At 41.9% G+C, this 96,447-nt stretch carries 75 protein-coding genes and 1 pseudogene; 47 read left to right on the forward strand and 29 right to left on the reverse strand.

From position 1 onward, the window contains the following. Positions 1–295 precede the first annotated feature (295 nt). The 3 genes from LPH68_RS03210 (at position 296) to LPH68_RS03220 (ending at position 6,651) form a co-directional block, all read left to right on the forward strand. Entirely contained in the window at positions 296–3,529 is a 3,234-nt protein-coding gene (locus LPH68_RS03210; protein ID WP_151923047.1) for a TonB-dependent receptor, read from the forward strand. 13 nt (positions 3,530–3,542) lie between these two features. Then, positions 3,543–5,555 (forward strand): RagB/SusD family nutrient uptake outer membrane protein, encoded by a 2,013-nt coding sequence (locus LPH68_RS03215; RefSeq protein ID WP_151923029.1) that lies wholly within the window; start codon positions 3,543–3,545, stop codon positions 5,553–5,555. A 346-nt stretch (positions 5,556–5,901) separates the two neighbouring features. After that, positions 5,902–6,651 (forward strand): N-acetyltransferase, encoded by a 750-nt coding sequence (locus tag LPH68_RS03220; protein WP_004316275.1) that lies wholly within the window; start codon positions 5,902–5,904, stop codon positions 6,649–6,651. Between the two features lie 56 nt (positions 6,652–6,707). Here LPH68_RS03220 and LPH68_RS03225 read toward each other — a convergent pair whose 3' ends face one another. Then, on the reverse strand, positions 6,708–7,706 hold the full coding sequence (locus LPH68_RS03225; protein ID WP_151923030.1) for a M28 family metallopeptidase: 999 nt from the start codon (positions 7,704–7,706) through the stop codon (positions 6,708–6,710). A 172-nt stretch (positions 7,707–7,878) separates the two neighbouring features. Here LPH68_RS03225 and LPH68_RS03230 point away from each other — a divergent pair, with 172 nt between their 5' ends. Genes LPH68_RS03230 through LPH68_RS03245 form a run of 4 tightly spaced genes read left to right on the forward strand, consistent with a single transcriptional unit; the run spans position 7,879 to position 9,782 of the window. After that, positions 7,879–8,322 carry a hypothetical protein gene (locus LPH68_RS03230; RefSeq protein WP_032811120.1) on the forward strand — a complete coding sequence of 148 codons (444 nt, stop codon included), beginning with the start codon at positions 7,879–7,881 and terminating at the stop codon, positions 8,320–8,322. Next, positions 8,322–9,131 (forward strand): metal ABC transporter permease, encoded by an 810-nt coding sequence (locus LPH68_RS03235; RefSeq protein ID WP_004307944.1) that lies wholly within the window; start codon positions 8,322–8,324, stop codon positions 9,129–9,131. The genes LPH68_RS03230 and LPH68_RS03235 overlap by 1 nt, the downstream gene beginning before the upstream one ends. Positions 9,132–9,144: 13 nt before the next feature. Continuing rightward, positions 9,145–9,558 carry a tRNA (adenosine(37)-N6)-threonylcarbamoyltransferase complex ATPase subunit type 1 TsaE gene (tsaE, locus tag LPH68_RS03240; RefSeq protein ID WP_004307943.1) on the forward strand — a complete coding sequence of 138 codons (414 nt, stop codon included), beginning with the start codon at positions 9,145–9,147 and terminating at the stop codon, positions 9,556–9,558. Further along, the gene (locus tag LPH68_RS03245; protein WP_004307942.1) at positions 9,555–9,782 is read left to right on the forward strand and encodes an immunity 17 family protein; all 228 of its coding nucleotides are present in this window, start codon (positions 9,555–9,557) and stop codon (positions 9,780–9,782) included. The genes tsaE and LPH68_RS03245 overlap by 4 nt, the downstream gene beginning before the upstream one ends. A gap of 67 nt (positions 9,783–9,849) precedes the next feature. Here the strand turns inward: LPH68_RS03245 and LPH68_RS03250 are convergent, their stop codons facing one another. From LPH68_RS03250 to LPH68_RS03275, 6 genes are all read right to left on the reverse strand, one after another. Continuing rightward, on the reverse strand, positions 9,850–11,160 hold the full coding sequence (locus LPH68_RS03250) for a DUF58 domain-containing protein (RefSeq protein ID WP_151923031.1): 1,311 nt from the start codon (positions 11,158–11,160) through the stop codon (positions 9,850–9,852). Between the two features lie 181 nt (positions 11,161–11,341). Beyond that, a complete protein-coding gene (locus LPH68_RS03255; protein WP_004306583.1) occupies positions 11,342–12,316 on the reverse strand; it encodes a MoxR family ATPase in 975 nt (324 codons plus the stop codon). 11 nt (positions 12,317–12,327) lie between these two features. Continuing rightward, on the reverse strand, positions 12,328–13,599 hold the full coding sequence (locus LPH68_RS03260; protein ID WP_151923032.1) for a DUF4350 domain-containing protein: 1,272 nt from the start codon (positions 13,597–13,599) through the stop codon (positions 12,328–12,330). After that, the gene (locus tag LPH68_RS03265; RefSeq protein WP_151923033.1) at positions 13,596–14,213 is read right to left on the reverse strand and encodes a DUF4129 domain-containing protein; all 618 of its coding nucleotides are present in this window, start codon (positions 14,211–14,213) and stop codon (positions 13,596–13,598) included. The genes LPH68_RS03260 and LPH68_RS03265 overlap by 4 nt, the downstream gene beginning before the upstream one ends. Before the next feature lie 16 nt (positions 14,214–14,229). Further along, positions 14,230–15,168, reverse strand: a complete 939-nt coding sequence (locus tag LPH68_RS03270) for a hypothetical protein (protein WP_004306580.1) — start codon at positions 15,166–15,168, stop codon at positions 14,230–14,232. Further along, positions 15,149–16,111, reverse strand: a complete 963-nt coding sequence (locus LPH68_RS03275) for a stage II sporulation protein M (RefSeq protein WP_055235680.1) — start codon at positions 16,109–16,111, stop codon at positions 15,149–15,151. Before LPH68_RS03275 ends, LPH68_RS03270 begins: the two co-directional genes overlap by 20 nt. Positions 16,112–16,212: 101 nt before the next feature. Here LPH68_RS03275 and LPH68_RS03280 point away from each other — a divergent pair, with 101 nt between their 5' ends. Further along, entirely contained in the window at positions 16,213–16,938 is a 726-nt protein-coding gene (locus LPH68_RS03280; protein ID WP_151923035.1) for an RDD family protein, read from the forward strand. A 212-nt stretch (positions 16,939–17,150) separates the two neighbouring features. Here the strand turns inward: LPH68_RS03280 and LPH68_RS03285 are convergent, their stop codons facing one another. Genes LPH68_RS03285 through dnaE form a run of 3 tightly spaced genes read right to left on the reverse strand, consistent with a single transcriptional unit; the run spans position 17,151 to position 21,706 of the window. Then, positions 17,151–17,486 (reverse strand): hypothetical protein, encoded by a 336-nt coding sequence (locus tag LPH68_RS03285; protein ID WP_004306577.1) that lies wholly within the window; start codon positions 17,484–17,486, stop codon positions 17,151–17,153. Positions 17,487–17,525: 39 nt separating this feature from the next. Continuing rightward, complete coding sequence (gene trxA / locus LPH68_RS03290; protein ID WP_004306576.1) at positions 17,526–17,840, reverse strand: thioredoxin; 315 nt, start codon at positions 17,838–17,840, stop codon at positions 17,526–17,528. A 59-nt stretch (positions 17,841–17,899) separates the two neighbouring features. Next, complete coding sequence (gene dnaE, locus LPH68_RS03295) at positions 17,900–21,706, reverse strand: DNA polymerase III subunit alpha (protein WP_008025066.1); 3,807 nt, start codon at positions 21,704–21,706, stop codon at positions 17,900–17,902. 161 nt (positions 21,707–21,867) lie between these two features. On the opposite strand from dnaE, the gene LPH68_RS03300 reads away from it, so the two are divergent. The 3 genes from LPH68_RS03300 to LPH68_RS03310 all read left to right on the forward strand — a co-directional run bounded on the left by LPH68_RS03300 (position 21,868) and on the right by LPH68_RS03310 (position 23,630). Beyond that, the gene (locus tag LPH68_RS03300) at positions 21,868–22,554 is read left to right on the forward strand and encodes a phosphatidylserine decarboxylase family protein (RefSeq protein ID WP_004316298.1); all 687 of its coding nucleotides are present in this window, start codon (positions 21,868–21,870) and stop codon (positions 22,552–22,554) included. A 10-nt stretch (positions 22,555–22,564) separates the two neighbouring features. Continuing rightward, positions 22,565–23,272 (forward strand): CDP-diacylglycerol--serine O-phosphatidyltransferase, encoded by a 708-nt coding sequence (gene pssA / locus LPH68_RS03305; RefSeq protein WP_008025067.1) that lies wholly within the window; start codon positions 22,565–22,567, stop codon positions 23,270–23,272. A 67-nt stretch (positions 23,273–23,339) separates the two neighbouring features. Next, on the forward strand, positions 23,340–23,630 hold the full coding sequence (locus LPH68_RS03310; RefSeq protein WP_004316302.1) for a DUF4834 family protein: 291 nt from the start codon (positions 23,340–23,342) through the stop codon (positions 23,628–23,630). 14 nt (positions 23,631–23,644) lie between these two features. Here LPH68_RS03310 and LPH68_RS03315 read toward each other — a convergent pair whose 3' ends face one another. Both LPH68_RS03315 and LPH68_RS03320 read right to left on the reverse strand, forming a co-directional pair. Next, entirely contained in the window at positions 23,645–24,082 is a 438-nt protein-coding gene (locus LPH68_RS03315; RefSeq protein WP_008640836.1) for a nucleoside deaminase, read from the reverse strand. A gap of 26 nt (positions 24,083–24,108) precedes the next feature. Continuing rightward, positions 24,109–24,342 (reverse strand): hypothetical protein, encoded by a 234-nt coding sequence (locus tag LPH68_RS03320; RefSeq protein ID WP_004299215.1) that lies wholly within the window; start codon positions 24,340–24,342, stop codon positions 24,109–24,111. Positions 24,343–24,409: 67 nt separating this feature from the next. Here LPH68_RS03320 and LPH68_RS03325 point away from each other — a divergent pair, with 67 nt between their 5' ends. The 4 genes from LPH68_RS03325 (at position 24,410) to LPH68_RS03340 (ending at position 27,362) form a co-directional block, all read left to right on the forward strand. Then, positions 24,410–24,775, forward strand: a complete 366-nt coding sequence (locus LPH68_RS03325) for a YraN family protein (protein WP_008025070.1) — start codon at positions 24,410–24,412, stop codon at positions 24,773–24,775. A 114-nt stretch (positions 24,776–24,889) separates the two neighbouring features. Continuing rightward, complete coding sequence (locus LPH68_RS03330) at positions 24,890–25,246, forward strand: MmcQ/YjbR family DNA-binding protein (protein WP_004316305.1); 357 nt, start codon at positions 24,890–24,892, stop codon at positions 25,244–25,246. Continuing rightward, positions 25,230–25,988, forward strand: a complete 759-nt coding sequence (locus LPH68_RS03335) for a biotin--[acetyl-CoA-carboxylase] ligase (RefSeq protein WP_008640835.1) — start codon at positions 25,230–25,232, stop codon at positions 25,986–25,988. Before LPH68_RS03330 ends, LPH68_RS03335 begins: the two co-directional genes overlap by 17 nt. 66 nt (positions 25,989–26,054) lie before the next feature. Then, entirely contained in the window at positions 26,055–27,362 is a 1,308-nt protein-coding gene (locus tag LPH68_RS03340) for a zinc-dependent metalloproteinase lipoprotein (protein WP_008640834.1), read from the forward strand. Positions 27,363–27,392: 30 nt separating this feature from the next. Here LPH68_RS03340 and LPH68_RS03345 read toward each other — a convergent pair whose 3' ends face one another. Then, positions 27,393–28,076: a lipopolysaccharide assembly protein LapB gene (locus LPH68_RS03345; RefSeq protein ID WP_032811122.1), complete on the reverse strand. Its 684-nt coding sequence runs from the start codon at positions 28,074–28,076 to the stop codon at positions 27,393–27,395. Between the two features lie 112 nt (positions 28,077–28,188). Here LPH68_RS03345 and LPH68_RS03350 point away from each other — a divergent pair, with 112 nt between their 5' ends. Both LPH68_RS03350 and pyrH read left to right on the forward strand, forming a co-directional pair. Then, positions 28,189–29,517 (forward strand): MATE family efflux transporter, encoded by a 1,329-nt coding sequence (locus tag LPH68_RS03350; RefSeq protein WP_141408428.1) that lies wholly within the window; start codon positions 28,189–28,191, stop codon positions 29,515–29,517. A gap of 54 nt (positions 29,518–29,571) precedes the next feature. Then, positions 29,572–30,282 carry a UMP kinase gene (gene pyrH, locus LPH68_RS03355; RefSeq protein ID WP_004299207.1) on the forward strand — a complete coding sequence of 237 codons (711 nt, stop codon included), beginning with the start codon at positions 29,572–29,574 and terminating at the stop codon, positions 30,280–30,282. Positions 30,283–30,454: 172 nt separating this feature from the next. On the opposite strand, the gene LPH68_RS03360 is transcribed toward pyrH, so the two are convergent. From LPH68_RS03360 to LPH68_RS03390, 7 genes are all read right to left on the reverse strand, one after another. Next, entirely contained in the window at positions 30,455–32,008 is a 1,554-nt protein-coding gene (locus LPH68_RS03360; RefSeq protein ID WP_004316311.1) for a hypothetical protein, read from the reverse strand. A gap of 10 nt (positions 32,009–32,018) precedes the next feature. Further along, complete coding sequence (locus LPH68_RS03365) at positions 32,019–33,431, reverse strand: agarase (protein ID WP_074911095.1); 1,413 nt, start codon at positions 33,429–33,431, stop codon at positions 32,019–32,021. A 3-nt stretch (positions 33,432–33,434) separates the two neighbouring features. Then, a complete protein-coding gene (locus LPH68_RS03370; RefSeq protein WP_151923036.1) occupies positions 33,435–36,098 on the reverse strand; it encodes a glycoside hydrolase family 2 TIM barrel-domain containing protein in 2,664 nt (887 codons plus the stop codon). A gap of 11 nt (positions 36,099–36,109) precedes the next feature. Next, the gene (locus LPH68_RS03375) at positions 36,110–38,224 is read right to left on the reverse strand and encodes a BACON domain-containing protein (RefSeq protein ID WP_151923037.1); all 2,115 of its coding nucleotides are present in this window, start codon (positions 38,222–38,224) and stop codon (positions 36,110–36,112) included. 25 nt (positions 38,225–38,249) lie between these two features. Continuing rightward, positions 38,250–39,863: a RagB/SusD family nutrient uptake outer membrane protein gene (locus LPH68_RS03380; RefSeq protein ID WP_087320666.1), complete on the reverse strand. Its 1,614-nt coding sequence runs from the start codon at positions 39,861–39,863 to the stop codon at positions 38,250–38,252. A gap of 14 nt (positions 39,864–39,877) precedes the next feature. Further along, positions 39,878–42,937 (reverse strand): TonB-dependent receptor, encoded by a 3,060-nt coding sequence (locus LPH68_RS03385; protein WP_151923038.1) that lies wholly within the window; start codon positions 42,935–42,937, stop codon positions 39,878–39,880. Between the two features lie 131 nt (positions 42,938–43,068). Continuing rightward, entirely contained in the window at positions 43,069–47,103 is a 4,035-nt protein-coding gene (locus LPH68_RS03390; protein WP_151923039.1) for a response regulator, read from the reverse strand. 401 nt (positions 47,104–47,504) lie between these two features. Between LPH68_RS03390 and LPH68_RS03395 the strand changes: the two genes are divergently transcribed. The 7 genes from LPH68_RS03395 to pelA all read left to right on the forward strand — a co-directional run bounded on the left by LPH68_RS03395 (position 47,505) and on the right by pelA (position 57,043). Next, on the forward strand, positions 47,505–48,416 hold the full coding sequence (locus LPH68_RS03395) for a DMT family transporter (protein ID WP_004299199.1): 912 nt from the start codon (positions 47,505–47,507) through the stop codon (positions 48,414–48,416). A 51-nt stretch (positions 48,417–48,467) separates the two neighbouring features. Continuing rightward, positions 48,468–49,028 (forward strand): ribosome recycling factor, encoded by a 561-nt coding sequence (gene frr / locus LPH68_RS03400; protein WP_008650070.1) that lies wholly within the window; start codon positions 48,468–48,470, stop codon positions 49,026–49,028. Positions 49,029–49,134: 106 nt separating this feature from the next. Continuing rightward, positions 49,135–50,067, forward strand: a complete 933-nt coding sequence (rsgA, locus tag LPH68_RS03405) for a ribosome small subunit-dependent GTPase A (protein WP_008770689.1) — start codon at positions 49,135–49,137, stop codon at positions 50,065–50,067. Positions 50,068–50,166: 99 nt separating this feature from the next. Continuing rightward, positions 50,167–51,255, forward strand: coding sequence for an efflux RND transporter periplasmic adaptor subunit (locus LPH68_RS03410; RefSeq protein ID WP_004316320.1), 1,089 nt, complete (start codon positions 50,167–50,169; stop codon positions 51,253–51,255). 172 nt (positions 51,256–51,427) lie between these two features. After that, positions 51,428–54,460, forward strand: a complete 3,033-nt coding sequence (locus LPH68_RS03415; RefSeq protein ID WP_151923040.1) for an efflux RND transporter permease subunit — start codon at positions 51,428–51,430, stop codon at positions 54,458–54,460. Beyond that, positions 54,457–55,797, forward strand: coding sequence for a TolC family protein (locus LPH68_RS03420; RefSeq protein WP_081352715.1), 1,341 nt, complete (start codon positions 54,457–54,459; stop codon positions 55,795–55,797). Before LPH68_RS03415 ends, LPH68_RS03420 begins: the two co-directional genes overlap by 4 nt. A 151-nt stretch (positions 55,798–55,948) precedes the next feature. Beyond that, positions 55,949–57,043, forward strand: coding sequence for a pectate lyase (gene pelA, locus LPH68_RS03425; RefSeq protein ID WP_149944485.1), 1,095 nt, complete (start codon positions 55,949–55,951; stop codon positions 57,041–57,043). Positions 57,044–57,210: 167 nt separating this feature from the next. Here the strand turns inward: pelA and LPH68_RS03430 are convergent, their stop codons facing one another. Further along, entirely contained in the window at positions 57,211–58,848 is a 1,638-nt protein-coding gene (locus LPH68_RS03430; protein WP_230296857.1) for a fumarate hydratase, read from the reverse strand. A 34-nt stretch (positions 58,849–58,882) separates the two neighbouring features. On the opposite strand from LPH68_RS03430, the gene LPH68_RS03435 reads away from it, so the two are divergent. Continuing rightward, entirely contained in the window at positions 58,883–59,143 is a 261-nt protein-coding gene (locus LPH68_RS03435; RefSeq protein ID WP_224262987.1) for a hypothetical protein, read from the forward strand. Here LPH68_RS03435 and LPH68_RS03440 read toward each other — a convergent pair. The 4 genes from LPH68_RS03440 to LPH68_RS03455 form a co-directional block, all read right to left on the reverse strand. Next, positions 59,115–61,106: a DUF4954 family protein gene (locus LPH68_RS03440; RefSeq protein ID WP_004299189.1), complete on the reverse strand. Its 1,992-nt coding sequence runs from the start codon at positions 61,104–61,106 to the stop codon at positions 59,115–59,117. The two genes, LPH68_RS03435 and LPH68_RS03440, sit on opposite strands and share 29 nt — an antisense overlap. A 92-nt stretch (positions 61,107–61,198) precedes the next feature. Beyond that, positions 61,199–62,458, reverse strand: coding sequence for a GTPase HflX (hflX, locus tag LPH68_RS03445; protein WP_004299188.1), 1,260 nt, complete (start codon positions 62,456–62,458; stop codon positions 61,199–61,201). A 102-nt stretch (positions 62,459–62,560) separates the two neighbouring features. Beyond that, the gene (locus LPH68_RS03450) at positions 62,561–64,021 is read right to left on the reverse strand and encodes a SusD/RagB family nutrient-binding outer membrane lipoprotein (RefSeq protein WP_004299187.1); all 1,461 of its coding nucleotides are present in this window, start codon (positions 64,019–64,021) and stop codon (positions 62,561–62,563) included. 13 nt (positions 64,022–64,034) lie between these two features. Then, positions 64,035–67,151 carry a SusC/RagA family TonB-linked outer membrane protein gene (locus LPH68_RS03455; protein WP_230296858.1) on the reverse strand — a complete coding sequence of 1,039 codons (3,117 nt, stop codon included), beginning with the start codon at positions 67,149–67,151 and terminating at the stop codon, positions 64,035–64,037. A gap of 449 nt (positions 67,152–67,600) precedes the next feature. Here LPH68_RS03455 and LPH68_RS03460 point away from each other — a divergent pair, with 449 nt between their 5' ends. After that, complete coding sequence (locus LPH68_RS03460; RefSeq protein WP_008650053.1) at positions 67,601–68,773, forward strand: site-specific integrase; 1,173 nt, start codon at positions 67,601–67,603, stop codon at positions 68,771–68,773. A gap of 707 nt (positions 68,774–69,480) precedes the next feature. Here LPH68_RS03460 and LPH68_RS03465 read toward each other — a convergent pair. The 3 genes from LPH68_RS03465 to LPH68_RS03475 form a co-directional block, all read right to left on the reverse strand. Further along, positions 69,481–71,046, reverse strand: coding sequence for an IS66 family transposase (locus tag LPH68_RS03465; RefSeq protein WP_151923041.1), 1,566 nt, complete (start codon positions 71,044–71,046; stop codon positions 69,481–69,483). Between the two features lie 86 nt (positions 71,047–71,132). Continuing rightward, a complete protein-coding gene (tnpB, locus tag LPH68_RS03470; protein ID WP_151923042.1) occupies positions 71,133–71,483 on the reverse strand; it encodes an IS66 family insertion sequence element accessory protein TnpB in 351 nt (116 codons plus the stop codon). Further along, positions 71,471–71,875, reverse strand: coding sequence for a hypothetical protein (locus tag LPH68_RS03475; protein WP_004307670.1), 405 nt, complete (start codon positions 71,873–71,875; stop codon positions 71,471–71,473). Before LPH68_RS03475 ends, tnpB begins: the two co-directional genes overlap by 13 nt. 292 nt (positions 71,876–72,167) lie before the next feature. Between LPH68_RS03475 and LPH68_RS03480 the strand changes: the two genes are divergently transcribed. The 14 genes from LPH68_RS03480 (at position 72,168) to LPH68_RS03545 (ending at position 90,752) form a co-directional block, all read left to right on the forward strand. Next, complete coding sequence (locus LPH68_RS03480) at positions 72,168–75,167, forward strand: SusC/RagA family TonB-linked outer membrane protein (protein ID WP_074559355.1); 3,000 nt, start codon at positions 72,168–72,170, stop codon at positions 75,165–75,167. Positions 75,168–75,183: 16 nt separating this feature from the next. Continuing rightward, entirely contained in the window at positions 75,184–76,737 is a 1,554-nt protein-coding gene (locus LPH68_RS03485; RefSeq protein ID WP_151923044.1) for a SusD/RagB family nutrient-binding outer membrane lipoprotein, read from the forward strand. Positions 76,738–77,101: 364 nt separating this feature from the next. After that, a complete protein-coding gene (locus tag LPH68_RS03490) occupies positions 77,102–77,689 on the forward strand; it encodes an RNA polymerase sigma-70 factor (protein WP_004326269.1) in 588 nt (195 codons plus the stop codon). 74 nt (positions 77,690–77,763) lie between these two features. Further along, the gene (locus LPH68_RS03495) at positions 77,764–78,771 is read left to right on the forward strand and encodes a FecR family protein (protein ID WP_149944448.1); all 1,008 of its coding nucleotides are present in this window, start codon (positions 77,764–77,766) and stop codon (positions 78,769–78,771) included. A 238-nt stretch (positions 78,772–79,009) separates the two neighbouring features. Then, the gene (locus LPH68_RS03500; RefSeq protein ID WP_117512071.1) at positions 79,010–82,381 is read left to right on the forward strand and encodes a TonB-dependent receptor; all 3,372 of its coding nucleotides are present in this window, start codon (positions 79,010–79,012) and stop codon (positions 82,379–82,381) included. A 5-nt stretch (positions 82,382–82,386) separates the two neighbouring features. Beyond that, a complete protein-coding gene (locus tag LPH68_RS03505; RefSeq protein WP_230296859.1) occupies positions 82,387–83,559 on the forward strand; it encodes a RagB/SusD family nutrient uptake outer membrane protein in 1,173 nt (390 codons plus the stop codon). Positions 83,560–83,752: 193 nt separating this feature from the next. Continuing rightward, a complete protein-coding gene (locus LPH68_RS03510; RefSeq protein ID WP_005812876.1) occupies positions 83,753–84,319 on the forward strand; it encodes a hypothetical protein in 567 nt (188 codons plus the stop codon). After that, positions 84,316–85,563 carry a site-specific integrase gene (locus LPH68_RS03515; protein ID WP_005812874.1) on the forward strand — a complete coding sequence of 416 codons (1,248 nt, stop codon included), beginning with the start codon at positions 84,316–84,318 and terminating at the stop codon, positions 85,561–85,563. Before LPH68_RS03510 ends, LPH68_RS03515 begins: the two co-directional genes overlap by 4 nt. 323 nt (positions 85,564–85,886) lie before the next feature. Next, positions 85,887–86,528 carry a hypothetical protein gene (locus LPH68_RS03520; RefSeq protein WP_005812872.1) on the forward strand — a complete coding sequence of 214 codons (642 nt, stop codon included), beginning with the start codon at positions 85,887–85,889 and terminating at the stop codon, positions 86,526–86,528. A 133-nt stretch (positions 86,529–86,661) separates the two neighbouring features. Further along, complete coding sequence (locus tag LPH68_RS03525) at positions 86,662–87,030, forward strand: helix-turn-helix domain-containing protein (RefSeq protein WP_004320284.1); 369 nt, start codon at positions 86,662–86,664, stop codon at positions 87,028–87,030. 43 nt (positions 87,031–87,073) lie between these two features. Next, positions 87,074–87,415: an AlpA family transcriptional regulator gene (locus LPH68_RS03530; protein ID WP_005812869.1), complete on the forward strand. Its 342-nt coding sequence runs from the start codon at positions 87,074–87,076 to the stop codon at positions 87,413–87,415. 2 nt (positions 87,416–87,417) lie between these two features. After that, positions 87,418–88,524, forward strand: coding sequence for an AAA family ATPase (locus LPH68_RS03535; protein WP_005812867.1), 1,107 nt, complete (start codon positions 87,418–87,420; stop codon positions 88,522–88,524). Between the two features lie 200 nt (positions 88,525–88,724). Beyond that, positions 88,725–89,624 (forward strand): toprim domain-containing protein, encoded by a 900-nt coding sequence (locus LPH68_RS03540; protein WP_005812865.1) that lies wholly within the window; start codon positions 88,725–88,727, stop codon positions 89,622–89,624. A 156-nt stretch (positions 89,625–89,780) separates the two neighbouring features. Continuing rightward, on the forward strand, positions 89,781–90,752 hold the full coding sequence (locus tag LPH68_RS03545; RefSeq protein WP_005812863.1) for a hypothetical protein: 972 nt from the start codon (positions 89,781–89,783) through the stop codon (positions 90,750–90,752). Between the two features lie 37 nt (positions 90,753–90,789). Here the strand turns inward: LPH68_RS03545 and LPH68_RS26600 are convergent, their stop codons facing one another. Further along, positions 90,790–90,912: a hypothetical protein gene (locus LPH68_RS26600; protein ID WP_255518806.1), complete on the reverse strand. Its 123-nt coding sequence runs from the start codon at positions 90,910–90,912 to the stop codon at positions 90,790–90,792. Between the two features lie 82 nt (positions 90,913–90,994). Here LPH68_RS26600 and LPH68_RS03550 point away from each other — a divergent pair, with 82 nt between their 5' ends. From LPH68_RS03550 to LPH68_RS03580, 7 genes and pseudogenes are all read left to right on the forward strand, one after another. Beyond that, positions 90,995–91,519 (forward strand): hypothetical protein, encoded by a 525-nt coding sequence (locus LPH68_RS03550; protein ID WP_229037530.1) that lies wholly within the window; start codon positions 90,995–90,997, stop codon positions 91,517–91,519. Beyond that, positions 91,516–92,286 carry a metallophosphoesterase gene (locus tag LPH68_RS03555; RefSeq protein WP_007837351.1) on the forward strand — a complete coding sequence of 257 codons (771 nt, stop codon included), beginning with the start codon at positions 91,516–91,518 and terminating at the stop codon, positions 92,284–92,286. The genes LPH68_RS03550 and LPH68_RS03555 overlap by 4 nt, the downstream gene beginning before the upstream one ends. A gap of 221 nt (positions 92,287–92,507) precedes the next feature. Continuing rightward, entirely contained in the window at positions 92,508–92,960 is a 453-nt protein-coding gene (locus LPH68_RS03560; RefSeq protein WP_005812857.1) for a hypothetical protein, read from the forward strand. Further along, positions 92,957–93,289 carry a DUF4134 domain-containing protein gene (locus LPH68_RS03565; protein ID WP_005812854.1) on the forward strand — a complete coding sequence of 111 codons (333 nt, stop codon included), beginning with the start codon at positions 92,957–92,959 and terminating at the stop codon, positions 93,287–93,289. Before LPH68_RS03560 ends, LPH68_RS03565 begins: the two co-directional genes overlap by 4 nt. Positions 93,290–93,347: 58 nt before the next feature. Beyond that, positions 93,348–93,713 carry a DUF4134 domain-containing protein gene (locus LPH68_RS03570; RefSeq protein WP_007837354.1) on the forward strand — a complete coding sequence of 122 codons (366 nt, stop codon included), beginning with the start codon at positions 93,348–93,350 and terminating at the stop codon, positions 93,711–93,713. Positions 93,714–93,761: 48 nt separating this feature from the next. Next, the gene (locus tag LPH68_RS03575; RefSeq protein ID WP_005816074.1) at positions 93,762–94,061 is read left to right on the forward strand and encodes a DUF4133 domain-containing protein; all 300 of its coding nucleotides are present in this window, start codon (positions 93,762–93,764) and stop codon (positions 94,059–94,061) included. 122 nt (positions 94,062–94,183) lie between these two features. Continuing rightward, positions 94,184–96,370 (forward strand): annotated as a pseudogene (locus LPH68_RS03580) (conjugal transfer protein TraG); the annotation flags it as partial. Between the last annotated feature and the right edge of the window lie 77 nt (positions 96,371–96,447).

Here is a 96,447-nt window from a genome sequence, read left to right on the forward strand (position 1 = left end):
TTAGCCATGGTCTCGTGGGCTCGGAGATGTGTATAAGAGACAGAAATGAAACTACTTGTTTATTTCATCATCCTTGTTATTTCATCTAACACAAACAGGTACGAAATAGATATAAAATGGGTATAAAACAAGTAGAAAAGATCGCTTAAAAGAAGACTCTTTTTTTGAATTTAAGGCTTTGAATCCAACGTTTTACGCACGGAATAAGTTCTGAAAGAACTTATTAAAAGTAATTCAGGATTCTAGGAAAAACTTTAAATTCAATGCTATGTTAAAACAACTAAAGTCAGTTAGTATGTTGTTGTTCCTACTGACAATGTCAGTAGAAGCAGCTTATCCGGAAACTGGTGAAAGCACTCTAAAAGTTTCCGTTGTACAACAGGGTACTACTTGTAAGGGTGTAGTAAAAGATGCAGCAGGTGAAACCATCATCGGTGCATCCGTCGTAGCCAAAGGTACGACGAACGGTACAATCACCGGAATCAACGGTGACTTCTCTTTAAACAATGTAAAAACCGGAGATATTATTGTAGTCTCTTTTGTTGGTTATCAGACTCAAGAAATCAAATTCACAGGACAATCATTGAATATCATCCTTAAAGACAATACACAAACATTGGATGAAGTTGTTGTGGTTGCTTTTGGTACACAAAAGAAAGTGAATGTAACAGGATCTGTATCTACGGTAGGAGCAAAAGAAATTTCGGCACGTCCCGTTAACTCTACCATAGAAGCTTTGCAAGGTATGGTTCCGGGTATGAATATCTCTACTGGTGATGGTGGTGGTTCCTTAGGTTCAGACAAAAAATTCAATATTCGTGGTGTTGGAACAATTGGAGCTGGTTCAAAGGTAGAACCATTGGTGCTCATTGACGGTATGGAGGGAGACATGAACGCCATCAATCCACAGGACATTGAGAATATTTCTGTACTGAAAGATGCAGCCGCTTCCTCCATTTATGGCTCGCGGGCACCAGGTGGAGTCATCCTGATTACAACGAAGAAAGGTAAGTCGGGAAAAACGGTAGTTAACTATAATAACAACTTCCGTTTTGTATCTCCCTTGAATATGCCTGAAATGGCAGATTCATACAATTTTGCTCTGGCAGTCAATGACCAGTTAACTAATGGTGGACAGACTCCCATGTATAGCGCCACCAAACTTCAACAAATTCTGGATTTTCAGGCAGGAAAAAGCACACAATATATGTGGTCGACCGATGCGGGAAGATGGAATTCATTCGATGATCCCCAACGGCAAGACGTGATGCCTACCGGCAATACCGACTGGTTAAAAACGTTATTTGGTAATAGCTTTACCCACGAGCATTCATTGAGCGTAAATGGTGGAACGGATAAAATACAATATTATCTTTCTGCGAATTATCTGGACCAAGGAGGTCTCTTGAAGTTTGGAGATGATAACAAACAACGCTACTCCTTTACTGCAAAAATCAATGCGGACTTAACCAAATGGTTGAAAATAAGCTATAGTATGCGTTTTAACCGGACGGATTATGAAGCTCCTTCATTTGCCGGAGGCGATATCAAAAGTAATGTATTCTATTTCGATGTATGCCGCTACTGGCCTGTCATTCCGGTAGTAGACCCAAACGGATTCTATACTGTCGAATCCAAGATTTACCAATTAACAGAAGGAGGCCGATATAAATCACAAAAAGACGTGATGGCACACCAGCTTGCTTTCATCGTGGAACCCATCAAAGACTGGAAAATTAACGTAGAATTGAACTACCGTTCCAACTATAATTTCAACCATACCGATTATCAAACCGTTTATGGTTATGATGTGAGTAAAAATCCCTACATTATTGCCAATCAAACTTCCAGCGTTACAGAATATGCTTATAAGAGTAATTTCTTCAATCCGAACATCTTTACCGAATACGGCAAATCATTAGAAAGCGGGCACAACTTTAAAGTGATGCTAGGTTTTCAGAGCGAACTATTCAAACAACGTGATATTACCGCTTCCCAAGACGGTATCATGTCGGAAGTGGCTACCTTGAACACCACGCAGACAAATGCACAAAACAGAGGAGGGTACTCCGAATGGGCTACAGCCGGCTTCTTCGGACGTGTTAATTACGACTACAAAGGACGTTATCTGGCTGAAGTAAATATGAGATATGACGGCACTTCACGTTTCCTTCGAGATAACCGCTGGAATCTGTTCCCATCATTCTCCTTAGGATGGAACATGGCCCGTGAAGCATTTTTTGAAGACCTGACCGATTTAATCAGCACATTCAAGATACGTGGTTCATGGGGTGAATTGGGCAACCAAAACACAGATAACTGGTATCCATTCTATCGAACTATTGATATTAACAAAGACCAATGGGGCAATTACGCACTAGGCAGTTGGCTGGTAAATGGCGTAAAACCAAATATTTCCAAAGAATCCGCGCTGGTATCTTCCTTACTGACATGGGAAAAGACGCAAACACTGGATTTAGGTTTCGACTTATCTATGCTCAACAATCGTTTGAATGTAACATTCGACTATTTCCAGCGTAAATCTAAAAACATGGTAGGCCCCGCCCCCGAACTACCCAATCTCTTAGGCATTGCCGTTCCCAAAGTAAACAACCTCGATATGACTTCCAAAGGTTGGGAAATACAGGTGAACTGGCGCGACCAGATACGCGACTTTAAGTATGGAGTTACCTTATCTTTGTCAGACAATCAAGTGGTTATTGATAAATACCCCAATCCGTCAAACACAATTTTAGATAAAGACAATAATAATACGTATTATGCAGGTGCTCACGTAGGTGATATATGGGGATTCCAAACAATCGGCATCGCAAAGACCGATCAAGAGATGAAAGATCATTTGGCCGGTATGCCCAATGGCGCACAGGATGTACTCGGTTCCGGCTGGGGAGCAGGTGACATCATGTATGCGGATTTGAACGGTGACGGCCAGATCAGCAGAGGTAACAAAACACTGGCTGATCATGGTGATTTGAAGAAAATAGGCAACAGTACACCACGCTACAACTTTGGTTTGAATCTGGATGCCGCCTGGAAAGGGTTCGACCTTAAATTATTTTTCCAAGGAACGATGAAACGTGATTATATGCCGGGGAGTGGTTCTACAATGTTCTGGGGAGCAGTAGGCTACTGGCAAACCAACTTTTTCAAACCTCATCTGGACTATTTCCGCGGAGAAGATACGACTAATCCGCTAGGAGCTAACCTGGGTGGTTATTATCCGCGTCCTCTCGAGAATGATAGAAACCGTAATCCACAGACCCGATATTTGCAAAATGCGGCTTACTGCCGTCTGAAAAATGTTACTTTAGGTTATACATTACCTAAATCTTTGACAGAAAAATTCTGCGTCAACAATCTGCGATTCTTTGTTTCAGCAGAGAATTTATTTACTATTACCAGTCTGGCCGATACGTTTGACCCCGAAACTGTTGGCATCGGTAACTGGGACGGATGTACCTATCCGCTATCCAAGACTGTATCATTCGGTTTAAGTGCAACATTTTAAATGATAAACGATTATGAAAAAACATATTAAACTTTTGACAATAGGAACATTGCTATTGGGCGGACTGACCGGTTGCAATGATTTTCTCGACAGGGAACCACTGGATAAAGTAATTCCCGAAAAATATTTTGCATCCGAAAGTGACCTGGCTGCATACACAATCAATGCTTACTCATTTGAAACAGTGACTGACGCGTATGGCATTAATTTCTTCGGCAAAGACAATGATACTGATAATCAAGCCAGTGGTGACTCACCGGCCTTCTGGATACCCGGACAAAAGAAGGTGCCGTCTGGTGAAGGCGAATGGGACTGGAGCAAAATACGAACCTGCAACTATTTCTTTGATAATACTTTACCGAAATTCGAAGCAGGCACTATTACCGGCAATCAGGATAATGTGAAGCATTATATCGGAGAAATGTACGTGATCCGGGCATACAATTATTATAAATTATTGGTTTCTTTAGGAGATCTGCCTATTATCACTACCGCATTGCCCGACGTAGAAGAGACTTTGGTGGAATCCAGCAAGCGCCAGCCGCGTAATAAGGTAGCACGCTTCATTCTGGACGATTTGCAAAAAGCAACAGAATTGTTGCTTGATAAAAGTCCCGGTGGCAAGAATCGCATCAGCAAAAACGTAGCTCACTTGCTACGTGCACGCGTTGCCCTCTTCGAAGCGACTTGGGAAAAGTATCACAAAGGAACAGCTTTTGTACCCGGTGGAAAAGGATGGCCTGGTAATCCCGCAGATGTAAGCGGTTTTAACAGTGATACAGAAGTGGCTTATTTTCTTGATGAAGCAATGAAGTCATCAAAAGTAGTGGGCGACTATATCGTCGGAAAACTGGCTGACAATACCGATACCCCCGAAGGTATGAATGCCGGTCTGGTTTCCATCAATCCATACTACACCATGTTCTGCGATGAAAACATGGAAGAATATGATGAAATATTGATGTGGAAACAATTCAAGGAAGGATTGGTAACCAACAACTTGCAAATGGAGTTGGAACGCAATGGCGGTGGTTCCGGATGGACTCGCGGCATGGTCAATTCTTTCCTGATGCGCAATGGGCTTCCCATCTATGCAGCCGGTTCCGATTATAATCCCGATTGGGAGAAAGAAGGAGTAAATTCCACTTTACAGAATCGTGATTCACGCATTGTTATCTTTACCAAAAAGCCGGGTGATGCCAACACCGAAAATAAAGGTGATGTGAATTATTACGGTGATGACGGAACTCCCAGTTATTGCTCAATCCGTTTCATTTATGGCGATAAAGGAAGTTTGGCAACAACCGGATTCATCATCAAAAAAGGCAAACACTACTCCAGTCACATGGCAAATGACCATAGTGCGGGAACATCAGGTGGTATTGTTTTCCGTGCAGCAGAAGCCATGTTGATTTACATGGAAGCTTCGTATGAAAAAAATGGTAGAATCGACGGAACAGCCGACGGATATTGGAAAGCTTTACGCCGACGCGCCAAAGTGGACGAAGACTATAATAAGACAATCGCTGCAACACAGATGAGCGAAGAGGCTAAAGGCGATTTCGGTGCTTATTCTCATGGCCAATTGATAGACGCGACGTTATATAATATCCGCCGTGAACGCCGTAACGAACTTTGTGCAGAAGCTTTGCGCTGGGAAGACTTGAAACGCTGGCGTGCATGCGACCAGTTGATATCCAAACCTTACCGTGTAGAAGGTATGCTATACTGGGGAAGCAACTATGAAACGCAACTGGCAGATTTATGTAAAGTAGATCCGGCAGAAGGTAATATGTCCTCACCTGATTTAAGTAAATATATTCTTCCATACGAAAAAATCACGAAGAATAATCTGATTGCCGGGCAAAAGGGATTCCTCTTTACACCTGCTCATTATCTGAATCCGATAGGTATGGCTGTATTTCGTCAGACAGCCTCGGATAAGAATGATTTTACAAGTTCAGTCGTTTATCAGAACCCGGGATGGAAGATTGAAGGCGACACTGGCGCACAACCTGTAGAATAATAAAAAGATAAAAGAACAACTCTTTGAGTTTACAAATATATCGACCTTAATATTATATATCTGTTATCTTTTTATTTTTATAAACTTCATTGTCTCGCTCCAGATTAGGTAGAACTGCGGTCAATCTAATCCTAAGTTAGGCAATGAAGTTTTACATTCGCATGAGTTCTCGTTCAACATCCTCTGCAGATGTATAAAAAGTCTTTGTGATTTCCATAGTCACCCAACAGAGATTATCCGCAAAATTCACTACATTTGTATTTGCTTATCTGTCAACCGGGCTAATCAAGTATTACAATTACTACACTATCCGATTGATAATATCTAACTTGAAACAAAGGTGTATATGAATACTGACTTTACAAACTTAACAACAGAAAATCTTTCTAATGAGCATTTATGCTGCATCATCCGCAGCAAAAAGTCTCATCCTGGTATTGAAGCAAAACGGCAATGGCTTTCCGACCGGCTGAATGAAGGCCATGTCTTTAGAAAGTTAAACGCCAAAGCTACGGTTTTTATTGAATATGCCCCTCTTGAAACAGCTTGGGTTCCCGTCATCGGCGACAACTATTATTATCTGTATTGTTTATGGGTGCTAGGTAGCCCCCGAGGAAACGGATATGGGAAAGCATTAATAGAGTACTGTATAGCCGATGCCAAAGAAAAAGGTAGATCCGGCATTTGTATGCTTGGGGCAAAAAAACAGAAGAGCTGGCTTTCCGACCAATCATTTGCAAAGAAATTTGGTTTTGAGGTGGTTGACACTACTGATAACGGATATGAATTGCTTGCTCTTTCTTTCGACGGAACAGTACCGAAGTTCGCGCCAAATGCCAAGAATCTGAAAATAGAAAGTGAGGAACTGACGATTTATTATGATATGCAATGCCCCTACATCTATAAATACATTGAAATGATCAAACAATATTGTGAAACAAATGATGTCCCTGTTTCTTTTATTCAAGTAGATACGCTACAGAAAGCAAAAGAGTTACCGTGTGTTTTTAATAATTTTGCTGTATTTTATAAAGGAAGTTTTGAGACTGTGAATTTGCCACCTATCGACTATTTAAAAAGAATACTCAAAAAATAAGAAATACAATCCTGACTTTTCCCGCTAATTATCAGGATTGTATTTTATCTGCTTCATTAAAAAGACTTCTCATTTGCCATCTTCCACATATTGAGAAAAGAGGCTTTGGTGATTTCTACGACCTTATCCCAATTCAATCGGTCGGCATGATCGGAAGGCTGGTGATAATCAGGATGCCCGTCCGTATGATACCAGATGATCGGAATACCTACTTTGGCAAACGAACCGTTATCACTTCCTCCTATCGGATTTTCCCAGGCACGGTAATCCGGTTCCAATTGCAAACCGTATTTTCTGATATCCTCTTTCAACCAATCCCCAAAGACCGGATGGGCGGCTGTGTAGAAATAAACGACTTGTTTGGGTTGTTGAGGTTTGTTGTTACGGCCAATCATGTCAAAGTTCAGATAACCTTTGATTTGAGATAGGAAAGGACAAGTTTGTACAAAATATTTAGAGCCAAGCAGTCCTTTTTCTTCTCCATCCCAAAAAGCAACGATTACATTTCTTTCGGGTTGCTGTCCACTGGCTAAAAAGGCTCTTGCAATTTGCAGCACTGCCGATACACCGGAAGCATTATCGTCAGCACCATTGTATATTTGGTCGCCATCGAGTGCAGGATCAATACCTAAATGGTCGAAATGAGCCCCCACAATCACATATTCTTTGGTGTTTTTACCGGGAATCATTCCCAATACATTCCTCATGGAAAGCTTCTGATGAACTTCCTGTTTCAGTTTTGCTATGGAATCAGGATGTACTTCCAGACGTCCTTTTTTCTGACGTTCTTTACGGTAAGCATCAAAAGGCTGGAAATAGCTGTCAGCCAAAGGCGATACTCCCATCCATTGCAACAAAGAAACAATATATTCTGAAGTCACACGCGAACCATGAAACCCAGCCTCACGCCCTTGCAATTCATCACTAGCCAAAAAGTTGATAGTAGCTTCGGCAGAGGAACGGTTAATTGTATTCAAGGCCCTCTCAATAGGAGATTGGGCAAAAGTAATGTTTCCAACCAACAGTAACGCTAATAGTAAATAATCTCTCTTCATTGTACTTCAAATATCTTAAGTCATTTTCATTGATTGGTGAAATTTAATTCACCCGCCAATGTTTATTTTGTAGGTAACATACAAAAGTACGAAAGAAATAGATAGCATACATGATAGAATGCAAATTTATAAGTAACTTTGCACAAAATTGATTGGTAACTGTTATATTGTCATGTGGATACTTATTATAAGTCTGGTGTTGCTGGGTGTCATTGCGCTGATAGCCGGAATTATCCGCAACAAAAGACTGCAAAAGAAAATAGAAAAGGGCGAACTGGACCGTATGCCGGAAGTGAAGGAAGTAGATGTGGAATGCTGCGGACAACACGAAGTATGCGAACGGGATAGCCTGCTGGCAGCTGTCAGCAAAAAAATAGAATATTACGATGACGAAGAACTGGATCAGTTCATTGGCAGGGCAGGAGATGCGTATACAGAAGAAGAAACAGAAATGTTTCGGGATGTATTGTATACGACACTGGATGTAGAAGTGGCCGGATGGATACGTAGCCTTCAGCTCCGTGGCATTGAATTACCAGATGATCTCAAAGACGAAGTTTTTCTGATTATCGGAGAAAGAAGAAACGTAGAAGTAAAAAAAGCAGATGAGAGGTGATGGATTTACTACAATATACATTCTTTCAACACGCCCTATTGGGAAGTCTGCTGGCAAGCATTGCCTGTGGGATTATCGGTACATATATCGTAACCCGCCGCCTGGTATTTATCAGCGGAGGAATCACTCATGCTTCTTTCGGAGGGATCGGGTTAGGATTGTTTGCCGGAATTTCCCCGATACTATCGGCAGCCGTATTCTCGGTATTATCAGCTTTTGGTGTCGAGTGGCTTAGCAGACGGAAAGATATGCGCGAAGATTCTGCCATTGCAGTATTCTGGACGTTAGGGATGGCACTCGGAATTATGTTCAGCTTCCTGTCGCCGGGATTTGCGCCTGACCTGTCGGCTTACCTCTTTGGCAATATCCTGACCATCAACCAAATCGATTTATGGATGCTCGGCATATTGGCACTAATACTGACCGGATTCTTTTATCTGTTTATCCGCCCTATCGTATATATTGCTTTTGACCGTGAGTTTGCACGTTCGCAAAAGATTCCGGTAGAGATATTTGAATATGTGTTGATGATGTTCATTGCGCTGACAATTGTAGCCTGCCTGCGTATGGTAGGCATCGTACTGGCCATTTCTCTTCTCACCATTCCACAGATGACAGCCAACTTGTTCACTTATAGTTTCAAGAAGATTATCTGGTTATCAATCGGCATCGGTTTCTTGGGCTGCCTGGGTGGATTATTTATTTCTTATCACTGGAAAGTCCCTTCGGGAGCTTCCATCATATTCTTCTCTATCCTGATTTACGCTGTTTGTAAAATCGGAAAGAGTTGTTGCAGGAAAAAGTCATAATAATAGATAGTATATGGAAATCAAAATTCAATCACTGGAAAGTATCCATGAAGCAGCCCGTGAATTTATCGCTGCTATGGGCGACAACACTGTATTTGCTTTATACGGAAAGATGGGTGCCGGCAAAACGACATTTGTCAAAGCGCTCTGCGAAGAATTGGGCGTAACGGATGTTATCACTTCTCCTACTTTTGCCATTGTCAACGAATACCGTTCGGACGAAACCGGAGAATTAATCTATCACTTCGATTTTTACCGCATCAAAAAACTAAGTGAAGTGTACGACATGGGCTACGAAGACTATTTCTACAGTGGCGCTCTCTGCTTTATTGAATGGCCGGAACTGGTAGAAGAATTACTTCCGGGAAATGCCGTAAAAGTAACGATTGAAGAACTGGAAGACGGAAATAGAGTAATCAGACTATGACCGGACAATATATCGTACAAGGAATCTTTGCGCTGGCAGGAATCGTCTCCCTGCTGGCGTCATTGCTGAACTGGGACTGGTTCTTTACAACGCGCAACGCACAAACCATTGTCCGGAATGTAGGACGCAACCGGGCAAGACTCTTCTATGGGATACTGGGAATTATCATCATTGGAATGGCTATATTCTTCTTTGTGGAAACACGGAAAGCCATCACTCTTTGACACATTTTTTCAGACAAAAGAACATAAGTACAAAAAACTACAAAAATATGTTCTTTTGTTCTTATGTCTAAAGCAACTGTCGTGACTTCATCTCCAGATACTTATTAATCACATCAATTGAAAGATTCTCCGGTGTAGTTAATAAAGAATAGATTCCATGTTGTTTCAAAGTAGATACAATCAGCCGCTTCTCGTAAGCGAACTTTTCTGCAATCACGTGCCGATAATACCCTTCCGTATCTTTTGCCGGTTGGGCGATATATTCCTTCAAATCGACATCTTCAAAAAAGACTACGAGCAAACGGTGCTGGCGGTTTAGTTGTTTCAGGTAAGATAATTGACGGTTCATTCCTCCTATACTCGAGAAGTTAGTATATAGTACCAGCAGGCTACGTTTACTGACATGTTTGTTTAAATGAACGCAAAGAGCCGAGAAGTCTGTCTCCCCAAAAGTGGTCTGCTGGCTATAAAGACTTTCCAGCAATGTCTGCATATATCCCGATTGCTTGGAAGCAGGCACGAAAGTATCGAAGTGTTCATCGAAAGTCACTAATCCGGCTTTATCTTCTTTCTGCATAGCAACATACGAAAGCACCAGCGAAGCATTAATTGCATAATCCAGCAAGGTCATTCCACAGAAAGCTTGCTGCATCACTCTACCTTTATCGATCACATTATAAATCTGCTGTGAGCGTTCGTCCTGATACACATTCACCATAAGTTCATGCCGGCGGGCACTTGCTTTCCAGTTAATCGTACGGTAATCATCCCCCTTTACATACTCTTTAATCTGCTCAAACTCCGTATGATGCCCAACCCGGCGAATACGCTTTATTCCCAATTCAGTCAGATTATCACTTATTGCCAACAATTCATATTGATGGAGCATCAGATATGACGGGTACACTTTGATATCCAAAGGTTCTGCACAAGTATAGCGCCGGGATATAAAGCCGATTTTTCCGGTCACAAAAACTCTAATATGACCGAAAGAGTAAACACCACGATGAGTAGGTCGAAGACGATAGGTAACTGTTTTTCCCTCGTTTGCTCCAAGCTTCACCTGAAAGTCGACATCACGTTTCTGAAAGATAAAAGGGATCTCATCTATGATTTCTAGAGATACAGGATGCGGATAACTACTTTCTACCCGAATACTTACTTCATTTTCGTCGCCATTAGAGAAACGGTCGGCACACTGGCGGAAAGCACGGATTCCACGAATACGATAAAGAGAATATACGTCTACCAGTACCACCAAAAGCAAGACAAAAAGTGCCCACTGCCCGATAACAAAGAACGGAGCAAAAACATATCCGCTACCCAACAACAGGATAACCAAGACAAGGGCAATATAGAAACGACGAGTTAGAAACAAATGAATTATGATTTATGAATTATGATTTATAATTTCTTGGGTTTACGATTTCTTCAACTTACAATTTACGTACAGTTTATAATTTACGATTTATGATTTCTTCGATTTATGTTATGAATAGAGTCAGACATCCAACGCGCAGCCCAAATCATAAATCAGAACTCATAAATCATAAATCTTTTCATTTTGGTACTTCCACTTTATCAATTAAGCGTTGCGTCACTTTCACTGGAGAATAGCCTTCCATTTCAGCTTCCGCAGTCAGGATCAGACGGTGCTGAAGTACATAAGGAGCTACAAACTTGATATCTTCCGGTGTCACAAAATCACGTCCCTGCAAAAGAGCATACGCTTTCGACGATTGCAGCATGGCTACAGATGCACGTGGAGAAGCTCCCAAATATACAGCTTTGCTGGTACGGGTCTGCTGTACAATCAATGCGATATATTGGAGCAACGTGCGGTCTACAAATACCTGATTCATAAAAGCACGAAGCGACAGCAGTTCTTCTTTGGTAATAGCGGGAGTGATGTCGTCCAACTTCACCAATGCGGCATTGGTATGATGACGTTCCAGGATATTCACTTCCTCTTCCAATGAAGGATAATCCATCGTTATCTTCATCAGAAAACGGTCGAGCTGTGCTTCGGGAAGTTTGTATGTTCCCTCCTGCTCTACCGGATTCTGGGTAGCCAAAATCGTATAAAGGTCTCCCATCCGGTGAGTCGTTCCATCAATACTGATCTGGCGCTCTTCCATTACCTCAAACAAGGCAGCCTGTGTCTTGGCAGGAGCACGGTTGATTTCATCGACCAATACAATATCCGCAAAAATCGGTCCCTGATGAAAATCAAAACCATTGGTTTTCATATTAAACACAGTCGTACCTAATACGTCACTCGGCATTAAGTCCGGAGTGAACTGGACACGACTGAAGTCTGCATCAATCAGACGAGCTGTCAGACGGGCCAACAGTGTCTTCGCAACTCCCGGAACACCTTCTATCAATACGTGTCCATTCGCCAAAATCGCTGTCAGTACCAAATCGACTGTCTGCTCCTGCCCTACTATGACGGAAGCAATCCGGTCTTTCAACTCTTGTATCTTCTCGGAAAAGAGAGTTAAATCTACTCGCTGTTCTGTATTCTCTTCCATAAATTTCTTCTTTAGATATGATTGATTATTTCATTCATTTTATCGATATATACCTTCATCTGCTCCGCATCAATAACACGTCCTCCGTAAATCACGGGTCTGACTTCGCGGATAAATTTAGCAATCTCTCCGGCATCCATTCCGGTTTTCCGGGCAATCCGGTGGAAAGAGCGTTCATCGTCGGCCACTTCCTCAATATCCACCTGAATCTCTCTCCGCAGTTCTTCGGCCAAATAGGAAAACTTCTTGCGAACTAAATCCGCATGGTCTTTCTTCTGAAAGTAAAGCGTGCCTATCAGTTCGGTAAATTCAAGAGATTTATTCGCCGGCTCGTGAATAACAGGGATCACCCGTTGCCGCCTCTTCGCTGTGAATATCATAAAGAGTATGATGGTAATCATCGTCAGATACAAAGCCCAACGAAGCGGCTGATGTGCCAACAGATAACGGAAAGGTGATTGCTGCACCTGTGCAGTTTCTTTCATGTACCCCTCCGTGCGAACGATGGGAAGCTTCCCCATCTGCGACAACAAACGGAAGATATAGGTTGCATTTTTGCCGTCCAACATTCCGTAATTGGTAAAAATCAAAGGAGTGGAAACTAAAATAACTTCTCCTTTCCCCCACCGACGGGACATCGCTACAGGCATATAAACAAGACTATCCGTTGTCAACGAGTCCACCTCTGTTTCATACCGGAACTCATTCGACTCAAAAACTCTTTGTGCCAACACCCTTTCCGGAAGTGAATCTCCCCAAAAATAAGAGGAACACAACTGGGGATAAAAATAGAAAGTCTGACGGGGATAAACCGTCGAATCTCCTATCCAATGCAAGCTATCTTTTTTCATAAATGAAGTTGCATATTTCTTCAAAGCCATCGGACTAAAGTAAGAATAGTAAGACCTGAACTGCAAGGTATCTTCCAAATATCTGCCGAACAAGGTACTCACCAACATGATCTTATCTCCGCGTTCCGCCATTTTCAACAGAGCGTTTACATCGACGTCCGACAATCGCAAATTATCAGAGATAACCAATATACCTTTGCGTTGCGTCGTATCTTCCTGCTCCAATTGATAGAGACTTTTCCTCGAAAAAGTGTAGCCCTGTGGCAAAGAAGAAGACAATACACTATCGAATACTGCACATCCGAAAGGTTGCTCGTCATGATGTCCGAAAGTGGGCTTCCACACAAAATTCTTCGGCAAATGATATTCTATTGCAAACATGATGAATAGAAAAGCGACAATAAAGACAATGAACCAGCGACTTCCTTTCATGAGACGCCTCCTTTCCCTATTTCTCCCTGTAGGGTCTGCATTACCCGGAAGAGTTCTTCCGTTGCCTCAAAGTTGCCATAACGTACCCGCAGGAAATGATTGGTCAGTTGCCTGAAAGCCGGTAGCCGGACTTCATTAATATACTGGGTAGGCGTTTTATAAAGTTGCCAGTCAATACGTTCAGCGTCACTAAGTTGTTTCAAAGTTTGCAGATAGAGCAAACGTACTGCTTCCCGGTAATTCTGACGGGAAAGCGCTTCCGCAATCCCTCCCGGAAAATCTACTCCGTAAATGGTGTCTTCTTCAACTGTATAAGGCAACACATTTTTATGCGAGACCATAAACAATTCCGGGCGTTTCCGATAGACGAACCAAACAATCAGCAACAAAAGAAGAATGGCAATACATACCAGAATAAGCCCTGAATACTCTTCAGCAAAATGACTGCCGAATATTTTACGCAACAACTCCCCAAACTGCCGACTGATCCACTCAAAGACATTCATCTCCGGAGTAATCAGTTCACGGTTATAGTTGTATGCCGGATCAGACTGCCAGAGGGCAATCTGCGCCGTATCACAAACTAGTGTATCAGCCGGGGAAGTGAGATTCATCTAGTAGAGGTTTGCTTTAGAGTTTATCAAAATTATCAATATCACTTTCTACCGTTATGCTGTCCACCACTTCCGATGCATGACCATACTGATAAACCAGACCGACGATACTGAATATAGCCGACAAGTAAGAACCATACAGCATCAGGATAGAGAACAAATACTGCGCAAAGTTCAGTCCGACTGATGAAGAGGTTGCACCTCCGTCACTCATCGTGAAGACCATTTTTACAATATAGATCACATACCAGGGTATAGAAACGATTCCTTGTAATACACTGGCAATAAGTCCCATCACCATTAAAACCAGAAAGACGCCGCCCCAGGTTGCAAATCCCAACCGGAATGTTTTTGCAAATGCCTCACCTAACGAAATATCTTCAAATAAGTAGATGGGAGCCATTAATGCCAAAGGAACCATAAATGCGAATAAAAGCGGGATGGTCAGAATGAGTGTGAAAGGTGTTAACACAGCCAACAAGACAACAATAACCACAGCAAAGATGAATAAGAAGCTGCAGGCAATCCCCATCAAAAACAGTCTTTTAATATTGCGGAGCAACAACGATTTAATATCACCGAATACAATCCCGTTCAGACGTTCTTCCCGTTCATTATACAATCGAACCATCGCATAAACCAAAGAAGTCATCAGCAAAGCTCCCAAACATGAAAAAAAGATAACTCCTGCATAATTCAGTGCAAATGAAGGTCCCAGAGCAGCTAAAGGATTATCACTTATTCCTCCGGACGCCTGCATGGCAGTAAGATCTGTCATACTTCCCATTAAACCGCTAAAGTTTGCAGCTTGAATTAAGCATATAGGGAGTATCAGATAAGTTGAATACTTAAACAATTGTTTCCAATTCTCTTTTATAAAATCAAAAGAAGCGTTCAACTTCTCACCGAAAGGACGTTTCACGTACATCGCAATCTTAGGTTTCTGTGATTCCATGTTTTTTTCTATTTGGTAAATAAATATAGTAGAATATAATAAATGCCAGAGAAGTGAATATCACGCCAAGCCTCAACACATCGGGAAGCTCTGTGTGGCGAGTAAGAAAACCTTCTATAAAGCCTGCCATAATGAACACCGGGACAGTGCCGATCACTATTTTCAAGCCTCGCTTCGCTCCTCTTCTGAAAGATTCCAGGCGAGAATAGGTGCCGGGGAACAACCAGCCGTTGCCCAAAGCCAATCCGGCGGCACCGGCCACGATAATCGCCCAGATTTCAAGCGTTCCGTGCAACCAGATGGCAAGACTGGATTCCCACAACAAATCGTGTTGATAAAAGAATGTTTGAAAAGCTCCTACCATGATACCATTGGAGAGAAGCATATACCCTGTTCCAAAACTAGTCAGCAATCCCATTGCAAAGCAGTTGAAAGAAACCATCACGTTATTAAGTGTAATGCCCAAGAACATCGGTACTTCAGAAGAACCATTATATACGGCCATCGGCTCCCCATTGGCAATATTGTCGAGTGTCATATCCACATAACCGTTTCCCAATATCAGCCGGACAAAATCCGGGTCATTCGCTGCTGATAATACGCCGATTAATGCGCTGGCAACAAAAATCAAAAAGGAGGTCAATAATTCGCGACGTGCATCGTGCATGGTTCGTGGCACTTCCTGTGTCCAAAAGGTAATAATCCGTGTCCACTTCTCGCGTTTATTGCGGTAGATTTCGTTGTGCAACGCTGAAGCCAGATTATTCAGATAAATAGTAATACGGGAAGTTGGGAAATGTGTTTGGGCAAATGCCAGGTCAGCTGTCAAGTCCGTATACGTATCGGCTAGTTGGTCGGGGGACAGACTTGCCGCCCGCTCCACAACTTTCTCTGTCTCCTTCCATTTTTCAATGTTCCGACGAATAAACGTTACTTCTTTCATGCTTTTCAATAGATTTCGGATAAGTTTTGTCCGAAACCGGAAGCAAAAATAAGAGAATTATGATATATTTGCAACGGAATCCTAAAAATGTTTAACCTGAAATGGCAGAATCTACGATAATAACCGGACAATTCGTTCGTATCAGCCAAACGCCCGCCAGTATCGGCGAACGACTGATGGCTTTAATCATCGATTATTTTCTGATCGGGCTTTACATCTTGTCCACTATTACGCTCTTGTCTAAATTAAGTTTACCGTCAGGATTCAGTTTGTTCTTTTTTCTGTGCGTCGTTTATTTACCGATTCTCGGTTATTCTTTTCTTTGCGAGATGTTCAATCACGGACAGAGCTTTGGCAAAAAACTCATCAATATCCGTGTCGTAAAAGTAGACGGTTCTACTCCAAGCATCGGCTCTTATCTGTTACGATGGCTTCTTTTCCCAATTGATGGTCCCATCACAAGTGGCCTTGGACTTCTGGTCGTTTTATTGAATAAGAACAACCAACGATTAGGGGATCTAGCTGCCGGCACTATGGTAATTAAAGAGAAAAACTATCGTAAGATACATGTCAGCCTGGATGAATTCGACTATCTGACCCAAAATTATCATCCGGTATATCCCCAGTCGGCTGATTTATCTCTCGAACAAGTGAATGTAATTACCCGGACTTTGGAATCCAGCGAAAAAGACCGGGCAAGACGTATCACGGCACTTGCCAAAAAAGTACAGGAATTACTTTCCGTTACTCCTCGTGAGGGTAATCAGGAAAAATTTCTTCAGACGATACTTCGCGATTATCAGTATTATGCATTGGAAGAAACATAACCAGAATACGCTGTTTCAGACTATTCAGGCAAGGGATTATTCTCACTGTAGTGAGAATTAATTCTCATAGCAATGAGTATTTTTTCTCATTATAGTGAGAACTTTTTCTCATAGCATAAAACTGTTTGAGAAAAAGCCCGCAAAAAAAAAGGGGTATACTCACAGAGCACACCCCTTATCTTAATTTTATCTGCAATGAGACCGGACGTCGTTTAGTCCACCTGTCCCAGAGAGTTTCCGTATTCCATTTCTCCCTGAACCACAAAGAGGACTTCTTCAGGATCGTATTCCCCTATTTCATCCTTTTTGGCTTCTTTTACAATGTAAGCCACAACCTCTTCCAAATCGATGTTGACATAGCCGTCTTCATCGGGTTGAGCGTCGAGAATGCCACTTTCAGAGTAATACTCGTCGATTAAATCGAGAAAATAATACAATTCATCGTCCGAGAACTTCTCTTTCAGTTCTTGAGGCAGATAGTTTTTGATAAACTCGATGGTCTTTTCGTCATCGGCATCTGCTAATAAAAAATCGTCTTCCAGTCCCATTTTTTTAAGTATTAAGTGATAAGTATTAAGTATTATCGACTATAAAAGCTTCTTCACCTTTTCTGCGAATACCGGTTTGCCAACTGCACCTACCTGTTTGTCTACTATTTCACCGTTCTTGAAAAACAATACAGTAGGAATATTACGGATACCATATTCAGCAGCCATATCACCATTTTCGTCTACATCGCACTTACCGATGATTACTTGTCCTTCAAACTCCGCAGCCAATTCTTCAATGATAGGAGCCACCATCTTGCAAGGGCCACACCAAGGAGCCCAAAAATCTACAACAACCGGTTTTCCTTCTGCGAGAACCTCTTTATAGTTGCTGTCTGTAATTTCTAAAGCCATTTTTTTAAGTATTAATTATTAAATGTTATTTCGTTAGCTTATTCTCGCCACAAATATAATCAATTTATATGAAATCCCAGTTCGGGACGTTCCTTTAAATATGTTATTAAATCCCGACCCACCGAAAGCTTAATCGGACGGGAAATCAAATCAATTGACATGTGGCTTACATCGGCATCATCCGTCACTTTAAAATACAGTTCCGTATTTCCCGGATGTTCTTTGGTCAGAGTGGCAAGCTCAGTAACCAAAGCCGAGTTCAAGACTGACAGAGGAATGATAATCGTGATCTTCTGTACCAGTTCTTCTTTCACGTCGGGAAGAAGTTCCATAGAAGTGATTTTCACCTCCAATTCATCCTGTCGCCATTGTTTCGCTTGACAACGGGCTTTAATATATAGGAACGTTCCTTCGTTGAGATATCCCTGATAAGTCACCCAGTCATTTCCCCAGAATGGGATTTCGGTAGAACCGGAATAATCTTCAATCTTAGCAATACCATACGGATTTCCATTCTTGCTGACTCCACGACGAACACTAGTCACAATCCCTCCCATCGTTATTTCACGACCAACAAGTGCAGCTTTATCTTCCAAATCCGCCATCCGTGTATTGCAGACATGTTCCAATACGATAGAAAATTCATCCAACGGATGAGCAGAAAGATAGATACCTACCAAATCACGCTCACGATTCAGACGATCGAGATCACTCCAACGTTCTACACCTTGAGGTATTTCAGGAGTTGCAACATCAATAACGTTTTCACCACCGAACAAAGAGTTGAAAGCAGCTGCCTTATCTGCCTGATAGCGGTTACCATAGCGCATCAATGTTTCCAGAAATACTTCACCCTTAGAATTTACAGCAAAGTATTGCTCCCGCTTCAGTTCCGGGAAACTATCAAACCCTCCGGCTAATGCCAGACACTCCATATTCTTCTTGTTGCAGGCATTCAGGTTGACACGTTGTACAAAGTCGAATATACCGAGGAAAGGACCATTCTTACTACGTTCCTCCATAATACTATGGACAGCAGCTTCACCTACACCTTTGACAGCCCCTAGTCCGAAACGGATATTACCATCATGGTTTACTGTAAACTTCAGGTTACTTTCGTTTACATCCGGCCCCAGCGTCTGAATACCCATTGCCTTACATTCGTCCATCAGTTTCGTAATATCGGTAATGTTCGACAAGCTTCGGCTCATCACAGCAGCCATATATTCAGGAGGATAATTAGCTTTTAGATAAGCGGTTTGGTAAGCTACCCACGAATAACAAGTAGCATGTGATTTATTGAAAGCGTATGACGCAAACTTTTCCCAGTCGGTCCAGATTTTTTCAAGAACTTTCGGGTCGTGTCCGTTCTTTCGTCCACCTTCAATAAATTTAGGTTTCATGTGGTCCAGCTTGTCACGCAGCTTCTTACCCATCGCTTTACGAAGTGCATCAGACTCACCGCGGGTAAAGTCCGCCAATAAGCGCGACAGAAGCATCACCTGTTCCTGATAAACCGTAATACCATACGTATCCTTCAAGTATTTCTCCATTACCGGAATATCATACTCAATCGGCTTACGCCCATGTTTACGGTCGATAAAATCAGGTATATAATCCATCGGCCCCGGACGATAAAGGGCATTCATGGCAATCAAATCTTCGAATGTAGAAGGCTGCAATTCGCGCAGGTATTTCTGCATGCCGGCAGATTCAAACTGGAATGTACCAATCGTCCGTCCGTCACTATATAATTTATAAGTAGCCGGATCGCAGATGTCTATCGCATCGACGTCTACTTCAACATTACGACTTAAACGGATATTTTCAACGGCCTCTTTGATAATAGACAAAGTTTTCAGACCAAGGAAGTCCATCTTAATCAATCCGGTATCTTCAATCACCGAACCTTCATACTGGGTAACAAGCATTTTTTCGCCCGTTTCCTTATCATCAGCAGTGCTGACAGGTACCCAGTCGGTGATATCGTCACGACAGATAATCGTACCACAAGCATGTACACCTGTACCACGTACGTTACCTTCGAGCATCTTAGCGTACTTGATCGTATCCCGTACCAACGGATCGGATGATGCTTCCGCAGCTTGTAGTTCGGGAACATATTCAATCGCATTCCGCAAGTTCAGTTTCTTATCAGGAATCTTATCCGGCACTAATTTAGCCAATCGGTCAGACTCCGATAGAGGCAGCTTTTGCACACGGGCAACATCCTTGATAGCTAACTTGGTAGCCATTGTACCATAAGTGATGATATGAGCTACTTTTTCCTGACCATATTTATTCGTTACCCAACGAAGTACCTCTCCACGCCCGTCATCATCAAAGTCCACATCGATATCGGGCAAGGAGATACGGTCCGGATTCAAGAAACGCTCAAACAGCAAATCGTACTGGATAGGGTCGATTTTCGTAATTCCCAGACAATAGGCCACCGCCGAACCGGCAGCCGAACCACGTCCCGGACCGACCGACACACCCAATTCCTTACGTGCCGCATTAATAAAGTCCTGTACAATCAAGAAGTATCCTGGGAAACCCATCGTTTTCATGATATACAGTTCGAAGTTCATTCGCTCTTTGACTTCTTCCGACAGAGGTTCACCATAAATTCTCTTAGCTCCGTCAAAAGCTAGTTTCGCCAAGTAATCTCCTTCAAGTTTAATACGATAGAGTTTATCATAGCCACCCAAGCGTTTGATTTTTGCTTTCGCATCCTCTTCACTCAATACCACATTACCGTGCTCATCTTGAGTAAACTCATCAAACAGGTCTTTTTCCGTAAACTTCGCCCGATAGCCTTCTTCCGTTCCAAAATCTTCGGGAATAGCAAAAGTAGGCATGATAGGTGCATGGTCGATGGAGTAATATTCTACCTTGTCAAGAATCTCCAGCGTATTGCTCAACGCTTCGGGAACGTCGGCAAAGAGTTCGTTCATCTCTTCGCGTGTTTTCATCCATTCCTGTTTGGTATAAAGCATACGGCTAGGATCATCCAAATCCTTACCGGTACTCAAACAGATCAAACGGTCGTGCGCTTCCGCATTCTCTTCATCTACAAAGTGAACATCATTCGTACAAATCAGTTTGACATTGAACTTCTTAGCATATTCAATCAGATATTTGTTCACATTTACCTGCAACGGATAACATTCGTGATTGGCACGGGGAACAGTCGCTTTATGACGCTGCATCTCCAAATAATAATCATCCCCGAACAGGTTCTTATACCATTGAATTGCTTCTTCGGCTTCTGCAAATTGCCCGGCAGTAATCCGCTTCGGCACTTCACCACCGAGACAGGCCGAACAAACAATAAGTCCTTCGTGATATTTTTCCAGTTCGCTACGGTCAGTACGCGGGCGCATATAATATCCGCGTGTCCATGCGTGCGATACTAATTTAATAAGATTATGATAACCTTTTTCATTCTTAGCCAATACAATCAAGTGATAACCACTTTGGTCGGGCTTACCCTCTTTTAAGTCCATAGTGCGGCGCGCAACATACATTTCACAACCGATGACAGGTTTGAAAAGCTTGTTTTCCGCTTCCACTATCTTAGCTTTGCAGGCAGCAATCTCCGCTTCTTTATCCGCACATTCTATCGTACCGGCCTCAATTCCTGCAATTCGCTTCTTCAGGTCTTTGACTTCACCTTTCGGACCGCTGTTCTTTTTATTAACGTAGTTCGTAAATTCCTTAATACCGAACATATTTCCATGATCGGTCACGGCAATACCCTTCATCCCATTTTGCATGGCTTTATCGACCAGACGAGCTACACTAGCCTGACCATCCAACAGAGAATATTGAGTATGGACATGTAAATGAACGAAATCCTGCATAATGATAAGTAGTTAATTTGAAGGCATAAAATTACTACCTCTTGGGTTATAAACAAAAATAATCCTCAAAAAGTTATCAACATTCGCATTTCTATGCTCATTTACTTGCTGATTTTTTAAATTAAGTATATTTTTGCAGACAATATCATTAAACAGCATTCATGGGCCGACTAAAGAAATTGAAGAAAATACGTATTCACCGCGAAGGAACACATATATTATGGGCAAGCTTTTTGCTATTGCTATTGATTAATGCAGCTCTTTATTGGGGAATCGATTGCAAAATACCTTTTTATGTGGTAGCAGTAGCGAGTATAGCAGTCTATCTGCTGATGGTGAATTTCTTTCGATGTCCGATCCGTCTCTTCGGACAGGACACTGAAAAGATTGTCGTAGCACCCGCCGATGGAAAAATCGTCGTCATCGAAGAAGTGGATGAAAACGAATATTTCCATGACCGCCGCTTAATGGTATCTATTTTCATGAGCATCGTGAATGTACACGCCAACTGGTATCCGGTAGATGGTACTATTAAAAAGGTAGCGCATCATAATGGCAATTTTATGAAAGCATGGCTGCCGAAAGCCAGCACAGAAAACGAACGTTCTACGGTAGTGATCGAAACTCCGGAAGGAGTGGAAATACTCACCCGGCAAATCGCCGGAGCAGTGGCACGCCGTATTGTCACCTACGCTGAAGTAGGAGAAGAATGTTATATTGACGAACACATGGGATTTATCAAATTCGGTTCCCGCGTGGATGTGTATTTACCCATTGGCACGGAGATTTGTGTCAAAATGGGACAATTAACGACCGGTAACCAAACGGTTATCGCCAAACTCAAATAATTCTGTCACAATGACAAACGTTATTAAAAATAGTATTCCGAATACCGTAACCTGCCTGAACCTTTTCTCCGGTTGTATTGCTTGCGTCATGGCTTTTGAAGCAAAATATGAACTGGCTCTACTTTTCATCGCTTTAAGTTCTATTTTTGATTTCTTTGATGGATTGTTGGCTCGTGCACTCAATGCACATTCCATTATCGGAAAAGATCTGGATTCATTGGCAGATGATGTCAGCTTCGGAGTTGCTCCCTCACTGATCGTATTCTCCTTGTTCAAAGAAATGTACTATCCGGCAAATATGGAGTTCATCGCTCCTTATCTACCCTATTTGGCATTCTTGATTTCTGTTTTTTCTGCCTTGCGCCTGGCTAAATTCAACAATGACACACGGCAGACCAGCTCTTTTGTCGGACTCCCAGTACCAGCCAATGCTCTGTTTTGGGGCTCATTAGTGGCAGGGGCACATGACTTCCTGATATCAGACAACTGCCATCCTGTCTACCTTCTTATACTTGTCTGTCTGTTTTCCGGATTACTGGTATCAGAAATACCGATGTTTTCTTTGAAATTTAAAAACCTGTCATGGAATGACAACAAAATAAGTTTTATATTCCTGATTATCTGCATTCCTCTTCTTCTACTTCTTGGAATTAGCAGTTTTGCCGCCATTATTGTATGGTATATTTTACTTTCACTTTTTACAAGAAAAAGTAAATAAACAATCTCTTGGCACGTTTGTTGTACTATGAGTTTTATCAAAGTAACAACATAAAAATCATAGTCCGATGCATATACTTTTATTCATACTCATTTTTATCATTGCCATTTTCGTATTTGGCCTTTCTATTGTCGGCTTCATATTAAGAACGATTTTCGGATTAGGACGTAGTTCATCTTCATCCCGCCCGAAACAAACGGAATCAGGACGTACAAGCCAACAAAGCTATAACCAAACGAATCGCCGTTCAAATGATGATGAAGAAGAAATATATTCCGAGAATGTTCCGGAGAAAAGACATAAAAAAATATTCACTCAGGATGATGGCGAATATGTAGATTTTGAGGAAATCAAATAGCCATTACACTGCTTTCATTTCCGTTTCGCTGCAAAGAACTCTTTCATTAGTGCAGCGCATTCGTCAGCCATTATCCCTTTTACAACCACTGTTTTAGGATGTAGAGCCGAACCGGCATATTTCTGATAGCCGCGTTTTTCATCTTCGGCACCAAACACAAGCTTGCCTGTTTGCGCCCAAGCAATAGCCCCTGCGCACATCACGCAAGGCTCAACGGTGACATACAGGGTACATTCGTTCAAATACTTACCACCAAGCACGTTGGCAGCAGCCGTAATAGCCTGCATCTCGGCATGAGCCGTTACATCATTCAATGTTTCTGTGAGATTATGGGCACGCGCAATAATCCGCTCTTTACAAACCACGACAGCTCCAACGGGAACTTCTCCCCGCTCGGCAGCCTTACCTGCCTCTATCAAAGCTTGTTTCATGAAGTAAATATCGTCCAGCATTCCCCTCTTTAATTTTTAATTTTCAACTATCGCCTCATATCATGTTCACCAAAAAGGGTGGGATAATCTTCTTCCATATTCTTATGGATAAACATGAGAATTGTTTCACGAAGCCAACGTGACTTGTTCGTTATCTTATATTTCTCAAGATAACGATCTACAATCAGCTGTTCTTCGTCGCTCAATAAAATGCTCATCCGTCGTTCCCTTTTGGTACATTCGACATGCATTTTCAGGCACTTCTTACTCCTTTTTCTCATATCTTCTGCAAAATTACTTTTACTTCTGTAAAAACAAAGAATAAAAGCAGTAAATTTGCAAAAAAAGATGGCTGAACATAATGATTTAGGAAAATCCGGAGAAAATGCCGCCGTAGCTTATCTTGAGCAGAAAGGTTATCTTATTCGTGACCGGAATTGGAGAAGAGGACATTTCGAACTGGACATTGTAGCTGCAAAAGACAATGAACTAATTGTAGTAGAAGTGAAGACGCGCAGTGACACTCTGTTTGCAGCCCCGGAAGATGCTGTAGATTTACCCAAAATAAAACGTACAGTACGTGCAGCAGATGCCTATATCAGATTGTTTCAGATTGACACTCCTGTACGCTTCGATATCATCACTGTAGTAGGCAACGACGGGAATTTCAAGGTTGAACACATAGAGGAAGCATTTTATCCTCCTTTATATTAAAGAAAGCTGTGGATTTAGATATTCATCATTATAAAAGCCGTGAAATTCGTGCAATCTGCGCTTTAATTTATGATATAACCAATTATGAAAACATACTATAATTATTAATTCATTATGAATGTAGAAACTGTCAGAGAATACTGCTTGAACAAGAAAGGAGTCACCGAATCTTTTCCTTTCGATGATGTATCACTGGTTGTAAAGGTAATGAACAAGATGTTTGCTCTCATTGACCTGGAAGAAGCTAATCACATCGCACTAAAATGTGATCCGGAAAAAGCAATCGAATTGCGTGAACATTATTCGGGAATTGAAGGGGCTTATCATTTTAATAAAAAGTACTGGAATAGTGTCCGCTTTGACAGTGACGTAGACGATAAATTGATGAAAGAGCTTATTGACCACTCTTATGATGAGGTAATCAAGAAATTTACTAAAAAGTTACGCGCAGAATATGATGCCCTCCCCTGATACATTCCCGGTTCCATTGATTCATATCAACGAGACGAACTCTACCAACAATTATCTGCAATCTCTCTGTTCTGAACAGAAAGTGGAGGAACTAACTGTCGTTGTCGCCGATTTTCAAACTTCCGGTCGGGGACAGCGTGGAAATTCGTGGGAATCAGATCCTGGCAAGAATCTTCTTTTCAGCACCGTTATCTTCCCCGAGTTTTTGGAAGCACGACGTCAGTTTCTTATTTCACAAGTTATCTCTTTAGCCATTAAAGAAGAATTAGATACTTATACCACCGACATTTCTATCAAATGGCCGAATGATATTTATTGGAAAGAAAAAAAAATATGTGGGATGTTGATAGAAAACGATCTAATGGGGCGGAACATCAGTCAGAGCATTGTAGGAATCGGAATCAATATTAACCAGGAAGCATTTCACGGCGCAGCTCCCAATCCTGTTTCGATTTATCAAATCACAGGAAAGCAATATGATATTTTTGAGATACTGAAAAATATCATGCTACGCATCCAGTCTTATTATTGCCAGCTTAAAAAGGATGATACAACATCAATCGTTACCCGATATACAGAATCGCTTTTCAGAAAGGACGGGATGCATCGATACAAAGATGCTGACGGAGAGTTCCTTGCACAGATTGTATGTGTAGAGCCCGAAGGAAAATTAATTTTGGAAGATGAGATACAGACAAAAAGAGGCTATATGTTTAAAGAAGTGGAATATTTATTGAAATAAGTAATATACAAACTGATTAAAACATTATCTTTGAAGCCGATGTTCTATATAAAAACTCTCTCATTTATGAAAACTAGATTAATATTCCTGCTTCCATTACTATGGATGCTAATAGGTTGTAGTGATTCAAATTCTGATTCAGCAACTCTAGAAATTTCCCAATCTACATTTGATAATATTAATTCGGAAGGAAGTATTATAAAAGTATCTGTTACATGCAATTCTACTTGGAGGACGATCAGTAATCAAAGTTGGTGTATTCCAAACCTGCAAAATGGTAGTAATGACGGAGAACTCGTTTTGACCATACATGCCAATACCACTTCCAAAGAAAGAAGTGCGACTGTTACCATTATAGCAAAAAAAACAAATAAAACTATTAAAATAACCCAATCCCCTTCTACAAGTACAACTGGCGAACATCATTACAGACTACCCGTTATATTCCACGTCCTTTATGAAGACCCTGATAATAGAAAGCAATACGTAGATGAAGGGCGCCTTGCTCAAATCATTAACGCTTGTAATTTGCGATATAAAAATAAAATGTATCAAAACGCAAGCCATAATATTAGTCAGGATATGAATCTTGAATTTGTTATGGCAACAGAAAAGCCGGATGGAACTACTTTAGAGGAAGCTGGTGTTGAACGAATAAAATGGGAAACAACCCTTCCTATGTCTTGCGAACAATTTATGGATGGAGAAGATAAAAGTCAAGCTAAGAAATATGCGAAAATGCTATGGAATCCTAAAGTATATATCAATATCTTTGTATACCCATTTAGCGAAAAAAATATTTTAGGAATTGCACATTTACCTTATTATTTATCATCATATCCGTTAGAGGGCTTAAACAAAGGAGATTATTTCTTAAGCCATGAAGTGGAATATCCTCACTGCGTCTCTATTAATAGTAATTATATTTATGTAAACAGTAATAATGAATACTACTACACGACCGATGTTTACAATACTCTCGCACATGAATTAGGACATTATCTTGGACTACATCATGCTTTCTCTGAGGATGGAGATAATACAGATTTGTGTGAAGATACTGATTATTGTACAGATACTCCGACTTACAACATTACTAAATATACAGAGTGGATTAATGGTATAGATAATCCAGATAAGTATTCCTTTGATGAGTTGTGTACAAGAACAAACTGTGAAGGCAGTACCTTTATTTCTCACAATATCATGGACTATGCTTTTTGTTATTCAGACCAATTTACATTCCAGCAACGCAAGCGTATCCGCCACGTATTATCTTACAGTCCTCTTATTCCCGGAGTAAAAAAATACACATCAACAGATACCCGCTCATTAAGCTGTGATGAACAGCCACCTATACAATTTAGATATTAGTATTTGAATAAGCTAAAAGAGGTGAACCGCTTAGCGATTCACCTCTTTTTCTATCCTCAATATCTTATCCAATGTCTTTTGAGCTTCTGTTGATGGAAAACGCAAAATAACTTTCTGCAAAGAGTTACGCGCTTTCTCATACCGGGTAGTGAACAACTTCGATAATCCATCCCGGTAGCGGGCATACTGCATTTTAGTGGGAGAAGAAAGTTTTTTATAATCCGTCTCTAACTTTTTTTTCTCCTGTTCTGCTGTCAAATAATAATAGTTTCCTAAAAAGATATTAGCCGCCAGATTATCCGCCTCAAGTTGCAATATTTTTTCGTACATACGCAAAGCATCTTTCTCCTGCCCACGACATACCTGCATTTCTGCGCAAGCTTCCAAACAATCTACATTATTAGGAGTCTTTTGCAGTAATTCCTTGTAAAATAAATAGGCTTTGTCGTAATTCCGATTCTTTTTATAGGCAAGCGCTAATTCTGTAGCCAGTTTGGAGCTAATTTCACTATTCTTGTCTACATTCGTCCAATAATACATTTCCGTACGGTCTATATTCAGAGCGATAGTCTGCCGGAAATAGCTCACAGCCTGCCCATTCTGCCCTGCCTCAATGGCAGCAGACACTTTTTGTAACATCTCATCAACCGACTGCGCATTCAGTACCAGCGGCAATGAAAATAAAGAGATAAGAAAAATAGTTAAGGTCCTCATAATCCATCTGATTGCTATTTAGTTCGTGACACACAAAGATACAATAAAAAAATAAAAAATGTACCTTTGTTCGCGAAAAGAACAATCAAATTGATAAAAGTGTTTTTATACAATGACAGATAAAAAAAAATCCTCCGTAAACAGACGAATATTACAGATAGCCATCCCATCGATTATATCGAATATTACCGTTCCGCTACTGGGACTTATCGATGTCACGATTGTAGGACATCTCGGTTCTCCGGCGTACATTGGAGCCATTGCAGTAGGGGGAATGTTATTCAATATTATCTACTGGATTTTTGGATTCCTGCGCATGGGAACAAGCGGAATGACTTCACAAGCGTACGGTCAGCATGATTTAAACGAAATCACCCGGTTACTACTACGTTCTGTTGGAGTAGGATTATTTATAGCACTTTGCCTGTTGATACTCCAATACCCTATTCTGAAACTGGCATTTACACTGATACAAACCACACCGGAGGTCAAGCAACTGGCAACAACCTATTTCTACATCTGCATTTGGGGAGCCCCAGCCACATTAGGGCTTTATGGATTCGCCGGCTGGTTTATCGGGATGCAGAATTCACGCTTTCCCATGTATATCGCTATCACTCAAAATATTGTCAACATTGTAGCCAGTCTATGTTTTGTCTACTTATTGGACATGAAAGTAGCAGGAGTGGCAACAGGGACTTTAATTGCCCAATATGCAGGTTTCTTCATGGCTATTTTGTTATACATGCGTTACTATAGTGTGCTTAAAAAACGAATCATATGGAAAGAAATCATACAGAAACAAGCCATGTACCGTTTCTTTCAAGTCAACCGGGACATATTCTTCCGTACCCTCTGCCTTGTTATAGTCACTATGTTTTTTACCTCTGCAGGAGCCGCCCAAGGAGAAATCGTATTAGCCGTAAACACCTTGCTCATGCAATTATTTACTTTGTTTTCGTACATTATGGACGGATTTGCTTATGCCGGTGAAGCACTAGCCGGCCGTTACATTGGTGCCAAAAACCAAACAGGCTTACGTAACACAGTACATCATCTTTTCTATTGGGGATTCGGTCTTTCACTGGTATTCACGATTCTCTATGCAGCTGGCGGAAAAGAATTCCTGGGATTACTAACCAATGACACTTCAGTAATCAGCGCTTCAGACACTTATTTTTACTGGGCACTCATTATTCCGTTAGCCGGTTTCTCCGCTTTCTTATGGGATGGCATTTTTATCGGTGCCACTGCTACCCGGCAGATGCTTTACTCCATGTTAGTTGCCTCTGCCAGCTTCTTTGGAGTCTATTACGCTTTCCATCCCCTTTTAGGAAATCATGCCCTGTGGCTGGCTTTTCTCGTTTATCTTTCATTGCGGGGAATTGTACAAACCCTTTTGGGAAGACAAATAATGAAAAAAGTAATCGCATCCCGGTGAGGCTATCCGATAAATTATCTCTATATTTGCGGCAAACAATAAAAAGCAAAAGGTATGGCAAAGTATAAAAGAATCTTACTAAAGCTTAGTGGAGAGAGCTTAATGGGCGAAAAGCAATATGGCATTGATGAAAAAAGACTGGCAGAATATGCTGAACAAATCAAAGAAATCCACCAGCAAGGGGTACAGATTGGTATCGTTATCGGAGGAGGCAATATATTTCGCGGACTAAGCGGAGCCAATAAAGGTTTTGATCGTGTGAAAGGAGACCAAATGGGAATGTTGGCTACCGTAATCAACAGTCTCGCTCTAAGTTCTGCTCTTGTGGCTACCGGCGTAAAGGCACGTGTGTTGACAGCAGTCCGGATGGAACCTATCGGTGAATTCTACAGTAAATGGAAAGCTATCGAATGTATGGAGAACGGCGAAGTAGTCATTATGTCCGCTGGAACGGGAAATCCTTTCTTTACTACTGACACCGGTTCTTCACTTAGAGGCATAGAAATCGAAGCAGACGTTATGCTGAAAGGTACTCGTGTAGATGGTATTTACACAGCTGACCCCGAAAAAGATCCTACCGCTACCAAATTCGATGATATTACATACGATGAGGTACTGAAACGTGGTTTGAAAGTCATGGATTTGACAGCGACTTGTATGTGTAAAGAAAACAATCTGCCAATCGTCGTATTTGATATGGACACAGTAGGCAACTTAAAGAAGGTTATCAGTGGAGAAGAGATAGGTACGTTAGTACATAACTAATATTTCACTACCGATATTCATTTGTCTATCAGATGATACTCTACTCTGATAAAACATTGATTATTCATTAAAAAATAAGAAGTGCGAATTTTGCAGTATAGCTTTAACCAAAACTAATCCTGTAAAATTCGCACTTTGTTTTTCCTCTCAAATATTATATAGAAACAAACACCTATTTATCAAAATACTGAATCAAATCATACGCATTAAAATTCAATTCGCGGGCAAAGAAAGATAGATAAGGAAAGAGTTGATAAGAATTATCATAAAGACCTTTATTAGCAGGTTTCGACGAATTGTCCGTACCATCATCATCCTGGTATTTGAACCAATGCCATCCGATACAATTCTTAGCTTCAAGCAATCCTAATGTAAAATGCTGATAAGCATAAGCTCTCTCGTTTTGTGTAGGGACAGAATATCCGGCTCCCGACTGGTTATTCAGATCAGAATCCTCCACCCCTTTCGTATAAAACTCACTTACAAGAAACGGTTTGTCCGCCCAATTAGCCCAATCAGCAATCGCTGTTGTCAGTTCAGGACTCCAACGGCTATAATAGTTGATAGAAATAACATCACAATATTTTCCGGCAGCTCTCACTACTCCTTCCATATATTTAGGAGTTCCATGTAATCTTGTTCCCAGATAAAGCAACTTATCATCTACTTTCTTCACTGCCTCTTTCACTGCTTTATAATATTTCTCTGCTACAATCCCGGCAAACTCATTATTCAAGTCATCCGTCACATTTTGCGTACCTTTAGAATCCATAAAAGCTTTCGCCGCAACATAAGCCGGATCACTTGAGTTACTGATAGCCAGAAAACGATCTAAAATCCGAGAACTGTTTGAAGAGAAGTTTATCTCATTATCAGAAAAGAAACCTAACACATTAGGATCCCGCAAATAATCTGCGAAAGCACTACCTGCCAAATATGATTCACACCATTCACTCCATCCATTATAAAACACAAGACCTGCCGCGTTATCATCGCTTCCTCCGGGATAACTATAAGACTTCGCACTCTTGAACTGGCTTAGAAAAGCAAATGAAGGCGCCAAAGTTAACGGACTGCTCGGATTGGAAGCATTATGAGTCTGAATCAGTGAATAAGTTCCTGTGCAGAAAGCACCTGTACCGTGAAAGCCGATCTCACTCAATTCACGTTGAGTAATAGATAACCATTTCTCATCAGTTCCAAACCTGCTATTCCAGGCCGTTTTATTACGACTGGAAGTTCCCTTACGCAAAGAAGTCGCACTACGTTCCAGATGCAGACAACCTTCCGGATCAACCAACCACCAACGTCCGTCTATTTTCTTCGTATAAAATCTTCCCGTAGCCGCCTGTTTCGGAAGCGTAGTCGAACTTCCGTATTTATTAACCGACTCCTGATACGCTTTCAACGTTTTAATAGCCGGTTTATACCCGTCCATATACGCAATAATACGTGTATTCTCTGTTTTCCAACTGGATATAGGCGGATAAGCACTGGAATACTTAACACTGATAGGGCGATACATATTGGCATTTAATGACGGAGTATACATCACAGAAGCTCCGGGAGCAGGCAAATCCTCCGGATATTCCGACTCTACATCTCCCCCTCCCATCACTATGTCAGGAGGCATAAAATTAGGATCTTTATCATCATCATCCGTACAAGACACCATAGGAATAGAACTTATAAACAGAAAAGTTCCCAATATAAATAGTTTTTTCATGGTATGTATTTTATTTATTATTAGTTGATTGTTGGTCGAACCAGTCAGCCAAACGATAAGCGTTGATATTCAATTCTTTCATAGCATCGCCCAACGGTTTATAAAGATTGTATTCATTATCTACCAGCCCTTTGTTAGAGTCCAGATTCGAAGGATCTACCCCTTTTGCCGTCGGATCATTATCCTGATAACGGAACCAATGCCATCCGACACAATTCCCACTTTCCAATAATCCTAAAACAAAATGCTGGTAGGCATATCCACGTTCCTGCTGGGTTTGAACGGTAAAACCTGCCCCTGTTGTGTTTGCCAGCCCAGAATCCATTCCTTTCGTATAAAATTCCGTGATGATGAAAGGTTTTTGAGCCCATTCGCCCCAATGCTTCATGGTCTTCTCACTCGGTGTCCATGCACCATAGTAGTTAATAGCAACGACATCACAATACCTGCCTGCCGCTTCCACAATCTGGCGGACAAACTTAGGTTTTCCATGTAGACGACTACCTAAATAAAGGTGATTGGGATCATACTTCCGAATCGCTTCCGACACCACTTTGTAGTATCGTTCCGCTACTACCCCCGCAAACTCTTCCCGATGTTCGTCCGTAATTTGCTGCAAAGTAATACCCTGCTGTTTCAACCAGGATTCTGCATACAATCTTCCCGGATCATTGGGATTCTTCAAAGTCAGATACCCCTCCAGATTCTTCGGCCCGAACGGCAGTTCATTATCCGAAAAATAGCCGATGATATTTTTATCCGTTTTATTTGCGACCAGTTTTTGTGCCATCTCATCGCAATAGGTTTCGAACTCCGGGTCAAAAACGAAAATACACTGATTAGGATATCCCGTATTACCAGGTAACTGATAAGTTCCTCCTCGTTTCTTCCCATATCCACTCATCAGGTTCAGAATGATTGAGCGAGTCAGTACCTCCTTATGAGAGGCATTGTAAGAGGCAATAGCTTCTTCATTACTCCAGGAGCCGGTCCCGGAAAAACCCAGCGAATGAATCATCCGTGCCGTTCCTTCGATCCATTTTTCCTCCGTACCGAATTTGTCCAGCATTGCTTGTTTATTGCGTTCGGAAGTACCTAAACGTACTCCTACCACCACTTTCTGCAAATGCCGATACCCATCGGGATCAATCATCCACCATCGATTTCCAATACGTTCTACCCTGAAAAATCCTGTAGCCCGATACCTGGGAGCATCCAAATCACTTCCATACTTATTCACACGTACTTTACCAGTAGGTTTGAACCCATCCAATTGAGCAATAGTACGGGTATCATACTCTTTCCAAGGCAGATTTTTCTGTCCTTTCACCCACGGACGGGCAGTGACCTTAAATGTACGTCCCTGGGCATAACCAAACTGGGATAACAGCAGTAAAAACAATATAACTATACTATTTTTCATCATCTAATATTCTTTTACGATTCGTATTGCATTTAAAATGGGCACAGACTCCACCGCTCCAAAACGAACGACAAGCCCCTTTCCTTGTGAAACCGGAACAATATATTTCTTAATAACCGCACGTTCGGAACCGTATTCTTCTGCAATATTCAGTTGCTTGGCAACAGATACTCCATTTATATCCACAGAAAAGACCCGGTTAATATAGTCCTCCCTTACCACATCATTTCCTAAATTATACACCAAAGCCTCTCTTTTATTTTCAGAAGTAAGTTCTGTCCAATATAAATATACAGCATAAACACCATCCGGTACATCTGCCTTAAAAGCTTCAATACCTACTCGCTGTGTCTGGAAGACAGGATCCTGATCCGTCCCCAGTATATCTGTATCGCTGGCAGGCAAAGAGCCATAACGAGTTTTGTTCGGAGCCACTTCCCCACCAATATATCCCCATGAACCTTCTGCATAAGCCTGTTCGGGTATCCAGCACATCTCTGCTATCCGGTCCTCAAAATAGCGTCGAGCACCCAGTAATACATTGATTTCCGTAAAGCCATTCTTCACATTGACACATTTAAAATCACAGACATACTGGTCACGATATTCACGTCCCTCCTTTTCAATCACAGCATCCACCACATTCTTTCCGTTTACAAAAGAAATGTCCACGGAAACCACCTTATCTGCTACCGGATATACTCCCAAACTTTTTCCATTCAAAAAGACCTCCACCTTATCCGCGTTAGTATAAACTTTCAGCGGTTGCGTACAACTCTTTCCATCCCGACTGGCTCCTGCCCTATTCTTCCAAGATTTAGAAGCAATATGCAGGACAGGTGACTCTTTCAGATAAGCCTGATAAAGATAATATCCGTCCTTACGTTCTCTATCCGTACTTACCAACCCTTTATTGTTCACATGAGGCATAGCATTTCTTCTGGCTTCGGAATAAAAATCATTCAAATTCCAGACCATAGCCCCCACGATATAATCCCTCTTTAGAATTTCAGGCAAATAATGTTCATGATAGACAGAACCAAACTCACAACTAAAATCAAACCGCACCGGCGAAAAAGAATGAATACGAGTATCTACATCCGCCCCATATTCGGTAATAAGCAACGGTTTATGAGGAAACTCCTTGTGAAGTTCTTCCAGTTTCTCTTCAAATCCGCCCAAATTACCACCATACCATCCATTATAAAGATTAAATCCCAATAACATCGGCAATTCAGTAATCCCTGCTTCCTGATAGATTTGGGAAGCAGAATGACAAGGCAACATGGTATAGCGTTCCGAGTCCAGACTTCTGATCTGCGCCTCAACAGCCGAAGCTATTTGATGAAGAAACTTCATATATTCCGCCCGTTCTTTCTTGTTGTCAGGATTAAAGGGAGGACGCAAAAGCACTTCATTCATGTAAGCCCAAATGATGACAGACGGATAATTATAGTTCTGACAAACCATTTCCGTAGCCTGTTCCACACAGTTGTCCATAAACGCCCTACTTTGAGTAATGGCATTTACAATCGGAATTTCAACCGAAGTCAACAGCCCCAACTTATCACACATCTGCATCACAACCGGATCTTGCGGATAATGAGCCACTCGCAGGAAATTACTTCCCATATCCTTACTCAACTGTATATCCCGGATATGCATTTCATCCCGCAAGGCATTCCCCATTCCTTTGTAATCCTGATGCCGGCTGGTACCAATCAATTTCCGATATTTCCCGTTCAGGAAAAAACCTTTCTCCGCATCAAAATGATATTCACGGATTCCCAGCGGATTAACAACGCAATCGAGAACTTCTCCCTTTTTATTCTTCAAACGGCTATACACCTTATATAAATAAGGAGAATCAACATCCCACCGTTTGGGTTGCGCAATAGTCATCAACGCTTCAAAGGCTACATTCTTCTCTCCTGCTTTCACATTCACTTTCTTTGCGGAAAGTGCCACTCTATTACCGTCTGCATCCAAAATCTCCGTTTCAAGAATCAATGCCTGATTACTTTTCAAAGCATTGGACAAGAATGTTTTTGCACACACTTCCGCTTGAGCATCTGTTATCCCAACAGTTTTGAGATATACTCCACTGGAAGCATAATGGGTGGTAGATAGCTGCACGGGCGAAGTATACACCAGATAAACATCCCGATAAAGTCCGCCGAAGAAAGTGAAATCCGCCGAAAGAGGAGCAATATCCGGATTATAAGAGTTGTCAACACTCACTGCCACCAAATTGCATCCGGTATGAACATAGTCAGTCACATCAAACGTAAAAGCAGAATAACCACCTTTATGATTCCCTACCAACTTTCCATTCACAAATACATTTGTCTCCTGATTGGCTCCTTCAAAACAAAGATAAACTCTTTGACCTGCAATCAGTTCCTCCACTATCACGGCTTTCCTGTACCAGCCTTTTCCCCGGAAATAACCGGGGATTTCATCTTCTGCATCTTTTGCATTCCAAGTATGAGGAATGGAAACGTCAGTCCAACCGGACACATCAAAGTCAGCATCGAACGCGTCTCCCTCAAAAAGGGAGAATTTCCAGCCATCGTTGATCGTTTGCGTCACACGCTGACCGCAGACCGTGCCGGCAACAATCAATAACAAGCAGGCTAAGATTATTTTTCTATATACCTTATACATACCTAATACCATTATTTCGAGATTGAACGGACTGCACGAATATATCTTGCCCCAGACTTTTTCCCATTTGCTTTATCCCAAGCAAGCGGTTTTCCAAAACGTACATAAAATGCATTTGTACCACTTGACGTTTCACGACTAGCCCAATAAGAATCTCCGGTAGAAGATGCCGCTGCCGTATTCATAGCAGTTCCTCCTACATTAGTAACTATCAGATCCCATGCCGCACGATTTGCTTTCTCAAAATCAGTAATCGCATTCGGATTATCCTCCGTCGCATCTGCTACTTTAGTCCCATTATAGGTTTCAAACATCTGTTCCAGATCCGATCTTGTAGGCCAATACCATCCGGAACCTTTATCCATACAATATTTAAGAGCAGGCATTTCCGCTGCATTCGGCAATGCTGCCAAGGCAGTAGTATTTGCCAAACCGTCATCATTAGATAAAGTCACTCCGGTAGAAGCCGGAGAGCCTGCTGTAGACCATGCCAAATTCTCTCTGTCCAACGACATAATCTTAGCCTTACCACGATTAGTTGCATCTACCCAGAAAACAATGCCTCCTTTCAACGAACCATTATCCGCAATTACCTGTCCCACCGCAAACTCGGAACTTAAAAGTCCTCTCTGTGTAATCGTAACCTCTTGTTTAGGCGCATTCGCTCCGCTTCCGGCTGTTACCGTAGCAGTCGTTACCCGGCTAGAACTATTCAGATTGGGAGATAAAGTCCAAAAATAAAGAGTTTTACTTGTTACATCAACATACGCTTTCACCCAAGATTCATCAGTGATATTTATTGCAAATTCCGTCTCATCAGAAATCATTGTAATTACCTCTGATTTTGCTACCGCATCAGGCGTAATAGTCACCGCATTGGTACTCAATTCGAGCGAAGCGTCTCCCTCGGCAGCTACATTTTGATTCACTGTTACCTCCACTGCTTTTGCGGCTGCGCCAGTACCGGCTGTTATTGTAGCAATTGTCGTACGAATATTACCAGTGGTATTTTTTGATTTTGCCTTGAACGTAACTGTTGTGCCTGAAATAGTATATGAAAGCCAAGAATCATCTGCCAACACTACGCTGAATACACTCTTATTGGATGTCAACGTAACATTTGCTTCCGCTTCGTTAGCACCTTCCAATGTCACAGGATTGGGAGCCACCGTCAGAGTTGCCGGCTCTTCAGGATAAGTATAATCACCAATTGTGCGCATACATCTCACAAAACGGTTGGTAGCTGTTTTATTTCCTGCATCAGCACCAGACTTTCCGAAACGTACCCAATAAGCCTTATCCCCTGCTGCATTTTCCGTACTCGACCAATAGCTTTCCCCATTGCCCGAACCGGCAGCCTCGTTTATCACATCACCCTGCAAATCGGTCAACATCTTATCAAATGCCGCACGTGCCGCTTTTTCAACTTCCGTCAACTTATCAGGTACAACCGAAGCAAAATCCGGGTCAGCATGTCCAATACCGTTGTAAACATCAAACAACTCCCATAACTCATCACGTGCAGGCAGATACCATCCCTCACCCAACGACTGACAGTATGCCACTGCATCATTTGCAGCAGGAGCAGTAAACAAAGCCGTATTGGCATATCCATTCACTGTAGAAAGCGCATTATGAGACATCACAGAGGCCTCAAAAGGATTTCCTCCCTGACGTTTTACAGATACAGCTTTTCCTACCATCTTGTCCGAAGGATCCACCCAGAAAATCATACCGATACCATCATCTACACTTTGTCCTACCTTCAAAGAAAGGTCCGGTTCTTTGGAATCCTGTGTAACCGTCACTTCCACTGTATATGAACCGCAAGTCAGTTTCACGACAGTACTCCTTGCATCCTCACCGTCATTCTGCGTCAAGGCAGTGTATATTACACTTTTAGCGTTTATATCTACAGAAAGCCACTCCGCTTGATATTGAGCAACAACCTGACCGACATTAGTATATAATAGCGATGTAACGGAAGAACCCGCCGCTTTTGCCAGGTTTACTTTTGTATCTTTACAATTAAATTCAGGCATCACACGTACCGACGCATCATCGACACAGGAAAGCAGCCCCAGATTTAAAATCAATAACAGATATATTATTCTTTTCATACTCATTCATGTTTTTCAGATAATCAATCGCTTAATACCAATTCTCATTCTGTGGAAAATTCTCTTTTCCCATCAAGTCAATCTGCTCCTGTGGGATAGGCCAACATTCGTGCTTTCCAACTACAAAACTGGTACGACATTCCGCATAATCTTTATCTAAATAAGGATTTTCAGCTTTTGTCTCGCCATAATGCGCTTTCACTCTTTCACCCAAAAGCCCCAAACGTTTTAGTAAAGGCCAACGGACTCCCTCGAAGTTCAGTTCACGGGCATATTCATCCAAAAGAATATCTTGCGTCAGAGGTCCCGCAAATTTGTCATTCCCGGCACGTTCCCATGTTTTATTGTAACAGCGCAGAGCATCCGTGCTCATTCCTCCGTCACGGCGCATATACGCTTCTGCCGCCATTAAGTAAGTTTCAGCCAGTCGATAGACAATCAAATCCTTGAATCCCGTTGTCCGGTCCGGATTATCGGCCATAGTCCACTGGTCAAAGTATTTTTTCGACATGAAATGCAACGTCTCACAATAACTGGAACTTTTCGCAAGGGGAATCAATTCTCCATATTTAGGAGAATTAGGATCATTGTATTTGAAACGGTGTACGAACAATTCATTGTATCGTGTATCTTTAGCCTGATCATACAAACTCAATAAATAGGTATTCGGATAAATACGTCCCCAACCATATCCACCCTGATCGGCCGTATTGATACAACCTGCAATTTTATTGATTCGGGTAGTGGTCTGAATAGAGATACGATGTCCGGCAACCGGAGTTCCGGAACCTCCTCCACCCAAGTTTTGTGAATATTGGAAACTCCACAACACTTCCGGGGATTTCAAATCTGCGCTATTAAATACATTCTCGGCCTTCTTTTCCATTGAGTAAATGCCCTCCTGTTTAAAGATGTCTTCACATTCCTCAATGGCTGTATCCCAATCCGATTCCCACATGGCAACCTGTGCACGGACATGTTTGGCAGTCGCTTTCGTTACCCGTCCATACAATACATTTCCGTTATTTTGAGGAAGCGACCAGTCCAGACCTTTCATCGCATCATCCAAGTCAGTCGTCATCAATGTCATCAGTTCTTCATGAGAAGCCGGTTTATACTCCCGTTTCAGATTATCGACAGTGGTTGGAGTGACGTTCAGATAAAGGCGGTCAAAGCGTTTCCAAAGTTCAAAATAGCTCCGTCCTCTGAAGAATTTCGCTTCACTCCATGCGTGCAATACATCGCTGTCATCCAGTCCCAAGGCTTCTGCCGCTACAATAATTTCATTTGCTTTTCCGATAATCCCATAGTGATGTTTCCAGAACTTATTGACATCTCCAGTACTTGGAGTAAAACTTGTATTCAAACGTCCGATTGAGGTAGAAACACCTGCTCTAAGTATGGCAATATCCGTATTAAAGTCACACATGGTAACGATGTACAGATTAGATTCGTTATTATCCGCTCCACCCGGTAATTCACGTGCCAGGGAATACAATCCTGTAACGGCAGTATTCAACCCTTCGGGAGTAGTGAACAGATAATTATTCGTCACGTCTGTTTTTGATTCCAGATTTAATAAATCCGAGCAGGAAGCGGTCAACATTCCGCAAATGACAAAGGCTGTATATATTAACTTTTTCATAAGGATTCTTTATTTTAGAATGAAACATTGACACCAAACACATATTGTCTGGACTCCGGATAAGACCCTGGAGTCAGTTCGGGACTATAAGATTTAAACTCCGTAAATGTCAGCAAGTTAGTAGCAGTTGCATACAATCGTAATTTATGAATCGGAGTATTCTTCAATAGTCGGGTGGGGAAAGTATATCCCAGTTGTAAGGTGCGTAAACGGATATAAGAAGCATCCTGAATGGCAATGGCACTCAAATATGCAGGGTCCGCACTATAAGAAGGACGTGGGAATTTGTTCGAAGGATTGAACGGAGTCCAATAATCCACCTTCACCCCATTCAATTTTCCACGTAAAGAACCACCGGAATTATACTCGTACAAATAACCGTTCTTAATCTTTCTGCCGGAAACTCCATACCAGTCCATGAACAGGTCAAATCCTTTCCAGTTCCATGTAGAAGAAAGAGAGAGTGTAAACTTCGGATCTTTACGGATAGGTACCCTGTCATCAGCTGTAACCTTTCCATCCCCGTTGTTATCACGCACCTTGACCATTCCCGGTTCAATAGCGCCACCGTAATTAATCGGACTGTCGGCCACACCGTCATTATCACTATCATAGGTGTTTTTCAGTGTATAGACCAGATTTCCCGTACCATCACGAGTGATATCAAAATCATCATACTGAAAAATTCCATCTATCAGATAATCATAGTATACATTGATCGGTTCTCCGATAATCCACCCCTGGGCTACCTGACTTGCCGGTTTCCCGTTCTCATCGAGAGTATCGTCAATACGGACAATTTCATTCTTATACATGCTGAAATTAGTTCCGAGTGTCCAGGTAAACTCCTTTGTACGTACCACGTCACCATTTAAAGAAAGATCGATACCACTGGATTTCGTCTTTCCCAGATTATCTAGCATGGTAGTATATCCGAGTGACGCATTCAGGGAACGTTTCACCAACAAATCCTTCGTATGAGTATTATAATACTCAACCGTACCATTCAGACGCCCATTGAAGAAACTAAAGTCAACACCAAAGTTAGCTGTTGCAGACTGTTCCCATTTCAGGTTTGGATTAGACAGTTCCTTGCCCGGCAAATATCCCATTTGAAAAACATTTCCAAACTCATATCCTTTATTATCAGCCAGTCCCAAAGTAGTATAATTGCCGATACCGTTCTGATTACCTACAATACCATAACTCACACGCAGTTTCAGGTTATCAATCCACGACACATCTCTTAGGAAACTCTCCTGATTGACACGCCAGGCAAAAGCTGCCGACGGGAAAGTTCCCCATTTATTTTCTTTTCCGAAACGGCTGGAACCGTCACGGCGGACAGCCACGTTCAACAAATAACGATCTAAAAGCGAATATTGCGCCCGAGCCATGAAAGACACCAAGTTATTTTCATTAAACTGACGACGAGGCTTGCCTGTAAACTCACCTTGAGAAATGAAGTTCCAGTCTTTATCCACCGGAAGATTTTCAACCGAGTACCCGATAGACTTCGACCCATTATGGTCGACAGACTGAACGCCGGTCAATGTCAACTGGTGTTTCTTGTTCCGGATAGGCACTTTATAGGTTACAATATTCTCAACCAGCCAGTTCTGTGTACGCGATTCGTCAAGAACGGCCGTTCCTCCGCCTCCCGGATATTGGGAATCTTTATAAGAACCGTCTTCAGACGTCTGATTATAAACAGAAGTATTCAGACGATAATTGAATCCCTTGAAAGGTTTCACATCCATAAAAAAGTTCAGGCGGTAATTATCACGGGTTACTTCACGTCCATAATGTTCGGCACGGTACAAAGGATTATAATTTCCTTCCGAGTTGATATATTTTGTATACTTGCCATCCGCATCATATATCTCCGCCAATGGAGAACTGGTAATAAAATCATTAAAGTTACCATCCTCACGATCTTGTTTTGTCATCGCATAAGAAGAATTGATACCGAAACTAATCCATTTGGCTATTTCAAAGTCCAGATTCAGTCTTAAAGAAAACTTCTGATACCCCGATCCGGTAACCACCATTCCTTGTTGGTCAAAGTAGTTGGCACCTGCCGATACTTTGATTTTTTCTGTTCCTCCACGTACACTGACGTCATGATTATGATAGATTGCATTTCTGAACATTTCTTTTTCCCAGTCGATAAACTTTCCGCTGGCCCATACCCGTTGCATCACCTCGTCTTCCAACGCTTCGGCTATAGAAATCTCACGCGCATCAATTATTCCTTTATCATGCGCCTTTGCTTCACGACGAAGCTGCATATATTCTTCGGGAGAGTAGAAATCGAAATTTCTCCAGAGAGATTGAATACCCAGATAGCCATTATAGTTGACTTCCACTTTTCCGGCTTTACCACGTTTGGTAGTCACCAGTACCACACCGTCACTGGCGCGTGCACCATAAATAGCCTGCGACGCAGCATCTTTCAGAATTTCAACCGATTCAATATCATCCGCACTCAACGTACTGAACTCTGTTGCACTGGAAGGAGAACCATCTATAATATATAAAGGTGCATTGTCTGCACTGATAGAACGGGAACCACGAATGGTAATCGAAGGAGTCGATCCCGGTCGTCCGGAACTACTCGTTACATTCACACCTGCGGCACGTCCACGTAACATGTCAGCCACATTTCCGGCGGGAAATGTTTTCATTTCATCCGCTTTGACCGAAGCTACCGAAGTGGCCACATCACTCTTACGCTGAACTCCATAACCGACAACCACCAATTCATCGAGCATTTTCGACTCTTCCACCATATTCACATTCAGTACCGTTTTCGTACCGACACGTATTTTTTGTTCCTTATATCCTATACAAGAAAAAACAAGGGTAGATTTAGCCGATACACTGATTGAATATTTTCCATTTACATCCGTCACTGTACCGTTAGTAGTCCCCTCCTCCATGATATTAACTCCGGGGATCGGTCCAAGTGCGTCTGTCACCACTCCAGAAACTCTGACGTTTTGAGCACTAACCTCTAAAGAGATAAGAAAGGCTGTCAGGAACACAGCCCATTTAATTACGATGTTTTTCATACTATGTAATAATTTGAATGATTACAGTGCAAAAATCCCAATTATTAATGATTTCGAATAATAGAATCGTCCGTATAAAAGTTCAAATAGTACAAATCTCGTCAGGCAGAAAGCACCTAAAATACTATAAATTAAGAGTTTGTATATTTCCGTCTATAAGCAGCCGGAGTAATATCATAAGCATTTTTAAAACACCGGATAAAATAACTTGGATTAGAAAAACCGTAATCAAATGCTATATCAGCAATCAGGGCATTGGGGTCATTCCGCAATTTTTCTGTTGCTTTTTTCAGTCTCAAAGATAAAATAAAGTCATTCGGGGTCTGTCCGGTCAATGCTTTCAATTTGGTGAAAAGCAACGTTCTGCTCATACACATTTCTCGTGCAAAAGTAGCTACGTCAAAGTCTGGGTTATCAATATAAGATTCCACAATCGCCGTAGCATCCATCAACATCTTTTTATCGATCGGATTAAACGGAAGGTCTTCCACTTTAGGTTCGTCGTTTCGAACAAACCGTTGTTGAAGTAGTTTACGAGTTTGGATGATATTGTTGCACCGGGCTACCAATATCTTGATATTAAAAGGTTTGGAGATATAATCATCCGCACCTGTCTGCAAGCCTTCCAAGGTATGTTCTTCCCGGTTGCGGGCTGTCAGCAAGACAACAGGTATATGGCTGGTCTGCAAATTACTTTTCAACTTCTCGCACATTTCCAGTCCGGACATGACAGGCATCATGATGTCACTTACAATCATCTGCGGTTGGAGCGAAGAAGCCCGTTCCAATCCTTCCTGCCCGTCGGCAGCCGTATATACCTCATATATCTGTTCAAAAATCTGCGTCAATACTTTACGCATTTCCGGGTTATCTTCTACAATCAGTATTTTCACCGTTTTATCCGGCTTCACCATTTCCGAGATTTCTTGAGGCTCTATTATATAATGTTCGGCAACGTGCTCGTCTGCGGAGGAAGAGGCTTCCATATTCATATTCGCATCCCGGTGGAGAGTAACGGTAAAAGAGGTAACTCCATTCAGTTCGCTTTCCACTCCGATGGTTCCCTGATGCAATTCTACAATTCCTTTCGCCATCGCCAATCCAATGCCCGATCCTTTGACAGTTCGTGTGGTTGTTGCCGAATCATCCTGCCAAAACCGTTCAAATACATGTTTGATCTTGGATTTATCAATGCCTACCCCCAGGTTGTTGACTGAAATCACAATGTCATTATCTCCTTCCGCTGACAGCTCAACAGAAATCCAGTCACCAGGCTTCGTATACTTAAAAGCGTTGGACAATAAATTATAGAATACTTTCTCTATCTGTGTTTTGTCAATATACAAATCTGCTTCTTTCAGAGTGGAAGAAAAGCGGAGATCTATCTTATTCAGTTGGGCATAACTATAGAAAGAGCCACAAATTTCCTCTATCACCGCCACAATATTCTCTTTAGAAATCTTTAGTTTCAAGTATCCCTGATCCTGCTTACGGATATCAATGACTTCATCCACGAGGTTATTCATCCGGCGGGAATTTTTATAAATATCCAGAATCTTATTATATACTTCAGGAATAATGTCCTTATGCATCAGGAGCATTTCGAGCTGGCTGGATATAAGCGTTAACGGAGTACGGAATTCATGCGATACATTGGTAAAGAACCGCAGTTTGGACTGGTTCACACTTTCGATATACTCTTTTTCCCGTTTCTCGGCCAATAAAGAGTGCCGCAAGGTTTTTCGTATCCAGAACATACGGATAATATAGCCGGCAATAAGGATAGCTGCCAGCACCATCAACAAAATAAACCATGCCCGCTGATAAACCGGAGCCTCCACTATCAGCTCAAAACTAACGGAAGGTGCTTCCCGACCGTGAACGCCCACCTGGTCGCCACGGACATGGAAAGTATAATGCCCCGGATGAAGATTGGTATAGGTAATCATCGTATTATCGCCCGCCTTCATATATTCGTTGTCAAAGCCTTCAAGTTTATATTCCAGACCGATATTAGAAATATTATTCAGGGTGTTACTTGCTATCTCAAAAGTGACGGAAGAATATCTGGGCGGCAATACTAACCGATGTTCATACAATACGGTTTCTTTGATAAGCCCCAACGAATCAAGCGGTTGTATTTCCGTATTATCCACAAGCACCCGTTTTACAAACACATCATAGTCAACAGACTGTTTGTTCAGCTTTTCCTGGGCGATAGAGACAATACCCGCCAGACCACACACGTAAATATCGTGGTCGGACGCAATATACAGCCCTCCGTCATTTATATTATTCAAGGGAAAATCACTCTGTCTGTTATAGTTCTCGAATGTAGTCGTTGCCAGGTTGAATTTAGAGAAACCACCATTGGTTGCCACATAGATAGAACCATCCAAAGGACTCTCCACCAATCCGGTTATAAATCCATTTTCCAATCCCTGTTTCGCTCCGTATCCCACAAAAGAATCTGTCTTCTTATCAAATAGATAAATTCCCGAGCCTGTCGATCCCAGCCATATACGTCCTTTCTTATCACATAAAATGTGGTTGATGTGATGCTGCGCTGTACTCTGCGCTATTTGGGAGAAAGGATAACTATGGGCAATGCCCGCTTTGAGGTTGACTCGTATCAGATCAAAAGAGGTAGTCAGCCATAGATCCCCGTCTTTGTCAAACGTCATATCCCAAACCTGCGACAGATGTTTGGCAGCCAACGAAGGGTGTTCGAAATGATGAAGTCGAAGGTGTTTTTTATCCAATACAAGCAATCCTCCCTTGGCAGCTATCAATAAAGAATCGTGGCCGGCAAACTCTATCATTTTCACCAGATTATAGGCTCTGTCAACAACTGTTTTTCCTTCCGGAGTATAGATGTTTTCCGAGATAGATTCTATATGTCCGGTCGACAGATTAATCCGGTTGATTCCCTGATAAAGAGAAGCTACCCAAAGATAATCCGGCTCTTTCTCATAATAAAGAGACTTCACTATCTTAAAAGAAAGCTCTTGAGAATAGACCTTTTTTAAAGGGAAAAAGCGTTTGGTATGTTTATCATAATAGTTCAACCCGCTTCCTTCACTTGCAAACCAGATCCGGCCGGAACGGTCTTCGGCAATGGAACTGATAATATAAGAATTCAAATGACCGCCAACAGCCGTAGACGAGCGGTAAAAATGGAAAGCATCATTCGCTACATTATAATATTGGATTCCCTGATAGAAAGTCCCCAACCATAAAGTCCCCGAAGTGTCGTAATGCATCGAAATAATGGAACGTATATCGGCCGCCTCCACATTCAAGTCATATTCATAATCTGTAAACTCTCCGGTAAACAGGTTTAAAGTCTGCAAACCGGCATAGGTTCCGATATACAGGAGACTATCATTAGCTTGCGTCACATGACGCACATTATTATGGTTAATCGTATTTTCAGCTACCTTATTATGCTTGAAATGAGTAAGTGTTCCATCTTCATCCAACCGTATGAGCCCTCTGTTTCTGGTAGCTATCCAGATACTCCCGTTTCTATCTTCTGTTATTGAATTGACAGCTCCCACATCCATACGCCGGGTGATATGTGCAGACTGGTCGATGCAGTATACACCTTTCGAAGAAGTACCCACCACCACTGTCTGATTCTGACGAACCATGAGACTGTTCATCAATACATCCTCCTCATCCGAAGGAAATGAAAAGAATAACTCGGGCGCCTGGTCGAGGTTGCGATAACGGTAGATTTCCTTTCCGGTAGCTATCCATAATGCATCGTGCGCATAACAGATTCCCGCAACTTCTCCTTCACGCAACACCCTAAAACGATTCAAACGCATATCATAAAGAGTCACGCTCTGCAAACTGCGAATAAAGAGCAATCCGGCTTTATTTCCGCAAACCTGCCTGATATTATTGATATTGATGGAATAAGGATTAGCGTTATCCGGTTTGAATACTTCAAACTTACGTCCGTCAAATCGATTCAGCCCGTCTTGAGTGCCGATCCACAAAAATCCGAATTCATCCTGATAGAAACAATTGACTGTTTGATGAGAAAGTCCCTGCCTTACGTCCTTAAAGCGCATATTGATATCCTTCGTCACATTTGCCATGCAACAAAGTCCCGATATGAACAGGCAATAAACAACAAGAAATTTAGCTTTGGTCATCTGTGTTTTTCGATAATTCAGATGCAATATTCGGGAAAATCCAAGATATATGCAAGTGTTTATTCAAAAACCTGATTGCCTATTGCCTGCAGACTATTACTCGGGAGGCGTATAACTAATCTCCCTACCGAATAAAATTAATCATCTGACAGTTAATTCTTTTTCGTCTGACTATAGTCAGACGAAAGTTCAACTATAGTCAGACGTAAGTTTAACAGTAGTCAGACGCAAGTTCGACTATAGTCAGACGATTAATTTTATGCATAAACAAGATTAGTTATCTCTTTACCAAGAAATAGTTTTTAGCATACGAAAGATTAAATTATACTATCAACCGCCTAAACACTTGTTTATCATTGGTGAACTGCGTACTTTTGCACGCCATTAAAAAAAGCAAAACAATGACTAACAAAACCAAAGGTTTTATCTATGGAGCGATTGCCGCTGCGAGCTACGGTATGAATCCTCTTTTTGCACTTCCGCTCTATGCAGCCGGAATGAGTGTCGATACCGTTTTATTCTACCGGTACTTCTTTGCGACAATCGTATTGGGTATTCTGATGAAAATGCAGCACCAGTCTTTTGCACTTCATAAGGCAGACGTTTTGCCCTTAGTCATTATGGGATTGTTATTCTCTTTTTCATCACTGCTTTTGTTTATGAGTTATAATTATATGGATGCCGGAATTGCTTCTACGATTCTGTTTGTTTATCCGGTGATGGTAGCTGTCATCATGGGAATATTCTTCAAGGAAAAGATTTCCGCCATTACCGTTTTCTCCATCCTGCTGGCACTTTCAGGCATTGCCTTGCTTTATCAGGGAGACGGCAACAAACCGCTATCGACTTTGGGAATTATCTTTGTTCTGTTGTCTTCTCTCTCTTATGCTATATATATAGTAGGTGTAAACCGTTCGACATTGAAAAACCTGCCGACCACGAAACTTACCTTCTATGCCATTTTATTCGGACTATCGGTTTATATCGTCCGTTTAAATTTTTGTACGGAACTACAAGTAATACCGTCTGCCTGGCTCTGGGCCGATGTATTATCACTCGCCATCCTGCCAACTGCCGTATCACTGGTCTGTACCGCACTGGCCATTCATTATATAGGCTCTACACCAACAGCAATATTGGGTGCTCTGGAACCAGTGACAGCTTTATTCTTCGGTGTTCTCCTGTTTCACGAAAAACTGACTCCCCGCTTAATGATGGGTATTTTAATGATTATCACCGCCGTTACCCTGATTATCATTGGCAAGTCACTCATAAAAAAGATGGGTATGCTGTTGCAGATGAACAAAAAATAATATACTTTTGCTACTTAATCAATCAAAATGCAATTTTAAATCTCAAAAAATATGGTAGACGTAAAGACTTGCCTTGAAAATGCACAAGAAAAGATGGATATGGCCATCATGTATCTGGAAGAAGCACTGGCACATATCCGCGCCGGAAAAGCGAGTGCACGCTTATTAGATGGTATCCGCGTAGATTCTTACGGAAGTATGGTACCTATCAGCAATGTAGCAGCAATTACTACTCCGGACGCCCGCAGTATCGTGATCAAGCCTTGGGATAAAAGCATGTTCCGTGTCATCGAAAAAGCAATTATCGACTCTGACCTCGGTATCATGCCCGAAAACAATGGAGAAATGATCCGTATCGGCATCCCTCCCCTGACGGAAGAACGTCGTAAACAACTGGCAAAACAGTGTAAAGGAGAAGGCGAAACGGCTAAAGTAAGCGTACGCAACGCGCGTCGTGACGGCATCGACGCACTGAAAAAGGCCGTAAAAGACGGATTGGCAGAAGACGAGCAGAAGAATGCGGAAGCCAAACTGCAAAAAATCCATGATAAGTATATCAAACAAATCGATGATATGCTGGCTGAAAAGGATAAAGAAATTATGACCGTCTAAAAAATAATGAAGAATTAAGAATGAAGAATGAGGAATTATAATGCTGTATTATTCAGTTGAAACACAGCCTGAATTCTTCATTCTTCATTTTTAATTTATAATTTATATGAAAGGATTAGTAATCAAAAACACGGGTAGTTGGTATCAGGTGAAAACCGATGACGGACAATCTATTGAATGTAAAATCAAAGGGAATTTCCGATTGAAAGGGATTCGCAGTACTAATCCTGTTGCAGTGGGTGATCGTGTCCGAATTATACTTAATCAGGAAGGCACTGCTTTTATCAGTGAAATAGAAGATAGAAAGAACTACATCATCCGCCGTTCATCCAATCTTTCCAAACAATCTCATATCCTTGCTGCCAATCTCGACCAGTGTATGCTGGTGGTAACCATCAATTATCCGGAAACTTCCACTATTTTTATTGATCGCTTTCTTGCATCCGCAGAGGCCTATCGTGTCCCTGTCAAACTGGTATTTAATAAGGTAGATGCTTACGACGAAGATGAACTCCGCTATCTGGACGCCCTTATCAACTTATACACACAAATCGGCTACCCTTGCTTCAAAGTTTCCGCAAAGAACGGCACTGGAGTGGCTGAAATCAAAAAAGCACTGGAAGGCAAGATTACTTTATTTTCCGGACATTCGGGAGTCGGCAAATCGACTCTTATCAATTCCATACTGCCGGGCATAGAAACCAAGACCGGCGAAATTTCTTCCTACCACAACAAAGGAATGCATACTACTACTTTCTCCGAAATGTTCCCTGTGGAAGGAGATGGCTATATCATCGATACTCCGGGTATCAAGGGCTTCGGCACATTTGATATGGAAGAAGAAGAGATCGGACATTATTTTCCCGAAATATTCAAAACCTCCGCCGACTGCAAATATGGCAACTGTACACATCGTCATGAACCGGGATGTGCCGTACGCAAAGCAGTGGAAGAGCACCTCATCAGCGAATCCCGTTATACCTCTTATCTCAATATGTTGGAAGATAAAGAGGAAGGAAAATATCGGGCTGCTTACTGATTAACTCTTTTTTACTCTTCCTTTCTTTAAACCTTTCCCATCAGGGAAAGTCTAATTTTTGAAGATGTACAATATAATTGCCATATACAATACTAAACCATGAATAAGAAGACTAAATGGGGCATCATTATTCTTGTTGGTGCCGGGATTATCGGTGGAGGAATCTACTCACAATTACCGAAAAAAAACGACGAACTAGCAGCCGCCGACAAAGTGATGGGCAGTAATAAAAAAAGAGGGAAACAAGTTTTAAATGTAAATGCCAAGGTCATAAAACCACAATCTCTGACAGATGAGTTCACCACTACTGGTGTACTTCTACCCGATGAAGAAGTGGATTTATCTTTCGAAACGTCGGGAAAGATTGTAGAAATCAACTTTGAAGAAGGAACAGCCGTAAAGAAAGGCCAATTACTAGCCAAAGTGAATGACAGGCAGTTGCAGGCACAATTGCAAAGGTTGATTTCGCAATTGAAACTGGCAGAAGACCGTGTATTCCGCCAGGATGCTTTATTGAAACGGGATGCTGTCAGTAAAGAAGCCTACGAACAGGTGAAAACGGATTTAGCAACCCTGAATGCCGATATAGAGATTATCAAAGCTAATATTGAACTGACAGAGCTACGTGCTCCGTTTGACGGAGTGATCGGACTTCGCCAAGTCAGTATCGGTACGTATGCGTCTCCGACCACAGTCGTTGCCAAGCTGACAAAAATCGCTCCACTGAAGGTTGAATTTTCCGTTCCGGAACGCTATGCCAAGCAAATTAAAAAGGGTACCAATCTCAATTTCAGCGTTGAAGGAACATTGGATGCTTTTGGCGCACAGGTATACGCTGTAGAATCTGCCATCGATCCGAATCTGCATCAATTTACCGCCCGTGCATTATACCCGAATGTCAATCGCACCCTGCTTCCCGGCCGTTATGCCAGTGTACTGTTGAAAAAGGATGAAATACCTAATGCAATAGCCATCCCAACGGAAGCAATTGTGCCGGAAATGGGTAAAGATAAAGTCTATCTGTATAAATCAGGAAAGGCCGAACCGGTGGATATTATTACCGGTATCCGCACCGCATCTGAAGTGCAAGTGATTAGAGGATTGCACGTAGGAGACACAATCATCACTTCAGGAACATTGCAACTCCGTACCGGACTCGCCGTAACACTTGACAATATTGAAGAATGAGAATTTATGATTTATGAATTCTGATTTATGATTTATAAAGCCAAATAATTTATGATTTATAAGTCAGCAGAATCCAGCAAACATTCAGAAATCAGAAATCAGAATTCAAAAATCAGAAATCTTCAATCCATAACTCAGAAATCATAATTCAGAAATCAGAAATCATAAATCAATGAACATCTCCGAATTAAGTATACGTCGCCCGGTATTAGCCACAGTATTAACGATTATTATCCTCCTTTTCGGATTCATCGGATACAACTATTTGGGTGTCCGCGAATATCCGTCGGTAGATAATCCGATTATTTCTGTCAGCTGCTCTTATCCGGGAGCTAATGCCGACGTTATCGAAAACCAGATAACTGAACCGTTGGAACAGAATATCAACGGTATTCCCGGTATCCGTTCTTTGTCCAGTGTGAGCCAGCAGGGGCAAAGCCGTATCACTGTAGAATTTGAATTGTCCGTCGATCTGGAAACAGCGGCCAACGACGTACGTGACAAGGTTTCACGTGCCCAACGTTATCTGCCTCGCGACTGTGACCCACCGACAGTTTCAAAAGCGGATGCCGATGCCATGCCTATCTTGATGGTTGCCCTTCAAAGTGACAAACGTTCTTTGTTGGAGTTAAGTGAAATAGCGGATCTGACTGTGAAAGAACAATTACAGACTATTTCCGATGTAAGTAGTGTGTCTATCTGGGGAGAGAAACGTTACTCCATGCGCCTTTGGCTCGACCCGGTAAAGATGGCAGGCTACGGTATCACTCCCGTCGATGTTAAAAACGCTGTAGATAACGAAAATGTGGAACTTCCTTCAGGTAGTATCGAAGGAAATACCACCGAGTTGACGATCCGTACACTAGGATTGATGCATACCGCAGATGAATTCAATGACTTGATTGTCAAAGAAGAGAATAACCGTATTGTACGATTCAGTGATATCGGACGTGCTGAACTGGGGCCGGCTGATATTAAGAGTTATATGAAGATGAACGGCGTTCCTATGGTGGGTGTCGTAGTCATTCCACAGCCGGGAGCCAACCACATTGAGATTGCGGATGCTGTATACCAACGTATGGAGCAAATGAAAAAAGACTTGCCGGAAGATGTACACTATAATTATGGTTTTGATAATACCAAGTTTATCCGTGCGTCTATCAATGAGGTTAAGTCCACTGTATATGAAGCTTTTGTACTCGTAATCATCATTATCTTCCTCTTCCTGCGTGACTGGCGCGTCACGTTGGTGCCTTGTATCGTAATCCCTGTTTCCCTTATCGGTGCTTTCTTCGTTATGTATCTGGCAGGATTCTCCATCAATGTGCTTTCCATGCTCGCCATCGTACTATCGGTGGGACTGGTGGTAGATGACGCCATCGTTATGACGGAAAATATCTACATCCGTATAGAGAAAGGAATGGCCCCGAAAGAAGCGGGAATAGAAGGAGCCAAAGAAATTTTCTTTGCCGTTATTTCCACCACTATTACGCTGGTAGCGGTATTCTTCCCTATCGTCTTTATGGATGGAATGACGGGACGATTATTCCGTGAGTTCAGTATCGTAATTTCAGGTTCGGTGATTATATCCTCATTTGCCGCATTGACTTTCACTCCGATGTTGGCAACGAAGTTACTCATTAAACGGGAAAAACAAAGTTGGTTCTATGCAAAAACAGAACCGTTCTTTGAAGGAATGAACCGGCTATACAGCCGTTCGCTTGCCGCTTTTCTTAGTAAACGCTGGATCGCTCTTCCATTTACTTTCATCACCATTTGCCTGATTGGTATTCTGTGGAATGCAGTTCCTGCGGAAATGGCCCCACTTGAAGACCGTTCGCAAATCAGTATCAATACACGAGGAGCGGAAGGCGTCACCTATGAATATATCAGGGATTACACAGAAGACATCAATCAACTGGTAGACTCCATTCTGCCTGATGCAGAGGCTGTAACTGCCCGTGTATCCAGCGGTAGCGGAAACGTGCGCATCACGCTGAAGGATATGAATGAACGTAATTATACCCAGATGGATGTGGCAGAGAAAATATCAAAAGCGGTACAGAAGAAAACAATGGCGCGTTCATTCGTACAGCAGCAGTCTTCTTTCGGCGGACGTCGTGGAAGCATGCCTGTACAATATGTACTTCAGGCTACCAATTTGGAAAAGCTGGAAGAAGTGTTGCCCAAGTTTATGGCTAAAATATATGAGAATCCTGTTTTCCAGATGGCGGACGTTGATTTGAAGTTCAGTAAACCGGAAGCTCGTATTCAGATCAACCGCGACAAGGCCAGTATTATGGGAGTAAGTACCAAAAACATTGCTCAAACGCTGCAATATGGATTAAGCGGCCAACGTATGGGATATTTCTATATGAACGGTAAACAATACGAAATTCTTGGTGAAATCAACCGCCAACAACGAAACAAACCGGCCGACCTGAAAGCTATTTACGTCCGTAGCAGTAGCGGGGATATGATTCAGCTGGACAACTTGATTGAATTGGAAAGCGGTATTGCACCTCCAAAGTTGTATCGTTATAACCGTTTTGTGTCAGCTACCATCTCTGCGGGATTGGCAGACGGCAAAACAATCGGACAAGGTTTGGATGAAATGGATAAGATTGCCAAAGAAACATTGGATGACACTTTCCGCACTGCCCTGTCGGGAGACTCGAAAGAATATCGTGAAAGTTCCTCCAGTCTGATGTTCGCCTTTATCCTGGCTATCCTTTTGATTTACCTGATTCTGGCAGCCCAGTTTGAAAGTTTCAAAGATCCATTGATTATCATGTTGACAGTGCCGCTGGCTATTGCCGGAGCTTTGGTCTTCATGTATTTCGGAGATATTACGATGAATATTTTCAGTCAGATCGGTATTATCATGCTGATCGGTCTGGTGGCGAAGAACGGTATTCTTATTGTAGAATTTGCCAATCAGAAACAGGAAGCCGGAGAGGATAAAATGAGCGCCATCAAAGATGCTGCCCTTCAACGCCTCCGTCCGATTCTGATGACAAGTGCCTCTACGGTTTTGGGACTTATCCCGCTGGCATTTGCCACCGGAGAAGGTTGTAACCAGCGTATTGCCATGGGTACGGCGGTAGTGGGTGGTATGGTCGTATCCACTCTGCTTACGATGTACATTGTACCGGCTATTTACAGTTACATTTCGACTAACCGAATCAAAAAACTACAAGAATGAAACAGAAAGGAATTTGCATGAAACGCATCATTTATATCACCATTGCATGTGCCTTCTTATCAGTCTCTTTTGCAAAGGCACAAGTTCTCACTCTCAAGGAGTGTCTGGAAGAAGGATTGCAAAACAATTACTCTTTACGTATCATCCATAACGAAGAGCAGATCAGCAAAAACAACGCAACGTTGGGAAATGCAGGTTACCTGCCTACACTGGACTTCTCTGCCGGATATACCGGAAACCTGGACAATATTGAGACCAAGGCGCGTGCTACCGGAGAAATAACAAAGAACAACGGAGTCTACGATCAGACAGTTAATGTCGGTCTTAACCTCAACTGGACTATTTTCGACGGATTCAATATCAGTACCACCTACAAACAGTTGAAAGAGCTGGAACGTCAGGGGGAAACCAACACGCGTATTGCCATTGAAGATTTTATCGCTGCCCTGACTTCCGAATACTATAATTTTATCCAGCAGAAGATTCGTCTGAAAAACTTTCATTATGCAATGTCACTTTCCAAAGAGCGCTTGCGCATAGCCGAGGCTAGTCACCTGGTCGGTAAGTTTTCAGGGCTGGATTATCAGCAGGCAAAGGTGGATTTCAATGCAGACAGTGCCCAATACATCAAACAACAGGAATTGCTACATTCTTCACGCATCCAGTTGAATGAACTGATGGCTAACAACAATGTCAATCAAAACATTATTATCAAAGACTCCACTATCGACGTACACAGCGACTTGCAATTTGATGATTTGTGGAATTCTACGTTAGCAACCAATGCTTCTTTGCTCAAGGCCGATCAAAACACAGTACTTGCCCAATTGGACTACAAGAAAATAAACTCACGCAACTATCCATATCTCAAATTAAATACCGGATATGGATATACGTTCAACAAGTATGACATCAACGCAAACAGTAGAAGAGGTGAACTGGGTTTCAATGCCGGAATAACTGTCGGTTTTAATATATTCGACGGTAATCGCCGCCGCGAAAAGAGAAATGCGAGTCTGGCTTTCAAAAATCGTCGTCTGGAACGACAGGACATGGAGTTAGCACTCCGCTCTGATCTCAGTAACCTATGGCAAGCCTATCGCAACAATCTCCAATTGTTGAATCTGGAACGTCAGAACCTGATAACCGCCAAGGACAACCACGATATTGCCATGGACCGTTATATACAGGGAGACCTCTCCGGTTTTGAGGTGCGCGAAGCACAAAAAAGTTTGTTAGATGCAGAGGAACGCATCCTCTCTGCCGAATACAATACGAAACTTTGCGAAATATCCCTGTTGCAAATCAGCGGAAAGATTACGAAGTATCTGGAATAAGGAAGTAGTTTCCATTTATTTTTTTATTGGGTTAATCTTCTTATCGGGAAGGTTAACCCAATTTTTACTGCATAAAAAACAGTTATTACATATCGTTGTTTTTCTTTCTTTCTACATTTGCATACCATAAAAACATTAAATAATAAAAGCCATGAGAAAACTAAGTCTTTTCTTACTATTACTTTTTATCCTGACAAATGCCTCAGCCCAAAAAGCAACAGATTACAGAAAACAGCAAAACTACAAAGAATGGGTACACATCGCTCCCAAATTTGACGATGATTTTTTTAAGACAGAAGAAGCCCAACGCATTGGTGACAACGTGTTACTGTATCAACAAACTACCGGAGGCTGGCCCAAGAATATCTATATGCCGGCAGAACTGACGGAACAAGAATATAAGGCGGCACTAAAAGCCAAAGAGGATATCAACCAAAGCACAATCGACAACAATGCCACCACGACAGAAATAGAATATCTGGCACGACTTTATCTGGCTACACAGAAAGAGAAATATAAAGAAGGAGTGCTGAACGGTATTCAATATCTGCTCAAATCGCAGTATGAAAACGGAGGATGGCCTCAATTTTATCCACGTCCCAAAGGTTATTATGTACAAATCACCTACAATGACAATGCAATGGTAAGAGTCATGAATCAACTTCGGAGCATATACGAAAAGAAAGCTCCATATACTTTTCTTCCTGACAATATCTGCGAACAAGCACGCAATGCATTCAACAAAGGTATAGAGTGTATACTCAAAACGCAGGTGTGCCAAAATGGTGAATTAACAGTATGGTGCGCCCAACACGACCGTGTCACTTTGGAACCCTGCAAAGCACGTGCTTATGAACTTCCGTCACTAAGCGGACAAGAGTCGGACAATATTGTATTGCTGTTGATGTCACTTCCTAATCCATCCACAGACATTGTAAAATCCATAGAAGGAGCAATCAAATGGTTCCAAAAGTCTAAAATAAAAGGAATACAGAAGGAATATTTCACTAACAGCGAAGGTAAAAAAGACTATCGTATGGTTCCCTGTGAAGACTGTCCAACTCTCTGGGCACGTTTTTATGAACTGGAAACGAACCGGCCTTTTTTCTGCGACCGTGACGGCATTAAAAAATATGATATATCGGAAATCGGGCATGAGCGCCGGAATGGTTATAGTTGGTATAACAAAGATGGTAGTAAGGTATTGAAGAGATATGAAAAATGGAAAAAAGAACAGAATAAGTAATCACAAATGATGAAAGGCTGATATCTACACTACAAAAATAAATATCCGGAAAGTCTTTAAGTCCTCAAAAGATGAAATCCCCTCACTACATTGCAGAGTGAGGGGATTTTATAAATTCAGGGCATTTAGCCTCTTCTTAAAGTTTTATCCCAACAGGTTAAAACCGGTTATTTTGTGCAATTCCACGGTTTCAACTGTTTGAAGAAGTCATTACCCTTATCATCCACCAAGATAAATGCAGGGAAGTTTTCTACTTCAATTTTCCAGATGGCTTCCATACCCAATTCCGGATATTCCACACATTCGATGCTCTTGATGTTATTCTGTGCTAGGATAGCTGCCGGACCTCCGATAGAACCAAGATAGAAACCACCATATTTCTTACAAGCATCTGTCACTTGCTGGCTACGGTTACCTTTTGCCAACATGACCATGCTGCCGCCATGACTTTGGAACAGTTCTACATAAGAGTCCATACGTCCTGCTGTAGTAGGACCCATAGAACCACAAGCCATGCCTTCCGGAGTTTTTGCCGGACCTGCATAATAAATAGGATGATCCTTAATATATTGTGGCAAGTCTTCGCCGCGATCCAAACGTTCTTTCAGTTTAGCATGGGCGATGTCACGACCTACGATGATCGTTCCGTTCAATGACAGACGAGTAGCTACCGGATATTTAGTCAGCTCTTTCAGGATTTCAGGCATCGGACGGTTCAGGTCGATCTTTACAACATCACCTTCACCTGCTTGACGCAGTTCTACAGGAATAAGTTCGCCCGGATTTGAATCCAGTTTCTCAATCCAGATACCTTCCTTATTGATTTTACATTTGATGTTACGGTCGGCAGAGCAAGATACTCCCAAGCCTACCGGACAAGAAGCACCGTGACGAGGCAAACGGATGATGCGTACGTCATGAGCAAGATATTTACCTCCGAATTGCGCGCCCAATCCAATTTTGTGAGCTTCTGCCAAAACTTCTTTTTCCAGTTCGATGTCGCGGAATGCACGGCCATATTCGTTTCCAGTAGTCGGCAAGTTATCATAGAAATGAGTAGAAGCCAGCTTCACTGTCAATAAGTTCTTTTCAGCAGAAGTTCCACCGATCACGAAAGCGATATGATAAGGAGGGCAAGCGGCTGTTCCCAATGCTTTCATTTTTTCAACCAGGAATGGAACCAGTGTACCGGGATTCAGGATCGCTTTTGTTTCCTGATACAAATATGTCTTGTTGGCAGAACCACCACCTTTTGTTACGCAAAGGAATTCGTATTCCATACCTTCGGTAGCTTCGATGTCAATCTGTGCAGGGAGGTTACATTTTGTATTTACCTCATCATACATATTCAAAGGCGCATTCTGTGAATAACGCAGGTTCTCTTCAGTGTATGTTTTATATACGCCCAGTGAAAGCGCTTCTTCATCAGAATATCCAGTCCATACCTGCTGTCCTTTTTCACCATGGATAATAGCAGTACCAGTGTCCTGACAGAAAGGAAGTACACCTTTTGAAGCAACTTCCGCGTTACGCAGGAAAGTCAATGCCACATACTTATCGTTTTCACTTGCTTCCGGATCACTCAGAATCTTAGCAACTTGTTCGTTGTGCGAACGACGAAGCATGAATGATACATCACGAAAAGCTGCATTAGCCATCGCAGTCAAACCTTCTTTCTCAATTTTCAGGATAGGATTTCCTTCAAACTCGCTTACTGATACATAGTCTTTTGTAAGCAGATAATACTCAGTTGTATCTTTTCCCTTTTCAAACATGGGCTGATACTTAAACGGAGGTGTTGCCATAAGTTTCTTATTTTATTACGTAATGTTAGTTAGTGTGGCAAAGGTAGTAATTAAGAATGAAGAATGGCGAATGATGAATGAAGAATTAAGAATGAATAACGGAGAAAAGCAGGAACAGCAAAAGACAATCATAAACAATAAACAACGAGCGGTAAACAAGCTATGCCATTCATTGACATCTGCCGTTCACCGCTCACTATTTTATTTACAGTTTGCTATTTATCATATCCTGTTTATCATCCACAGTTCGCCATCTGCCACTCCTATTATGATTCGATTGCTTCAATCCGTTTGATTAACTCGTTTCCAAGAGCTGTTTTATCTTCAATATGTTTCAAGACGGCAGTCACAAAGGTATTACTTTCGAAATCACCGCGTACTTGCTCAAAATCCTGCTTCATTTCGTCGTGGGAGCCGTCAGCACCAAATCCGGTCATGGAAGACAACGAAAATTCTTTCTTGGCATCCTCATATACCATCTTATCCAATCCGACAACAGCTTGCTGCCACGCTTTCACGATACCGATGATATCTTGTGCTGTAATCGTTTCCGGATTCAGGCCGTAGAATTCCTGAATCTTATGATAAGCCCATGTCCATTCATAGGTATAATAATTCTCGTGCATTTCTGCAAAGCTTGCATTGATGGATTTCAAACGATTGACTGTTCCATTCTCAATACCATCCAACAATCGGTCGATTTCACTCTTGGGAGCAATCAGTCCGGAAACATCCACCCATTCGCCAAGTCCGATTTCCGTGTCAGGTTTCAGTCGCTGACGGATTTCTTCATTGGTCTGGAAATTAATACCCTCCAATCGTTTTATGATGGAGTTTCCCAAGAACTTGTGAATGGCGATTTCATAAAAACGAATTCCGTTATTCAGAGAAGAGTTCTTGATTTTAGCACTCTGGTAGGAGTAGATCTCTGAAGTTTCACCGGATACACGTTTCAATTCTTTCAAAATGGAACGTCCTTTAAACATCTTCTGAATGGTATAAGGACTCAGCAGGTTATAATTGATATAATCCAGCCGGTTCGGATCTTTTCGCTTATCACGCTTTGGCCATTTCTGTGCGTCACGGATAGTACCTACACTTCTCAAATTAACTCCCGGAACCAGATAAGTGGTATTCCGCTGCTCTATCAGGTAAGAGAAAGGAAGATTGGAAGTATCGGCATGATTAACATGACGTCCCATTACCAAAGAGAAAGCCCCGACACGTGCCGGCCACAGGATATATGAATCGGAAGTGGTCTTCGCTCCTCTCTCCATCGTTCCCTGATGGATAGGACCTAACTTATACATGTGATTACTCTGATTGGACCCCGAACCCGCATTCATAAACGAGAACATACCGGCAATCAATAAAGTAGATTTATGGTGTGTCACAGTGAAAGGACCTGCAAAAATAGCACATGCCTCACCGTTCTCTCCCTGACAATTACTGAAGAATAAAGAATCGGAAGCGGAATAATTGTGTCCCAGTTTACAGGATTGTCCGACGAAACAACGAGTCAACATCGTGCCGTCATCCACTTTAGAGCCGGAAGAGATGATAAAGTCATCACAGATTACACCATGTCCGATATGTACAGGTGCCGTCACATTACTATTGACGCTGCCATTGGATAAGCGGCAGGTCCCACAGATATGGCAGTAATCACCAATCCGGACATTCTTGATCGAGCCCGTATTGAGAATCATCACATGATTGCCAATACTGCCGACAGCAGAAGCATGTTTATTGGAATAATAATCCGCAATGGATTTCATACGGTTTATCAGCTCGGGACGATGGCGGTACAGTGCAAGAATATATGCCTGGTGCGCAGACAATTTATCGTTCATCAACACCTCACGGCCTCCTGTTTCATTCAATACAGCCACTTCTACCCCATTACCAAAAGTGCTTAACCTATCCACTAAAATAATATCTACATTCTCAATGAAGGTGTCACTGCCAATCTCATAATTAGCAATATAGTTCTGTATATTCTCAATACAGCAGTTATCACCCACCGACACATTGTGCAACGTCACATGACGTAATCCCGAATGTTTCTTGATTCCCCCCGGCAATGTAAATTCAGCTTCGAATACCCCCAGTTTTACTTCACCCGAGAAACGGGTATGATGGACGTACTCACAATTAAAACCCTCTGCCACTGATACATTTCCCCAATCATCGGCCAGACATGACTGGCTCTTCAACTGAAGTATCTCATCTTCAGTCAATCTACGATAGTCTTTCATCTTAATAATGTGTTAATGTGCCCATATGCCAATGTGCCAATTCTGATGCAGTACGCGCAACCAATTGGCACATCAGCACATTAGCATATTGATTATTCTTCCTCTTCTTCGTAGGTCTGATAAAGAAAATCGTTATAGGGATATTTCTGAACGTGTAATTCTTTCACTCGCTGATAAACTACATTTTTCAGTTCGTCTATATTGATTCGTTCGCGGGCGGAAATAAAGAGGCAGTTATCCTCCATTTTTGCCATCCACGTCTTCATCAGTTCTTCGAGTGTTAAGTTTTCCTTTGTTCGGGGGGTAAGGTCGTCCGGCGCTTTCTCCACGTAGGTGTAAGCGTCTATTTTATTAAATACAAGTATCATAGGTTTGCCACTGCCTCCAATCTCTGCCAGGGTCTTGTTCACCACCTCAATCTGTTCCTCAAATCCGGGGTGGGAAATATCGACTACGTGCACAAGCAAATCTGCTTCACGTACCTCATCCAGGGTAGATTTAAAAGATTCTACCAAGTCGGTAGGTAACTTGCGAATAAACCCTACTGTATCTGACAACAGGAACGGTAGATTATCGATAATCACTTTGCGCACAGTAGTGTCTAAAGTAGCGAACAGTTTGTTTTCCGCAAACACTTCACTCTTGGAGAGAAGATTCATCATGGTTGATTTTCCCACATTGGTATAACCAACCAGTGCAACACGTATCATGCGTCCGCGATTCTTGCGTTGGGTAGCTTTCTGCTTGTCAATCTCCGCCAGACGTTCTTTCAGCAATGACATACGGTTCAGGATGATACGGCGGTCCATCTCAAGCTGTGTTTCACCCGGACCACGAAGTCCCACGGAACCTTTGCCACCACCGGCACCGGAACCACCTCCCTGGCGTTCCAAGTGAGTCCAAAGCCGCTGCAAACGCGGCAACATATATTTATACTGTGCCAGTTCTACCTGTGTCTTCGCATTGGCTGTCTGCGCACGCATGGCAAATATATCAAGAATCAGTGAAGTACGGTCCAGTATCTTCACTTTCAGTTCAGCTTCAATATTACGAATCTGTTTCGCAGAAAGCTCATCATCAAAGATGACCATTCCTACTTCACGTTCTGCTTCCTCTTCGTCATGGATATATTGTCTGATTTCTTCCAACTTTCCTTTTCCAACATAAGTCACAGAGTTAGCCGTCGGCAACTTCTGTGTAAATCGTTTCACAACTTCCGCCCCAGCCGTCTCGGCAAGGAAAGCCAGTTCATCCAGATACTCGTTTGTTTTACGCTCATCCTGCGTCTGTGTGATGAGTCCTACAAGCACTGCTGTTTCTACTTTGGCTTCGGATATTACAAATTCTTTCATTCTTTACTTCTATTATATATAATAATGTGGGCGCAAATATAACAAAAAAAAAGAGGACAATGTTTTATTGTCCTCTTTTTCGTATCATTTATGGTAATTCAATTATAAATCAAACCATAGTTTTTCCCAGATTTTCGGAGATTCTTTCGGTGCATTAATATTAGCTGTCATTTCTTCAGGACTATATTCCCATCTTCTGATCAATTCTTTTGAAGTTGCATCTTCCGGGACTTGCAATGTCGGGACCTCGTTTCCGGCAGTACCAGATCGCCTCCATTGTACAAACTCCTCAAACGGACGATCCATCAAATCAATCCATTGCTGCATATGAATCTCATACAGAGCTTTTTCCTGGGTCATCGTTGTCAATTCCGGTAAACCTGTAACATATGTATCAATATCGGATTCCGCAACTCCATAAAAAGCACATGCTTCACGAATTCCTTTCAGGTACAGTTCATTAGCTTTCGACAGATTTTGAGCAACTCCTAATCCGCGCGCATAAGCTTCTGCTTCCAAAAGTAGCTGTTCTTGACAAGAATAAATCAATTCCGGAGCGTCTCTTCTGAAAAGGTAGTTGCTTACAACAGATGACAGTAGATTTTCTTCATCATCCGTCTTTGCAGCCTCTCTATTACCCAACCCCCGGTATACACCATCCGCACCCGGTTCAAAATAACAGGGAATACGGGGATCATTACGTTCTTGCATCGGTTTCAACATATAATTGCTGGCAAAGAACAATATTTGTGTCCCCCCAACCAATTCTATAAGTTCATATTTAGGGTTCTGGTTACCCGGATCTGTAGAGTAAGGAAATACCAAATTGTCCGCTGCTGATGCAACCATTCCTCCAGCCTGCAGCAACGTACCAATAGCAGCAGCCTTAGAAGGGTCTTTATCTACCATAACCATCAATGTTCTGAATTTTAAAGACTTTGCCAAAGTCATCCATTTGTTCATATCACCTTTGTAATAGATATCGTACTCATCAATTGCATTAGCATCATTCAGATCTATAAGCTGTAATGCCTCATCAAGTAATGACAAAACACCATTCAATACACTTTCCTGAGAATCAAATTTCGGATATTTAATTGTTCCGTTCCAGGATTCTGTGAAAGGAATATCTCCCCACAACATCGTTGCCTCATACATATGCTCAGCCAAAAGAATCTTACACTGCGCAATAGCATTGTGATTCACCGGTTCTGACTCTTCTGCATTTTTAATAGCTAACATCAAATTATTGCCACCTACAGAATAATAATGTTTCCAGACATTCCCTGTACTATAAGGAGAAATAGTATATACAGATTCATCCCAGCCACCGTAATCAAGTCCACCATCAACTTGACACTGCGAACTCATAGATAAAGGAATATAAAAGTCACCACCAGTGCGTGTTCCAGCCCAGTTTACAGCTACATAGTTAAACAAATACCCGGGATCAACTTTCTCGGCAGTATTGGGATCATGGTTAATATCGAGCCAATCGCTACATGAAGTTAAACATGCCAAAGCGCTCAATGCGTATGTTAATATTTTCTTTTTCATTATCATATTCGTTTAAATCTTACAATGTTAATCTGACATTAAATCCAAAACTTCTGGTAGAAGGTATGCTGTTAAACTCTACACCACCCCCAATCTGAGAAGGACCGAAGAAGTTAGCTTCCGGATCAATATGTGGCACATGATCTTTAATAATCCATAAGTTACGTGCCTCAAAACCTAAATCCAATGATTTAACAAAAAAGCTCTTGAACCATTTGCGTGGGAAGCTATAAGACAACTGTACCTCTCTGAGTTTTACAAATGATGCATTATAGATATTCCCTTCATTATTACTAGAATTGGATATATGCTGCCAATAATCCTGCATACTTTTCACAGGAACATCATTAGGTCTATATGTTCCATCATCCTGAAGGATTACACCCGGCTCAATAAAGGAAGCATCTTCACGGTGAGCTATTGTTTCAGCAGCCAAACCGCTACTTCTTAAATTAGCTACAGTCTCTGAATACAAAGAACCTCCATGACGGATATCAATCAAGAAACTCAAGGTAACTCCCTTATAAGTAAATGTATTGTTGATTCCCATCGTAAAATCAGGATATACATCTCCTAAACGCACGTTATTAACAGTTTCTCTCAAACCTGTTTTAGAATTAATCACATAATTTCCTTGGTCATCACGTTTCCAACCCGTGCCATACAAGCCAAACGAATCTCCTTTAGCAGCCTTAATTTGTAAACCGCTCAGTCCACTCGTTAACGTATATTCATCAAGTCCTTCAGCTAACTCCTCCACTGTCTGCTTATTTGAAGCAAATGTTGCATCCAGGTCCCATTTAAAATCACGTGTTTCCACAGGAGTCAACCCCAAAGTTACTTCAACACCTTTATTGGCAATCTTCCCGGCATTAATATTATTGGCAAAGTAGCCTGTTGACAATGGGACATCAATACTTACAATCTGATTCTTTGTAATATTGCTATAATAAGTCATATCTAACCTAATTTTTCCACCGAAGAAACGCAAATCAGCTCCAACTTCAAAAGAACTTTGATTTTGCGGCTTCAAATTCTCATTTGGTAAGACACGAGGTCCCGTAAAGCCAACTAATCCCATATGGGGGAAAGTGTTAACATTACCCAGATATTGCAAAAAGTAAGTACTAGCGGGAGTATATTTAAATGCCAAATTGTACGGATCTTCATCACTACCCACATTAGCATAACTCAAACGAACCTTACCAAAATTCAGAATATCTTTGTTTTCCATCAACTCCGTAAAAATAAAACTACCACTTATGGAAGGATAGAAATAGGAACGATTATTGATCGGTAGAGTAGACGACCAGTCATTACGTCCTGTTACATTTACGAAAAGCATATCTTTGTATCCCAAACTAATATCTCCATATAAACCAACAAGACGTTTCTTTTCATAATAATTTACCGGAGTAGTAGACTTCGCATTAGTATATGTGTATAGCCCATCAACAACCAGATTCTGCGCCTGCACATTTTCATTCTTCCATTCCTCCTGATAGAGATTATGCCCCATCATTACCTTAAAATGATAGTCATTTGCAAAAGTCTTCTCGTAAGAAACCATTAAGTCATTATTTATAATTCTTTTATACAAATTCCAAGTCTGGAACTTTCCGTTCAAGGCTCCTACAGTACCTTTTGCATATACCTTACGCCTTCCTTCTGTGTAAAAATCTGTTCCGGCATTATTGGTGATAGTCAGTCCTTCAATCGGTTTATAAGTCAATGTGATATTACCAATCATACGATCTAAATTATTGGTAAACTTATTCTTATTAATAATCCAATATGGATTATTACTTTTACCTTCCGGATCTAATGTGATTTGCTTTCCATTCTCATCCACCCAATTCTTTTGAATATCATGTATATCAATAGTTCTCGGCAATCCATTAATCAATGGAATCAGTAGGTTACTATCATTTGCACCTTGCGCTGGACGACCTTCAGAGTCGGAACGTATATATTGAGCAGAAATACGACCTGTGAAGTTCTTAGTAAAATTCATACCCGCATTGACAGAAAAAGCGTATTTATTATAGTCAGATCCAGGTACAACACCAGTCTGATTAGTAGAAGTAAAGCTCAAACGGAAGTCCGCCTTTTCACCACCCCCCGCAACTGATACATTATTAATATAACTCATTCCAGTTTCATAGAAATCCTTTACATTATCAGGATTTGCTTTCAAAGTCACTTTGTCACCTTTGTAATCTGTAAACTGTTGATCTTGTACCGATGAAATCTTCGGTCCCCAACCATTCAACATTTTCACATTATATACGCCATAACTACCTTGTGCATATTCATTTTGAAAATCAGGTAACTTCAGTACATTTTCAAATCGTGTAGAAGAGTTTACTGTTACAAATACCGGAGAGTTCTTTTTTCCCTTCTTTGTAGTAATAACAATAGCACCATCCTTTGCACGCGCTCCATACAATGCAGTTGCAGCTGCTCCTTTCAATACATTGATAGATTCAATATCGTCTGAATTGATATCCCCTGCACGGTTACCAACATCGACTATACCATTAGTTCTGTCAGGATTATAAGAACCATTGTCAATTGGAAGCCCGTCAATAATAAATAAAGGAGAAGAAACGGAACCAATAGAAGAGGCACCACGAATCTGTATACTTGAACTACCACCTACCGTACCAGATGATTGGGCTATTTGCAGTCCCGCAATCTTACCAGACAAAGAGTTAAGTACATTACTTTCACGTGCTTTAGTTATTTCATCTCCCTTCACACTAGATACGGCATAACCTAGGGATTTTTCCGATCGCTTAATCCCCATAGCTGTCACTACAACCTCATCTAGATTTTGGGAATCAGACTTTAGCACAACTTTTAAAGTTGGTTTGATCACCACTTCTTGTGTCTGCATACCAATATACGAAATCTGCAAAGTCTTTGCAGAACTTGGTACATTTGACAAATTAAAATTACCATTTACATCTGTGATTGTACCTTGGGTGGTACCTTTTACCAACACAGAAGCACCAACAACTGGTTGCCCGTCTTCTTCAGAAATCACAACGCCTGTGACCTTTTGAGTCTGGGCAGTTACTAGGCCTATGCCCACAAAAAGGCATGCCAATAACAGCATTAATTTTCTTTTCATAAATTCTCTCTTAAAGTTTAACTTTACATTATTTGTATCTTTACTCTAACAATTTGCAAATATATTAATAAAACTGAAACTAGCAATTATATTAATAAAAAAAGGTTGCAAATATAACATTTTGTTATTTTACAAGCTGTATTTATGCCGATAAGCATATTTTTTTCAACCAAAAGCTTTGATTGCTAAAATAGCAATTGACACTTTGCATAAGCAAAATGCCTCTTTTAATATTTCTTTTACTCGTTTTTAGTCATAAAACACCTTTGAAAGCCATTCTTTTTGCTTTTTTCGTGAAAAAGCGAATAAAAAAGTGGCATTTAATTTAAAGTTTTGTGAATACCAAGTGATTTGAAGATTTATTTTTTAGAGATATTAATGCTTATTCGCCTCTGATATAGCACAGAATTACGTCTAATTTGTTCTATTATTAATTAAAAAATGAAAGTATGGAAAAGATCAGTTACAACCTTGTGTTTAACAGAAAGAAGAGATTGAATAAAAGAGGAATGGCATTAGTTCAGGTAGAAGCCTATCTGAACAGGAAAAAGATGTATTTCTCCACCAAAATATATCTCAAACCGGAACAGTGGGATACCAAACGAAAAATGGTGAAGAATCATCCTAATGCGAATGTTTTGAATCGTATGTTATATGAAAATATAGCAGCTATTGAGCAAACAGAACTTGGACTATGGCAACAGGGAAAGTCCATATCGTTAGATTTATTAAAAAATTCGATTGATAAACCTCTAAGCAATGGAAGGTCGTTTTTGACTTTTTTTAAAGAGGAGATAGCCAATTCTTCTTTGAAAGAAAGTACCCGTCAAAATCACCTTTCCACGCTTGAATTACTTCAGGAATTCAAGAAAGAGGTATTATTTACCGATTTGACATTTGAGTTTGTGTCTTCATTTGATAATTACCTGCAATCTAAAGGTTATCACCTTAATACTATTGCCAAGCACATGAAGCATCTGAAACGATATATTAATGTTGCAATAAATAAGGAGTATATGGATATACAGAAGTATGCCTTTAGAAAATATAAAATTAAAAGTATAGAAGGAAGCCATACACACTTAGCTCCGGAAGAGTTACACAAATTTGAGAATTTGCAGCTGACTGGAAGATATACGAGACTGCAAAAAACAAAAGATGCTTTTTTATTTTGCTGTTATGCTGGATTACGATATTCTGATTTCACTAATCTGACCTCTGCAAATATTGTTGAGTTCCATCAGGAGACTTGGATAATATACAAATCTGTCAAAACAGGTATGGAGGTACGCCTTCCTTTATATTTATTATTTGAGGGTAAAGGAATCCAGATATTGCAACGCTATAAAGATGACCTCAATAGTTTTTTCAAGTTGAAAGACAATTCTAATATTAATAAGGAATTAAACATATTGGCAGGCTTGGCTAAAATTGATAAACGTGTATCGTTTCACACCGCCCGTCATACAAATGCTACCTTATTATTATATAATGGTGCCAATATAACTACTGTACAAAAACTGTTAGGACATAAAAGTGTAAAGACTACGCAGGTATATGCGAATATTATGGATATTACAGTGGTGCGTGATCTTGAGAAAACTGCCTCATCAAAAAAATAATAATAAGCACAAAAACTAAACGAAAGTGTTCTGTTTTTAAGATTTGGTTATAGAAATGGAAGGTATAATTTTCTCTAATAGAAGAAAGTGTGTATAATTAAATGAAAGAATATGCAATATAAGTTCCGAAAACGCATATATATAATCTAAAGATACATCATAATTACGAATATTATCACTCGTCCCATTTAAAGGAATAAAGCGTTCCTTTAAAAGGAACGAGTCATTGGTCGTAGAGAAGCCCTTGCTTTCTTTAAAAGGAAAGGATTAAAAGCTAATTTATAAACTTGACAGCCTCTAATAGCTATTAAAATCCGGTATTTGGGATTCTTTCATTTTAGCATCAGATAAATGATAAATACCTCTTTTTGCATAATTAGATGTAATTACACAATCTCTTTGATACAGAAAAAGCATATAACCATCCAATATAAATATTCATCAATCATATTCTCTGCGATTTTGGAGGATATTTGAATCCACCCCTGCATATTTTAAAATATACAGTAATAAAATATGCATTTTTTCATCTGGAGTTTTTCTTTTTCTTAGATTACCGTTTGCTAATGAATATATTATTATAGTCAATAATTATTGGATATAATTTAGAACAAGAAAACCATCTTCAACAGTTAAGATGGAAATAAGTGTAAGCGTCTCCGCGATTCTATATAGTGTATTAAAATAAAAAGGCTAATGATCCCTTTTTAGTCATTAGCCTTTTCCCATCTGTCAGGAAGCAGTTCCCTGTATTTTTCAATTGGTGTGTTCGGTTGCCATTCGGCTGTTCTGTTTATCACATCCGTGAGATACTCAAATAGATTCACTTTATGCATCCTACAAGTGAGTGCTATCGTATAGAGTATGGCGCCTCGTTCGGCCCCCTTATGGCTGCCGAAGAACAATGAGTTTTTTCTTGATAAGGATATGTACCGGTTCATCCGTTCAACCATATTGTTGTCCAGATAAGTGTCACCATAATTAAAGATGTCCACCACTGCATTCCACTCATTGCGAAGATAGGTAATGGCTTCCTGCAGTTCGCTCTTAGGTAACAAATCCCCCCGTTCTTCTATTTCATCAAGCACATCTTTTATTTCTCCGAGTATGTCCGGCGCATACTTTTTTCGATGCATAAGATTCTGTTCTACCGTCCATCCCTCAACCCCAACTTTATGCTTATGCTCGTTTTGATAAAGTGCGTTTATCAGCTCCACGATCCTTTTTGCATCCGGGTCCTTCTCACCGCAATCTATAAATTTCCGTTTTATATGTTGCAAGCACGGGATGCGTGTGATATTGGGATAAGCATCGCTTTCGAGCTTCCGGTAAGGTGAGTAACCATCGCTTTGTATGATACCTTTGCAACTGCCTAATTCGTTAAGAATAACTCTTTCAGACCGGGAGCCGTCATCATAGAGCAAGTATATCATCCTGGTGTTTATGCCGACAACCACCCAAAGATATCCCTTCCTGACTCCTTTTCCCTTGCTGTTCTTTTCCGGGACGAGTATTTTGTAATAGGTTTCATCGGCTGCCTTATAAGGATCACTCAAAGCTGTCTGCCGGATGCACTTATAAAGATTTTCGAAGAGGTTTGAGGCTTTCTCTATCAACTTATGAGCCGTAGGTTTCTTCAGCGTAAAGCCATGACTCTCGAAGTAGTTGATGATTCTTTCAACAGGTAGCGATTGTATATAACGTAATTCCATCAATCCGGCAATAAATGAACCGTCATAGCTGGAATTCAAGAAGGCCGAAGCCGGTGTTTTTCCCTCAAACAGGCGACCTTCTTGCGTATAGGTGTGTATCTTGTAGACATGCTTGATGAAGCGCATGGGTACACATTCATAGCGGACGCATATTCTGGGAACAGTGGTAAACAACCGGGCCTTATTGATGTCAAAATCGGAATCATCGGGATAAACGACATGTTCTTCTTCCTCCATCTCATAATGCATGTCACGTTTGGCCCCATTATTCTTTCTTGCTTTACGCTTATCTGCTTTTTCCGCTTCTATCTTCTGCCGCTCTTCTTCGGATATGGCAGATTGGGGAGCCTGTTGCCGTTCGGATGTGTTGGATACAAGTTTGGCGAGTCCCTTAGTAAGGCGCTGTTGCTTGCTAAGAGATTCGCCTTTTTGAAGGAGTGCCTCTTTAAGGGAAGAAACCTCCTTTATCAAAGCATCTATTTGGTCCAAGAGTCTGTTGTTGTCATCTCGTAATCCCTTGATTTGTTCCTTCAATAACTCTATGATCTCATCCTTTTTCATGGCATAAAGATATAAAAAATCAACGAATTGGCCAAATAAACCGGATGATATCTTTAGCGCAAATGTCTAATAATCAGAATGTTGAATTAGATCCTAAAACGTTTTCTCAACCGTACAGACTTTAATGACACTCCATTTAAAATAAAAGACAAAACCTGATAAGAAATCTCGTAGTTGCCTGTATTGGGGTTAAATGTCGGTAACTCAAAACTTCCACCTTCGAGGCGCTTGTAGTACAGAAGAAAGCCATCGCCATCCCAACGCAGTATTTTTACACTTTGTCGGTTTTTACCAAAGAATAAAAAGATATCTCCGGAAACGGGAGACAAGTCCTTCATTTCCGATCGTATAATTTTGAATAAACCGTCAATGCCAAGGTTCATACGAACAAAGCCCTGGTACAGAGAGTAGCGATTGGCTGATGTTAGAGAATACATGGATCTCCCTCCTTTCTTTCGTAATCGCGCAACATTTTAATAACACCACCGGGTGTGGCCCGTTTGACCGAAATGGTGGTTCCACTGTTAAAGGTGATTGTGATCCCGGCAAGACTAAACTCTTCTTCCGACAACATGGCGGGTGCTATTTGAGTGAATGAAGGAGAGGAAGTTGTCGGTTGGGAGGGTTCAACGCCGCCATAATAATCACGGACCACATCTGCCTTGGCTTGTTTAACGCTATAGCCCCGTCTGGACATCCAGGAACTCATACCACCAAAAGTGGTATGCTGATCGCGGCAAACATCGGCTAAAGAACAATTGTAGTCTACTTTCAATACTTCAAGGAAATGTTTCCAAGTTTTTCCAAATCGATTTTCTGCTAAATCCATAATGCTTCATTTTTATACATAGCAAAAATATAAGAATGAAAAAAGGGCGACAAGATAGAATCGCGGAGACGCTTACAAATAAGTTTTAGCTTATATCATATAAGATAAGAACTTAAATAATTAATTAATAGATGGTTATGCCCTATTTTTGATAGAAATCTGGTATCATAAATCAGTAAATTAATATGTTTGGTAGGTGCTTAATATATTGATAATCTGCATAATAACTACAACAAAAATTTATTTTCGAAGGAAAGCAAACATCATATATATTGTTAGTAATCAACATATTATAGTTGTATTTAGTTCTGCAAAGACTTTGCAGATTTCGTATATCGGAATGCAAACACAAGAAGTGGCTATTAAACCAAATTTGAGAGTTGTATTAAAGGCTGACGCCCAAAAGCTAGACGAAGTAGTAGTTACCGCTATGGGTATTTCACGCGAAAAGAAAGCATTGGGATATGCCGTACAAGATGTCAAATCGGATGCGTTGACACGTGCTGCTAATACAGATTTAGCGGGAGCCTTACAAGGAAAAGTATCAGGTATTGACATCACCCCATCATCAGGTATGCCGGGTGCTTCTTCAAAGATTACGATTCGCGGTTCTCGTTCTTTCACTGGAGACAATACTCCGTTGTATGTAATTGATGGCATGCCTATCGCTTCTACCGCAGATGTGAGCACTTCTCTTACCGATGGAGCGTATGGAACGGACTATGCTAACCGTGCTGTCGACATTGACCCTAATGATATAGAAAGTATCAATATATTAAAGGGACAAGCCGCTTCTGCTTTGTATGGTATGAGAGCTTCCAATGGTGTTATCGTTATCACTACCAAAAGTGGTAAAGGAGCAGATAAAGGGAAACCTACTATAACTTTCAGTACCAACCTTTCCTTTGATAAGATTTCAACTCTTCCGGAATTGCAACAAGAATATGCACAAGGTTCAGGCGGTACTTTCGATCCGTCATCTCCTTTCGCATGGGGTCCTAAGATTTCCGAATTAGCTAACGACCCTACCTACGGAGGAAATACAGACAACAGTTACACCAGCCAATATGGTAAACAGTCCGGAAAATACTATGTTCCTCAACTTGCAGCTGCCGGCATGAATCCGTGGGCTACTCCACAAGCATATAACAACATGAAGGACTTTTTTGAAACAGGTGTATCTTGGAGCAATAACGTCAATGTAGCCCAGAGATTCGACAAAGGTAACTACTCCTTTTCTTTGGGTAACACCACCAGTAATGGTATCGTTCCATCAACCGGTATGGATAGATATAACGTGAAAATGTCTGCCGAAGCACAACTCCATCCTAACTGGACTACCGGATTTAATGGAAACTTTGTGACTTCAAAAATCTCCAAACAGTCTACAGCCAACACCAGTGTGGTTGCTACGATCTATAATGCACCCGTCAGCTATAATATGGCCGGTATTCCTTCTCACATAGAAGGCGACCCTTACACACAAAATACATATCGCGACAGCTGGATCGACGATGCATATTGGGCAGTTGACAATAACCAGTTCTCCGAACGTTCACAACGTTTCTTCGGAAATGCTTTCGTGAAATACACCACTAAATTTGGAACAGACAACCACAAACTGGATATTAAATACCAGATCGGTGATGACGCTTACACTACCAATTATTCAGAAATCTACGGATATGGAAGTACTTGGGCACCTACAGGTGAAGATTCAGAGTACCATTACACTGTTAATGAATTAAACTCACTGTTAACTGCCGCTTACACATGGAATATCAACGAAGAATGGACCTTGGATGCATTGATTGGTAATGAGTTTGTGGATAAAAAGACAAAATATGAATACGCATATAGCATGAATTTCAATTTCCCCGGATGGAATCATCTGAATAATGCTTCTGTATTCTCCAACGAAAGCCAATACAACAAGAAACGAACGGTAGGTAATTTCGCCAACTTGTCAGTAGCATGGAAAAACATGCTCTATCTAAGTGGAAGTATACGTAACGATATTGTTTCAAGCATGCCACGTGACAACCGTTCTTTCACTTATCCTTCAGTGTCATTAGGATTCATCTTCACCGAACTGGCTCCCCTGAAGAATAACATATTGACTTTCGGTAAGATACGTGCTTCTTATGCAGAAGTTGGTATGGCCGGTGATTATACTCAAAGTTATTATTATACTCCGTCTTATGGTGGCGGCTTCTATATGGGAAATCCTATTGTTTATCCAATTAATGGAGCAATGGCTTACATTCCATATTATAAGGTATATGACCCTAACTTAAAACCACAAAATACAAAATCATACGAACTGGGAGCAGATCTTACTTTCTTAAACGGACTGGTAACCTTGAATTATACCTATTCACGTCAGAATGTGAAAGATCAGATATTCGAAGTTCCTTTGGCAGGTTCAACCGGAGCCTCAAGTATGATAATGAATGGAGGTAAAATCCACACAAATACCCACGAGTTGACATTGGGCGTATCTCCGGTAGATACCAAAAACTTCAAACTCGACTTCGCTTTCAACTTCTCCAAAATCGACAATTACGTAGACGAATTGGCTCCAGGAGTAGAAAGTATTATGTTAGGAGGATTTGTAACTCCGCAGGTACGTGCCGGAATTGGTGACAAGTTCCCTGTGATCTATGGAAAAAGCTATATGCGTAATGACGAAGGCAAGATTGTAGTAGACAAAAACGGACTTCCCATGCAGGGAGAAGATGCGGTTATCGGAACTGTATCTCCTGACTTCCGTTTAGGTTTCAATACAAATATCGAATTGTACAAGTTCCGTATTTCTGCAGTATTCGACTGGAAACAAGGAGGACAGATGTATAGTGGTACCGCAGGTGAAATGAACTATTACGGTGTGAGCAAATTATCTGGTGATATGCGTAATACCGAATTCATTGTGGAAAACTCCGTTAAAGAAACAGGAAAAGATGCGGATGGTAATTCAATCTATGCCCCCAATGATATAAAAGTAACAGATGCTCAAGCATATTTCACCAGAAGAAGATCAATTGACGAATCTTACATTTATGATAATTCTTATATCAAATTGCGTGAATTATCTGTAAGTTATCCGGTTTTCTCAAAGAAATGGCTGAATGTGAACGTTAATGTTTTTGCCCGCAACATTTTGGTTTGGTCTGAAATGAAAGGTTTCGATCCGGAAGCTTCACAAGGTAATGACAACATGGGAGGTGCATTCGAACGTTTCTCTCTTCCGGGAACAGCCAGCTATGGTTTTGGATTTAATGTAAAATTCTAATTAGCTAAAAAGAAAGATGAAAACATATAATATAATTAAAGGTATTTTTGCCGCTACTGTTTTATCAGTTGTTTTTTCCGGATGCTCGGAAGATGCAATGGATAGAATCAACAAGGACCACGGCCATACGCAAAGCGTAGCCGCAAGATTCATTCTGACAGATGTGATAACCTCTACTGCATTTTCCAATGCAGGAGGTGATTTCAATACTTATCTATCTGCTTACATTGAATATGAAGTAGGTGTTGACAACCAATTGTATTATGCAGAAACCAGAGAGAGCGAACCGACCTCATCTTCCACTTTCAACAATACATGGAATGGTCTGTATTCAACATTGAAATCCGCCCGTATCATTATCAATCAATGCAGCGAGGGAGGCATAGACCATGGGAATTATGTAACCAAGGGTATGGCTGAAGTGTTGGCTGCTTATAATTGCGCATTGATAGCCGATATGTTTGGAGATGCTCCATGTAGTCAGGCTGCATTAATTGACGAAAACGGTTCTCCTGTTTACCTAACTCCTAAAATGGATAAGCAAGAAGAAATCTATACCCAAGCAATGCAATATCTGGATGATGCCATTGCAGACTTACAGAAAGAAGATCTGATAGACCCGGAAGCTCAAGATTTGCTGTACCAGGGTGATGCTGAAAAATGGCTTAAGTTAGCATATGGTCTGAAAGCACGCTACACGATGCATCTTCTTAAAAGATCTGCCAACAAAGACGCGGATATGGAGAAGGTGTTGGAATATGTAAATAACTCTTTCGAAAGCGCAGAAGAACAAGCAGCATTCGACGTATATGACGCTAATAACATAAATCCGCTTTATGGTTTCTTTGTGGCACGTGCCGGATTAGGTGCAAGCGAAAGCATGAGAAGCAAACTGGCAGAATACAATGACCCACGTCTGTCCAGAGCTTTCATCACTAAACAGGGTACCTCCGGAAAAGAACAAGCTCCGGGAACCGCAGACAACGCCGTATATGCGCCTAACGGTACACCAGAACAAGGCACTTCCCAATATGGAACTTCTTTATTTATGTATTCTATATCAGCACCAACACTGTTGTTGAGTTATCATGAATTAAAATTCCTGGAAGCAGAAGCTCTGTGCAGATTGGAACGTGATGCTAAAAGTGCATTAAAAGATGCAGTAGTGGCTGGACTGTTAAATGCGGAAAACAGCTTTACTATTTCAAGAAAAGAGTTGGGCAAAACACTCATCAATGCAGCAAGCAGTATTACGGAAGCTGAAGCCGAAAGTTACTTTGACAATACGATAGAGGCCAAATATACAGCTGAACCTTTGAAAACAACAATGACTCAAAAATACTTCGCATTATGGGGAGCTTCAGGTGAAGCGACAGAATCTTACAATGATGTTCGCAGAATGAAAGGACTAGGCGAAAACTTTATTGAGCTAAAAAATCCAAACTCTTTCCCATTACGTTGTCCTTATGGCAATAGCGACACAACAACGAATGCCGAAGTGAAAGCAGCATACGGAAACGGACAATATGTGTATAGTGAAAATGTTTGGTGGGCAGGCGGAAGCAGATAATCCATTGACTTGAATCATATAAATGAGACTGAATTCTCCAGGGGAAAGGTGGGAATTCAGTCTCATTTCTTTATATTATAATAATAAAAGCCTTTATTATTTATACAAAAATCCCACTCTCCCCCTTTCTTATTTCATGTAATTTCATAGAGCATACTCTTTTCATTCATCCTGCCGACCAACACATTTTCTCTATAAAAGTAATTCAAAATAAAAAATGTTCCTTATATTTGCCAATGGTTTACGGGTTTATTTACATATACTTTTTAAATATAAAGAGTATTTATTTTCGTCTATAAACAAAGTAGCTTTTGAATGATAACTCTTTAAACTTCCTCTGAAAAGGATTGAAGACACTAAATATATGGATCATTTTTTAGAGAAAATAGACACACACACTTTATCACTCCTACAACAAGGTGACGAAAAGGCTTTCGACACTATTTTCTGGAAATATAATCCCCGTGTATTTCATTTTATTCATTCCCTTCTATATGATAAAATACTAGCAGAGGACCTCACTCAAAATGTATTTCTGAAGATCTGGGAAAGACATCAGGATATCAAACCGGAAGAAGGCTTTGAAGCGTATCTTTTCACAATAGCACGCAACATGGTATATAAGGAAACAGAAAAACGGCTACTTTCGGAACGTTTTCTGGATTCAATCAAACAAACTGATGCCGACAAGCACTTTGAAATAGATGTTGACACCGACTCCCTACAAGAATATATAGACGAGCTGGTAGAACAGCTACCCTCTTCCCGGAAGAAAATCTACCTCATGAGCAAGAAACAACATCTGACAAATAAAGAAATAGCCGCCCAACTATCTTTGTCAGAAAAAACAGTTGAAACGCAATTATATCGTGCCCTTCATTTCTTACGTTCTAAATTAGCCAATGAAATTGTAGCTTTGGCTCTATTTTTTCTTTCTTCTAATTTTAAATAGTGTTAAATACAGAGTAAAATCTTTGCACCCTGTAAGGATTCTTGGCTCCATGGAGATATACATAATAAAAGCCCATGGAGAAGAATACGAATATATTATTATTAGAATGTTTTATGCGGGGAGAAACCTCTCCGGATGAAGAACAAATACTATCTGACTGGCTCCACAGTCAGGAAGCAAAAGAGCAGTTATCCAACTATTATCAGGAAACCTGGAAAGGCTCTAATAACAAGCTCATTGCCGAAGTACAAGGACGTATGTTTGAACGGGTCAAAAGTCAAATGCATAATGCCGTACAAGAGTTGAATAGACGAAAGCAGAAACGGACAATGCGAATCAGGCGTTTATTTCAGTATGCAGCAGTCATTCTTTTAATCATAACAGCAGGAATAGGAGGTCATTTATATACAGTTTCTCAAACAGAACCCACAGTAACGGATAAGAGCTATCTTGTCCAAACAGGAAAAGGACAACGGGCAAATATTACCTTACCGGACGGTACAGTCGTTTGGCTAAATTCATATACTCAACTGCATTACAATGCGAATTACGGAGCCACTCAACGAGTGGTGTCATTGATAGGCGAAGCATATTTCGAAGTAGCTAAGGATAAGGAGAAACCATTTATTGTAGAAACGGCAGGAATGAATGTAGAAGCTTTGGGAACTACTTTTAATGTAAAAGCCTACCGGGAAGATTCTCAAATCATCGCAACACTTTTCTTCGGTTCGGTCCGTGTTTCTTCCGATAGAGATAATGTTATTCTTTCTCCTGACGAAAATGCCACATTCGAACGAAGATCGGGCAAACTGGCAATACATAAACCGGACAATTCATCGTATGCCAAAATGTGGCGAAATAACGATCTTGTATTTAATGGAGAAACACTGGAAGAAATTGCCGTACTGCTTAACAGAATGTATAATGTGCAAATAGCATTTAAATCCGAACGTATCAAGCAATATTGCTTCTCGGGAGTGATCTGCAACAATAGCCTTGATAATGTAATCGAACTGATTAGCCTAACCTCTCCCATCACTTATGAAACTCGTGGAGATACCATAATACTAGGCAATAGGTAACCCAATATATTCCTAATTATTAACCTTTAAAATTCAATGCGTATGAAATAGTTCCAGTAGAACATAAAAAAGATAGCCTGACAAGGTCAGGACTATCTCCTTTAAGCTTAAATCGGACCTTGGAAACTCACTCTGATACTGACAACTGGCGGAAGGCAGTGTCAGAGGGTATATACACCCGATTTTCAGCTTGTAAAGTTACATCTTTTTTATTGTTTAATGATTAATTTCCTATAAAATGAGTAACATCAAGCATCTCTTTTCTCGAATATTATATATTATTATATTTTTATCAAGTAGTCTAAGTGTCATGGGGCAGATCACTCTCACCATGAAAGACAAACCTCTGAAGAAGGTGATAAAACAGATAGAAAAAGTAAGTGAATATCGTTTCTTCTATAATGAAGAGTTGGCTAATCTCAATAAGCCAGTCTCTCTCGAAGCACAGAATAGCAGTATAGAAAAGGTTTTAAAGGACCTTTCTTCGCAGGCTCCATTCAGTTATCTGATTAAGCCTAATTTCCAGATTGTATTATCTGACGACCTGCCTTCACAACAGACAAAATTACAGAGCATAACAGGGCGTGTAGTAGACACTGCGGACAATCCTATAATTGGTGCAAACGTGTTAGTGAAAGGAACTACCAATGGGGTCATCACTGATATTGACGGTAACTTCTCCTTAGAAAAAGTTCCGGTACAATCACAACTGCAAGTATCTTATATCGGATATGAGACTAAGGAACTGGCCGTAGTTTCCGGAAAGACAAATGTCAAAATCATAATGGCAGAAAACACTAAATTATTAAATGAAGTCGTAGTGACTGGCTTTGGCCTTGCTCAAAAGAAGGCTACCCTGACAGGAGCTATTGCCTCCGTAGGAGCTGATGATATAAGCAGATCTTCAGCGGTAAACACTTCCGGAGCACTGGTCGGAAAGGTAGCCGGATTGAACTACAGATCTGCAGACAGTCGCCCGGGAAATGCCACTACCCTGCAAATCCGTAATATGGGAACACCTTTATTTGTGATTGACGGCGTGCAGTCCGATGAAGGTCAGTTCAACAACATTGATTTTAATGACATCGAATCCATTTCTATTTTGAAAGATGCCTCTGCTTCCATTTATGGTGTACGGGCTGCAAACGGGGTCATTGTTGTAACAACCAAGAAAGGAAAGAAAAACACCAAGAGCACTGTGACGTTAAATACTTATTATGGCTGGCAACATGTATCACGCTTACCGGAACCGGCAGACGCCGTAACGTATGTAGAGAATTACATACAGTCTGAAACAATTCAGGGAAAAACGTCCCGTTTATATAGTAAAGAAGATCTGGAGAAATGGCGTCAAGGTACAGAAAAAGGCTATGTGCCATTTAACTGGTATGATTACATCTGGGTGACTTCTCCGCAATATTATGTCAATGCCAATGTTTCCGGAGGTTCGGACAAGATCAATTATTATTTCAGTGTCGGACACATGAATCAGGAATCTGCCATTCGCAATTATGGCGGTATGAAACGATACAACGTACAAATGAATGTCGAAGCACAGGTCACTGATAAATTCAAAATCGGCATGAACATGAACGGACGTATCAAACAGCTGAAAAATCCGGGTGTACCGGGAACTGACGACTATTCAAACCCGACAGCAGCTACCTACCGCAATCTACCGACTGTCCGTCCGTTTGCCAATGACAATCCTAACTATCCGGCATCAGTAGGCTCTGACAATGGCTTAAACTTCGGATTATTGAATTTTGAGAAAAGCGGAACCTTTGAAGACACTTGGCGAATGGCCCAATTAAACCTGAACGCAGAGTATGAAATTATCAAAGGACTTAAAGCCAAAGCTTTGTTCGGATATTATTTTGCAAGCGAATTACTTAACAATCAAGAATATACCTATCGTGTCTATAGATATGACGAAGCAACGGACGAATATGTAGATGTAGGTGGGCGTGCCAGTGCCTGGAGGGAAAGGACGAATGCTTATGTGGAAGAGTTGACTTCAAACATTCAACTGGCTTATGAAAAAGCATTCGGAGCACATTCCATCAATGCGGTAATTGGTTTCGAAGCAATAAAAAGAGACACTCCAAAGTCTTGGCTCCATGCCATCCCGGCTTCCAACTCATTGCATCTGATCTATTATGATACGATTGACAAATACGAAGATACTGGCAACAATACGGAAGCACGTTTAGGCTGGCTGGGACGTTTCAACTACAACTACGCCAACAAATATCTGATAGACTTCTCTGCACGCTATGACGGTTCATGGAAATTCCCGCCCAATCATCGCTGGGGGTTCTTCCCTTCCGCCTCATTAGGCTGGAGAATATCAGAAGAAAACTTCTGGAAGGAATCAAAAATAGCTTCTATTTTCAGCGATTTAAAGATACGGGGATCTTATGGATTGGTAGGAGATGACAACGTTGACGGCTACAGTGCTTTCGACTACATGACAGGTTACGATTACAAACAGGGAGGAGGAGTAATCGACGGTTCCTATATCATTGGTACTACCCCGCGAAACCTGCCTGTTACCACGCTCTCATGGGCAAAGGCTAAAATTCTGGACATTGGTCTCGACGTTGCTTTCCTGAATAACCGTTTATCAGGAAGCGTAGATTTCTTCAGACGTATCAAAACCGGTATTCCGGCTTCCCGTGACGACGTATTACTTCCGGAAGAAGTGGGCTTTGAGCGTCCCAAGGAAAATCTCAATTCCAATGTTCATACCGGATATGATTTGCTTGCACGTTGGAGTGATAAGGTCAATGACTTTCACTATTCTATCAGTGCCAATTTCACCTATTCCCGTTTCTACAACTGGGAGCAGTATAATCCTAAGTTCAGTAATTCATGGGATGAATATCGTAATTCTACATGGCACCGTTTCGGGAATGTCAACTGGGCATACGAGGCAGATGGCCAGTTCCAAAGTTGGGAAGAGATTGCGTCGTGGCCGATTGACAATGACCAGAAAGGAAATACGACATTACGCCCGGGTGATATCAAGTACGTCGACCAAAATGGGGATGGCATAATCAACGATATGGACAAACGCCCCATCGGATACAAAGAAGACTCCACACCCGTTCTGAACTTCGGTTTTAACCTTGCATTCGCATGGAAAGGCTTCGATTTAGCATTGGATTTCTCCGGTGCGGGAATGTCTACCTGGAATCCGTCATTAATCCAAAAGATTCCATTTAACAATAATGGAAACAACCCGGCTTACTACATGGAAGATACATGGAGACTATCTGATATCTTTGATGCAAACAGTGAAATGATTCCTGGCAAATACCCGACATTATTAATCGGAAACAATGCCAATAACCATAGTAATTATTGGGATAGCTCTTTCTGGAAGTACAATGTCCGTTATTTAAAACTGCGTAATCTGGAATTTGGTTACACCTTCCCCAAAGAGTGGCTGCAAAAATGCAGAATTAACAGTCTAAGGTTATATCTTGCCGGACAGAACCTGTTTACACTCACCAATGTACCTATCGATCCGGAAGTTTCAGCCGGTAACGGAACAGCTTACCCGAGTATGCGAATTATCAATCTGGGTTTAACACTTAAATTCTAAAAGCAATGAAATATATAAAAGGATACCTGTTATTGGGTTTAACTTTGATATTAGGATCTTGTTCTGATTTTTTAGATCGTGATCCCGATCAGATATTGACAAATGACCAGATCTTCAGCGATGCTAAAATGATAAACTCCGTATTGGCCGGTTTTTATGGAGATACAGAGAATTGGGGACAAAGTTTTGCCACTCCCGCCAGCTTTACTAAAGTGGACGACGGTTGCGTGACTGATGGTGGCCGTGATAACATGCAGGAATACAGTGACAATCAATGGCGAGTTTATCCATATAAATATATTCGTAATTTAAATCAGTTCCTGGCGGGATTAAGAGCTACAACCGTACTTGAATCTACAGAGAAATTGCGATATGAAGGCGAAATTCGCTTCTTACGCGCCTGGGCATATTTTAGTATGTGCAGAGGTTTAGGCGGTGTACCTATTGTGAATGATAACGTATACGAATATGAGGCAGGGATGGATGTTTCAGGTTTGGCTGTTCCCCGTTCCAAAGAATCAGAAGTCTACGATTATATCATCAATGAATGTGCCACTATCGCAGATTACCTGCCTACAAAGCCCACCATCAATGCCGCCCGTGCCACACGTTGGGCTGCCCTGATGTTAAAGGCACGTGCTGCCGTTTATGCAGGATCATTGGCCAACTACAATAATAAGATGGTTGCTCCTATACGCACAGAAGGAAATGAAGTCGGTATTCCGGCGGAAATGGCTACCCCATATTACGAAACAGCATTGGAAGCAGCCAAAGAAGTGATAACTCAAGCTTCTGCCTATTATAACCTGGACATAACGATTCGTAATGATCTGGGACAGAATTTTTATAATGCAGTCTGTGTCAAAGAGAATAATCATGAAGTGATCTGGGCCAAAGATTATGCATATCCAGGAGCCACCCATGGATTCACACAAAAGAATATTCCCGCTTCTCTAGCAGAAGATCAGGAACGTTGTTATTCCGGCGCAGTATTAAATCTGGTAGAAGCATTTGAATACAAGGACAACCGCGACGGCACAATCAAAGTTAAGGATGAATCCGGAAATTACATCATGTACAGTCGGCCGGAAGATGCCTTTGCCAATAAAGATGCCCGGTTGTGGGGAACCGTACTTTATCCGGGAGCCAAATTCAGAGGTAGTGAAATAAGCACATAGAGAAATAAGAATACAATATCAAATGGAAAGCGTGTAGCTCAATGAGTTACACGCTTTTCTTGTTTTTGGCCGTACACAATAATATTGCTATCTTTGCGTTATTATTATAAACATCTGTACCTTATTTGTACCTGTAAGAAAAAGTAGATATGATGAGAAGAATAGATATTAAGAACTACAAAATGAATGAATTATGGCAGTAGCAAAGTATAAGATAGTACGGAAATGTCCTGTGTGCGGAGAAGAGTTCTTCGCAAGGACTTTGGAGTCCTGGTATTGTTCACCCAAATGCTCCAAGGTGGCGTGGAAGCGTAAGCATGATGAAGAAAAACGCCAACTTGAACTGGACAAGATTGTAAGCAATATGCCCAAGTCTAAAGAGTATATCAGCATAACGGAAGCGTATGCTATGTTTGGTGCAAGCCGCTCAACCATTTATAGGCTCATCTACATGAAAAAGATTTCCTTCATTGAGCCAGAGAAAGGAATACGACTTGTATGCAAAGGAGAACTAATGAATCTGTTTCCGTTAAGACAGTCTCCGCTTGACACCAAGCCAAGGAAACCAGTTACCATGTACCGCATGGAACCAGAGGATTGCTATACAATAGGTGAGATTTCCAAGAAATTTCATCTGGATGACAGCACCGTGTATGCTCATATACGAAAATACTCAATACCGACCCGGCAAATCGGTAATTATGTGTATGCTCACAAGGAATCAATAGACAAACTTTATAAAGATATAAAACCATTATGAAAAGATTAGATTATACTAAAGTCTCCGTCAAATTAAAGAAAAGTGAGTGGAGAGATGAGTGGTTCATCTATCTTGAAGCTTATCCTGTTTATGAGACGGGAAATGACAAACCCAAACGAGTGCGTGAATATCTCAGGAGGTCTATTACTACCCCTATATGGGATAAACGACGAAGCGAGCGAGCCGTTGCTGGTAGAATAAAGTACAAGCCCAAGCGAGATGACAATGGCGTTATTCAGTGTAAATCCAAGCAAGATATGGAAACTTGCCTTTATGCGGATGGCGTTCGAGTCCTGCGTCAAAAAGAGTACGACAACATGGCTCTCTTTACTGACCAGCAAATGGAAATGGCAGAACAAAGCGAACGCTCAAAATGCAATGTTCTGGAGTATATTGAGAAGTTAATCAAAGAAAGAGAGGAAACTGCGTCAGAATCGATAGTTGTCAACTGGCGCAGATTGCACACACTGTTGTCAATGTTTGCCAAGTGTGACTACATACAGTTCTCGCAGATTGACATGAAGTATATTGAGGCATTCCGTTCCTTCTTGATAAAGGCACCGCAGGGTGGTTCTAAGAAAGGAACTATTTCAAGGAATACGGCATCGACGTACTTCTCTATCTTCAAGGCGGCACTCAAACAAGCTTTCGTGGATGGCTATCTGAATTGTGATATTGCTGCCAAGGCTAAAAATATCATGTTTCAGAGTGCTCGAAGAGAGTATCTGTCACTGGAAGAACTTAATATATTGGCAAAGACTCCGTGTGATGATATACTAAAACGGGCAGCCTTGTTCTCTGCACTGACAGGAATGCGACATAGCGATATTCAAAAGCTTAAATGGTCAGAGGTTGAAGAATACAATGGTGGGTACCGTCTCAATTTCACTCAGCAGAAGACTAAGGGCGTTGAATACATGCCTATATCGCCACAGGCATACAAGCTTTGCGGTGAGCGCAAGAAAGACGGAGAACTGTTGGTGTTTGCCGGACTGCCTGACCCTTCATGGATATCTAGGCCTTTGGAACGGTGGGTAAAAGCATCAGGGATTACCAAGCACATCACCTTTCATTGCTTCCGCCACACCTATGCAACGTTACAATTGGCTAACGGTACAGACATATATACCGTAAGCAAAATGTTAGGGCATACCAATGTAAAAACCACGCAAATCTACGCAAAAGTAATTGACAAGAAGAAAGATGAAGCTACAGAAGCTTTTAAGTTGGACATAGATGAATAGTGATTATCATTTGTAAGCACTTAGTATAGAAGACCACTTGTATCAATAAGTCCTTTATTGTACAGGTGGTTTTTAGTGCCTTTCATTTTCAACATTCTATGTAATGATGCTATTGTTTTGGCACTTTAACCTTTCGTGGAAACCAAACATTTATAACAATAAACAGATAAAAATGAAAAAAGACAGCCTTTTTTGGCTTCTCTCTTTTTGAAGAGAGCAAGCGTGTCCACAAACATGTGGAGTGTACAGAAGACTTCTACAGAGAACTGTATGAGTTGTTTGAGATCGCAAGAAGTTGGTATCTTCAAGCTGAAAAGAATCATATGAAGACAGAGTACTTCATAGAACTATTTGAGCGCAGTCACCAATATATTGACTGTGATTGTGCACGTTGTAAGAACTCGCGACAGATGGCAATTGGCATTATTGGTACTTTGTTTAGAGACTCTAAGTGTGTGTCAATAATCAAGAAAAAAGAAGATTATTCCAAGCAGGAACTTATTGAGTTGTTTCTTCAACATGTGGGTACTGGTCTGCCAATCCTTACCCGAAAGAAATCGTCCATCCTCACTTTGGGATGCCAATTGTCAGACAGACAGATGGATTTGTTGGTAGAACTTGTCCAAAGTCACGACATATTTGATTTTGCCGACAACAGTGATGTGCGTAGCGAGTTGTGTCGCCTATTCAAGTGCGACTTGGACGCATCTATCCGTGTAAAGAATGTACGTAATGTAGCCGTACTGTTTGACGCTATGGCTCAATACCATTTGATAAACAATAATTGGCAATATGTCATGGGAGAAGGTCGCTTCTTAACCAGTATCAAAAAGGATGGAACAGAGAAATTCATAACTTCAAGTTGTCTTTCCTCTTCTCTTTCAAGGATAAGAAGAAACGTTTCCATGACAGCAAGTCAATATGCCATCTGCAAATCCATCGAACAGATATTAAGAGAGGAATAAATCACAATAATTCTGCTAAATGAAAGTAAAAACGTGATAGTTTGGTTGATACTGCCTTACTATCACGTTACTTTTTCTATTTAGTGACAGTCTCCCCATAACTTTGCATCAAAAATCATAAAAAATAATTAGCATGGAAGAAAATAGTATAAGATTTGAAGATATTCCCAACGCTATAACGGGGGTACTGAAAAAGCTGTCATCATTAGAAGACAAGATTGATGGTATATATGAACTTGTTCAATCAGAAAAAGAAGAAACATGGTTTACGGTTGCTGAATTATGTGCTTATCTCCCAACACATCCGGTAGAGCATACCATATATTGCTGGACAAGCAATCGGGAAATACCGTTTCACAAGAGAGGCAAACGCATCATGTTCCTCAAATCTGAGATAGATGAATGGCTTCAAGGAACCAAGGGCAAATCGAAGAACGAGATTCAAAGAGAAGCAGAGGAATATGTACTATCTACACAAAGAAAGAATAGACGGCTAATATAACCGTGCTACTGTCTGTAAACAATTTAATTAAGGTACGTGACACATGAATGAAAGACATTTTAGACTCTATGAGCGAATTGTCGCAATAGAAGACAGTTTGGAGGCTTTGGGACCTATTGACAAACTAATAGAGCGAATCGAGGAATTGGAGAAGATGGTCAAGCAGACCAAAACCGTCTTGGGGTTTGACGAAGCATGTAAGTATATTGGTGTTTCTGAAAGCCTGCTATACAAACTTACAGCCGCAAAAGAAGTTCCACACTATAAGCCAAGGGGAAAAATGCTGTATTTTAATAGAGAAGAAATCGACAAGTGGCTGCTCCAAAACAAACAAGAGGTCATTGGAATGGTAACGAAAATAGAAATTGATAATCCGAAAGAATGAAAATGGAAGAAAATAACAAACATGTACAGCCTAACTCAAAAGAGGAAGGAGTACAGCGTCTCAATCGCATATTGAGCGAATCGTTGATAAAGGCAACAGATACTTATAAAACACCTCCTCAGATTATATGGGTTGATAATTCCAGCATAGCCACATTGGGCAACTTCAGTGCTTCTACTGGTAAGGCAAAGGCGAAAAAGACCTTCAACGTGTCTGCCTTGGTAGCCGCTTCCCTCGCCAACGGCAAGGTACTGAACTATCGCGCCAGTCTGCCAGAGGGGAAACGCAAGATACTGTATGTAGATACGGAGCAGAGCCGCTATCACTGCCATAATGTGCTGGAGCGCATCCTGAAGCTCGCTGGTCTACCTACAAGCATCGACAACGAGAACCTTGACTTTATCTGTCTGAGAGAGTACACGCCCTCCGTCAGGATAGAGGTCATAGACTATGCGCTTGCCCAAGACCAAAGCTATGGACTGGTCATCATCGACGGAATCAGAGACCTGCTTCTCGACATCAACAATGCGGGAGAATCGGTCGAGGTCATCAACAAGATGATGGAATGGTCATCAAAGTATGACCTGCACATCCATTGCGTATTGCATCAGAACAAGGGCGACAATAACGTGCGCGGGCATATCGGTACGGAGATGAACAACAAGGCAGAGACGGTGCTTGTCATCACCAAGAGCACCACCAATCCCGACATCAGCGAGGTGAAGGCGATGCACATCCGTGAGAAGGAGTTCAAGCCGTTTGCCTTTACAGTCAATGAGGAAGGGTTGCCAGAGATTGTCGAGCACACGCCGGAGAAGGAAGAAGGTGACAAGCAACCGTCAAGGTTTACTTACCAAGACTTGACATCCGAACAGCATAACGAGGCGCTGACGGCTGCATTCAAGGAGAAACCTATCAAAGGATTCGATCGCATGGTGGAGGAATTAACGCAAGCCTATGCAGACATTGGCTTTAAGCGTGGCAGAAGCGTCATCATCAAAATGCTGAAATACCTGATTAACGAGCAAAAGCTCATAGTGAAGCGGGATAATCATTACTATTTCGGATATACACCTGCCGAGATTGACCTGTTCCATGAAGAGGAATAAAAACAGTTCAGAAACCAGTTTAGTTTACGTCCGTACCTATATATAAGAAATAAGGCCAAAGTAAACCGAAATCGGAGGCTGAATTGGGAAGCGGAAAAGTAGTTTAGCAAATGGTTTAGTTTACGGGTGTGCCTATATAGGAGAAAGGGTAAAGTAAACTGTTTCCATGGACAAAGTAAAACCGAACAAATGAAAGTACAATGAATATTGAACAATCGAAGAAACTGAGCATTATAGACTTCTTAGACAAGGAGAATGTAACGCTGAAAAAGAAGAAGGGCAATGCCTACTGGTATCTGTCACCCTTCAGGGACGAGAAGACCGCATCGTTCAAGGTCAGCAAGAAGGAGAACCTGTGGTACGACTACGCCATTAAGGAGGGCGGTGACCTTGTGGAGCTGGTAAAGCGTATGTATAACAAACAATCCGTTTCCGATGCCCTTGCCTACCTTGCGTCCAAGAGTATTGCCACTGTGGATAAGGCAATCGAGACCGCTATCGCAGCCAAGGAATACACGACAACCAAGATGAACGATGTGAAGCTGCTCCCACTGAGCAACCATTCTCTGCTGTCCTATTTCAGTAGCCGACGGATAGACATCACCATTGGCAGGATGTATTGCAGGGAGATACACTACAAGGTTGAGCAAAAACATTACTATGGCATTGCCTTTGGCAATCTGAGTGAAGGACATGAGGTGCGCAATCCCTATTTCAAGGGCTGCATCGGGCATAAGGACATCACCCTGCTTGCCCATACGTTCAACGAGTGGCAAAACGGTTGTCTGGTCTTTGAGGGCTTCATGGACTTCCTTGCTTATATGACCCTCGTTAAACAGCAAGACCGATGGTTTGTCGTTGAAAGCCCTTGCGACTATATGATACTGAACTCAGTCGCCAACCTCAAACAGGCATTGCATTACCTTGACCGTTACACCCACATCCATTGCTTCCTCGACAACGACCAGGCAGGACGCAAGACGGTTGAGAGCATCAGCAATGTATTCGAGTACAGGGTGACGGACGAGTCCTTCAGATATGCCGACTACAAGGATGTCAACGACTATCTGATGAGGAAGAAACGAACGGCATCTGAATGACATTATAAAGACGAAAACACCATCATTTGATGCAAAAATGGCTCAAATGCATTGAAATTACATATCAAATCTGCACTTTTTCGCCCAAACATGCTTGATTCTCAATTATTATCCTTATTTTTGCATCGTTTTAATACATTATTAAAATGTAGCAGAATGGAATTGAAAAAAGAAATAAGGATATTGGGCAGACGCTTTGAGGTGGAACCTCGTGCCAAGGAAAGCCTGAAAGGCATCACGGTTGGCGAGAAACTCTCATACCGTTTCTATGATGGCACATACCAAGGCACGCCCCTGCTGTTCGTTGAGCCCAAGAAGGGCAATCCCTCTCCACGGACTTGCGCCATCACGGGCAAGCGGTTGACCGAAGCCCTGGGACTGCCTGCGGTGTTTATCCTTGCGCCCGGACCCACCTACGAGCGACACAGACTGGCAGACAAAGGAGTCTTCTTTGTCATGTCCGAGGAATATGCCCATCTGCCAGGCATCATAGCATTGGAGAAGACAAGCAACAGGAAGATTGCCGAAGTATTGACCCCTGTGGCGCAATACATACTACTCTATCACCTACAGGTGGGCAGTATTGAAGGAATGTCGCCAAGGGATATTGCACCGTTGCTTCCATATTCTTACGAAAGCGTCACGTTGGGTGTCACCTGTCTTGAAGATGTAGGACTGTGTCAAAAGATTCAGAACGGACAGCGCAGCAAGGTGGTACACTTCGAGTTGAAGGGCAAGGAACTGTGGGACAAGGCTCAGAACGTCTTGCTGTCACCTGTGGAGAACCGCATCTTTTGCGATGACATACGCTTGGATGCGGAATACCCCGTATGCGGCATCAATGCCCTGGCACATTATTCCATGCTTAATCGTGACCGGGAAGAGATGATAATGATGACAAGCAAGGAATATCGTGCCGTCAAGTCGGCTGATGTCATGGAGAATCCCAACATCTATGACGGCAACTATATCATAGAGGTATGGAAATACCCTGTTGTCAGCAAAATGGGCGACAAAAGCCAGTGGGTTGATCGCCTTTCCCTTGTCCTTTCGTTGAGAGATGATGATGATCCGAGAGTAGAAAAAGAAGTAGAACGAATAATCAGTGAACAGAAATGGAAGGATTAGTCAAGTTCCGTGAAGCATTTGCGGAATACTCAGAAAACTATGTGGTGATAGGCGGAGCAGCCTGTGACATCACCATGACCAATACCGTGGTGCGTCCACGCGCCACACACGACATCGACATGATAGTCATCGTAGAGAACATGACCGAGGCTTTCGCCAATCGCTTCTGGCAGTTTGTGCGGGAGGCTGGCTATCGACCTGAAAAGAGGAAACAGGAGGCTGGTGAGCCACCAAGGTATGAAATGTATCGTTTCCTTGATGGTAAAGACGGCTATCCCGAGATGATAGAACTGCTGTCACGCCACCCCGACGTGCTTGGAGAGCCAAAGGGATTTGTCATAGAACCTATCCCGACCGATGAAGATGTGTCGAGTCTTAGTGCCATCATCATGGACGATGATTACTATCACTTTACTATCGCACACAGCCAACTGACTGATGGCATACGCCATGCCAATTCCGCTGCCTTGATAGCACTGAAGGCAAGAGCCTACCTAAATCTCATGGCAGACAAGCGGGACGGCAAGCATGTGAACACCAAAGACATCAAGAAGCACCGTTCGGACATCCTGAAAAATGTGGTCATAATGACTGAGGACAACATTGAGGCTCCTGCTTCAATAGTGGCATGTATAAGGGAGTTTGTCGCCTCCATCAGAGCCGACTGGTCAACTCTCGCAGAACCATTGTCAAAGTCACTCGGTCAAGACGAGGCATTTGTGACCGGACTGTTAGATCAACTGGATGAATTGTTTATAGAAGCATGACCAATATGAAGATACAATACGCATCCGACCTGCATCTGGAGTTTGCCGACAATTGGCGGTATCTGAAAGCCCACCCCTTGGAGGTGACGGGCGACATACTGCTGCTTGCCGGCGACATCGGCTATCTCGGCGATGACAACTACTCCAAGCATCCCTTTTGGGACTGGGCATCGGAGAACTACAAGGAGGTGCATTGCTGCATGGGCAACCATGAGTTCTACAAATATTATGATGTGGCGACACTGCCCGACGGCTATCTCTTGGAGGTACGTCCCAATGTATTCAGCCACTACAACGGTATTGCGAGGATTGGCGACACCGACATCATCCTCTCCACCCTTTGGTCGAGGATTCCTTTGGAGGACGCTTACTTCACCGAGCAAGTGATAAGCGACTTCCGCCGTATATTATATAAAGGTGAGCTGATGACCCATGCCCAATTCAATGCTGAGCATGAACGTTGCCTCACCTTTATCAAGGATGCAGTGGCATATTCGCAAGCAGCCCATAAGATTGTTGTCACCCATCATGTACCATCGTTCCGTATGCTCCACCCAAAGTTTCAAGGCAGCAAGGCAAACGTGGCGTTCACCGTAGAGTTGGAGGACTATATCACCGATAGCGGCATAGACTATTGGATATACGGACATTCGCACACCAACATCGATGCCAGGATAGGCAACACCCAATGCTTGTCCAACCAGTTGGGCTATGTTTTCTCTAACGAACATCAGGACTTCTCCCATGGCAAGTACCTGACCATATAGCCATCCACATTTTTTTCATCCACCCTCTTTACAAGCTCTTCCCTATCGGAAGGGCTTTTTTTGTGCCTTTCGAGTTTGATTTTTGAGTATGATTGCGAGTGTAATCAAAATTAGAGTTAAGATTTGGCTCCGCGGAAAGTCATTTCGGTTTAAGATTGAAGAAAAGGTAGTTCCTTTGCATCGGCAATAAGCCAAACCATAGTAAAATCAAACTTGAAAATATGAAGTCATTTGTAATATTCGCCATTGTCGTGACCATAATCTATGTCATCTACTATACGGTCATCATCGTGCAGGATCTGTACGGAAAGCCCAAGGACGAGAAGTCACAGGGCGAGTCGTTTGATGTCAGTGACATGACCGACGAGGAAGAGTCGATAGCGGTCAGCGAGAGCGACGGTGGTTTCAGCGTAGGCGACAACCAATATGAGACAGCCTACGAGGAGAAGCAGCTTGCAGAGCCTACAGAGGAGGCAGCCGCCACTGCGGAAGAGAGCAAGCCTCATGTGCTTGAAAAGATACAAAGCGCAATCGAGAAGAAGATGGAGGAAGTGAATACCACCTATTCCGACCCCATGTATTCGGAAGAATTGAACAACACCATCATCGCCCGCGGTCTTCGTCACAATGGACGTGACATGGTCAAGGTGGAATCACTCAATAATGAGATATGATGTCAAAAACAAGAAGTGCATTTCTATCATTATATGCCGCTTTAACCCCAGCTCTGGCCAGTGCTAAGTGTGGCAACGTGGACTACAGCTGGGGAGCGGACGCACTTGCGAGTGCCCATGACTATGCCGTGACGATGATGCTCTATATCGTTTATCTGTGCTATGCAGTGGCGGGCATCGTGGTCATAGTCAGCGCCTTGCAGATATATATAAAGATGAATACGGGCGAAGAAGGAGTGAAGAAGAACATCATGATGCTGGTGGGAGCCTGCCTGTTCCTCATAGGAGCGACCATCGTCTTCCCCGCTTTCTTCGGTTATCAGATTTGAGATACAGGTGATACGAGATAAGATAACTCAAAGTGTAACAAATTAAAAGGTAAAAAGAATGTTTGAAAGGATTAACAAGAAGGTGAAGGGATTCTTCTCTTCACAGCGCATGAAAACGCTCGCCCTGATGTTGCTTGTCGGCACCACCGCAGCAATGGCACAGAACGCAGCCGGCGACTACTCGGCAGGAACGACCGCGCTTACCACAGTGACGGAGGAGATTGCCAAGTATGTACCTATCGTGGTGAAGCTCTGCTATGCCATTGCAGGTGTCGTTGCAATTGTCGGAGCCATAAGCGTTTACATCGCCATGAACAACGAGGAACAGGACGTGAAAAAGAAGATCATGATGGTCGTCGGCGCATGTATTTTCCTCATTGCAGCAGCCCAGGCACTGCCTCTGTTCTTCGGCATTGGAGGTTAAACGCAGCGTGAGATTGTGAGTATGTAGAACGTTAAAACACTGACAGTTATGGCAGATACAAAGCAAGAGCGTTTTCCGGATTATCCCATTTTCAAGGGACTGCAACGTCCATTGGAGTTCTTCGGGTTGCAGGGACGCTACATCTACTGGGCGGCAGCCACCGCAGGAGGAGCCGTTGCGGGTTTCATCCTCGGCTACTGCATCTTCGGTTTCGTGGCAGGACTCGTGCTGCTAGTCCTCGCCGTAGCTGTCGGTGGCGTTCTCATCGTCATGAAGCAGCGCAAGGGCTTGCACAGCAAGAAGAGTGACAACGGCATATTCATCTATGCCTATTCAAAGAAAGTGTAAAACAAAAAAGAGAATCCATTATGTCCAAGTGGAAAGCTATCAATGATTGTAAGTGAATGGAGGTGGGGGCATCACGCATGAGGGTGCGCCCGCCTTTTTGCGATTAAAAAAGAAAAAGAACAATGACCCTATACATCATACTCATATTCTCAGCCATCTGCGTGGGCATGGCCATCAGTGTCAAGGCATTCGGCACGGGAGGGAAGCGCAAGCGCATCTTCCAGGACATCTACTTCTCCATCGAGGAAGTGGATGGCATCGGCGTGCTCTATACCAAGACGGGCGAATACTCCGCTGTTCTGAAGATGGAGAACCCTGTGCAGAAGTATTCCGCCAACATCGAGGCCTACTATGAGTTCACCCACCTCTTCGCCGCCCTTGCCCAGACCTTGGGCGAAGGCTATGCGCTGCACAAGCAGGACGTGTTTGTGAGGAAGGCATTCAAGGAAGAGAACGGTGGAAATCATGAGTTCCTGAGCGAGAGTTACTTCCGCTATTTCAACGGCAGACCCTTTACCGACAGCGTCTGCTACCTCACCATCACACAGGAGAACAAGAAGAGCCGTCTGATGTCGTTCGACAACAAGAAATGGCGTGACTTCTTGGTGAAGATACGCAAGGTGCACGACCAGCTGAGGGATGCCGGCGTGAAGTCCCGATTCCTCGGCAAAACGGAAGCCTGCGAGTATGTGGACCGTTTCTTCTCCATGAACTTCCGTGACAAGGTGGTGTCGATGACCAACTTCAAGGTCGATGACGAGACCATCGGCATGGGGGACCGTAGCTGCAAGGTGTATAGCCTTGTGGATGTGGATTATGCCAACTTGCCGTCGGTCATCCGTCCCTACGCAAATATCGAGGTGAACAACACCAGTATGCCCGTTGATCTCGTGAGCATCGTCGATAGCGTGCCCGGAGCCGACTGCGTGGTGTTCAACCAGATGGTGTTCGTGCCCAACCAGAAGCGTGAGCTTGCCCTACTCGACAAGAAGAAAAACCGCCATGCCTCCATGCCCAACCCCAGCAACCTGATGGCTGTAGAGGACATCAAGCGTGTGCAGGAGGTGATAGCCCGTGAGAGCAAGCAGCTCGTCTATACCCACTACAACCTCGTGGTGGCAGTGAGCGGCGACACCGACATACAGAAATGCACCAACCATCTCGAAAACTCCTTCTCGCGCATGGGCATCCACATCAGCAAGCGGGCCTACAACCAGTTGGAGCTGTTCGTCAACTCTTTCCCCGGCAACTGCTATGGCATGAATGCCGACTACGACCGATTCCTCACCCTCGGCGATGCCGCCACCTGTCTGATGTACAAGGAGCGCATCGTGCATAATGAGGACACCCCGCTGAAGATATACTATACCGACCGCCAAGGTGTGCCCGTAGCCATCGACATCACAGGAAAGGAGGGAAAGGAGAAGCTGACCGACAACTCGAACTTTTTTTGTTTGGGTCCTTCGGGCAGCGGCAAGTCGTTCCACATGAACAGCGTGGTGCGTCAGTTGTGGGAGCAGAACACCGACATCGTCATGGTCGATACGGGTAACTCGTATGAGGGACTCTGCGAGTATGTGGGCGGCAAGTACATCGCCTATACGGAGGACAAGCCCATCACCATGAACCCCTTCAACATCAGCAAGCGGGAGCTGAACATTGAGAAGATAGACTTCCTGAAGAACCTGATACTGCTGATATGGAAAGGCTCGGAGACGCAGATACCCGAACTGGAGTTCCGTGTCGTGGAGCAGTTGGTGACGGAGTATTACGATTTCTATTTCAACGGTGTGCAGCCCTATCCTTCCTCACAGAAGGAGACACTGAGAAAAAACCTCTCCACCATGGAGAAGCGGCGCGGCACGGAGCTGACGCAGATACACGACAAGGTGGAGAAACTCATCAAGGGACTGGAGGAACGGCGCATGGCATTGAGCGTGAAGACCCTCTCCTTCGACTCATTCTATGAGTTCGCCTGTGAGCGTCTCGACCAGATCTGCATCGAGAACAACATCACCACCATCGACTGCGACAACTTCGCCTATATGCTCCAAAACTTCTACCGTGGCGGCAAGTACGACAAGATTCTCAACGAGAACGTGGATAGCACCTTGTTCGACGAGACCTTCATCGTCTTCGAGGTGGATGCCATCAAGGAGAACAAGCAGCTCTTCCCCATCGTGACGCTCATCATCATGGACGTGTTCCTGCAGAAGATGCGCCTGAAGAAGAACCGCAAGTGCCTTGTCATCGAGGAGGCATGGAAAGCCATCGCCTCGCCGCTGATGGCCGAGTACATCAAGTACCTATGTGCGCCCGTAAAGGTTGCATCGTAAATATCTCTTTGGCAAGAGATTAGGAAAGTGTTCTTTGAAAATGACCTATC

It is taken from the genome of Bacteroides sp. 1_1_30 (genome assembly GCF_020982715.1).
GTDB lineage: Bacteria > Bacteroidota > Bacteroidia > Bacteroidales > Bacteroidaceae > Bacteroides > Bacteroides xylanisolvens.

Excerpts from the sequence above, each read along its gene's own strand:
- LPH68_RS03210 (WP_151923047.1), top strand. The coding sequence starts at position 296 with ATGTTGTTGTTCCTACTGACAATGTCAGTAGAAGCAGCTTATCCGGAA.
- LPH68_RS03215 (WP_151923029.1), top strand. The coding sequence starts at position 3,543 with ATGAAAAAACATATTAAACTTTTGACAATAGGAACATTGCTATTGGGC.
- LPH68_RS03220 (WP_004316275.1), top strand. The coding sequence starts at position 5,902 with ATGAATACTGACTTTACAAACTTAACAACAGAAAATCTTTCTAATGAG.
- LPH68_RS03225 (WP_151923030.1), bottom strand. The coding sequence starts at position 7,706 with ATGAAGAGAGATTATTTACTATTAGCGTTACTGTTGGTTGGAAACATT.
- LPH68_RS03230 (WP_032811120.1), top strand. The coding sequence starts at position 7,879 with ATGTGGATACTTATTATAAGTCTGGTGTTGCTGGGTGTCATTGCGCTG.
- LPH68_RS03235 (WP_004307944.1), top strand. The coding sequence starts at position 8,322 with ATGGATTTACTACAATATACATTCTTTCAACACGCCCTATTGGGAAGT.
- tsaE (WP_004307943.1), top strand. The coding sequence starts at position 9,145 with ATGGAAATCAAAATTCAATCACTGGAAAGTATCCATGAAGCAGCCCGT.
- LPH68_RS03245 (WP_004307942.1), top strand. The coding sequence starts at position 9,555 with ATGACCGGACAATATATCGTACAAGGAATCTTTGCGCTGGCAGGAATC.
- LPH68_RS03255 (WP_004306583.1), bottom strand. The coding sequence starts at position 12,316 with ATGGAAGAGAATACAGAACAGCGAGTAGATTTAACTCTCTTTTCCGAG.
- LPH68_RS03260 (WP_151923032.1), bottom strand. The coding sequence starts at position 13,599 with ATGAAAGGAAGTCGCTGGTTCATTGTCTTTATTGTCGCTTTTCTATTC.
- LPH68_RS03265 (WP_151923033.1), bottom strand. The coding sequence starts at position 14,213 with ATGAATCTCACTTCCCCGGCTGATACACTAGTTTGTGATACGGCGCAG.
- LPH68_RS03270 (WP_004306580.1), bottom strand. The coding sequence starts at position 15,168 with ATGGAATCACAGAAACCTAAGATTGCGATGTACGTGAAACGTCCTTTC.
- LPH68_RS03275 (WP_055235680.1), bottom strand. The coding sequence starts at position 16,111 with ATGAAAGAAGTAACGTTTATTCGTCGGAACATTGAAAAATGGAAGGAG.
- LPH68_RS03280 (WP_151923035.1), top strand. The coding sequence starts at position 16,213 with ATGGCAGAATCTACGATAATAACCGGACAATTCGTTCGTATCAGCCAA.
- LPH68_RS03285 (WP_004306577.1), bottom strand. The coding sequence starts at position 17,486 with ATGGGACTGGAAGACGATTTTTTATTAGCAGATGCCGATGACGAAAAG.
- trxA (WP_004306576.1), bottom strand. The coding sequence starts at position 17,840 with ATGGCTTTAGAAATTACAGACAGCAACTATAAAGAGGTTCTCGCAGAA.
- dnaE (WP_008025066.1), bottom strand. The coding sequence starts at position 21,706 with ATGCAGGATTTCGTTCATTTACATGTCCATACTCAATATTCTCTGTTG.
- LPH68_RS03300 (WP_004316298.1), top strand. The coding sequence starts at position 21,868 with ATGGGCCGACTAAAGAAATTGAAGAAAATACGTATTCACCGCGAAGGA.
- pssA (WP_008025067.1), top strand. The coding sequence starts at position 22,565 with ATGACAAACGTTATTAAAAATAGTATTCCGAATACCGTAACCTGCCTG.
- LPH68_RS03310 (WP_004316302.1), top strand. The coding sequence starts at position 23,340 with ATGCATATACTTTTATTCATACTCATTTTTATCATTGCCATTTTCGTA.
- LPH68_RS03315 (WP_008640836.1), bottom strand. The coding sequence starts at position 24,082 with ATGCTGGACGATATTTACTTCATGAAACAAGCTTTGATAGAGGCAGGT.
- LPH68_RS03320 (WP_004299215.1), bottom strand. The coding sequence starts at position 24,342 with ATGAGAAAAAGGAGTAAGAAGTGCCTGAAAATGCATGTCGAATGTACC.
- LPH68_RS03325 (WP_008025070.1), top strand. The coding sequence starts at position 24,410 with ATGGCTGAACATAATGATTTAGGAAAATCCGGAGAAAATGCCGCCGTA.
- LPH68_RS03330 (WP_004316305.1), top strand. The coding sequence starts at position 24,890 with ATGAATGTAGAAACTGTCAGAGAATACTGCTTGAACAAGAAAGGAGTC.
- LPH68_RS03335 (WP_008640835.1), top strand. The coding sequence starts at position 25,230 with ATGATGCCCTCCCCTGATACATTCCCGGTTCCATTGATTCATATCAAC.
- LPH68_RS03340 (WP_008640834.1), top strand. The coding sequence starts at position 26,055 with ATGAAAACTAGATTAATATTCCTGCTTCCATTACTATGGATGCTAATA.
- LPH68_RS03345 (WP_032811122.1), bottom strand. The coding sequence starts at position 28,076 with ATGAGGACCTTAACTATTTTTCTTATCTCTTTATTTTCATTGCCGCTG.
- LPH68_RS03350 (WP_141408428.1), top strand. The coding sequence starts at position 28,189 with ATGACAGATAAAAAAAAATCCTCCGTAAACAGACGAATATTACAGATA.
- pyrH (WP_004299207.1), top strand. The coding sequence starts at position 29,572 with ATGGCAAAGTATAAAAGAATCTTACTAAAGCTTAGTGGAGAGAGCTTA.
- LPH68_RS03360 (WP_004316311.1), bottom strand. The coding sequence starts at position 32,008 with ATGAAAAAACTATTTATATTGGGAACTTTTCTGTTTATAAGTTCTATT.
- LPH68_RS03365 (WP_074911095.1), bottom strand. The coding sequence starts at position 33,431 with ATGAAAAATAGTATAGTTATATTGTTTTTACTGCTGTTATCCCAGTTT.
- LPH68_RS03370 (WP_151923036.1), bottom strand. The coding sequence starts at position 36,098 with ATGTATAAGGTATATAGAAAAATAATCTTAGCCTGCTTGTTATTGATT.
- LPH68_RS03375 (WP_151923037.1), bottom strand. The coding sequence starts at position 38,224 with ATGAGTATGAAAAGAATAATATATCTGTTATTGATTTTAAATCTGGGG.
- LPH68_RS03380 (WP_087320666.1), bottom strand. The coding sequence starts at position 39,863 with ATGAAAAAGTTAATATATACAGCCTTTGTCATTTGCGGAATGTTGACC.
- LPH68_RS03385 (WP_151923038.1), bottom strand. The coding sequence starts at position 42,937 with ATGAAAAACATCGTAATTAAATGGGCTGTGTTCCTGACAGCCTTTCTT.
- LPH68_RS03390 (WP_151923039.1), bottom strand. The coding sequence starts at position 47,103 with ATGACCAAAGCTAAATTTCTTGTTGTTTATTGCCTGTTCATATCGGGA.
- LPH68_RS03395 (WP_004299199.1), top strand. The coding sequence starts at position 47,505 with ATGACTAACAAAACCAAAGGTTTTATCTATGGAGCGATTGCCGCTGCG.
- frr (WP_008650070.1), top strand. The coding sequence starts at position 48,468 with ATGGTAGACGTAAAGACTTGCCTTGAAAATGCACAAGAAAAGATGGAT.
- rsgA (WP_008770689.1), top strand. The coding sequence starts at position 49,135 with ATGAAAGGATTAGTAATCAAAAACACGGGTAGTTGGTATCAGGTGAAA.
- LPH68_RS03410 (WP_004316320.1), top strand. The coding sequence starts at position 50,167 with ATGAATAAGAAGACTAAATGGGGCATCATTATTCTTGTTGGTGCCGGG.
- LPH68_RS03415 (WP_151923040.1), top strand. The coding sequence starts at position 51,428 with ATGAACATCTCCGAATTAAGTATACGTCGCCCGGTATTAGCCACAGTA.
- LPH68_RS03420 (WP_081352715.1), top strand. The coding sequence starts at position 54,457 with ATGAAACAGAAAGGAATTTGCATGAAACGCATCATTTATATCACCATT.
- pelA (WP_149944485.1), top strand. The coding sequence starts at position 55,949 with ATGAGAAAACTAAGTCTTTTCTTACTATTACTTTTTATCCTGACAAAT.
- LPH68_RS03430 (WP_230296857.1), bottom strand. The coding sequence starts at position 58,848 with ATGGCAACACCTCCGTTTAAGTATCAGCCCATGTTTGAAAAGGGAAAA.
- LPH68_RS03440 (WP_004299189.1), bottom strand. The coding sequence starts at position 61,106 with ATGAAAGACTATCGTAGATTGACTGAAGATGAGATACTTCAGTTGAAG.
- hflX (WP_004299188.1), bottom strand. The coding sequence starts at position 62,458 with ATGAAAGAATTTGTAATATCCGAAGCCAAAGTAGAAACAGCAGTGCTT.
- LPH68_RS03450 (WP_004299187.1), bottom strand. The coding sequence starts at position 64,021 with ATGATAATGAAAAAGAAAATATTAACATACGCATTGAGCGCTTTGGCA.
- LPH68_RS03455 (WP_230296858.1), bottom strand. The coding sequence starts at position 67,151 with ATGAAAAGAAAATTAATGCTGTTATTGGCATGCCTTTTTGTGGGCATA.
- LPH68_RS03460 (WP_008650053.1), top strand. The coding sequence starts at position 67,601 with ATGGAAAAGATCAGTTACAACCTTGTGTTTAACAGAAAGAAGAGATTG.
- LPH68_RS03465 (WP_151923041.1), bottom strand. The coding sequence starts at position 71,046 with ATGAAAAAGGATGAGATCATAGAGTTATTGAAGGAACAAATCAAGGGA.
- tnpB (WP_151923042.1), bottom strand. The coding sequence starts at position 71,483 with ATGTATTCTCTAACATCAGCCAATCGCTACTCTCTGTACCAGGGCTTT.
- LPH68_RS03475 (WP_004307670.1), bottom strand. The coding sequence starts at position 71,875 with ATGGATTTAGCAGAAAATCGATTTGGAAAAACTTGGAAACATTTCCTT.
- LPH68_RS03485 (WP_151923044.1), top strand. The coding sequence starts at position 75,184 with ATGAAAACATATAATATAATTAAAGGTATTTTTGCCGCTACTGTTTTA.
- LPH68_RS03490 (WP_004326269.1), top strand. The coding sequence starts at position 77,102 with ATGGATCATTTTTTAGAGAAAATAGACACACACACTTTATCACTCCTA.
- LPH68_RS03495 (WP_149944448.1), top strand. The coding sequence starts at position 77,764 with ATGGAGAAGAATACGAATATATTATTATTAGAATGTTTTATGCGGGGA.
- LPH68_RS03500 (WP_117512071.1), top strand. The coding sequence starts at position 79,010 with ATGAGTAACATCAAGCATCTCTTTTCTCGAATATTATATATTATTATA.
- LPH68_RS03505 (WP_230296859.1), top strand. The coding sequence starts at position 82,387 with ATGAAATATATAAAAGGATACCTGTTATTGGGTTTAACTTTGATATTA.
- LPH68_RS03510 (WP_005812876.1), top strand. The coding sequence starts at position 83,753 with ATGGCAGTAGCAAAGTATAAGATAGTACGGAAATGTCCTGTGTGCGGA.
- LPH68_RS03515 (WP_005812874.1), top strand. The coding sequence starts at position 84,316 with ATGAAAAGATTAGATTATACTAAAGTCTCCGTCAAATTAAAGAAAAGT.
- LPH68_RS03520 (WP_005812872.1), top strand. The coding sequence starts at position 85,887 with ATGAAGACAGAGTACTTCATAGAACTATTTGAGCGCAGTCACCAATAT.
- LPH68_RS03525 (WP_004320284.1), top strand. The coding sequence starts at position 86,662 with ATGGAAGAAAATAGTATAAGATTTGAAGATATTCCCAACGCTATAACG.
- LPH68_RS03530 (WP_005812869.1), top strand. The coding sequence starts at position 87,074 with ATGAATGAAAGACATTTTAGACTCTATGAGCGAATTGTCGCAATAGAA.
- LPH68_RS03535 (WP_005812867.1), top strand. The coding sequence starts at position 87,418 with ATGGAAGAAAATAACAAACATGTACAGCCTAACTCAAAAGAGGAAGGA.
- LPH68_RS03540 (WP_005812865.1), top strand. The coding sequence starts at position 88,725 with ATGAATATTGAACAATCGAAGAAACTGAGCATTATAGACTTCTTAGAC.
- LPH68_RS03545 (WP_005812863.1), top strand. The coding sequence starts at position 89,781 with ATGGAATTGAAAAAAGAAATAAGGATATTGGGCAGACGCTTTGAGGTG.
- LPH68_RS03550 (WP_229037530.1), top strand. The coding sequence starts at position 90,995 with ATGTATCGTTTCCTTGATGGTAAAGACGGCTATCCCGAGATGATAGAA.
- LPH68_RS03555 (WP_007837351.1), top strand. The coding sequence starts at position 91,516 with ATGACCAATATGAAGATACAATACGCATCCGACCTGCATCTGGAGTTT.
- LPH68_RS03560 (WP_005812857.1), top strand. The coding sequence starts at position 92,508 with ATGAAGTCATTTGTAATATTCGCCATTGTCGTGACCATAATCTATGTC.
- LPH68_RS03565 (WP_005812854.1), top strand. The coding sequence starts at position 92,957 with ATGATGTCAAAAACAAGAAGTGCATTTCTATCATTATATGCCGCTTTA.
- LPH68_RS03570 (WP_007837354.1), top strand. The coding sequence starts at position 93,348 with ATGTTTGAAAGGATTAACAAGAAGGTGAAGGGATTCTTCTCTTCACAG.
- LPH68_RS03575 (WP_005816074.1), top strand. The coding sequence starts at position 93,762 with ATGGCAGATACAAAGCAAGAGCGTTTTCCGGATTATCCCATTTTCAAG.